This window comes from Nocardiopsis sp. iso_237 (genome assembly GCF_056173345.1).
This window is the reverse complement of the sequence record NZ_CM149669.1, coordinates 5,257,585-5,372,353: the sequence shown is the minus strand read 5'-3', so window position 1 is coordinate 5,372,353 and position 114,769 is coordinate 5,257,585. Positions and strand designations below refer to the sequence as shown.

Sequence of the window (114,769 nt, the reverse complement as noted above, 5' to 3'; positions counted from 1 at the left end):
CGCGATCTTGTCGTAGACCGGCGCGCCCAGGGCCAGGGTGACGGTCGTGAACGCCACCACCATGACCAGGACCGCTCCGGCGAGCAGACCCACGGACAGGGCGCCGCGCACCAGCCCCTGCCAGGCGGTGTCCCACTCCCGGGCGAACGGCGTCGCCCACGCCACCAGGCCCTCCAGGTTCACCGCGAGCGCGATCAGCGCCGCCAGGAACAGCAGGGACGTGACGAGTGCGGGCAGCGCGCCCAACAGGAACAGGCGTGGTCGGCGCAGCACGATCGCCAGACCGCGCAGCAGAACACCGAAACCACCGAAGACCTCACGTACGGGATTCACGGGCGAACACTAGCGCCCGGGACGGACCGGTTCCACCCGTGGCCCGCCGCCGCCAGCCTCAACGGACGCCTACGGCGCGGTACCGCCCGCCCGTCGCCCCCCACCGCCCTCAATGGACGCCTACGGCGCGGTACCGCCCGCCCGTCGCCCCCCACCGCCCTCAATGGACGCCTACGGCGCGGTACCGCCCGCCCGTCGCCCGCCGCCACCCTCAATGGACGCCTACGGCGCGGTACCAGCCCGGCTGCTCCATCAGCTCCGCGTGTGTCCCGGACTGGATCACCCGGCCGTCGCGGACCACGATGACGCGGTCCACCCGGTCCAGCCCGGTGAGGTCGTGGGTGATGAGCAGGGTCGAGAACCCCTCGGCGGCGTCGAGCAGGTCGGCCACCACCGCGTCCCGGGTGTCCGGGTCCAGGTGCGCGGTCGGCTCGTCCAACACCAGCACGCGCGGCGCGGCCAGTACCGCGCGGGCCAGCGCCAGCCGCTGCCGCATCCCGCCGCTCAGCCCCATGCCGTGCGAACCCACCTGGGTGTCCAGACCCTTGGGCATCGCCTCGACCTCACCGGCCAGACGCACCGCGCCCAGCGCCGCCCACAGCTCGTCGTCCCCGGCCCCCGGGCGCGCCAGCCGCAGGTTCTCCCGCAGCGTGGACGCGAACACGTGCGGGTCCTGCGGCACCCCGGACACCACCCGGCGGACCTCGTCGGCCGGGTAGTCGGTGATGTCCACCCCGCCGATCTCCACGCGGCCGCCGTCCGGGTCCCGGAAGCGCAGCAGGACCGAGGCGAGCGTGCTCTTGCCCGCGCCGCTCGGACCGACCACCGCCACCGTCTGCCCGGCGGGGATCTCCAGGTCCACCCCGTCCAGCGCCCACGGTTCCTCGGGGCCGTACCGCACGCGCAGGTCGCGGATCCGCACGGTGGCGTCGGCGTCCGGGTCGATCTCCAGGCCCTCCCTCGCGGGCGGCGCGACCCCGGGCGGCGTGTCCAGGACACCGAACAGCCGCTCACCACTGGCGCGGATCGAGCCCAGCCGCGCCGCGACGGCGGGCAGCGGGGCGACGATCTCGAAGGCGGCCAGCGTGGTCAGCACCAGCACCGCCAGCGCGGTCGGGCCGATCGCCCCGTCCTCCACGGCGAGCACGCCCAGGAACAGCGCGCCCCACACGGTCAGCCCGGTGATGAGGGCGGTGGCCCCGGCGCTCAGCCCGAGGGTGGCCGCGTCCCGCCGGGCCACCCGCGTGAGCTCCGCGTCCGCCTCGTTCACCCGGGCCACCTGACGCTCCATGGCCCCGTAGGCGACCAGGTCCGGAGCGCCCTGGAGGGTGTCCACAAGGGCTGTGGAGAGTCGGCCCCGAGCCCGGGCCTCCCGCCGCCCGGGGCCGCGCCCCAACGCGGCGGCGGCCAGCGGCACCGCGAGCCCGGCCAACAGCAGACCCGCGGCGAGCAGCAGGCCCCCGGGGACGTACACCACGGTCAGGAACAGCACCGTCGCGCCACCGGTGACCACCGACACCAGCGGCGGGGTCAGGCCGCGCACCAGCAGGTCGAGAGTGGCCTCGGTGTCGTTGACCAGGCGCGACACCAGGTCGCCGGAGCGGAAGCGGCCGAACGGTTCGGTCCGGGCCAGCCGCTCGTACACCCGGACCCGCACCTCGGCCAGGGTCCGGAACGCGGCGTCGTGGGTGACCAGCCGCTCCAGGTAGCGGGTCACGCCCTTGCTCACCCCCAGCGCCCGGGTGGCGACCACGGCCACGCTCAGCGCGGTGATGGACGGATGGTCGGCGGCGGTCGCCAGCATCCACGCGGCCACGCCCAGCAGGGCCACACCCGACCCGGTGGCGGCGGCGCCGAGCAGCACGCCCAGCGCGAACCGCGCGCTCCTGGGCCGGGCCAGGCCGATCATCCGGCGCAGCGGGTCCCGGCGCCGTTCCCGCTCGTCGACCAGCGGGGCCGTCTCGGAGCTCATCGGCGGGCCTCCTGGGTGAGCAGTGGGAGTGCGGCGGTCCGGAGGCGCGCGCCGAGCTCGGACTCGGCCCATCCGGTGTCGTGGGCGACGATCACGGCGGTGCGCCCCTCCAGCAGGCGGGCCACGGCGGTGCGTACCGCCCGGGCGTTCTCGGGGTCCAGGTGTGCGGTGGGCTCGTCCAGCAGGACCAGCGGCGCGTCCCGGCACAGCGCCCGGGCCAGGGCGATCCGCTGCCGCTGCCCGGCGGACAGGCGCGCGCCCCGCTCACCCAGCAGGGTCCCGTACCCCTCGGGGAGCGCGGACACGAACGCGTCGGCCTCGGCCAGCCGGGCCGCCTCCCGCACCCGCTCCATGTCGGCGTCGGGCGCGCCCAGACGGATGTTGTCGGCGACGGAGACGTCGAACAGGTAGGGGTGCTGGGGGACCCAGGCGACGCCGAGCCGCCAGTCGTCGGCGGGCACGTCGTCCATCGGGGTCCACTCGCCCCCCGGCGCCCGCACGCTGATCCGCCCCTCGGTGGGTTCCCCGAGCCGGAGCAGGAGGGACAGCAGGGTGGTCTTGCCCGAACCGCTGGGGCCGGTGAGCAGCAGGTGTTCGCCGGAGCGGACGGTCAGGTCCAGCCCGGCCAGGGCGGGCACGTCGCGGCCCGGGTAGAGCAGGCCCACCCCCTCGAAGCGGATGTCGCCCGCGGCGGCGGGGGCGGCGACGCCGGTCGGAGCCGGGGCGGGCCGCTCCTCGCCGTCCCCGGCCGGAGCCCGCGTCCCGCGCCTGCGGTCCAGTTCGGTGAAGACCTGGTCGGCGGCGGCCACGCCCTCCATGCTCGCGTGGAAGCGGGCGCCCACCTCGCGCAGCGGCAGGTAGGCCTCGGGCGCGAGGATCAGGACCAGGAGGGCGGTCTGGTAGTCCATGTGCCCGCCCAGTAGGCGCAGCCCCACCTCGACGGCGACCAGCGCCACCGCCAGGGTCGCCAGGAGCTCCAGTGCGAAGGCCGACAGGAACGCGATCCGCAGCGTCCCCATGGTCGCGGCCCGGTGGTCCTCCCCGACCTTCCGGATGATCGCCGCCTGCGCCTTGGCGCGGCGGAACACCGCCAGGGTCGGCAGCCCCTCCACCACGTCGAGGAAGTGCCCGCCCAACCGGCTCAGCAGCCGCCACTGGCGTTCGGTGCGCTGCTGGGTGTGCATGCCGATCAAGGCCATGAAGATCGGGATGAGCGGCAGCGTCACCAGGATGACGATCCCGGAGATCCAGTCCGCCCAGAACACGACGGCCAGCACCGCGAACGGCACGATGCAGGCCAGGACGAGCTGGGGCAGGTAGCGGGAGAAGTACTCGTCGAGGGCGTCCAGGCCCCGGGTGGCCAGGGTGACGAGTTCCCCGGCCCGGGGCGACCCGTCCTCCCGGTCGCCGCCCTCGGCCAGCCACACCTTGCCCGAACCGGTGACGTGGGCGACCAGCTGGCGCCGCAGCTGCGACTTGGTGCGGGCGGCGCTGTGCAGCGCGGAGGCCTCCGCGAGGTAGGACAGCAGGGCGCGGACGACGGCGATGGCGGCCACCGAGGCGATCATCCAGCCCAGGGCGTCCAGTCCCTCCCCGGCCCAGGCCCCGGTGACGACCCGGGCGAGCAGCCAGGCCTGGGCGAGGATCAGGCCGGTGATCAGCACTCCGCTGACGACGGTGACGGCCAGGTGGGTCCGGACCGCGCCCGCGGTGCGCACCAGTCGTGGATCGAGCGGTTTCATCTGCGTGGAACCTCGTGGCGTCGGAGCCCGGCCGGGGCGGTGGGGCCGGTGGGGCGGATGTGTCGGGGACACGGGGCACGGTGCGGTCCGGTCCCAGTATCCAGGGAGGCCTCCGGCGGTGCCGTACCCTCCGCGTCCCGGGGCGACGCGGGAGGCGGAGGGTACGGGGACACGGACCGCGGCCGGTTCAGGCGGCCTGGTCCGGGCCGCCCCCGCCGGTGGTGGCGGGGGCGGACATGCTGACCTGTTCGCCGGTGACCCGCTTGCGGAACACCCAGTAGCTCCAGGACTGGTAGCCGATGACCAGCGGCAGGAACACCAGGGCCACCCACGACATCACGGTGAGCGTGTAGTCGGCGGAGGAGGCGTTCTCGACGGTGAGGCTGAACGCCGCGTCGGTGGTGGACGGGAGCACGTCGGGGAACAGCGACCCGAACAGCGCGGTCACGGCGGCGAGGATGGTCACCGCCGTGGCCACGAACGACCAACCCTCGCGCCGGTACCAGGCCGCGACCACACCGGCCACCAGGGCCAGGGCGGCGACCAGCACGAGCGGCAGCGTCCACGGCTTGCCGTGGGCGAACTGGGTCCACAGCAGGAACCCGGCTCCCGCGGGGACCGCCACGCAGGCGGCGATCAGCGTGGCCCGGCGGGCGCGGACCCGGACCGGACCGTCGGTCTTGAGGGTCAGGAAGACGGCGCCGTGCAGGGTGAACAGCGACAGGGTGGTCACCCCGCCGAGCAGGGCGTACGGGTTGAGCAGGTCGAGCAGGGACGCGGTCACGATGTGGTCGGAGTCCATCGCCACGCCCCGGACGATGTTGGCGAAGGCCACGCCCCACAGGAACGCGGGGACGGAGCTGCCGAAGAAGATCGCCCGGTCCCACCAGTCCTGCCAGCGGGGGTCGTCGCGCTTGCCCCGGTACTCGAAGGCCACGCCGCGCAGGATGAGCGCGATGAGGATGAGGAACAGCGGCACGTAGAACCCGCTGAACAGGGACGCGTACCAGGCGGGGAAGGCGGCGAACATGGCTCCGCCCGCCGTGAGCAGCCACACCTCGTTGGCGTCCCAGACCGGGCCGATGGAGTTGATGGTGACCCGGCGGTCCACGGAGTTGCGCTTGCCCATGAAGGGCAGCAGGGTGCCGACCCCGAAGTCGAATCCCTCCAGGACGAAGTACCCGATCCACAGGACGGCGATGGCGACGAACCAGATGACGGCCAGTTCCATGGTCGTTGGCTCCTAGTAGCTGAAGTGGGGGATCTGGGACTCGTCCTCGTCGTTCTCCAGATCCGGGACGAGGTGTGAGGGGCCCTTCTTGACGTACTTCCACAGCAGGCCCGCCTCGATGACGAACAGCAGCCCGTACACGGCGGTGAAGATGCCCAGGCTCATGGCGACCGTCCCGAGGCTGACCCCGGGGGAGACGCTGTTCGCGGTGAGCAGTTCGCCGTGGACGGTCCAGGGCTGGCGGCCCATCTCGGTGAGCACCCACCCGAAGATGTTGGCGAGCAGCGCGGCGGGCAGCGCGGCGATCGCGGCGTAGTAGAACCACCTCGTCCTCGGCAGCCGCTCCCGTCCCCGTGTGAGCCACAGCCCGAGCGCGGCCACGGCCACCCCGAACATCCCGAAGCCCATCATGAGGCGGAAGGCCCAGTACACGACGAACACGTTGGGGATGTAGTCGCCCGGGCCGTAGAACTCCTCGTAGGCCTCCTGGAGATTGTTCATCCCGTGCACCTCGCCGTCGAAGTGCCCGGTGGCCAGGAAGCTCAGGATGTTGGGGACGCCGACGTCGATCGGGTTGTACCGCGCCTCGGTGTCCCCGACCGCGAACGTGGAGAAGGGCGCGCCCTCCTCGGTCTCCCACAGGGCCTCGGCGGCGGCGAGCTTCATGGGTTCGTACTCGGCGGCGAGCTTGGCCTGGTGGTCGCCGGAGACGAACGTGAGCGCCCCGGCCAGGAGGGTGAAGACCAGGCCGACCTTCAGGGTGGAGCGGAAGAGCGCGAAGTCCCGCTTGGGCGGGGTGACGCCGACCTCGCCGGTGTCGCCGTGCCGGGTGTTGCGCCACAGCTTGAAGGCGCTGACCGCGACGACGAAGAGTCCGGCGGTGACGAAGGCGGCCGAGACGGTGTGCAGGTACGTGGACCAGGCCTGGTCGTTGCTGAGCACGGCCCAGATGTCGTTGAGCTCGGCGCGGCCGTTCTCCGGGTTGATCTCGTAGCCGACCGGGCGGCGCATCCAGGCGTTGGCGGCCAGGATGAAGTACGCCGACAGGTTCGTGCCGATCGCGACCATCCAGATACAGGCCAGGTGGAGTCCGCGCGGGAGCCGGTGCCAGCCGAAGATCCACAGTCCGATGAAGGTGGACTCCAGGAAGAAGGCGAGGAGGGCCTCCATCGCCAGGGGCGCCCCGAAGACGTCCCCGACGAAGCGCGAGTACTCGCTCCAGTTCATGCCGAACTGGAACTCCTGCACGATCCCGGTGACCACGCCCATGGCGAAGTTGATCAGGAACAGCTTGCCGAAGAACTGGGTGGCCTGGAGGTACTCGTGCCTTCCGGTGCGGTACCAGAAGGTCTGGAGCACGGCCACGATGAACGACAGCCCGATCGTCAGGGGGACGAAGAGGAAGTGGTAGATCGTGGTGACGCCGAACTGCCACCTCGCCAGGTCTAGTGCTTCCATGCCCGCCTCCCAGTTACCGACCGCCGGTAGTACTACGAACTGTAGTGCTACTGCTTGTCGTATGTGGGGGCACCCCCCTGAGAGACCGGACACGTCGGGATCGGCAGGCGGGCGGGCGCCCCCGGAACGCCCCTGGGTAACACGACGGCGCGCCCCCGTTTCGGGGGCGCGCCGTCGTACTGCCGTGTCTTTGCCCGCCCGGGCGTCCGGCCGGGTCGGGGGCTCGCTGAGCGGAGGCGGGGCTACCGGCGCAGCTCCAGCAGCCGCTCCATGTTGTCCACCTCGGACTGCTGGGCGTTGACCATGCCCTGGGCGAAGGTGGTGACCAGGTCCTCGTCACCGAGCTCCACCTCGGCCTCGGCCATGTCGATCCCGCCGAGGTGGTGGGCGATCATCAGCTCCAGGAAGAGGACCTCGGCCTCCTCGCCCTCGGCGTCGGTGAGCCGCACCATCTCCTCCTCGGTGGCCCAGCCCGGCATGGTCTCGGGCACCACGCCCTCACCGCCGCCGTGGTCGTGGGCGGCCATCCAGGTCATCGGGGGCTCGGAGGCGCGTGCGTTCAGCCCCCACGAGCTCAGCCACCCCTGCATCATCCCGATCTGCGCCTGCTGGGTCCGCGCCATGTCCGTGGCGATCGTGTGCAGCTCGACGTCGTCGGTCTTCTCCATGACGATCAGCGCCATGTCCACGGCCTGGGCGTGGTGCGTGCTCATGTCACGCAGGAAACCGGCGTCGGCGCTGGTGTCCAGCGGGTACGACGGACGGCCCAGAAGCAGCCCTCCGACCAGCGCGAGGGCGACCAACGTCACGGTCATCCAGAGCGGAACCGAGCGTCCCGGTGAGGGGGGAGCGGCGGTGTCCCCCTCGTCCTCCGAGTACGCGTCGGGCTCGGCCGTCCCGTCCTCGCGCGACTCCTCGTCGGCACGGTCGGCCTCGTCGGACGCCGCCCCGGTCACATGCCCCATCTGAACCACCCTGGTCAAATCGCACCACTCTGATGCCAAAGTAGAGGATAGGAAAGTCCCTTTCGACCACATCCAGCCCAGGAGAACCAGTGGCCAAGAAGACGAAGGCGGAGGAGCGTCGAGCTCGCGCCGCCGCCCTGCGGGAAGAGCAGCGCAAGAAGGAACGCCGCGCCAAGATCCTCAAGATCGCAGGGATCAGCGTAGCCTCCGCGGCGGTCCTGGGTCTCCTGGGAACCGCGGTCTTCATGGAGTTCCGCTCCCGCAACATCGCCGGTGTGCAGGAGTACGCCATCGACGAGTACAACCACGTGCCGGACGGGCAGCGCGTGGACTACGAACAGTCCCCGCCGGTCGGCGGCCAGCACTGGAACAGATGGCAGAACTGCGGCGTGTACACCGAGCCGCTGATGCCGGAGTTCGCCGTCCACGCCCTGGAGCACGGTGCGGTCTGGATCACCTACGAACCGGACATCGCGGAGGACCAGATCGAGGCGCTCCAGGGTTTCTACAACCCCGGCGACTACCTGGTCATCAGCCCCTACGAGGGTGACATGGACGCGCCGATCGTCGCCTCCAGCTGGGGCCGCCAGATCACCGCCGACAGCGCGGACGACGAGGACCTGGCCCGCTACATCCAGTACTACGAGCGCGGCCAGGACGTCCCCGAGCCCGGCGCCGCCTGCTCCGGCTCCATCTCGTTCACCGCCGCCGAGATCGAGGCGGAGATCGCCCAGGACGGCCCCGACGCCGAGTCCCTGGAGGGCGCGGACAGCGACGAGTCCGGTTCCGACGCCGACAACGAGGACACCGACGCCGAGGGCACCGACGAGCCCAGCGCGGCCCCCGAAGAGGGCACGGAGTAGGACCGAACCCGAACACACCCCCCCCAGGACACGAACGTGGGGCCGAAGGCGATCCTCCGCCTCCGGCCCCACACGTGTGTCAGGGGGTGAGCGCCGCTCCGGCGCGGTCACCGACCGCTGTCGGCGCGCTCCTCAAGATGCTCGGAGATCAGGTCGCTCAGCTCGCTGAGGGCCGGAGCCGGGGCGCCGTAGGAGGGCGGCACGCTCAGCTCGACGTAGGCCTCGCGCTCGACCGCCGTGTACACGGTGGGGGCGTCCTCGGGCTGGGGAAGCCACGCCACGCCGTTGACCTCCTCCAGGATCGAGTCCATCTCCAGGGAGGAGGGCCGGGGCACGCCGCACCGCAGGCCGATGGGCGGGTCGCCCCAGGCCGCCATGACCTCCGACTCGGGTTGGACCGTCGCGCGGTCGGCGTCGAGCAGGGTGTCCGGGAGGTCCGCGACCAGCGCGGCACAGGCCTCGGCGGTCTGCCCGTCCGTCTCGGGGGGCTGCATCTGCACGGTTTGGCCGCCGCAACCGGCCGTCACCAGGACGACGGCGAGAGCCGCTCCGAAGTAGCGCTTGTGCACGGGCAACCTCGCTCCGTCGACTCGGTCGACCTCAGATGTTGACGATGGGACAGGTCAGGGTACGGGCGATGCCGTCCAGACGCTGGATGCGGGCGACCACGAGGGAACCCAGGGCGTCCATGTCCTCGGCCCGCGCCTGCACGATCACATCGTAGGGACCCGTGACGTCGTTCGCCTGGTCGACCCCCGCGATCCCGCGCACGCGCTCCGCGACCTCGGCGGACTGGCCCACCTCGGTCTGGATCAGGATGTATGCCTGCACCATGTTGACTTCTCCTTCGTGCCGGGCCGGAGGGGGTGGCGAGCGGACGCGGCCCCGGCCGGAGGGCACAGCCGATGACGAACGGATGAAACGTGGGGCCTGACCACGGGGTCTAGACCTCTGCGCCGGAGCGTCACCGTACCCTGATCTGTGTGTTGAGCACCATTGGGGGTCTTGGCGAGTTCGCTCTGATCGAGCGCGTGACGAGCCAATTCCCCAGGACGGACGACGTAATCCTCGGACCCGGCGACGACGCCGCGATCGTGGCCGCGCCCGACGGGCGTACGGTCGCGACCACGGACCTCCTCGTCGAGGGCCGCCACTTCCGACGGGACTGGTCCACCGCCCGCGACGTCGGGCACCGGGCCGTGGCGCAGAACTACGCCGACGTCGCGGCCATGGGCGCACGCCCCACCGGGCTGCTCATCGGCTTCGCCGCGCCCCCGGAACTCCCCCTGGCCTGGGCCGAGGAGTTCACCCTCGGGGTGCGGGACGAGTGCGCCAGGGCCGGGGGAGCGGTGGTGGGCGGGGACACGGTGGGATCGGACACCCTGACCATCGCCGTCACCGCCCTGGGCGACCTGGAGGGGCGCTCCCCGGTCCGCCGTGACGGCGCCAGACCCGGTGACGTGGTCGCCTACACCGGCCGTCTCGGCCTGTCCGCCGCCGGGCTGGCCCTCCTGGAACGGGGCGTCGACGGACCGGCCGAGTGCCTGTCCGAACACCGCAGGCCGAGCCCGCCCTACCTCGCGGGCCCTGAGGCGTCCCGGCTCGGGGCGACCGCCATGCTCGACGTCAGCGACGGGCTCGTCCAGGACCTGGGGCACGTCTGCCGGGCCAGTGGGGTGAGCGTCCGCCTGGAGTCGGAGGGGTTCCGGCCCGAACCCGCACTCCTCGAGGCCGTCCGTGTACTCGGGGCTCCGGCGGGGAAGGCTGAGGAAGCCGCCCGTCGCCTGATGGTGGCCGGCGGCGAGGACCACGCGCTCGCGGCGGTCTTCCCACCGGAGGTCGTGCTCCCGGAGCACTGGCACCGCGTGGGGACCGTGGGCGAGGCGCCGGAGGAGGACGGACGGGCCTCCGTCACGGTGGACGGGAACGTGGTCGAGCGCGGTGGGTGGGATCATTTCCGACGGGACTGAGCCCGTTTGGATTTGTCCCGTTTGGCGATGGCGCTAGGCTTTGCCATCGCGGTCAGCGTTGGTCTACGGACAGTGGTCCGGCCTCGCGGGGCCCGAACCCGCGGCGATCCACCGAGGTGAGAACCCTGGTCGGCGCGGCCGTCGGCCCAGGGTGAGCAGGGCGAGCGGAACAACGTCGGAGGGCGGCACATGGGGCGGCATGGCTAGGCGGCACGGCCATCGTCGTGGAGCCCACCGCAGCGAACCGGAGAACGCCGGGGCGCTGCGGCGGATCGGTGGACTCCTGGAGAGCACGGTGCCCAAGCGGGTCGAACCGCCGAGGCTGCTCAACGTGCTGGTCGTCTCCGGGGTGATCCTGGGGCTGCTCCTGTTCGGCTACAGCACCACACAGATCTACCTCCAGTTCGGCGGCCCTCCCGGCGCGACGGAGGCCCCCGGCCCGCAGGACGGGGCCGACCCCACCCAGGACGCCTCCCCGCGCCCCGACCGGGGCGGCGCCTCGTCGGGATCGGGAGAGGGGAACACCGGGCCGCAGACCCAGGCCGGGTCGGAACCCACGGCCGTCTCGTACCAGGTGCTGGAGGCGACGTCGGTCGGCTTCACCAGCAGGGTGACCGTCACCAACATCTCGCGGACCCGGCTCGACGCGTGGGAGCTGGCCCTGGCCTTCGAGAGCGCCGACGTCACCGAGGTCCACGACGCCGACTGGGAACCGCTGGAGGACGGCATCCTGGCCCGCCAGTCCGGGACCGAGGGGCACCTGGATCCCGGTGAGTCGGCCACCCTGACCTTCGACGCGATCGGCGTCTCCCAGAGCCCCGTGCGGTGTTCCCTCAACGGTCACGTGTGTGACCTGTAGCTCCGCTGCGCTGGCTCTGATCGCCACTCGCGTCGCACGCTTCACCCCGGCACCGGTTCCGGACAGCACGAAGGCCCCCCGACCGGAGTCGGAGGGCCCTTCGAGAACTACGGGTGGGAGGGGACCCTAGCGGGTCACCTTGCCAGCCTTGATGCACGAGGTGCACGCGTTCACACGCTTGGGCGTGCCGCCCACGCGGGTGCGAACGGTCTGGATGTTGGGGTTCCAGCGGCGGCGGGTGCGACGGTGCGAGTGGGAAACACTGTTACCGAACCCTGGTCCCTTGCCGCAGACGTCGCAGACGGAAGCCACGGTAACTCCATTCAAGTGCTCGGGATCGCGCACGTCGCCGCACGCGAGAGGTCATCCGGCCAGAGGAGGCCGGGTGGGCAGGCTGGCGAGGACGCCAACCGGGGAAGAGTACACGAAGGACATGCCCGAAGGTGAAATCAGACCACTGGCGGGCGTCCGTACGCGCAACGGCGGGGAACGGCGCGACCGAGGCCTCACACACCCACCGGAGCATCGAGATCAGCCACGCGGGCATGGCGAAAACGCGATGAACTCTGACGAGTATACCCCGGTTGGGACGGCCAAGCGTCAAGCTTGGCTTGACCCCGGTCGTCACACCGGAGGTCTACGGTGACAGGGACGGGCGACCCCACGAGGCCAGGACGGGAACCACAGTGAGCACCTGGGACGAGCCGCTGCGCAAAGGACCGCTCGGCGGCAGGACGGCGAAGGCACTCGCCGACAAACTCGACCTCCACACCCTCGGTGACCTGCTGCGCTACTACCCGCGCAGGTACGACCGCCGGGGCGAACTCACGGACCTCGCGCTCCTGCGCGAGGGTGAGGACGTCACCGTGCAGGCCAAGGTCCTGGACGCCCGGCGGCGCACCATCCCCGCCCGCCAGGGCCGCCGCCGCATGGACATGATGGAGGCCACCGTCACCGACGGCACCGGCCGCCTGCACCTGACCTTCTTCAACCGGGGGTCCCACCACCAGAACACCCTGGTCCCCGGGCGGCTGGCCATGTTCTCCGGCCGGGTCTCCACGTTCAAGGGCCGTCGCCAGCTCGACCACCCCGAGTACGTGCTCCTGGACGACGAGGGCCTCGAAGGCGAGGCCGCCCGCGCCTACGCCAACGAGCTCATCCCCGTCTACCCGGCGGTCAAGGGGCTGGACTCCGCCACCATCGCCCGGTCGGTCGGGGTCGCCCTGGACTACGCCGTGGACCTCCCCGACCCCCTCCCGCCCGAACTGCGCGACCGCAAGGGGCTCCTCGACGTCCACCGGGCGCTCGTCCAGATCCACCGGCCCGCCGAGTGGGCCGAGGTCGGGGCCGCCAGGCGCCGCCTGAAGTGGGACGAGGCCTTCGTGCTCCAGCTGGCCCTGGCCCAGCGCCGCCAGCAGGCCGAGGAACTGCCCGCCAGGCCGCGGCCCGGCGCGGACGGCGGGATCCTCGACGCCTTCGACGCCCAGCTCCCGTTCACCCTCACCGAGGGCCAGAAGGAGGTCGGTGAGCGGCTGGCCGAACGGCTGGACGCCACCCACCCCATGCACTGTCTCCTCCAGGGCGACGTCGGCGCGGGCAAGACCCTGGTGGCCCTGCGCGCGATGCTGCGGGTGGTGGACTCCGGCGGCCAGGCGGTCATGCTCGCCCCCACGGAGGTCCTGGCCCAGCAGCACCACCGCTCCATCAGCGCGATGCTCGGGGCGCTCGGCCGGGCCGGGCAGATCGACGGAGCCGACACCGCCACCCGCGTCGCCCTGCTCACCGGATCCATGAACACCGCCGCCCGGCGCGAGGCACTGCTGGAGGCCGCCTCGGGTCAGGCGGGGATCGTCGTCGGCACCCACGCCCTGCTCCAGGAGCACGTCTCCTTCGCCGACCTCGGCCTGGTGGTCGTGGACGAGCAGCACCGTTTCGGAGTGGAGCAGCGCGACGCCCTGCGGGAGAAGGCCCGGGACGGCCGCCCACACGTGCTGGTGATGACGGCCACACCCATTCCGAGGACCGTCGCGATGACGGTCTACGGCGACCTGGACGTGGTGGCCCTCACCCAGCTGCCCCAGGGGCGGGCTCCGATCTCCACCCATGTCGTCCCCGCCCATGAGAAGCCGCACTTCCTCACCCGCGCCTGGGAACGGGTCCGGGAGGAGGTGGGCCAGGGCCGCCAGGCCTTCGTGGTCTGCCCCCGGATCGGGGACGGCTCCGGCGGAGCGGAGGCCGGCGACGAGGTCGACACCCCGCCTGAGGACGCTCCCCCCGGTGCGCGGCCGCCGCTCGCGGTGCTGGACGTGCTGGCCCGCCTTCAGGAGGGGCCGCTGGCGGACGTGCGGGTGGAGGCCCTGCACGGGCGGATGGCCCCGGACGACAAGGAGGCGGTGATGCGCCGCCTGACCTCGGGCCAGACCGACGTGGTCGTGTCCACCACCGTCATCGAGGTGGGCGTGGACGTGCCCAATGCCACGGTGATGGCGATCATGGACGCCGACCGGTTCGGGATCTCGCAGCTGCACCAGCTGCGCGGCCGGGTCGGCCGTGGCCAGCTGCCCGGCCTGTGCTTGCTGGTCACCGAGGCGGAGGAGGGCAGCCCCGCGCGTGAACGGCTGGCCGCCGTCGCCTCGACCACGGACGGGTTCGAGCTGTCCCGCACCGACCTGGAGATGCGCAGGGAGGGCGACGTGCTCGGTGACGCCCAGTCCGGGGCGCGGTCGAGCCTGCGCATGCTCACGCTGGTCAAGGACGAGGAGCTGATCGGGGAGGCCCGTGAGGAGGCCACCCGCCTCGTGAGCGAGGACCCGGGGCTGACCGGTCACCCGCCGCTGGCCGACGCCCTGGCCGCATTGCTCCCCGAGGAACGCGCGGAGTACCTGGACAAGACCTGACGGCGGCTGCCCGCGCCCGTCGTCCACGGGAGGTCCCGGTGACGGACCAGGGTCTCTGACAGGGCGGTCCCCGGCTCGGTGCTCGTGGTGGCGGAGGCATCTCCCGGTCCGGCCCCTGCGGTGCTGTCCGTGCCGCGGCCCCTGTGAAGGGCCGGTGGCCCGTGGGGAGCGGGTGGCTGCGCGCACGAGGTGGCCGCTGGCGGGTCCGTTCTGGGCTCCGTGCTCATGTGACGGGGTCTCCCAGCCCGGCCCTGGGCGCGGGTGCGGTCCGGTGGAGAGCGAGCCGGTGTCCTTGGTCCACTGGAGTCGGACTCCCGGTTGTCCAGAAGGCTGTCGGATACCCGGCTGTGCACAGGGTGGGGCTCGGTCTCCACCGGCGGGCGGCGGTCCCGGCTCGGCGCTCGCGCGGCGGACTCCCGTTTGTCACAGGGGGTCGAATCCCCGGTTGTCCACAGGCGGGAAGGCCCCCACTGGCGTGCCGAGCCGCCCCGGTGTTGACTCGATATCGGGGGAGCCTCCTCCGCCAGCCTCGGCGTGCCCCGGGGCGCACTACCGTGGGGGCCATGACCCGCATCATCGCCGGGGCGGCGGGCGGACGGCGCATCTCCGCCCCCGACGGCCGCACCACCCGACCCACCAGCGACAGGGCCCGCGAGGCGCTGTTCTCCTCCGTCCAGTCCGACCTCGGCTCCCTCGACGGGCTCCGGGTGATGGACCTCTACGCGGGGTCCGGGGCGATCGGCCTGGAAGCCCTGTCTCGCGGGGCCGCGCACGCCCTGATGGTGGAGGCCGACCACAAGGCGGCCCGGGTGGTGAGGGAGAACATCGCCACACTGCGGCTCCCCGGGGCGGAGCTCGCCGCCGACCGGGTCGAGCGGGTACTGGCGCGCGGCAACCTCGCCGGCCCCTACGACCTCGTGGTGGCCGACCCCCCGTACGCGGTCACCGACGAGGAGGTGGCCTCGGTGCTGTCGGCCCTGGTCGAGCACGAGTGGCTGGCCCCGTCCGCGATGCTCGTGGTGGAGCGGTCCAAGCGCGGTGCCGAACCGGCGTGGCCTCAGGGGATCGAGCTGGACCGCAGCCGCAAGTACGGCGAGGCGATCCTCTGGTACGCCCGCACCACCGAGTAGATATCGGGCATACGCCACGTTTTCCGGCGCCGCGCGGGGGAAGGTTCAGACGACCCGGTGGGCTCGGCCTCCGCCGTGCCCGCGCCGGGTGTGAAAGCGGACACGGGGGACCGCTAAGTGGGAGTTGCCCGAAATGGGACGGGAGTGAGCCCCTACGATCGCTGTACCCGTGAGTAGTACCTGAGAGGGGCGATCCACCGTGCGCCGAGTCGTCTGTCCGGGCTCCTTCGACCCGGTCACCTACGGACACATCGACATCATCGGACGAGCCGCCAAGCAGTACGACGAGGTCATCGCCGCCGTACTCAACAACGTCAACAAGCGGGGGCTCTTCACCGTCCCCGAGAAGCTCGACATGCTCACCGAGGGCACCGCCGAGTTCGACAACGTCCGGGTCAGCGAGTTCGACGGACTCCTCGTCGACTTCTGCCGCGAGAACGGCATCGAGACCATCGTGCGCAGCCTGCGTTCGGTCAGTGACTTCGACTACGAACTCCAGATCGCGCAGATGAACTACCGGCTCTCCGGCGTGGAGACCGTCTTCATGACGGCCAACCCGCAGTACTCGTTCCTGTCGTCCAGCCTGGTCCGCGAGATCGCCCAGCACCGGGGCGACGTCTCCAGTCTGGTCACGCCCCACGTCCAGGCGCGCCTCAAGGAGAAGTACGCCGAACGCGCCCAGGGATGACCCCCGCCCGCGAGCGGCTTCGGGGGGCTGATTTGGGTGGTCGGGGACATGGTAGGTAGAATCTGGGTTCGACCATGGGCGTCGCCGGTCCTCGGCGTGCGCTCAGGCCGGTCAGCACCACCGCGACAGCCCGATCTGCACCATGTCGGCGGCCCGTGCCCGGCACCCGGAACACTCTCCTGAAAGCGCGATCACCCTGTCTCGTCTAGATGCCCGCGACCCGTACGTGGTCGACACCCGCCAGCTGGGCCGCCAGCCGGGGTCGATGCGTACCGTCAACCGAATCGTGACCGTCCCCGACGCGCTCGAGACGGCGATGGCCAGCGTGCCCAAGGGCCAGGAGATCGAGCTGGACCTGCGCCTGGAGGCGGTGATGGAGGGCGTCCTCGTCACCGGGACCGTCAATGGTCACCTCACGGCGGAGTGCTCCCGCTGCCTCGACCCCATCTCCGAGGAGCTGGAGGCGGGCTTCCAGGAGATGTACCGCTACGCCGCCGACGACGACGATGTGAGCGTCCGAAGCGACGAGGACGCGGACGGCGATGATGAGGACTACTATCTAGAGGGCGATCTGCTCGACCTCGAACCAGTGATCCGAGACGCCGTCGTGCTCGCGCTCCCACTCTCACCGCTGTGCGGCCCGGACTGCCCCGGCCTGTGCGCCGAGTGCGGTGTCAAGCTCGCCGACGCCGGGCCCGACCACGGTCACGGCGACGGTGTCGACCCGCGTTGGGAAGCGCTCCGCGACATCGCGGAGAAGCCCGACCAGCAGTGAGTCAGTGAACCGATCGCGTGTGGTACCCACAGGGAACCGCCGACGACCGGAGCACACCCTCCCCGCCACAGCGCGCGGGGTGACCAGATAAGCGACCTCCCGCGACCGCGGGGGTGACCCAGGAGGATTGAAGTGGCCGTCCCGAAGCGGAAGATGTCGCGGAGCAACACCCGGACCCGCCGTTCCCAGTGGAAGGCGTCGCGCCCGGTGCTGGTCAACTGCCCGCGCTGCCGTGACCCGAAGCAGCCCCACATCGCGTGCCCGACCTGCGGCACCTACAACAACCGCCAGGTCACCAACCCGGCCTAACCCGGACGTGCCAGGCTTCGGGCAGCTGCCCGATCCCGTACTCCCGGACATCATCGGGGCGGAACCCTCTGAGGGCTCCGCCCCGAAGTGCTGTCCGGGAACGGCCGTCCTGGGGGCCACTGTCCCCAGGGCTTTGTAGAGTGAACCCGACGGACCGTGGGAACACCCATGTTCCGTGGTGTCCGACACCGGTGATCCCGGTCCCACAGGGGCTCCCGAGATCGTGGTGGCCGCCGGGGGAGTGACCGCTCCCGCGACGATCACCTCGTTTTCGAGCGTCCTGGACGGGTCGGGGGACACCTCCACCTCCGCGCGCCGCCGCCGGCGCGCCCAACAGGGAAGCGAACTCGCGTGGCAAGTCAACTCTCCGTCTCCGAGGCCAGGTCCTTCCACCGTGCGATCGGGGTGGAGGTGGACCCGAAGATCCTGCTCCGGGCCCTGACCCACCGCTCCTTCGCCTACGAGAAGGGCGGTCTGCCCACCAACGAGCGCCTGGAGTTCCTGGGGGACTCCGTGCTCGGCCTCGTGGTCACCGACACCCTCTTCCGCAAGCACCCGGACCTGCCGGAGGGCCAGCTCGCCAAGCTGCGCGCCGCCGTCGTCAACATGCGGGCCCTGGCCGACGTCGCGCGCGGTCTGGGCATCGGTGAGTACATCCGGCTGGGCCGTGGCGAGGAGGGCACCGGAGGGCGCGACAAGTCGTCGATCCTCGCGGACACCCTGGAGGCGATCATCGGCGCGGTCTACCTGGACCGCGGCCTGGACACCGCCTCGGAGTTCGTGCACCGCCTCTTCGACCCGCTGATCGCCACGGCCTCCGGGCTGGGCGCCGGGCTGGACTGGAAGACCTCGCTCCAGGAGCTCACCGCCGCCGAGATGCTGGGCGTGCCCGAGTACCACGTGGACGAGAGCGGCCCCGACCACCAGAAGACCTTCCGCGCCACCGTGCGGGTCGCGGGCGAGAGCTACGGCCTGGGCGAGGGGCGCAGCAAGAAGGAGGCCGAGCAGCAGGCCGCCGAGTCCGCGTGGAAGGCCATCCGGGCCCGCGCGGACCGCGCCGCCGAGGAGGCCAAGGGCGGCTCCAGCGGTAACGGGCGGGGCTGAGCGGTGCCCGAACTCCCCGAGGTCGAGGTGGTCCGGCGCGGCCTGTCCGAGCACGCCGTGGGGCGCCGGATCGGCTCCGTCGAGGTGCTGCACACGCGCTCGGTCCGCCGCCACGTGCCCGGCCCCGCCGACTTCGCGGCACGGCTCGGTGGGCAGACCCCCACGGCGGTGCGCCGTCGCGGCAAGTACATGTGGCTGGTGCTGGACAGCGGCGACATGCTCCTGGCCCACCTGGGCATGAGCGGGCAGATGCTGGTGCAGCCCCAGGGCAAGCCCGACGAGCGGCACCTGCGGGTGCGGATGCCGCTGGACGACGGCAACGAGCTGCGCTTCGTCGACCAGCGCACCTTCGGGCACCTGCTGCTGGACCGCGAGGGTGAGCGCGCCGAGGTGCCGTCGTCGGTGGACCACATCGCGCTGGACCCGCTGGACGCCGCGTTCGTCCCCGAGGCGTTCGTCAGGGCGCTGCGGGCCAAGCGGACCGAGGTGAAGCGGGCGCTGCTGGACCAGTCGTTGATCAGCGGTGTGGGCAACATCTACGCCGACGAGGCGCTGTGGCGGGCCCGGCTGCACTGGTCCCGTTCCACGCGGGGGCTGTCCAACGCCCAGGCGCTGGAGCTGCTCGGCCACGTCACCGACGTGATGACCGAGGCCCTGGAGGTCGGCGGCACCACGTTCGACGGGTTGTACGTGAACGTCAACGGCGAGAGCGGCTACTTCGAGCGGGGGCTCAACGCCTACGGGCGGCGGGACCGGCCGTGCGGCCGCTGCGGCACGCTGATCGTGCGGGAGGCGTTCATGAACCGCTCCTCGTTCAGCTGCCCGAGCTGTCAGCGCACACGTTGACAGAAGCCTCACCGGTGCCCACACATGCAACGGTCACTCGCGTTCGTACGACTCGCCTCGACTCACTGCCGGGTGCGGACAGTGCCTGAACTCCCTGAAGGCGAGGTTGTGCGCCGGGACTCGCCCCGAAGCGCGGACGGCGGCAGCGACCCCTGGCCCTGATCCTGTCGGTGATCGACGCCGCGTCTGCCGAGCGGCCCTCTGGCGGACAGCGCGAACGCTCGAGGGGTCGGGCGACCGCACGCCTCCGCCCACGCCGAGCCCGGATCGGCAGGCCACGGCGGGGTGAAGGGCTCGGACGTTCCGTTCGTCATCGTCGGCCTCTCCTCTCCACCGTGTGCGTGAGTGCCGCCTCCTTGCGTCTGACGCAGAGGGTGACCAGAAGCAGTCCCACCGGTATGGCCGAGATGCTCACCGTGAGCGCGACACCAGGGTGGAACCAAGCGGGGAGGTCGGTGAACATGTCGCCGCCGAAGACGATCCCGCCCGACAGGATCGGTGTCAGCGCGAGCCCGGCCCACATGACGACGAAGCCGCAGCTCGCGAGGACGCTCCAGATTCGGGCGCGGAGCGCGCCGGGGCCCTCGTGCCGGACCGGTGCCAGCGCTCGACGCGCCACCGGTGGCCACCGGGTGACGAGAATGTCGTCGCTGTGGTCCGGGTCGTAGGTGGTGTGCCGGAACTGGACCTCGTGTCCGATGAGGCCGCGACCGCTGCCGGGCGTCGGCAAGGGGCATGAGATCCGCCGGTGGAGGGTTCCATGGCCCGGGACATCGGCACTGATGATCAGTTCGTCGGCCCCTTGCACGTCCTGGCCGGGTGCGTCCTCGATCCGGTCGTCGATCGTCCCGAGGGCGAGATGTCCCACGGCGAGCTCACTCTCGCTCGGCGCTGGGCGCGGCTCCGGTGGTGGAGTGAACTCACTGACGATCGCTTTCCAGACGCGTCGGAGCAGGGCCGGGCGCCCGTTCACTGCTGATCCCGGTCTCGCCGCGGCGCGTCCTCGTCGACGAACGCGACGAACAAGATGTCATGGAGGTCGTCGGGGTCACCGGTGTTGTGCCGGAAGCGCACTGTTCTTCCTTCCCGTTTCGCGGGTGCCCGCGGCTCGTCTCTCCGGTCGATCTCGCGCAGGAGGGTCGTGCCCTCCGGCAGTTCGGCGCTGACGAGGAGGCGGTGGGTCGTGAGGCCGTCGGCGTCCTGTGGGAGGGCGACGGTCTCGACGACCCGGCCCAGGAAGAGGCGTCCGTCCGCGAACTCGCCCTCCTCTCGGCGCTGCTGCGCGATCAGGGCTCGAACCTCCGTTTCGAGTCTTCACGGAGGAACGGCGATCCCGGCCCTGGTGTGACCGGACCGCTTTCGCCTCCGAGTCGGACGCCGTCGAGCTTGTAGCCGTCGCGCCAGACATCGTCGTGCGCCTCGGTGAGGAAGACGACGGAGTTCGCGAGTCTCGGGTCGCGGAAGGCGTAGACCTGCCAGGTCGTGCCCGGCGTGAACTCGCCCAGCCAGGAGTCGTCGATGAGGTCGGCCAGCTCCGCGTCGTGCTTCTCGCCGTCGGCGCCCCGGTAGCGCACAGTGATGCCCTGCCTGCCCTCGGAGTCCTCAGTGTTGAGCGTCACCCGCGCCGACCGTGGCGTCCGGTCCAGTGCCGGGAGCGGCTGTCTCGTCTGTAGCCGCATTCCGAGGGCCGCGATCGCCGTGAAGACCACTGCTCCGACGCCAGGGACGGCGAAGGACCACTCGGGAAGGGTGCCCGGGCCGAGCCAGAAGACGTAGGGGATGCCCGCTGCCAGTGAGATGGTCATGGCGCTCCACCCGAACGCGGTGAGCGCTTCCCCCACCCACACCGCTGCGGGCTCACCCGCGCGGAGGCTGCGCCACGGGTCGATGGCGAGCCAGACGGTCATGACCAGGCCGAGCCCGAGTCCGAGCCACACCATCGTCAACCGACCCCAGTCGCTCAGTGACAGCACCACCATGCCGCCGACGATGACGATGGAGCCGATCACGATGAGTGCGATGAGATGTTCGAGCCAGAACGGCACCTTGTCGTCTTCGCCGTAGACGACGGTGTGCTCGGAGGAGGTGATCCTGGCTCGCTTGCTCAACGCCTGTCCTTTCCGCGCTGCGAGCGCCGCTTCTTCCTGTCGGGCCAACCGGCGAAGCGCACGTCGTCGACCTCCTCGGGGTCGAGCGTGTTGTGGAGAAACCGCATGCGGTCCCCGACGTGACGCTCGAACCCTTCCCCCTCGACGTGCAATCGACGGCGCAGCGTTGCCCCGTTCGGGAGCTCGGCACTGATCCGGAGGTCGTACCAGGTCTTGTCCTCGCCGCTGCCGGGATGTTCGATCGCCCGATCCAGTGTCCCCACGGTCACCCAGCCGTCGGCGAAGCAGGCTTCCTCGCGCCGCCGAGTGGCGATCAGGTCCGCGACGGTCCCGCACGCGGTCACGCCGATCGCGACGCCCCAGATCCACCAGTACGGGTCCGGGCGGTTGTTGTCAGTGGCACTGGACCAGACGGCCACCGCGATCGACGCGAACGATGCCAGGACGATGAGCGCGATGCCCACCAGGATCGTCGTCATGCCGAGGGTCTCGACCTTCGACCAGCGCCGGATTCGTGCGCGAGTCTCGGGTGTGCGCGCCGCGGCCATCCATCCCCGGGTCTGCTCGTCGGTCGTGAACAGGGACTGTAGCGAGACGGTGATCTCACGTGTGATCATGGCGTGCTCCCTCCCGCTTTCCGGCGGAGTCTGCGACGAGTCCTTTCGAGCTTCTTCGGCACGGGGACCGGTGTGACGATCACGTCGCCGTCACCATCCTGCGGCTCGGTGATGAGCATCCACGCGTGATCGGCGGTCGCGCCGGCGGTCGCGGAGACGGGGAGGTGGAGGAGGAAGTAGCCGCCCGCGGCCTCAGCACCGAACAACGTGCTTGAGGAGATCGGACCCGAGCCTGCGGGAGGCAAGCCCGCCCGCGCGAGCCACTGCTCGAACGCGGCGTGGATCCGCGCGGCCCGCTGGTCGTCGATGCGGTGGTCGAGGGCGATGTAGGTGGCCCAGCTCGCTTCACCGTCATAGTCGAGGGACGCCCGGTGGATCGAGTGCGCGATCCCGCTCTCGAAGATCCGCTCGTTCTCGACACGCAGGTCCCGCTGAATGCTCAACCGCAGGACAAGCACGCAGACAGCGACGAGCAGCCACATGCCGACGCCGATCCACGCGAGCCACGGCACCCACCCGGGCCAGGAGTCGTGGCTCTCACCGTTGATCGTGATGTTCCAGCCCGCGCCCGTCGGATCCGCGACCGTCTGCTGGATCAGGAACCCGAGCCCGGCGAGGGCGAGCAGTACCCAGAACACCGGCGCGTAGACGAGTTCGACGCGGCGCGAATCCTCGCTGCCCGCCCATGCGGTCACTTCTTCGACCGACTCCGGCTGCGGGACGTCGTCAGGGCGGGGGATCCGCGGACACGGCGACGCCGGAACGCTCGCGCAGATCGCGGATGGATGACCGGAAGACGTGTCAACCCTCCTGCTCTGGTCCATGCCGCCTTCTTTCTCTTCCGGTCAGGGTCGCCACGAATGCAGTTGTCTGTCGTACCGATGCGCATGTGCGGTGAGCCGGGATGCGACGTCCCTTCTCTCGTTTCCGCATTGTCCCATGTCTGGTGATACCCATCACATCTGGCTTTTCGGGGAGACGTCCAGGCAGTAGGGGAGCGGGTCATACTTCTGGGGTGGGATCGACGTCGACGGGGGAGCGGAGGCTTTCCTCGTGCAGCCGGATGTGGAAGCCGTCGGAGTCGGGCAGCAGGATGACCAGGCCTTCGCTGCTCTCGTCGGCGATGAGGACCGGCTCGCTCTCGCCAGTCGACTGCTCGTTCGGCTGGCGATGCATGGACGTGTCCATCGTGTCGAGTCAGGCTGCTTCGAGCGGGGGCTCATCGCCTACGGGTGGCGGGACCGGCCGTGCGGCCGCTGTGGCACGCTGATCGTGCGCGAGGCGTTCGTGAACCGCTCCTCGTTCAGCTGCCCGAGCTGTCAGCGGGCCCCGCGGGTCCTGCGGGCCTGAGCCGGGCGGTCGTCGTGCGCCAGGGGACACGGAACGTAATATTTCGTCCCTTTTTTGGTGCCTTTGTGGTCTCGCGTGGCGTGTCGGTGAGCAAAGTGTCTCCGTGAGGTAAGGGAGAGTTCGGGGCCGTGGGGCAAGAGGGAGAGCCGGTCCGGCTGACCGCGTGGGTACGGGGCCGGGTGCAGGGCGTGGGTTTCCGCTGGTGGACGCGGGCCCGTGGGTTGGAACTCGGTCTCACCGGTGCCGCCACGAACCTCGACGACGGCCGGGTGGAGGTCGTCGCGGAGGGGTCACGGGAGTGCTGCGAGAGGCTGCTGGGACACCTGAGAAGTGGAGAAACCCCCGGAAGAGTGGACTCCGTGGTCGAACGCTGGGCTTCGCCCGGGGGTTCCTTCGACGGTTTCGTCGAGCGGTGAGTATGCTGGAACGGTAACGCGGTTCGAGCAACGACCGTGGGGCGGCGCGACCGGGCAGCAGACGGGCGCCGGGATCCACGGGGACCACCGCGCAAGCCGTTCGAGGCCGTGCGTACCGGCGACACCGCCGGGGGTGGATCACGTTCTGACCGTGCGGTGCCACGTGCCCGGGTGGTTTCGGCCTGGGGTGTGGTCGTTACGGACTGTTGTAATCCAATCTTGACCAGCGGCGCGCGGAGTGAGACTCTGGAAGGCACACCGCGCAACTTCCGCCCGTGGCGGCGGCCCTGAGTAACCGGGTCGACAGGTGCACACGGGGACACGTATGCGCGCATCCAACTGGTCACTCAGTGTGGAGGACCCACATCATGGCGAAGGCTCTGTTTGGCCACGTCGGCGGCTCCGACCCTCGTATGGTCTCGGAGATGCGACGGCTTCAGAAGCGGGTACGCGACCTCGAGGACGAGATCAGCCGTCTTCAGGCGAAGAACGACCAGCTCAGCATGGCCGTCACCGACGTCGCCTCCAGCGCGACCGACCGCGAGCCCGCGCTCGCCTGACACCGTGACGTCGTGAGGGCCGTCCGCGACGGCCCGGAGACGACACACGGAGGATGATCCACTGACGGGGACGCCGAAGCCACTTCCTGGCGTCCCTGGCCGGATCTCCACCGGACAGTCGAGGACTCGACGCCCGATCGGCCGGTACCGGATGCGTTCCGGCGCCGAACGGGAACCCGAAACCACGCTCACTTTCCCTTCCCTTGCGGTTTCCTTTACCGTTGTACCCGGCGGAATCTCCCGCAACCCTCCGTGTTCGCGGGACATCCCCGCCTTCCGGCACCTCTCGGGCGTCGGCACCGTCGGAAACGTCACGGTGTCGCAGCTCATCGCCCCCGGGTGCCCCCAACGCCGCACTTCGCGCGCCGCTTCATGGCACCCTTGAGGTCGGCCCCGTGGCGACCGCCCGTGGCGACAACGGTGACCGTCGTGGGAGGCGCGGGTGTACCTCAAGAATCTGACGCTGCGCGGCTTCAAGTCGTTCGCGTCGGCCACCACCCTGCGCTTCGAGCCCGGCATCACCTGTGTGGTGGGACCCAACGGGTCCGGCAAGTCCAACGTCGTCGACGCCCTCTCCTGGGTGATGGGCGAGCAGGGCGCCAAGTCCCTGCGCGGCGGCAAGATGGAGGACGTGATCTTCGCGGGCACCTCCACCCGCCAGGCGCTGGGCCGCGCCGAGGTCAGCCTCACCATCGACAACAACGACGGCGCCCTGCCGATCGACTACACCGAGGTCACCATCAAGCGGACGATGTTCCGCAACGGCGGCTCGGAGTACGCGATCAACGGCGACACCTGCCGTCTGCTCGACATCCAGGACCTGCTCAGCGACTCCGGCATCGGCCGCGAGATGCACGTCATCGTCGGCCAGGGCCAGCTGGACACCGTCCTGCACGCCGGCCCCGAGGAACGCCGCGCCCTCATCGAGGAGGCCGCGGGCATCCTCAAGCACCGCAAGCGCAAAGAGAAGGCGATCCGCAAGCTCAACGCGATGCAGGGCAACCTGGACCGCGTCACCGACCTCACCGCCGAGCTCCGCCGCCAGCTCAAGCCCCTGGGCCGCCAGGCCGAACTCGCCCGCAGAGCCGCCGTCATCCAGGCCGACCTCCGCGACGCCCGGCTGCGCCTGCTCGCGGACGACATCGTCACCCTCACCGAGCAGCTGTCCAAGGAGGAGGCGGACGAGAAGGAGGTCCGCACCCGCCGCGGGGCCGCCGAGACCGCCCTCAACCAGGCCCAGGAGCGCGAAGCCGAGCTGGAGGAGCGCTCCACCGCCGCCGCCCCCGCCCTGGCACGGACCACCGAGACCTACCACGCACTGTCCCGCCTCACCGAACGCCTCGACGCCGTCCGGGGGCTGGCGACCGAGCGCCACCAGAACCTGGTCGCCGTCCAGGGCGAGGTCGTCCAGCGCCGCGATCCCGAGGAACTGGAGATGGAGGCCGAGGAGGCCGCCGCCCAGGAGGAGGAGCTCCAGACCCGTCTGGAGGAGGCCCGCGAGGTCCTGGAGACCAGCGTCACCGAGCGCGCCGCCGCCGAGGACGCCCTGCACCGTGAGGAGCGCCGTCTGGAGGCCGCCTCCCGCGCCTCCGCGGAGCGCCGCGAGGGCATCGTCCGGCTGGCCGCCCGCGTGGAGGGGCTGCGCGGGCGCCTGACCTCCAACGAGGCCGAGATCACCCGGCTGGAGGAGGCCGCCCAGCAGGCCGCCGAGCGGGCCGCGACCGCTCAGTCCGAGTACGAGATGGCCGCCGAGGAGGCCGCCGGACTGGACGAGGGGGACGCCGAACTCGACGAGACCCAGGAGCGGTTCGCCCGCCAGCTGTCCGCCGTGGACGCCGAGCTCAACCAGCTCCGTGACACCGAGCGCTCCGCCGAGGGCGAGCGCGCCGCGCTGGCCGCCCGCAAGGAGGCCCTCGAACTGGGCCTGGCGCACAAGGACGGCGCCGGAACTCTCCTGGAGGCCGGGCTGCCCGGCATGCTCGGCAGTCTTGCCGCCCTCGTCCAGGTCGATCCGGGCCACGAGACCGCCGTCGCCGCCGCCTTCGGGGTGGCCGCGGGTGCGGTCGCCGTCAGCGACGAGGCCAGTGCGGCCGCCGCCCTGGAACTCCTCAAGTCCGAGGACGCGGGCCGGGCCGGGATCGTCGTCGCCCGAGCCGTTCCCTCCGCCGACCGCGCCAGCTGGCCGTCCCTGCCCGGGGGCGTCCGCTACGCCGCCGACGCCGTCACCGCCCCCGAGCACCTGTCCGACGCGGTGACCGCGCTCCTGGACCGGGTGGCCCTGGCCGCCGACGCCCCGGGCGCCCGCGAGCTGGTGTCCGCCCTACCGCAGGTGCGCGCGGTCACCCCGGACGGCGACGTGTTCGCCGCCGCCATGGTCCACGGCGGGACCGCCGCCGCGCCCAGCCTCCTGGAGGTCCAGGCCGCGGTGGACGAGGCCGCCGAACGCCTGGAGGCCGCCACCGAGGCCGCCAAGCGCGTCGCCGTGGAGCTGGACGAGAAGAAGCGCGAGCGCGCCGAGATCGCGGAGGCCGCCGAGGAGGTCACCGCCCGGCGCCGCCAGGGTGACCGCAGGCGCAACGAGTCCGCCCAGCGGCTGGGCAAGCTGGGCGGCCAGGCCCGTTCCGCCGAGGCCGAGTCCGAGCGCTACGCGGCGGCCGCCGCCAAGGCCGCGGCTTCGCGGGGTGAGGACGCGCAGAAGCTGGAGCGTCTGGAGGAGGAGCTCGCGGAGGCCGAGGAGATCGCCGCCGCCGTCGAGGAGGAGTCGCCCGACGCCGACCACCGCGACGAACTCTCCGCGCTGGCCTCCCGCGCCCGCGCCACCGAGATGGAGCGGCGGCTGGCCGTGCGCACCGCCGAGGAGCGGGCCCGTTCGATCGCGGGCCGCGCCGACGCCCTGCTGGCCCAGGCCACCGAGGAACGCCGGGCGGTGGAGCGCGAGGCCGAACGCCGCCGCAGCCGGGCCGCCCAGGCCACCGTCGCCCAGGCCGTGGTGGAGAGTGCTCGGCTGGCCCTGGAGCGTATCGCCGTGTCCCTGGCCACCGCCGAGACCGAACGCGTGGCCGCCGAGGCCGAGCGCGAGGCCCGCGACGGCGAGCTCAAAACTGTACGTGCCCGGGTCCGCGAGCTCTCCGTGGAGCTGGAGAAGCTGACCAGCTCCGCGCACAGCGGCGAGGTGGCCCGCGCCGAGCGCCGGATGCGTCTGGAGCAGCTGGAGACCAAGGCGCTGGAGGAGCTGGGGGTGGACGTGCCCACTCTCATCGCGGAGTACGGCCCCCGCGTGCCGGTGCCCCCGGCGGCCGACGCGGACGAGCACGCCGTGCCGCTGCCCTATGTCCGCGAGGTGCAGGCCAAGCGGCTGAAGGTGGCCGAGCGCCAGCTCAACCAGCTCGGGAAGATCAACCCGCTGGCGCTGGAGGAGTTCGCCGCCCTGGAGGAGCGGCACGCCTTCCTCAACGCGCAGCTGGAGGATCTCAAGAAGACCCGCCGGGACCTGATGGACATCGTCGCGGAGGTGGACGCCCGGGTGCAGGAGGTGTTCTCCTCGGCCTACCTGGACGTGGAGCGGGAGTTCGCGGCGATCTTCGGCCGTCTGTTCCCCGGCGGTGAGGGCCGTCTGGTGCTGACGACTCCCGAGGACATGCTCACCACGGGTATCGAGGTCGAGGCCCGGCCGCCCGGCAAGAAGGTCAAGCGGCTGTCCCTGTTGTCCGGTGGTGAGCGTTCCTTGACCGCCGTGGCCTTCCTCGCGGCGATCTTCAAGGCCCGTCCGTCGCCGTTCTACGTGATGGACGAGGTCGAGGCGGCCCTGGACGACACCAACCTCCAGCGCCTGCTGGTGATCTTCGAGGAGCTGCGGGAGTCGTCGCAGCTGATCGTGATCACCCACCAGAAGCGCACCATGGAGGCGGCGGACGCCCTGTACGGCGTCACCATGCAGGGTGATGGAATCTCCCAGGTCATCAGCCAGAAGCTCGACCGCCCCGCCTGACGGGGGTCGGGTGACGGAGGTCACTGCCTCCACGGTGTCCCGACGCGGGCCTCGGACGGGCCGGAGCCCTAGCCTGGCGGTTGCAGTGCCAGCACCAACCCCAACCTTCAGGTCGAAACGGACGCCGTGTTCTTCATCCCCCTCGTGCTGTGGGCCCGACAGCGGATGCGCCACTTCCCAGGCGCGGTCCGCGCCAGTGTGGCGGTCGGGGGTACCGGCGTCTTCACCATGATGCTGCTTCTGGGTACGTCGTACCGGGTGCAGCCGCCGCCGGGCGAGGAGGGCCGGGTGCGTTGTTCCCCAGTTGTGTGGGTGGGGCCCGCCCTGTGGGACGACCGCCGCGACTGGGGCGAGGACATCGAGCAGATGATTCGCCAGGAATGGGTGGACTCGTCCTGTTCGGAGCGGCAGAAGCGCCGCGCCGCCCTGTCGTTGGCGCTGGCCCTGCCCTCCAGCCTGTGCTTCGCCTACGCCCTCGTGAAGCTCCCCAGAGCGAAGGACGGGGATTCCTGATCGGGCCTACGATTGGGGAACGGGTGGCTGTACGCGTTGTACGGGCAGTGGAAAGAGCTGAGATGACCGTGGCGAGTATGGGTGAATTGTCTGTTTCTCAACAACTTGCAGATTTGGCGTCTTTCCGCTGACAAACGTGCAGGTCAGTGAGACTGCTCCCCGCGCACGCGGGGATGGACCCGCCAGGGCGTCGATCAAACCGGACTTGCCCGACTGCTCCCCGCGCACGCGGGGATGGACCCATGGTGCTCGCCCTGCTGACCATCCTGCGTTCCTGCTCCCCGCGCACGCGGGGATGGACCCGCTGAGCCGTCCAAGGAGGCCGATGATGCCTTCTGCTCCCCGCGCACGCGGGGATGGACCCCTGCCCCATCACCGGCGCGGGTGCACCGCCGCCTGCTCCCCGCGCACGCGGGGATGGACCTAGTGACAGAAGTTGCCTCACGTTGCATACGGGCTGCTCCCCGCGCACGCGGGGATGGACCCACGAGCAGCAGGTCCCATTCGTTCGAGACAGCCTGCTCCCCGCGCACGCGGGGATGGACCCAGGTACGGCCACACACCGGTCAATCCCATGTCCTGCTCCCCGCGCACGCGGGGATGGCCCCCGTTCGGAGAGTGGCAGCTCAGCCGCATGGACTGCTCCCCGCGCACACGGGGATGGACCCATGCGGTACGCCAGGGGCCACCCCCCGCCCCGACTGCTCCCCGCGCACGCGGGGGGCACCTAGCCCAAGTACTTGCTCGGTCAAGGTCTCTGATGCGAGTGCTCGAAGGCCAACGATGACGCCGATGTCCTTGGCGTTCTATCCTTCCTTCAGCTTGATTGCGGAGGCCACGCGGATGCACGACTCACGCGGCAACTGTGATTGCCTGATGGTTGCAGGCCGCGACCTCCAGGGAGACAACGCATGCGTTGGACCGTGCACTCGGAGAAACCCCTCTACACCGATCAGTGGCTCGACATTCGCCTTGCGGACGTGGAGATCACAGGAGGCAGACGTCTGTCTCACCGGGTCATCCGCTCGGCTCCTGGTGCCGGAGCGGCTGTACTCGATGGGCAGGGGAACGTCTTGCTCATGTGGCGCCATCGCTTCATCACCGACACCTGGGGCTACGAGATCCCCATCGGAGGCATCAAGGAAGGTGAGCTCCCCAAGGATGCTGCCGCGCGCGAGGTCGAGGAGGAGACCGGATGGCGTCCGGGCCCTTTGCGTCCGCTGCTGTACACCCAGCCCTCGAGCGGACTCTCCGACAGCGAGCACCACATCTTCGTGGCTGACAGAGCTGAGTACATCGGTGAACCCGAAGAGGACTGGGAAGCCGAACGCCTGGACTGGGCACCGGTCGAGCGAATCCCGGATCTGGTGAGTAAACGCGAACTCGTCAGCGGCACCTCCATGAACGCGCTCCTTTACCTTTACGCAACCGAAGTTATCGAGCGGTGACCGCGACGCGGAACCGGCGTTTCACGTAGAGGATGGCCCATTCCTGGCCGCGGACCCCCGCGTATCTGGAGATCGAAGCGGACAGTCTTGCCATCCTGTCGTTGGCGCTGGGCCTGCCCTCCAGCCTGTGCTTCGGCTACGCCCTCGTGAAGCTCCCCGGGGCGAAGGACGGGGATTCCTAGCGGACCTATGATTGGGGAACGGGGTGGCTGTACGCGTCGGACGGCGGCGGATAGAACAGAGGAGTTCGTGGCGAGTATGGGTGAATTGTCTGTTTCTCAACAACTTGCAGATTTGGCCTCTTTCCGCTGACAAACGTGCAGGTCAGTGAGCCTGCTCCCCGCGCACGCGGGGATGGACCCAAGCTGAGCTGCGGACAACGGACATGAGGCTGCTGCTCCCCGCGCACGCGGGGATGGACCCAGCGCCGAGGGCGCGGTCAACGCCGCGCTGGCCTGCTCCCCGCGCACGCGGGGATGGACCCCCAAGATCATCGCCGTCTACTGCGGGAAAGGCCTGCTCCCCGCGCACGCGGGGATGGACCCATCCCCGCGAACACGGCGACGATCACGACAGCCTGCTCCCCGCGCACGCGGGGATGGACCCTGATGACCCAGCAGCCTCCCCACATCCGGGCCCTGCTCCCCGCGCACGCGGGGATGGACCCAGGTCCGAGAGGCCGGTCACCGGGTCGCCGCCCTGCTCCCCGCGCACGCGGGGATGGACCCGTGCCGCTGCGGCGGAACGCGCGAATGGTGGGCTGCTCCCCGCGCACGCGGGGATGGACCCGCCTGGGCGCGGTCCTGCTAACCGCGGAGTGGCTGCTCCTCGCGCACGCGGGGAGCGGACCGCCGTGCCCGCGCTCGTGGCGGAGGGCACCGGCTGCTCCTCGCGCACGCGGGGAGCGGAACAGCCGAGGCGCGTGTGTTCGCGCGCGGCAACCAGGCTGAGACTGATTCCAGGACACCGGGAGTTCGCAGCGGCCCCTTGGAACGGCCTCCGGGAGCACGGGCGCGCATTTCGACACCAAACGCCCTGAAGCCGCGTATACGTTCGACTACGGAAAGATAGCCCGAACGTCGAACAACCCGCCGAGGAGCTTCCCCGGATGAGTGAGAACACCCGGTTCGAGCGCGGACGCCCCGTCGTCCTGCGCGGCGGAACGGTGCTGCCGATGGACGATGCCCGCACCGTTCTGCCCGACACCGACGTGCTCGTGGTCGACGACCGCGTCGCGCGGGTCGGCCGCGACCTGGCCGTGCCCGACGGTGCCGCGGTCGTCGACGCCACCGACGGCATCGTCATGCCGGGAATGGTCGACACCCACCGCCACATGTGGCAGACCGCGATGCGCGGTTACGGGGCCGACTGGACCCTGACCCAGTACTTCGTCTGGTACTACCTGGAGGGTGGCAAGCTCTTCCGCCCTGAGGACGTGCACGCGGGCAACGCACTGGCCGGGGCCGAGGCCCTCGATGCCGGGGTGACCACGGTCGTGGACTGGTCGCACGGACTGAGCACGGTCGACCACGCCGACGCGGCCGTGGACGCCCTGAAATCGGTTCCGGGCCGGTTCGTCCTGGCCTACGGCAACATCCAGGCCCAGCCCGGCGAGTGGGCCACCGACCCGGCCTTCCGTGACTTCGTGCGCCGCCGCTTCGACGGGGACCGCGACATGCTCGACGTCCAGATCGCCTTCGACGTCACCGGCGACCCGGACTTCCCCGAGAAGCGCGCGTTCGAGGTGGCCCGTGAACTGGGGTTGCCGGTGACCACGCACGCGGGCGTGTGGGGCGCCACCGGCGACGACTCCATCAGGCTCATGCACGAGCACGGGTTCATGACACCGGAGACGGTGTACGTGCACGCCGCCTCGCTGTCCACCGACTCCTACCACCGCATCGCTGCGACCGGCGGCAGCGTCTCGGTCTCCACCGAGAGCGAGCAGAGCGCCGGGCAGGGCTATCCACCCACCTGGAGGCTGCGCGAACACGGCATTCCGGTGTCGCTGTCGATGGATTCCAGCGCCTGGTGGAGCGGCGATCTGTTCTCGGCCATGCGCACCACCCTGGGCGCCGACCGTTCCCGCGAGCACCTGGAGGCGCACGCACGCGGGGAGACGGTCACGCACGCGTCCCTGCGCGCGGACCAGGTCGTGGAGTGGGCGACTCGCGGTGGCGCCGACGCGCTGGGCCGCGCCGACCTGGGTCGGGTGCGCCCCGGGGCCAAGGCCGACCTGGTGCTGATCAAGAACGAGCACTCCCCGGTCTCGTTCCCGCTGCTCAACCCCTACGGCCACGTGGTCTTTCAGGCTCAGCGCGGTGACGTGCACACGGTCCTGGTCGACGGCAGGGTCGTCAAGCACGAGCACCGCCTGGTCGGTGTCGACCTGGGCACGATCCGCCGGAACGTGGAGTCGACCCTGGACCACCTGCGGGGCGCACTCGGCGACGAGGAGTGGGTCAAGGGCATGAACCCCGACGTGCCCGAGCCCACCCTGCTCGACAACCCCTACTCCTACACCGACTACAAGAGCGCCTCCACCCACGGTGGCTGAATCCGCGAGCCCGGGACGGGCAGCCCCCGCTGGAGGTCCCGGTGGAGACTGCCCGTCCCGGCTCGTGACCGTTTTTCGCCGGAACCCCCGGGCGATCAGGGCCGGAGGGTCGGTGGCGTCCTGCCTGAGGACGAGCGGAGGCCCCCAACCCACGAGCGCTTGAACCCACGCGGTGCGCAGAACACCATCCACCCACACTGCCCTGAGTGGAACGAAACACCCCAAGGGCCACGCGGTGAGCGGGCCCGTCCACGGCTGGGGTTATGAGCGGGTCTGCCGTAGAGGATTCCCGCCACAGCAACTCAAGTCATAGAACGGTCATCGGCGCTCAGCTCTAGCCGGTTCTGCGGTGCAGGTGACGTTGTCCCAGCCGACGCTTATGTGGACGCTGATTGCGGAACGGAGTAGCCGTGAGCGCCGGGTGGGCGGTAGAAAGAGCAAAGGAGATCGCCACGAGGATGGGTGAAATGTCTGTTTCTCAACAACTTGCAGATTTGGCGTCTTTCCGCTGACAAACGTGCAGGTCAATGAGACTGCTCCCCGCGCACGCGGGGATGGACCCTCCTCGGGCCGCACCTGCTCGACCAGGGCCAGCTGCTCCCCGCGCACGCGGGGATGGACCCGCGACCACCGTCGCGCCCTCGGTCGACCAGTGCTGCTCCCCGCGCACGCGGGGATGGGTGGGGCCCGACGTCTGCCGGGCCCCGCGTTCGCTTGGTGGTTCAGGTCGGGAGGCCGATGTTGTGGGTGAGGGGCTGCCCCAGGATCTCCAGGGTGGTCAGGCCCAAGAGGAGCGCGGAGCTTAACGCGGTGGCGGGCCATCCCCACCAGGGGCGGGGTGCGCGGTGGCGGCCTCGGGGGACGGCTGCTTTCGGCTCAGCCCGGGGCATGGCGGCCTCCCGTGCCTTCCGTTCGCGCTGTTGGCGGGCGACGTGCACCCAGTGCGGGAGGGGTCCGTGTTCGAGCATGTAGGCCACCCGGGGATTGCCCTGCATCTGGCGCAGGAGGCGTTCCTGACGGGCCTGGTGTGACTCGGACCAGGGCAGCCCCGTGTGAGCCCATTCGATCTGGGGCGACTTCGCGCGGGGAGACGTTGCCGGAACGACTCGGGACGGCGCGGTCCGCTGTGGGCGTGCTGGGCGGGGGAAGCGGTGGCCTCGGGGTGAGGCCAGGACGGACCGGACTCCGGCGCTGACCTGATGACCGGTCATCGGGCGCACCTGCCAGCGACCAGGGCGGGCAGGGTGAACTCGGCCCAGATGACGGTGCCGAGCCCGGCGCAGAACGGGAAGTCCAGCACGGGGCGGAACCCCCACCGGGTGGCGAGGTGGCCGAGTATGAGCAGGCCCCGGCCGCGTTCGGCCTCAGTCCAGTCCCGCTTCGTGCGACGGCGCGGAACCCTCGGAGCGCTGTCAGTGGTGGTGTCGGTTCGGGTGCCGTCGTCGATGATCGAGATCCGGGCCGTTCCCACCCTGGGCCTGTCCAGGGTCCGGACCACCCTGCCGTCGGGGTCCTGTCCGGAGCGGGAGTGTTCGCAGGCGTTGGCAAACATCTCGCTCACGCACAACACCATCTCCTCCTTCACCTCGGCGGTGGGGGAGAGCAGATCGTGGAGGTCGGCGTCCAGGTCCGCTCGGACCCGGCTGGTCTGGGAGAGCTGTCCGGGGTAGACGCGGCACTCCCACCGGTACTCGGAGGGTGGGCTGTTCGTGTGGTTGAGGGCAGGGGTGTGCGGCACAATGGCCATGTCGGCAATCTCTTCTCTGCAAGGGGTTGGGGTGTCGGCCTGCTCTGGGGGTGTTGGCTCACCCGCCAGAGCTTTTTCTTGGACTGGCTTCGGGGCCTCTCAGGCAGCGGGCGGAGGTTCCGGGTCACTCCTGTGAACACCGAGGTGGCGGTGGGCGAGTAGCCGCAGGAGTTCGGTGCGGTCGGGTGCGGTGATGCGTTCGTAAGGGTCCCCGTCACCGGTCCACCCGAGGGGGCGGCGGGCCACGAAGGTCTCGTTGGGGACTTGGCCCTCGACGGTCATGTTCCAGTGCTTGTGGAGCAGGGCGCAGAGCACGTGTTCAGGGATCGGCAGCGACTCCGGTTGGGGGTTGTTCAGCTTCGGAATCTTGCCCGCTACGGGCCTGTTGCCGGGTACCCGGGTGGGTGCGGGGTGGTCGTGGATGGCCTGGTCGATCAACCGGACCGCCAGTTCCCCATCGCTCTCCTCCCGCGCGATCCGTAGGGCTTCCAGGACCAGGGGGATGCGGTTGCGCAGGGTGTGGTTGTGCCACACGTCCACCTGCGCCGGGGTCAGATGGGCGGGGGCGGTCAGGGCGTCCTCGGCCACGGCCAGCAGGTCCCGGGTGTCGATGTCCAACATCAGCACTCCACCTCGTTCGCTTCGGTGTTGATGTGGTTCCAGGGGTTGTGGGTGAGGTCGTAGGAGAGGTGGAACCAGACCTGTCGGAATTTCGGGTTGCCGTTGTCTCCCCACCGGTCCGCGAGGGCGTTGACCAGCCCCAACCCGATCCCCTGGCCGCTGCCCGGACCCGCGTCGGGGGCCAGGGTGGCGAGGTCGGTAGCGGTGAGTGGCCCGGGGGCCATGGGGTGCCGGGTGCCCTGGTCCTGGCAGGTCAGCGTCATGCCGGTCGCGCCTCGGTCGACGGTGAGTGAGTAGGTCTGGCCGTGTTCGCTGGAGAGCGAGTGCGCGATCGCGTTGTTGGCCAGCTCCGAGCCCAGGAGGGTGAACAGGTATCGGTAGTCGGTCGAGCGTTCGGCGGCGCTGGTGTCCAGGAACGCGCGGACCAGGGGCATGAGACTGGGGAGTCCGGCGAAGGCGTACTTGCGTTTGCGGAATGGGGTGCCCACGGTGCGGGAGAAGTAGTGGGCGTGGAAGGGCTTGATGAAGCTGGCGAGGGGGACCATGGCCTCGCGGTGGGTCAGTTCTGGGGAGAACACGCTCACGTGGCCACCGCCAACCGTCGCAGCCCAGACAGGAGGGCACACAGGACCTGCATGGGGGCGGACTCGATCGGCCTTCGGGGCGCGGGGATCAGCGGACCACGGGAACGAGCAGTGGTGCAGCGGGGGTTGGTGGGTACTCGGGTGAACCACCCAGGTCGAGGCGGCAGGCGGTCAGTGCTCATTTTCGTCCAGTTCTCTGTTGAGGGTGTGTTGTGGGTTGGCGACGCGAGGTGTGAGGGGCGGGAGTTCCCGCCGGGAAATCCGGTTCGGCTCCCCTGTGTGGCGGGAGGTGAGGGTGGTGGGTCAGCTGAGGTCGAGGACAACCTCGACGGTGGTCTGCTGGATGCGGTTGCCGTCCCAGGTCCAGGAGGGCGTCCAGGACAGGGCGAGGCGGTTGAGGACCGCTAGGCCGGAGGCGCTTTCTCGGGGGTTGAGCTGCGGGTACTGCGGCCGGTCGGTGTCTCGCGGTCCTTGATCCGTGACGTAGAGGTGGGGGAGTAGCGGTCGGGACTGGTCCATGACCACGCGGACGGTTCCGCCAGGCAGGCCCGACCGGGAGTGCTGGTGGGAGTTGGTGACGAGGATGCGCGTGATGCGGGCCAACCGGGTCCCCTGAACGGGGAGCATGTTCCGACACCAGGAGGAAAGGGCTCGGTACTCGCGGGTGGGTCCGAGCAGGATGCCGTGGCGTGCGGGTTCGGAGAACCGGAGAGCGCGGGGATAGCGCCCGAAAGAGGTGTTTGGTGTCCTGGAGTGGTTCTGGGTAGCCCGCATCTGTCTCACCTCGGGTGCTTCGGGGTGGGTCTTGGCTTCGGGTGGTCACTCTCGACATCCGCCATCAGGGTTTTCGTGTCCTGGGGGCATCGACCTATGAGTCGTGACGATCGTGGGGGCGAACGATCAGCTAAGAATCCCCACATTTGACTAGAAAAGGGCTATTTAGCTGGAGCCGCTGAGTTCCGCTCTGTTGCGGCCTCACCACAGACCTTGCCAATGGCGTCTCCTATGGGTCCAGGCATATCGCTAGGATCGGTAGAGAATCTTTGTTCAGCCATAGCGACAGATATCTCATGGAGAGGGCGATGTGATGGGCAGTACTGAGGCGGGCTCCCTTGCCCGTTTTGGCCGATTGCTCAAGCAGCTGCGCGGAAACACGGGCATGACGCAGCAGGAGCTATCAGCCATGTCCACCGTCGGTCAGAGCACGATCAGCGATATGGAACTGGGGAAGAAGGGGACGCGACGGGAGAATGTCTCCCAGTTGGACGCGGCTCTTGCCGCCCGTGGGGTGCTCCTCGGAGCCTGGGATGCTGCGTTCGGTGACGGTGGGACCAGCGCCTACTTCCGAGAAGTTGCTGAGTCAGAACACACCGCGATAGAGATCCGTCAGTACTCGCTGGGTTTGGTGCCTGGACTCCTCCAAGTCGAGGAGTACGTGAGGGTGGTCAGCGTCATCGCCCGGCCCAAAGCCGAACCGAAGAGCATCGAGCAGACCGTCCAGGCTCGGAAACTTCGGCAGGAGATCCTGTCCAAGGAACATCCGCCTGCCTTCACCGCGCTCCTCGACGAGTCGGTCCTGCTCCGAGAGTTCCAGAATCGTGGCGTGATGGCGGCTCAGATCGACCACCTCATCGAGTTGTCCTATCGACCTCGGCTCCGCCTCCAGGTCGTGCCGCTGAAGGCGGAGAACCATGCGGGTCTCGGCGGGTCGTTTACGCTGATGGAGGTTCCTGAGTCGGGCACCTTCGCCTACGTCGAGTCTCAGGAGACGGGGTTCGTACTGAAGCAGCCAGACCTTGTGGGAAGCTACGACCGAACTTTTGCGGAACTTCGCAGCGTGGCCCTGCCAGCGCCGGAGTCCCGCATCAAAATGAAAGAGATTCGAGGCAGCATCACATGATGACCGAGGATTGGAAGAAGTCCAGCTACAGCAACGGCACGGGCGGCGACTGCGTGGAGGCTCGTTCCACCGAACAGGGCGCTGCGGTGCGCGATACTCAGCATCGCCACTTGGGTCACATCGATGCGTCCGCCGCTGAGTGGAAGGCGTTCGTGGAGGCCGTGCGCCTCTAAAGCCAAATGAACCGGACCCCGCCAGGCCTATTGGCGGGGTCCGATTTATGTTGTGCCTGTTCAGGCTACCTGTAGAGGAAGGGCAACTCCAGGACCAAAGACCTGAGGAAGCTTTTGCCACAATGGCCCCATCCTCCGCTCTGGTTCATGACGCTCGACTACCTGCGGAGAAGCTCTTTTCTGGAGAGACCCCGAGGGGATGAGATCGTGGATGTGGCGTTGGAGATGTCGACGCTGTTGGGTGAGATGCGGTCCGGAGGTCGCTTCCTGAGCGCACAGCTGGACCTAAGGAAGAAAGCGGAGGATCCCGATGACAGAGTGGCGCAAGTCTTCGTACAGCACTGCTGGTGAGAACTGCGTAGAGGTGTCGGAAGGCGCCAAAACCTGTGTGCGGGACACCCAGCATCGACACCTGGGCAGCCTGCACGTGTCTGCTCGTGAGTGGGAGGCGTTCGTGGCGGCCGTGCGCCTCTAAGACGAGGCAGACTCGCGTCGTACCGGCCGGGGGCAACAACCTCCGCGATCAGTCCACTAGCCCTGGTCGAGGCTTCCGATGAACCGGGACGCCTCGTCCTCGGTCATCCCGGTCTCCTGTGCGACCATCCGAACCGCGTCCGCCACACGGTCCTGCGCTACGAGTTCACGCACCCGGTCGGCCAGGCTCCGGTCCGGAGCGGGCGCCCACCGCCCCGCTTCAATGGCCTCGGAGAGGTTCTTGGCCTCCAGCAGCCCCATGCCCGTGAGCTCCCGGATCCGCTTGATGGCCAGGATCTTGTTGTCGGTCCTCAGGAGATCCAGCACCTCCTCGTACCCCTCCCGGGTGAGCTCCGCGCGTACGGGCTCCGGCTCGGGATTGCGGAAGCGGTCGAAGAATCCGGCCATGGGTCGGTGGGTCCTTTCAGAGCGGGAGAAACGGGGCGATCCGTCCAGGTCCCGCAGTGTACGCCCGGCCGGTGACCCGCCCTTACCCCGCACCAGCACACGGACGGGGCCGCCCCCCAAGGGAGACGGCCCCGCGACGTTCACCAGGCTGGATCAGCCCCGGTCGATGGTGATGACCGGGGAGGTCCAGGTCTCCCAGTGGTCCGGGTTCTCCGGGTCACCGAGCGCCTTCAGCGCCTTGGCCCGCAGACGGTAGTCCCCGTCACGGACGTCGGTCACCCGGTTCCGCGAGTCCACCACGGTGCCGTCCCAGACGTAGCTGAAGAAGGCGGTGCTGGTGGCGCTGCGGTTGACGTGGTCGACGCCGACCGCCAGGTTGCGGTCCGGGTGGACCGGGCGGCCGGTGCGCTCGTCGACGACGGTCATCTCCAGCCGGGTGACGTGGTGGTCGAAGTGCGCGATCACGTACGGCACGTCCGGCAGACCGTCCACCCAGTCCATCGAGAAGGTGGCGCCGTCCGGCTGGTTCCGGAAGGTACCGCCCCCACTGTCCGCGCACTCCAGGCCGGTGAAGACCTCGCACTGGGAGATGCGGGTCAGCCACGGCAGCTCGTGCACGTTCCCGTTGGCGTCGGTGATCGGGGTCATCGCCTCGATCTCCTGGTAGTCGCCGTTGTAGGCGGCGTACGGAACACGGACGGTGCCGGTCTCCGCCGCGCCACCCACCTCGGTGACCTCGACGTAGCCGCCGTAGAGCATCTGCGCGTACTCACGCGCGGGCGGCGTGACGGTCACCTCGACCTCGGCGGACTCGCCGGGAGCCAGGGTCACCTTGTCCTCGCTGAGATCGGCCCTGGCGTAGGAGTCGTTGAAGGACGGGGCGAAGGTGTCGCCGTGCGTGCCCAGCGCCGGGGTGTGCGCGATCTCGTACGTCGCCTCCTCGTCGCCGTGGTTGGTGACGGTCACGGTCTCGGTGACCGGCCCCTCGGTGGCGCCCAGGGGCAGCTTCGCGGGGGACAGGCCGGTGGTGGTCAGGACCGAACCCGGGACGTCGAGCATGCCCGCGCCCTGGCGGTGGACATTGTCCAGGATCCCCAGGTCCGGGTTGCCCCACCAGGCGGTGGGGTCGGCGGTGTTCTGGAGGACGTCGCGCACGTCGTGCGCGGCCAGGTCCGGACGGGCCTCCAGCAGCAGGGCGACGCCGCCCGCGACGTGCGGGGAGGACATCGAGGTGCCGCTGATGGTGGCGTAGCCGCCCTTGGCCATCGGGTACGTGGAGTTGATCAGGCCGCCGGGCGCGCCCAGGTCCGGCTTGATGTCCAGGTCGGCCGACATGCCGTAGGAGCTGAAGCTGCTGATCAGACCCCCGGTCGGGTTGGGGATCGTGGTCTCCTCGCCGGTCCAGGTGAGGGTGACGGGCTCGCCGCCCTCCAGGAGTTCGCGCAGGTGCGCCCCGGCCTCGTCGGAGACGCCCACCGCGAACGCGCCCTGGTCGACGATGCCGCCGCCCGCGAACATGCCGGGCAGGTTGTTGTGGACCACGACGCCGGTGGCACCCGCTGCCAGCGCGGCGTCGTACTTCTCACTGAAGGCGCACTCGCCCCGGACCATGAGCGCCGTCCGACCCTCGGGGTCGCCCTCCAGCTCGTCGCCCGCAGCGAGACAGCCACGGCCGACGTACACGAGCTCGTCGGTCTCACCGGAGGCGGGCGGCGGAGTCGCGTCGTCCATCTCCATGTAGGCGACGGTCTCGCCGCTCTGGGTGACCTCGGCGGCGTCCGCGCGGATGTGGGTGTTGTCGTAGGCGGCGACACCGATCACGTCGGCGCCCAGACCGGGGGCCCCGGCGGAGTAGAGGCCGGAGGCGCCCTCGTTGCCGATGGAGGCCACGACCACCATGCCCTCGTCGACCAGGTTGTCCGAGGCGACGGCGGTGGGGTACTGCGGCCAGGAGTGGGCCGACCCCACGCTCATGTTGAGCACGTCCATGTCGTCCGCGAGCGCCTGCTCCATGGCGGCGATCATGATGTCGGAGGTGGTGGAGCCCGTGCAGCCGAACACCTTGTAGGCGCCGAAGACGACGTCGGGCGCGACGCCGGTGACCTCGCCCTGGGCGCCGATGATGCCCGCGACGTGGGTGCCGTGGCCGTTGCAGTCCTGCGGGTCGTCGTCGGGGACGGGGTTGTTCTTCGCCGGGACGCTCGCGTTGAAGTCGTCGCCGACGAAGTCGTGTCCGGCGACCACGCGCTCGGACGGGAAGCCGCCCGGCCCACCGAGGTCGGGGTGGGTGTAGTCGACACCGGTGTCCATGACGGCCACGCGCAGGCCCTCACCGGTCAGTCCGAGCTCGCTCTGCGCGATGTCCGCCCCGGTCATGCCGAGCGCGGTGTCCATGTCGGGTGAGCTCTCGTCGTGGTCGGGGAGCTCGTGGCGGACGACCGGGTGGACGGCGGCGACGCCGGGGATCTCCCGGGCCGTGCTCACCTGGGCGTCGTCCATCTCCACGGACAGGCCGTTCCACAGTTCGTTGAAGGACAGCCGCTCGGTGTACTGGAGACCGAACTCGTCGGCCTCGGCGCGGAACTCGGCGTGCTCGTCCTCGACGCGCGCGGAGGCCGTTCCCTCGGCGGTGGGAGGGCTCTCCAGTTCGATGAACCACAGGTCCTGGACCTGGTGGGTCAGTTCGCCGTTCTCCGCGGTGGGCGCCGGGTGCAGTGGTGCGAGTTCCGAACCCTCGTCGGCGCCTGCCGGTGTGACCGCGGCGAGTCCCGCGATCAGTGTCAGCCCGGCGATCGAAGCCAGACGTGACAGGTTGCGTGCCACCTTGTCAACACATCCCTTCTCGTGCGCGCCTCAGGACACAGGGGGAACGGCACCCCGCCGGGTGCGGAGGAACGCGCACGGGGGGATACGCCGCATGTGGTCCGTGATCGGATATTCGACGCGCATGGCAACGAGATCATTGCCTCGTGCGATAGAGGTGTCAATGTGCTGTGAGGATCAATATGGCCACACAATGGATTCATGTGGTTCAAGTTCCTCTGGAGCCTCATCTCCTAATAAAGGGGACATAAAGCGCTTGTGGGGCGAAAGGGCGCCATACATTCCGGCGGTAACACTTGGTGCCGAGTGCCGCTGCCCGTACGCTCCCACGAAAAGCACAGGTGAGAGCGGTACGCGCGCCCAAGCGGAGGTCGCTGAGGTGCCACCGGGGCCCGGGAGTACCGCCGAGTAGAGTGGAGGGGTTGTGCCGCCCTCCGGCGGTGCGACGGGTGTCGAACGAGCGAAGTCCGGTCCCGCGGCCACCACGGCCCGCGCAATCCGGCGCTGCCCCGCAACTGTGATGCCCCGCGCGTGCGCGGGGACGAGCCAGGTCGCCTCCTCGGCACCGACGAACCCCGTCCTCGTGGGAAGGACCGGCCGTCCCCGACCGGGTCGTGCTCTTTCCCCTGCTCACCGAAGGAGCACCGCACCGTGCGGATCGCCCACCAACTCCCCGTCGCACTCCTGGGCGCCACCCTCGCCCTCACCGCCTGCGGCACCACCGAACCCGAGTCCGAGCCCGCGCAGGAGACCGAGACCGCCTCCGCCGAGTGCGGGGCCCCCGAGCCCGCGGCCGACCGCGCGACCGTCGGTGACGGGACCTTCCCCGTCACCGTGACCGACATGGTCGGAGAGGTCACCGTCGACGCCGCCCCCGAGCGCATCGTCTCCCTCTCGCCCAGCAACACCGAGATGCTCTTCGCCATCGGTGCCGGTGACCAGGTCGAGGCGGTCGACGACTACTCCAACTACCCCGACGAGGCCCCCACCACGGACCTCAGCGGCTTCACGCCCAACGTCGAGGCGATCAGCGAGTACGACCCCGACCTGGTGATCCTCGCTGACAGCGCCGTCGAGACCGCCGACCAGCTCGGCGCCGTCGACATCCCCACCCTGGTCCTGCCCGGCGCCGCCGACCTGGAGGACGTCTACGCCCAGATCCGCCTGCTCGGGGACGCCACCGGGAAGACGGAGGAGGCCGACACCGAGGCCGACCGGATCGAGGACGAGTTCAACGGGATCGTCGAGTCCGTCTGCGCCGAGATCGGTGACAGCGAGCTCACCTTCTACCAGGAGCTCGACGACACCCTCTTCTCCGCCACCTCCAGCACCTTCGCCGGACAGATCTACGACTCCTTCGGACTGGTGAACATCGCGGACCAGGCGGACGACGGCGAGAGCGGCGGCTACCCGCAGCTGTCCCCGGAGTTCGTGGTCGAGGAGAACCCCGACCTCATCTTCCTCTCCTACGGTGACGAGTCCGCCGTCGAAGCGGTGGAGGAACGCCCGGCCTACGACACCGTCTCCGCCGTCGAGACCGGCTCGGTCCACCTCCTCGACACCGACATCGCCTCCCGCTGGGGCCCGCGCGTGGTCGACTTCGCCCAGTCCGTGGGCGACGCGGTCATCGAGACCGCCCAGCAGTAGGTCCGGTACCGCCCGGGCCGCGCGCCCGGGCGGACGGGGACGAGAGCAAGGAGAGCTGGACGTGAAGGGCTTCGGGGTTCCCCTGGGCTGGGTGCTGGGCGGCGCGGTCGCCCTGTTCGCCGCCGGGGTCTTCGGCGTCGCGGCGGGCGCCGCCTCGATCTCCGCCGGTGACATCCTCCGCCACCTGCTCAGCCTCCTGCCGTTCGGGGCGGTCGAGACGCCGCTCACCGAACGGCAGGAGGCGCTCCTCATGGAACTGCGCCTGCCGCGCGTGGTGATGGGCGCCGTCGTCGGCGCCCTGCTGGCCACGGCGGGCGGCGCCTACCAGGGCGTCTTCCGCAACCCGCTGGCCGACCCCTTCCTGCTCGGCGCCGCGGCCGGGGCCGGACTGGGCGCCACCATGGTCATGGTCTTCGGCCACGAGGTACTGGCCGACCCGCGCGCCCTCGTCCCGGTGGCCGCCTTCGTCGGAGCGCTGGCCGGTGTGGCCGCCGCCTACCTCCTCGGCGCCACCGCCGGGGGAGGGGGCACCGCCGCGCTGGTCCTGGCCGGGGTGGCGGTCTCCTCGTTCCTGTCCGCCGCCCAGACCCTCGTCCAGCAGATGGGCGTGGACCAGCTCCAACGCATCTACGCGTGGCTGCTGGGCGGGCTCGGCCGGGGCGGCTGGGACGACGTCCGCCTCATCGCCCCGTACGCGATCGTCGCGCTCGTCGTCCTGCTGCTCTGCGGCTACCTGCTGGACATGCTCGCCCTGGGTGACGACAAGGCGGTCAGCCTCGGCCTCAACCCCGCCGCCGTGCGGATGGTCGTGATCGCCGCCGCCTCCCTGGCCACCGCCGCCGCCGTCTCCGTGAGCGGGCTGATCGGGTTCGTCGGCATCGTCGTCCCGCACATCGTGCGCCGCCTCGTGGGCTCCAACTACCGGGCGATCCTGCCCGTCACCGTGCTCATGGGCGGTGCCTTCCTCGTCCTGGTGGACGTCGTCGCGCGCACCATCGTCGCCCCGGCGGAACTCCCCATCGGGGTGGTCACCGCCTTCCTGGGCGCACCCTTCTTCGTCCTCATCCTGCGCACCACGCGACACCGCGGCACCTGAGGGCGCGGAGGCCACCGCCGGCATCGTTCCCGGCACGCCACCGGGGCGTGACGCGAACGCGTCGGACACTCTGGGAGACTGGTGAACGCTATGGACATCACCTTGCTCGTAAGCATCATCGTCGTCGTCGCCCTCCTGGTAATCGGCGGGTTCTTCCTGGTCAGGGCCGGACGCTCGGTCAAGCCGGGTGAGGAGGAGACCAAGCCCGAGGTCACCGGGGCGCCCGAGGCCACCGCCCCCGAAGAGGACCGTGAGCAGGACGGGGGAGTCGCACAGACGCCCCCCGCCCACGCGCCTCCGGCCGAGGAAGCCGCCGCCACGGCCCCGGCCGAACCCACCGCACCCGAGATCGAGACCCCGCCCCCGTCCGCCGGGCGCATGGTCCGCCTGCGCGCCCGCCTGGCCCGCTCACAGAGCTCCTTCGGCCAGGGGCTGCTCAGCCTGCTCTCCTCCAAGAACCTGGACGAGGACACCTGGGAGGAGATCGAGGACACCCTCATCACCGCCGACATCGGCGTCGCCTCGGCCACCCAGATCGTGGAGAACCTGCGCACCCGCGTCAAGGTGCTCGGCACCCGCGAGACCGACGAGGTCCGCGCCCTGCTCCGCGAGGAACTCCTCAAGCAGATCAACACCGACGCCGACCGCGCCGTCCGCACCGAACCCCACGGTGACCGCCCGGCGGTCATCATGATCGTGGGCGTCAACGGCACCGGCAAGACCACCACCACCGGCAAACTCGCCCGCGTCCTGGTCGGTGACGGCCGCAGCGTCGTGCTCGGCGCCGCCGACACCTTCCGCGCCGCCGCCACCGAACAGCTCCAGACCTGGGGCAGCCGGGTCGGCGCGCCGGTCGTGCGCAAGGAGGAGGGCGCCGACCCCGCCAGCGTGGCCTTCGACGCCGTCGCCCGGGGCATCGACGACGGCGCGGACACCGTGATCATCGACACCGCCGGGCGCCTGCACACCAAGACCGGCCTGATGGACGAGCTGGGCAAGGTCAAGCGCGTGGTGGAGAAGAAGTCCCAGGTCGACGAGGTCCTGCTCGTCCTGGACGCCACCACCGGCCAGAACGGACTGCGCCAGGCGCGCGTGTTCGCGGAGGTCGTCAACGTCACCGGCATCGCCCTGACCAAGCTCGACGGCACCGCCAAGGGCGGCATCATCGTCCAGGTCCAGCGTGAGCTGGGCGTGCCCGTCAAGCTCGTCGGGCTCGGTGAGGGCCCCGACGACCTCGCCCCCTTCGACCCCGAGGTCTTCGTGGACGCCATCCTCGGCTGACCCGGGGGCACCACGAGCACCCGGAAGCACCACGACCACCAGACGGCCGGACACCCGTGACACGGGGTCCGGCCGTTGGTCGTTCGCCCCTTGAGCACGGTTCGTTCATGACGGCTTAACACCGCGCGGCGCCCTTTTACCCCCGCGCAACACGTCGGGTCCGACCGGGAAACACCCGGGTCGGACAGTGGTCGCCGTGGCCAGCGCATCGGGCCCGAAGACGCGCTCGCTGACCGCCGCATCTCACGACCATCCCCCGTCCGTGCAACGGAGGCGACGACATGATCGACACCGGCAACACCGCGTGGCTGCTGATGAGCGCCGCGCTGGTGATGCTCATGACCCCGGGCCTGGCCTTCTTCTACGGAGGCATGTCGCGGGCCAAGAGCGTCCTCAACATGATGCTGATGAGCTTCGGCAGCATCGCCATCATCAGCGTCCTGTGGGTCCTGGTAGGCCACTCGCTGACCTACGCACCCGGCCACGGAGTCCTGGACCTCTTCATCGGAGGGTTCGACTACGTCGGCCTGAGCAGCATCATGACCGAGGTCGAACCCGTGGACGGCACCGACGGCGGCTACCCGCTGCTGGTCGACGCCGGCTTCCAGCTCATGTTCGCGGTCATCACCGTGGCCCTGATCAGCGGCGCCATCGCCGACCGCGCCAAGTTCGGCGCCTGGCTGCTGTTCGCCCCGATCTGGGCGCTCCTGGTCTACTTCCCCGTGGCCCACTGGGTGTGGGGCGGCGGCTGGATCGCCCGCATGCACGAGTTCACCGGCCTCCCCGAGGTGATCGACTTCGCGGGCGGCACCGCCGTCCACATCAACGCCGGCGCCGCCGCCCTGGCCCTGGTCATCGTCCTCGGCCGCCGCAAGGGCTTCGGCTCCGAGTCGATGCGCCCGCACAACCTGCCGTTCGTCCTGCTGGGCGCCGCCCTGCTGTGGTTCGGCTGGTTCGGCTTCAACGGGGGCTCCGCCTACGCGGCCAACGAGCAGGCCGCCCTGGCCCTGGTCAACACCCAGGTCGCCACCGCCGCCGCGACCGCCGCCTGGATGCTGGTCGAGCGCCTGCGCTACGGGAAGGTCAGCGCCCTGGGCTTCGCCTCCGGTGCCATCGCCGGACTGGTCGCCATCACCCCCTCGGCCGCCAACGTCACCCCGGTCGGCGCCATCGTGGTCGGCGCCCTGTCCGGTGCCGTCTGCGCCTACGCCATCAGCTGGAAGTTCCGCTTCAAGTACGACGACGCCCTGGACGTCGTGGGCATCCACATGGTCGGCGGCATCGTCGGCTGCCTCGCCCTCGGGTTCATCGCCTCCTCCGCCGTGCCCGGCGGCGGCGACGCGGGTCTGCTCTTCGGCGGCGGCCTCGGCCTCCTCGCCGCGCAGGCCGTCTCGGTGATCGGCGTCATGGTCTACACCTTCATCGTCACCTGGGTCATCGCCAAGGTCATCGACCTGCTCATCGGTTTCCGCATCACCGAGGAGGTCGAGACCAACGGCCTGGACCACGAGCTCCACGCGGAGTCGGCCTACGCCTTCGACGAGCTCGACGAAATGGAGGGAGAGACGGCCTCCTCACCGACGCCTCCGGGTGAGGAGGCCGCCCCACCGCGGGTCGGGTCCTAGCACTCAACGTCGAGGCGACCGGTCCCGAACCACCGACACGGTGGGGCGGACACAGGGGCCGACGGGGGATTTCTCCCCGTCGGCCCCGTTCGCGTTCTGGCTGTTCGCCCCGCCCGCGCCCCACGGATTCCGCTGATTTGTGCGTGTTCATGGAGTGGTGTTGGCAGTGGTGCGTGCTCGTGTTCGATACCCTTTCTGGGCGGTGCGGCGGCCAGCCCGGTTCCGGGGGAACGGCGAAGAGCGCCGGATGGGCCGACCCACGGGGGGCCACCGGACGCAACCGGCAGGTTCGCGCCCGCATCCCATGTCGCGGCGAGGCGGGGCGGTGACGACGCCCGGGAAACACCTCCCGACGACTTCCTTCACGCGCATTCGAATCAGCACCCCACAGGTCGGGGTCAGGAGGCAAGATGGCGCCGGTTACTCACAACAGGGGTCGCGGACGCGGACGGTTCGCCCTCGCCGCGGTGGGCACGATCACCGCACTGGGACTGGCCGGATGCGGCTTCGGCGGCGGTGACGACGAGCCCGCCCCCACCGAGGACGCGGCCGAACCGGTCGACGCGGCGCCCCTGCTGGAGAACGCCCTGGCGGACCTGGCCGACTACCCGGCGCTCACGGCGAACGGGCAGGTCGCCCCCAGCGTGGGCGGGGACATCCAGGAGGCCACCGTGACCGTCGCCGACGGCGGCGCGACCAGCGGCACCGTCCGCGCCAACGGGGTCGAGGCGGAGATGATCGCCGCCGACAACAAGATCTTCCTGCGCGCCGGTGAGGAGTTCTGGCTCGACAAGAACGTCTTCGGGCCCGACAGCGACCAGTTCGACGGCGCCTGGGTGCGCTCCTCCACCGCGCAGGCGGGCATCAACCCGCAGAACACCCTGGCCCCGCCCGCGCTGGCGGCGATCCTGGAGGAGATCGGCCTGGAGGGCGACGAGGCCGTCGAGGAGACCCTCGACGACACCCGCGCCTACAAGGTCGACCTCAACGGCGAGCGCAACCAGCTGTGGATCGACGCGGAGACCAACCAGATCCTGCGCGTCGAGGTCGAGGAACTGGTGCCCGAGGGCGGGGAGAAGGGCCCCCAGGTGCGCCTGGACATCGCCCAGGCCGACCAGGCCGCCGCCGAGGAGCTGTACGACAACCTGACGACCGTCACCGAGGAGGAGCTGAACGGCTCCCGCGACGCCCGCATCGAGGTGAGCTGGGACGGACAGCCCGCCATGGAGTGCGTCGACGGCCCGCACTGCACCTGGTCCGGCACCGTCCGCGACTCCGGGGCCTCGGGCAGCGGCACGGTCCTGGTCCGCATGGACGTCACCTTCAGCCAGGAGCAGATCGGTGACGAGGAGTGCACCGACAGCGGCGCCCTGGAGGCGGGCGGTTCGCTCGATCTGTCCTGTGACGCCAACTACAACATCGTCACCTCCGAGCCCAAGACCTACGAGGACATCCAGGGCGAGGCCCGCCTGTCCACCCGTGGCCTGAGCGGCGAACAGCAGGAGGAGATGCTCGCGGCCCTGGCCGAGCAGCGCGAGGCCACCCTCGCGGGCGACACCGAGGAGTCCGAGGGCGCCGAGGAGAGCGACGGCGCCGAGGCGCAGGAGACCGAGGGCGAGTAGCCCCGGACCCCGCACACCCGAACCGGCACCCGTGTGCGGGCTCGGGTACCCGAGGAACGGGAACCGGGCGGGGGCGCGTCCCCCGCCCCTTCCGTGCCGGGAGGCCCCGGCCGGACCTGGGCTTCGTGCCCGGTGACGGCGGGGCGGTAGGCTAGGAAGTCAAACCCGACGACGAAGGACTGGCCAAACTCGTGTTCGAGACGCTTTCCGACCGGCTGACATCGGTCTTCTCCTCGCTGCGCGGCAAGGGGCGGCTGTCCGAGGAGGACATCAACGCGACCGCGCGCGAGATCCGTCTCGCGCTGCTCGAGGCGGACGTGGCGCTGCCCGTGGTCCGTGAGTTCATCTCGCGGATCAAGGAGCGCGCCCGCGGTGAGGAGGTCTCCAAGGCCCTCAACCCCGCCCAGCAGGTCATCAAGATCGTCAACGAGGAACTGGTCGAGATCCTCGGTGGCGAGACCCGGCAGATCCGCTTCGGCAAGACGCCGCCCACCGTGATCATGCTCGCGGGTCTCCAGGGCGCCGGTAAGACCACCCTCGCGGGCAAGCTCGCCAAGTGGCTCGCCGCCGACCGCAACACCCCGCTGCTGGTCGCCGCCGACCTCCAGCGCCCCAACGCCGTCACCCAGCTCCAGGTGGTCGGTGAGCGCGCGGGCACCCCCGTGTTCGCTCCCGAACCCGGCAACGGCGTGGGCGACCCCGTCGACGTGGCCCGCGACTCCATCGAGCACGCGAAGCGCAACAACCACAACGTCGTCATCATCGACACCGCCGGGCGCCTCGGTGTGGACACCGAGATGATGCGGCAGGCCGCGGACATCCGCGACGCGGTCAACCCCGACGAGATCCTCTTCGTCGTCGACGCCATGATCGGTCAGGACGCGGTCAACACCGCCCAGGCCTTCCTGGACGGCGTCGGCTACGACGCGGTCGCGCTCACCAAGCTCGACGGTGACGCCCGCGGCGGTGCGGCCCTGTCCATCCGGCACATCACCGGCCGCCCGATCATGTTCGCCTCCACCGGCGAGAAGCTCGAGGACTTCGACCTCTTCCACCCGGACCGGATGGCCTCGCGCATCCTGGACATGGGTGACGTCCTCACCCTCATCGAACAGGCCCAGCGCACGTTCGACGAGGCCGAGGTCGAGAAGATGGCCTCGACCATGGCCTCGGACGACGACTTCACGCTGGACGACTTCCTCCAGCAGATGGCGATGGTCCGCAAGCTCGGCCCGATCGGCAACCTGCTCGGCATGATGCCCGGCATGGGGCAGATGCGCGAGCAGATCGACGGCATCGACGACAAGGACCTGGACCGCATCCAGGCGATCATCCAGTCGATGACCCCCGGTGAGCGCGCGAACCCGAAGATGATCAACGGCTCCCGCCGACTGCGCATCGCCAACGGTTCCGGTACGCAGGTCAGTGACGTCAACGGCCTGGTCACCCGCTTCTTCGAGGCGCAGAAGATGATGCGCAAGATGAAGAGCGGCGGCGGTATGCCGGGGATGCCCGGGATGCCGGGCGTGGGCGGCAACAAGAAGAAGGCCAAGGCCCAGGCCAAGAAGGCGAAGAAGGGCAAGCAGCGCAGCGGCAACCCGATGAAGGCCCGCCAGCAGGAGGCCGAGCGTGAGGCCGAGCGCAAGCGGCGCCAGGAGGAGGGCGGCCAGGAGATGCCCCAGCTGCCCCCGGGCCTCGGCGGCGGTGGCGGCGGCCAGCCCACCCTCCCGCCCGGTTTCGGCGGACCGAACATGCCGGACCTGTCCAACTTCAAGCTGCCGAAGAAGTAGTCGCGACGGCACGCGACAGTGACACCCACCACGGCCCGCCCGGGGACTTCCCCGGCGGGCCGCGGTCGTTCCCGAACCGGGCCGCGCGCACCGTGGTGTCCTGTCCAAGGAACACGTCCGCGTCTGGCACAATGAGTAGTCGACTAACGGTGGCCGGGTCAGCCCTCTAACTAACCCGCCGCCCACGTCCTGCCTCGACGGGTTCCACAACCCCACGTGGGTCGCCCATCAGGCGCTAACACCGTTATACGGGAGAAGACCACTCCAGTGGCTGTCAAACTGAAGCTCAAGCGTATGGGCAAGATCCGTACGCCCCAGTACCGTGTCATCGTCGCCGACGCCCGCAACAAGCGTGACGGCAAGGCGATCGAGGAGATCGGCAAGTACCACCCCAAGGAGCACCCGAGCCTCATCGAGGTCGACTCCGAGCGGGCCCAGTACTGGCTGTCCGTCGGCGCCCAGCCGACCGACGCGGTGAAGGTCCTCCTGCGCAAGACCGGTGACTGGCAGAAGTTCAAGGGCCTTGCCGCCCCGGCGCCGCTCCAGGTCGCTGAGGCCAAGGACCCCGAGGCCAAGGAAGCCGCCTTCCAGGCCGCGCTGAAGGAGCTCGTCCTTCCCGGCCAGGAGAAGAAGACCAAGAAGGCCGAGAAGAAGACGGACAAGGCGGCCGACAAGCCCGCCGAGACCGCCGAGGCTGAGAAGAAGTCCGAGGGCGAGGCCTAATCGTGCTGGAAGAGGCGCTTGAGCACCTCGTGAAGGGGATCGTCTCGAACTCCGACGACGTCCAGGTGAGAGCCAAGCGGCTCCGCAAGGGCAAGGTCCTGGAGGTCCGGGTCCACCCGGACGACCTCGGCAAGGTCATCGGCCGCAACGGCCGGACCGCCAAGGCACTCCGGACCGTCGTCGGCTCCCTCGCAGGCGGCCGGTACGTCCGCGTGGACCTGTTGGACCTGAACGAAGTGCGCTGAAGCGCCTCTGGGGGCGCCGACCGCTGACGGTCGGCGCCCCGCACTCGTGCCCGGGGACCGTGTGAACGGCCCCGGGCACGGCTTTCCCCGGGGCCGTTCCCGGTTCGGGGACACCGAGGGGACCCCGGACGCCGGGAGACCCCGTGTGACGTCCGGGAACCGAAGAACGACCCGAAGGAAACACTGCTCATGCGACTCGTGGTGGGCCGGATCGGCCGCGCGCACGGTATCCGCGGCGACGTCGCCGTCGACGTGCGCACCGACGACCCCGACGCCCGGTTCGCCGTCGGCGCCGTCCTCCAGACCGACCCGGCCGCGACCGGCCCGCTGAAGGTGGCCTCGACGCGCCGCCACAGCGGCCGGATGCTCGTCCGCTTCGAGGGCACGGCCGACCGCGACGCCGCCGAGACGCTGCGCGGCACCCTCCTCATGGTGGACTCCGAGGACATCGCCCCCCTGGACGACCCCGACGAGTTCCACGACCACGAACTGATCGGCCTGACCGCCGTCACCACCGAGGGCGCGACCGTGGGTGAGGTCGAGGACGTCCTCCACCACGCGCAGGACGTGCTGGTCATCACCGCCGAGACCGGCGGACACGAGATCCTGGTGCCGTTCGTCGCCGCCCTGGTCCCCGAGGTCGACGTCGCGGGCGGCCGGATCGTGATCGACCCGCCGCCCGGCCTGCTCGACCTCCAGAACACCGACTGAACGAGTACGCAGTGCGCATCGACATCATCAGCATCTTCCCCGACTACTTCGCTCCGCTGGATCTCTCGCTGATCGGTAAGGCGCGCGAGGCGGGCCTGCTCGACGTGCGCGTCCACGACCTGCGCTACTGGACCCACGACCGGCACAACACCGTCGACGACACCCCCTACGGCGGCGGCCCCGGCATGGTGATGAAGCCCGAGCCGTGGGGCGAGGCCCTGGACGCGGTCGTGGCGGAGCGGCCCGCGCGGCTGGTCCTGCCGACCCCGAGCGGACGCCCCTTCACCCAGGCCGACGCCGAGCGGCTCGCGGGTGAGGAGCACCTGGTGTTCGGGTGCGGGCGGTACGAGGGCATCGACTCCCGGGTGGCCGTGGACGCCGCCCTGCGGATGCCGGTCGAGGAGATCAGCATCGGTGACTACGTCCTCAACGGGGGCGAGTCGGCCACGCTGGTGATGGTGGAGGCCATCACCCGGCTGCTGCCCGGTGTGCTCGGCAACCGGGAGTCGCACGTCCAGGACTCCTTCGCCTCGGGTGGGATGGAACACCTGGTGGAGGGGCCGGTGTACACCAAGCCCGGCACGTGGCGCGGCCAGGAGGTGCCCCCGGTGCTGCTCTCCGGCAACCACGGGGCGGTGGACCGCTGGCGCCGTGACCAGGCGCTGCGCAAGACCGCCCGCAACCGGCCCGACCTGGTCGCGGCCACCCCCGCCGACAGCCTCGACAAGCGGGACCGCGAGGTCCTGGCCGAGGCGGCCGACCCCGCCGACGGAGCCGAGTGTGGTGAACGGCCGGTTCGGGACGGCCGGGATCATGTGGCAAACTAGGTGAGTTCCCCCCTGGTGACCCCCAGGCATCCGCATGCCGGCGGTACGACGTCGGCCTCTGTGTCGGTCACCGGGTGGTTCGACTGGTCAGACCCAACAGGGCCTCGCCCGCGCACCCCCTCCCCGGAACAGCCGGGGGGCAGGACGCGGCGCGCTATTGATGAGGATTCGCGAGATGCACACCGCCATTCAGGAGCTTGAGAAGGCTCAGCTTCGCACCGACGTTCCGGAGTTCCGCCCCGGCGACACCCTCAACGTCCACGTCCGCGTGACCGAGGGCACCCGCACCCGTGTCCAGGTCTTCAAGGGCGTCGTCATCCGCCGTCAGGGCTCGGGCAACCGCGAGACCTTCACCATCCGCAAGGTGAGCTACGGCGTGGGCGTGGAGCGTACGTTCCCGATCCACACCCCGGCCGTCGAGAAGTACGAGGTCGCCGCCCGCGGTCGCGTGCGTCGCGCCAAGCTGTACTACCTGCGCGACCTGCGCGGCAAGGCCGCCCGCATCCGCGAGCGCCGCGAGCCCATCAACAAGTAGGTCTGGGCTGATCCGGCCGGAACCACGCCGCCCCACCGGGCGGCAGGATAGGCTTTCGGCCGATGAGCAAAGACGAGAGGGACCTCGGCTCGGACGCGGTCCCGGACGAGGATTCCGCCCGGCCCGGCCCGGAGGAGCACAGCTCCGCCACTGGCTCCCAGACGCATGAGCGCCTGGGAGCCAGTGGTGTATCCGATGCCGCTGGCCAGGGAGCGGAGGAGAGAGCTGACGCCGACATGAGCCAGTCCCAGAGCAGTGCGAAGAAGGGGTCGTTCTGGAAGGAACTCCCCATCCTGGTCGTGATCGCCCTCGTGCTGGCGTTCGTGATCAGGACCTGGGTGATGCAGGCGTTCTACATCCCCTCGTCGTCGATGGAGAACACCCTCCTCGTGGGTGACCGGGTCCTGGTGAACAAGGTGGTGTACGAGATCCGCGACATCGAGCGCGGAGAGGTCATCGTGTTCAACGGCGACGGGTCGTGGGACGACCCGACCGTCGTGCAGCCCCCGGAGTCGACCAACCCGGTCAGCCGCGGTTTCACCTGGGTGCAGCAGCAGCTGGGCGCCGCGCCCACGGGCAAGGAGTACATCAAGCGGGTCATCGGCCTGCCCGGTGACACCGTGGAGTGCTGTGACGAGCAGAACCGGGTCCTGGTCAACGGCGTTCCCCTGGAGGAGGACGCCTACCTGTACCCGGGCAGCGTGGAGAGCCACACCGAGTTCGGCCCCATCGAGGTGCCGGAGGGGTACCTGTGGCTGATGGGTGACCACCGGGCCATCTCCTACGACTCCCGCATGAACCAGAACAACCCCGGGGGAGGCGCCGTCCCGATCGACCACGTCGTGGGCCGGGCCTTCGTCATCATCTGGCCGTTCAGCCAGGCCGGAGGACTGGGCGTCCCGGCGACGTTCGACGAGCTGAACGGGTCCGACGGCTGAGTCGGTGACCGAACCGGGCCGATCGGGTTCCGGGTGTCGTCGCAGGTCACGGTGGTGTCCCCGGAGTGGGTGACCGATCCGTCGAAGGAATTCCGCTCGACGGGGCACAAAAGCCCGTTCCGTGACGCATGATGGAACTCGGATCGTATCGGCGTTCCCCGAACGCGTGGGGGCCGTCTCCGGCGGGAACGAGCCGGACGGCGGAGGTGCCCGCGTCAGGGGGACCGGCACATCATGACCGGAGAGTGCTGACGAAAGCGAGCGCGCACATGAGTTCTGAGGACCTGGAGAAGTACGAGGCCGAGATGGAGCTCCAGCTCTATCGCGAGTACCGCGACGTCGTCGGCCTGTTCGGCTACGTGGTGGAGACCGAGCGGCGTTTCTACCTCACCAACCACGTGGACCTCCAGCCCCGCTCGACGGAGAACGGGGAGATGTACTTCGAGGTCGTGATGGAGGACGCCTGGGTCTGGGACATGTACCGCCCGGCCCGGTTCGTGCGCAACGTGCGCGTGGTGACGTTCAAGGACGTGAACGTCGAGGAGATCACCAAGTCCGACCTGGAGCTGCCCCCGGCGGAGGGCGGCGGACCCGGAGAGTAGCCCCCGCGCGGCGTTCCCTCCCTCCTCCGTGGAGAGGGTTGTCCACAGGAGAAAACTGACCCCTGGCGCGCCCGGCCCCGATCACCGAACGTGGTTGTGGGAGGTGGTCGCCGATGGATCGGTGGGCCGAGTACCGAAGGAAGCTGGGACGCCGCGGCGAGGAACTCGCCGCGGCGTACCTCGAACGCGCCGGGATGCGGGTGGTGGCCCGCAACTGGCGGGCCCCGCGCGGTGCCGGGGAGATCGACATCGTGGCCCGGGACGGGCCCTTCCTGGTGGTCGCGGAGGTCAAGACCCGTGGTTCGCTGCGGTTCGGCCACCCGGTGGAGGCCATCACCGCCGGGAAGCGGCGCAGGCTGCGTGAACTGGGCCGGTCCTGGGCCCGTCTGCACGGCTGCCCGCCGTGGCCGCTGCGGGTCGACGGGCTCTGCCTGCTGGTCACGGGCGGGCGCGTGTTCGTCTCCCACGAACGGGGGATGGGCTGATGTCGCTCGCCCTCACCCACTGCGTCACGCTGCTGGGCGTGCAGGGACACATCGTCGAGGTGGAGGTGCACCTGGGCGGCGGGGAGCCCGGGGTCACCCTGGTGGGGCTGCCGGACGCCGCCCTGCGGGAGGCCCGGGACCGGATCCGCGCGGCGGTGGCCAACAGCTCCGAGGCCTGGCCCAGCGGGCAGATCACCATCAGCCTGTCCCCGGCCAGCCTGCCCAAGTCCGGCAGCCTCTTCGACCTGGCGATCGCGGGCGCCGTGCTGGCCGCCGCCGGTGAGGTGCCGTCGGACCGGCTGGCGGGGACCGTGCTCCTGGGGGAACTCGGCCTCGACGGCCGGGCCCGCCCGGTGCGCGGGGTGCTCCCCGCGATGGTCTCCGCCGCGGACCAGGGGTTCACCCGGTTCGTGGTGGCGGCGGGCAACCTGGCCGAGGCCCGGCTGGTGCCCGACGTGGCGGTCACGGCCGTGACCGACCTCGCGGAGCTGTGCGGCTGGCTGCGCGGTGAGGAGGAGCCCGAGCCGCCCGACGAGCCACCCGCGTCGGCCGTCGCCACGGACCAGGGGAGCCCCGACCTCGCGGACGTCCTGGGCCAGCCGGTGGCCCGCCGCGCGGTGGAGATCGCCGCCGCCGGTGGGCACAACCTGATGATGCTGGGCCCGCCGGGAACGGGCAAGAGCCTGCTCGCGGAGCGCCTGCCCACGGTGCTGCCCACGCTCTCCTCCACCGAGGCCCTGGAGGCCACCGCGATCCACTCGGTGGCGGGGCTGCTGCCGCCCGGCGCCCCGCTGGTCACCGTGCCGCCCTTCGCCGCCCCGCACCACACCTCCAGCCGCGCCTCGATCATCGGGGGCGGCCACGGCAACCCGCAGCCGGGCTGGGTCTCCAAGGCACACCACGGGATCCTGTTCGTGGACGAGGCCCCGCAGTTCGGGCGCGGGGTGCTGGACTCCTTGCGCGAACCCCTGGAACGCGGTGAGGTGGTGATCGCCCGCTCCACCTCCACGGTGGCCTTTCCCGCGCGCTTCCAACTGGTGATGGCGGCCAACCCGTGCCCCTGCGCGAAGCCGGGCAGCCTCTGCACCTGCCCGTCCGGGGAGCGGCGGCGGTACCTCTCCCGGCTGTCCGGTCCGCTGCTGGACCGGATCGACCTCAAGGTGGAGCTCCAGCCCGTGGCACGGGCCGAGCTCCTGGCCGACCGGGCCTTCGCGGAGTCCTCCGCGACCGTGGCCGCCCGGGTGGCGCGGGCCCGGGAGCGGGCCAGGGAACGGCTGGCGGACACCCCGTGGAGCACCAACGCGGTCATCCCCGGTGCCCGCCTGCGCCGGGACTTCCCGGTGGAACCGGCGGCCCTGCGGGTCCTCGGGCGGGCGATGGACGCCGGGCAGATCAGCGCCCGGGGGGTGGACCGCGCCCTGCGGGTGGCCTGGACGCTGGCCGACCTCGCGGACCGGGACCGCCCCACCGAGGAGGAGACCTCCTACGCCTTCGCCCTGTGGTCCGGAAGGGCGTGGTGAGGGTGGGCGAGGACGACGAGGCACACGCGCGCGTCGGTCTGACCGCGGTGGCGCCGCCCAGCCACCGCTGGCTGGGACCGCTGGTGAACGAGTGCGGGGCGGCGACCGTCTGGGCGGCCCTGCTGTCGGGGCGGCCGCCCCCGGGGAGCCCGCCCTCGGCCCAGGCGCTCCGGAGCTGGCGGGGCTGGTCGGAGCGGGCCCGGAAGGTGGACCCGGACCGGCTGCTGGACGCCTCGGCGGAGGCGGGGGTCCGGTTCGTCGCCCCGGGCGACCCGGAGTGGCCGGGGCGCCTCGACGAGCTGCCGGTCTGCTACGGGCTGTGGGTGCGCGGCATGGGCGACCTGCGCAACCTGTGCCTGCGGTCGGTGTCGGTGGTGGGCGCGCGCTCCGCCACCTCCTACGGGCTGCACGTGGCCGCCGAGCTCTCCTACGAGCTGGCCGACCGCTCCTTCGCCGTGGTGTCCGGGGGCGCCTACGGGGTGGACGGCGCCGCGCACCGGGCGGCCCTGACCACGGGGAGCACGGTGGTGGTCCTGGCCTGTGGTCTGGACACGGACTACCCGCGCGGTCACGCGGGGCTGTTCGCGGACGTGGCGCGCACCGGGGTGCTGGTCAGCGAGTGGCCGGTGGGTCGGACCCCGCGCACCCCGGACTTCCTGGTGCGCAACCGGCTGATCGCCGCGCTCACCCCCGGAACAGTGGTCGTGGAGGCGGGGGCCCGCAGCGGAGCCCTGAACACCGCCGCCCACGCCACCGATCTCCACCGGGTGCTCATGGCCGTCCCGGGGCCGGTGACCTCCGCGATGTCGGTGGGCTGCCACCGCCTGCTCCGCGAGGGCCGGGCGAGCTGCGTGACCCGCGCGGACGACGTGGTGGAGCTGGTCGTGCCGTTGGGCGAGGCCGTCCCCGAGCAGGCGGGCCCCCTGGTGCCCGAGGCCGAGCTGGACCGGGAGACCGCACGGGTGCTCGCGGCGGTCACCCGCCGTGGAGTGGGCACCGCCGTGGTGGCCACGAACAGCACGGGGAACCTGGAGCGGACGATCCGGGCGCTGGGCCTGCTGGCGGCGGCGGGGCTGGTGGAGCGCTGCGAGGCGGGCTGGCGCCTGCCCTGGCCCCGACGACCCAGACCGCGCTCGGCGGGCCCGTCGCGCCCGCGCGGGTAGTGGGCACCGTGCGGACCGGCGCCCGGCTTCCGGAGTGCCCCCGCGCCCGCGCGGGTAGTGGGCGAGTGCGCCGAGACCGCCGACCCCACGGGGGTGTCTCCGGGGCGGTTTTCCCACCCTCCGCAGCGCGTACCCGGGGCCGAGGGCCCGCTGTCCTTCACAGGCCAGGGGCCTCGGAGGCGTCCGCTGTGGTGCCCGGGAGCGCACGCGCGGTCATGCGCGCGTGAGGCCGTGCGGCCTCCCGACAGAGGCGGTAAAACGCGATGTAGTCGAGATGTAACTGCGATTGGCCACAGTGGTGGGTGTCGATTATTCGACGCGTTGTCAAACCTTGGACGAAGAAAGGAGTGAGATCGTATGTCTATCGAGTCCGGTCACCTCTCGGCAAGCCTTGGGGACCTTCCGGTCGAGGAATTCAGTTCGAGTGGCGAGGGGGTCGTCGGCTTCGGCTCCAACCAGCCCGGTGGTATCGAGTCGCTCGGTTCCACGCTGGCGATGATGGAGATCGGCGCCTCCGGCGGCGGCGAGTGCTGCAGCTGCTGCAGCTGCTGCCCGTGCTGCTGCTGCAGCTGAGTCGGTGACCTGGCCGGTCGTCCTGCCGGGTCTACTGGCCGGGCGGCCGGTCATGTCGTTGGGGACTGAGGTCGTGCGGGTCGGTCGGGCGACGGTTCGCGATCGGCCCGCCGACCGCTCCCGGATCCGGTCACCTTTCCTCGGAGCGACCACGGTCGTGAATGTATTCAGGTGCAAACCCGCTGTAGGTGCGCTGTAAGCAACAGCGGGGATGATGGTGCGACGCCGGGGCAGAAGCGCCACGGCGTTCCTACTAAGAAAGGGAGGAGGTTCCCATGTCGATGAAGGCTGACCAGATTTCCGCTGGTCTCGGAGACCTTCCGGTCGAGGAATTCAGCACCAGCAGTGAGGGTGTTCTCGGCTTCGGTTCGGACCAGCCCGGTGGTATCGAGTCGCTCGGTTCCACGCTGGCCATGATGGAGATCGGCGCGTCTGGCAGCGGCGGCGGCTGCTGCAGCTGCTGTAGCTGCTGCCCCTGCTGCTGCTGCAGCTGATCCGGCGGGGCGGGCCCGGTGCGGAATCCCGTGCCGGGGCCGTCCCCTCGTAACGGTGAGAGAGAAGAGAGGGGCGCGGATGCGACCGAAACTCCGGCCAGATGTCTACTACGTCCCGACCGCGGACGGGGCCTTCATCATCGACAGCGCGCGGTCAGTGACGCTGCGCGGTGGATCGATCTATCAGTGGGTGGAACTGCTCGCGCCGAGCCTGGACGGTTCCGTTCCGCTCGAGGACCTGACCTCGGGGTTGTCGCCCGCCCACCAGAAGATGGCCACCGACCTGGTGGGGCTGCTCGAACGCAACGGATTCGTCCGCGACGTCAGTGAGGACCTGTCGCACTCGCTGACCGACGCGGAACTCAAGCGCTACCAGGCGGAGATCGCCTACGTCGACTTCCGGTGCGACTCCGGCCCGGCCCGGTTCCAGACCTGGCGCGGCTCCCGCATGGTGATCGTGGGGGAGGCCCCGCTGGCGGACTCCGCCGCGCGCGCCGCCTGGCACCTGGGCTGTGCCCGCGTGGAGGTCGTCGACCCCACGGGCGACACCGACGCCCGCGCCGCGCGCGCCGCCGACCTCGCGGCGATGAAGGAGGAGGACCCGGCCCTCGAACTCGTCGAGACCCCGGCCGCCGACCTCGCCGCGAGCGTGTCCGCCGCCGACTTCGTGGTCGTGCTGACCGAGGACCCGGCGCTGATCGACACCGTCGCGGACGCCTGCACGGCCCCGCTCCTGCCGGTCCTGGTGACCCGGGACACCGCCTGGGTGGGTCCGATCCCTGGCGGCGCGGCCGGTTGGGCCGACGCCAAGGCGCGCCTGACCGACACCGGCGCACTGCCCGTCGGCCCCTCGACCTGGTTGCGCGGCCCCGCCGTGGGCGTGCCCGCCAACACCGCGCTGTTCGCGGCCTTCCGTGCCGTGACCGGCGCCTACCCCGCGCCGGTCTCCGGTGAGGTGGAGCGCATCGACCTGGAGACCCTGGAGTCCCAGACCGGGCGCGTACTGCCGGTCGGCGGCGGGACGGCCCCCGTCAGCGACCCTCGGGTGGCGATCGACAGCGAGGCGTTCTCCCTCGCCGCCGCCGAACTGTTCGACCCGCTCACCGGTCCCCTCCTGGAGATCGAGGAGCACCCGGAGCAGCTGCCGCTGCGCGTCGCCGTGGCCCGTCTGGCCAAGGGCGGGGAGACCAGCGACGTCCTCGGCGTGGCCGACGCCTTCGTCGAGGCGCGCCACGGCGCCACGCTGGCGGCTCTCGGCCGCCTGGCCGCCGCGCACCCGGCGAGCGGCCCCGCCCGTGACCTCGTCAGCGGTGAGCCCGGCCCGGTGGTCGAACCGGTGGGGATCACCGACGCCCACGTTCCCGGTGTCGGAGCGGCGCTGGACCGTGAGTCCGCGCTCTCCCAGGCGGTGCTGGACTACGCCGCCGAGCGGGTCGTGCCCGTCCCGGAGAGGGCTCCGTTGATCGGTCGCGACGACCTCCCCGACCTCGTCGGGGAGCAGCTGCACCGTCTGGAACTGCTCGTGCGGTCGAGTGTCCGCCTCTTCCAGTTGGACGCCGAGCTGCCCACGGTCCTCGTCGCCTCCGACTCCGGACCGCTGGCCCGCGCCTCCGGCCAGGACCTGGCGTCCGCCGCCTCGTCGGCGGTCATCCGCGCCACGACCTCCGTGCAGTGCGGGGAGGACCCCGTCACCCTGCCCCCGCGACCGGACCGCGTACCCGAACCCGAGGGTTCGGCCGCCCCGCTGACGGGTCACACGCTGACGTCCGAGGACGCGGTCAAGCTGGTGGCCGCGCGCGGGCACCGCCTCGGGATCGTGGAACTGGACGGCGAGCCCGTCCTGCGCACGGCCACGCCGCACCTGGTCAGGGTGGTGGAGCTGTGACCGAGTCGTTGACGACCGCGCCCACCGTGGTGGGCACCGGCGCCCTGGCCGAGGCCCTCAGGGCCGCGGTCCCCCCGGAGTACACGGTGCTGGTCGGCGAGGACGGTGTCCTCCCGGAGATCCCCGCCGGGAGCGGGCCGGTGCTTCCGGTGCTCGCACGTCGGGACCGGCTCTACGTCGGGCCGGTGGTGCGCGAGGACCTTCCCGGCTGCCCCGAGTGCCTGGAGTCGCGGCTGCTGCTGGCCCGCGAGTTCCCGGAGCCGATGGCCGAGATCGACCGCCGCGACCCGGAGCGGCTGCGCCGGTGGGCGCCGCCCGCGCTCACCCACCTGCACGCCGAGTTCGCCGCCGAGGTCGCCGGCCGTCTGGTCGAGCTGGACCGGGACCAGGACACGTCCGAGCGGCGATCGGTCATGGTGGTCCGGCTGATCGGCCTCGGTGTGCGGCGCGCGGTGCTGCTGCCCGATCCGTTGTGCGCCGTGTGCGGTGCGCTGCCCGAGGACAACCCCGAGGACACCGAAACGCTCGTGCCGAGCACCTCGCTGTCCCACAAGCCGGGTTCGATGCGGACCAAGTCCCTGGTGGACGACGCGTCCTTCCTCCCGACCTACGTGGACCGGGACGTCGGCCTCGTACGCACCCTCTTCAAGTACGGCGGGGGCGTGTTCCCGAACATGACCGCGCCGCTGGGTCTGCGGAACTCGACCGACATCGAGCAGGGCATCGGCCGCACCCCCTCCTACCGGGAGTCGGGTACCGCCGCCGTCGCGGAGGCGGTCGAGCGCTGGGGCGGGATGAGCCCGTCCGGCCACCGGAGCGTGGTCACGGGCGCCTACAAGGACCTTCCCGAGGCGCTCGACCTGCGTCGGCTCGGCCTGCACGACGAGCACCGCTACGACGAGGAGGGCTTCCCGTGCCAGCGGTGGACGGAGGAGTCGGAGCTGGACTGGGTCTGGGGCCGGTCCCTCACCCATGACCGGCCGGTCCTCGTTCCGGAGACCTACGCCTACTACCGCACCCGGCTGGTCCGCCCGGACCGTCCCCGGTTCCTGTACGAGGTGTCCAACGGCTGCGCGGTCGGCGGATCCATGCCGGAGACGATCCTGCACGGGTTGATGGAGGTCATCGAGCGCGACGCGTTCCTGATGACCTGGTACTCGCGCCGCACTCCGGCCGAGATCGACCTCAGCACAGCCAAGGGGACCACGGTGCCGCTCCTGCTGGAGCGCATCGAGCGCCTGACCGGGTACACGGCGCACGCCTGGGACACCACCACCGAGCACGGGATCCCCAGCGTGTGGGTGGGCGTCGTCGATGAGCGGGAGCGGGACGGCTACGCCCGCTTCCTGTGCGCGGCCGCCTCCCACTTCGACATGGAGGACGCGGTGGCGGCCGGGCTCCTGGAGCTGGCGCCGATCATCGCCCAGCACCAGGACGAGCCCGCCGACGTGCAGGACCTCGCCAGGCGCATGGTCGACGACCCCGACCTGTGCACGTCGATGCTGCACCACAGCCAGCTCAACGGCAGGCCCGAGGCCCAGGACCGGCTGGCGTTCCTGTTCGACGGTCCCAAGCGGGAGATGGCCGAGCCCGACCCGCGCCTGCACGCCGACGGTCCGACCGACCTGGAGGCGCTGCTCAACGACACCGTCGAGCGGCTGCGGCAGCACGGTCTGGAGGTGCTGGTGGTCGACCAGACCACCCCCGAGCACAGGGCCGGCGGTCTGTTCTGCGTGAAGGTGATCGTGCCGGGGATGCTGCCGATGACCTTCGGCAACAGGTTCCGTCGTGTGCGCGGACTCGACCGGGTGTTCGCGGCGGCGGCGGAGCAGGGCTTCGACGACGTGAACCCCGACCCGCACCCGTTCCCATGACGGACACGCACACCGACACGACGGCGGTACCCGTGACCGACGACGATGACGCGACCCTGGTACGGGAGTACCTGTACGACGTGCACTACCGGTGGCAGGCGATCCACGCGGAGGGGCAGGGCGGACTCGACGACCCCGCCCGCCCCCCGCTGTTCACCCGCCCCGCCGTGCCACGGCGCAGGTTCGGACTTCCCTCCGGGCCGCGTCACCGCATCGGTCCGCTCGGGGCCGCGCTCCGGGACGAGCACACGCGTCCCGGAGCCGGCCCCGGCGGGTCCGGCCCCGATCACGGGTCGGACCTGGAGCGGCTGGGCGAGCTGCTGTTCTACGGTTACGGCTTCTCCCGCATGGACATCGGCCCGCAGGTGGAGTGGCCGTGGCACCGGACGGTGGCCTCGGCCCGCTGCTTCTACCCGGTCGAGTTGGCGGTGTGGTCGGACGCGGCGCCGGGAGGCGTCCACCGCTACGACCCGGCCCACCACGAGCTCTCCGAGCTGCGCGACGACGTCGGCCTGTCCGAACTGGCCGCCGCGTCGGCGGCGGAGCTCGACGGCGCGCGCACCGTCCTGATCGTCACCGCGCGGCTGGGCAAGACCGCCTTCCGGTACCGGAACTACGCCTACCGGCTGGTCACCCAGGAGGCCGGGCTGGTCCTCGGCAACCTCCAGGTGGTGGCCTCCGCCCTGGGCCTGGGCGGCCACGCGCGGCTCCGGTTCCTCGACGAGGCCGTCGCCCGCCTGCTCGCGCTGCCGGACGACGACTCCGAGTCGGTGCTGGCGCTCCTGCCCCTCTGGGACGACGCGGACGTGCCGACGGAGCCCGGTCACCGCACGGCCGCACCGGTACCGCCGAGGCGGACCGTGGTCCCGGTGGCGGGCGGCAACGGCATCGAGCCCGCGCTCAGCTACCGGACCCTGGCCGTGGAGCGGGCCTCCCGGCTGAACGACCCGGTCGAATTGGAGCCGGTGAGGGCCCCGGCCAGCACCCCGCTGGTCGGCGCCGAACCGGCGGCCCCGGGCTCGCGGTCCGACCTGCCGCTGGCGCCGCTGCGCCGGGAGAGCGGTACGGACACGGGGGCGGCGGTGGTCCGCCGCGACTCCGGGCCGGACGTGTTCCTGCCCACCGCGAAGCCGGTGCCGTTGGGGGTCGTGGCCGACCTCCTGCTCGACGCGGCCCGGCCGACCGCCGACGACCTCTGGCACGAGGCCGCGCCGCCCGAGGTGGGGGTGCACGTGATCGCGGGCGCGGTCACGGACCTGCCGCAGGGGCACTACCGCCTCGTGGACGGCGCGCTGCGGACCGTGAGCCACGGCGACCTGCGCCCCCCGTTCCAGGCCATGGACGTGTGGCGGACGGAGATCAACGCGCGGACCGCACCGCTGATGGTGGCCCTCACCGCGGACACGGAGCGGCTGCTCGAACACCACCCGAGGCGTGCCTTCCGCGCGACCCAGCTGCTCACCGGAGTGGTGGCGCAGCGGGTCTCCCTGGCAGCGGCCGCGCACGGGCTCTCCGCCCGGGTGACCAACAGCTACGACGCCGACGAGTGCGCCCGCCTGCTGGGGATCGACGGCGAACGGGAGATTCCGGTGTTTCTTCTGGTACTGGGCGAGCCCAACGCGCCCTGGCACCTGGGGACGAGGGTGCGGCCTTGATCGTTGCACGTGTAGCGGGCCTGCCCAGCGGCGGCGCGCGGGTCGGAGAGCTGACCGACACCGCCCGCCGCCTCGGTGACCTCGACGCGTTCCGGGACGACCTCGACCGCCGGGGCGGCGAACTGGCGGACCTGATCCACACGGCGGTGGGCGGGTGCGAGGACCGCGCCGTCCGCCGCGCGCTGCTGGCCTGCCGTCGGGCCGTCCACAACGGGCGGGCTCCCAAGGCGCTGTCGGAGGCGGCGCTGGCCCGCCTGTCGGCGCCCGCCCGGGAACTCCACGCCCGGCTGGTCGCCGACCACGAGACGCTGGACCGGGGCTGGGAGGAGGCCCACGAGGCGTTCCGCACCGAGACGTCGGCCGCCGAACAACGCCTGGCCGACCTCGTCCGGGACGAGGACTTCCGGCGCGCGCTCGCCATGGCCAGCGACGCCCTGTTCCCCGACGTCGAGGCCTGGCTCTCCGGGCCGCCGGGCGCCCCCGAGCACCTCAACACCCGCAGACGCGTGGTCAACTACGTCCTGCGGACCGCGCTGAAGACCAGCCCCTTCTCCACCCTGACCACCGCCGGACCGCTCCCCGCCGGGAACGGAGCCGCGCCGGAGGTCGGATCGGCGGAGGTCGGATCGGCGGAGGCCGTCCAGGTCCCGGCGCCGGAGGGGCTCTCCCGCCACCTCGAACTCAACGCCGAGGTCGAGTTCCAGCTGGAGCGCCTGCTGGCGACCGCGCACGGGCCGCTGTTCCTGCGGACCAACCCCACCCTGACCGTCATGGGGGAGCGGGTCGTGGTCGTGCACGCGGACGGCCGCTGCGTGGGCGTACCCGCCCGCCCCTGGCTGCTCGCGCTCGCCCGGCGGGCCGAGGACGGCGCCTCCCCGGCCGACCTGGCCGGGTTCCTCACCTCCGAGTCCGGCGCGTCCGCCGCCGAGGCCGAGTCGATGCTCGGGCAGCTGGTGGCGGCCGGACTCCTCCAGAGCGACCTCGGTGTGCCCGACCAGGCACGTGACCGTCTGACCGAGGCGGCAGACCGGCTCGGACTCCCCGAGGAGTCCCACGTCAGGAGGGTCGGCGCGGCGGCGCGCGAGGTCGAGACCGCCGACGCGCCCGGTGACCGGTGGCTGTCCCTGGGACGCCTGCGGTCGGCGGTCGGCGCGGCCCTGACCGAGGCCGGGGGAGACCCGTCCCTGATCCCGGGCAAGTACCTCTGCTACGAGGACGTCCTCCCCGGATGGTCCACCCCGCCCCGGACCCCCGACTGGTCGGCGCTCGACCGCGACCTGCACCGGGTCCGGCGCCTCGTGTCGGTGTTCGACGGCGCCCTGCCCGGCCGCCTGGCCATCGCGGAACTGCTCGGCCGCCGCTTCGGAACCGGTACCCGCGTGGGGCTGCTGGAGGCCTGGCTGGCCTGGAACGAGGCCGCCGTGCCCGGGAACGCCGCTGAGGGCGCCCCCGACACCGTCGGCCTCCACGGGCTGCGCGACAACCCCTTCCACCTGGCGGACACCGGGGTACCCCGGATCGAGGAGCTGCGCCGGTTCCAGACCGGGCTGCTCGGACTCCTCACCCCGCCGGACGGCGGCGGCCCCGCCTTCGACGCGGACACCGACGCCCTGGACCGGCTGCTGGACGCCGGGCCCGCCTGGCTGCCCGACGACCACCCCACCACCCTGTTCCTCCAGCCACTGGCGGACGGGTCCGTGGCCTTCAACGCGGCCGCCCCCGGGCACGAGACGGCGGGCTCACGGGTCCGCCGCTGGTCGGAGCCGCCGGTCCCGCACGACGACGGAGACGGACCCCTCCTCGTCGAGGTGGCGGGCCTGTTCCGCAGCTCCCTCAACCGGGTCGCGCCGTACGCCGGACACGAGCTGGTCTGGCCGGGGTGCGTCCCCTCACGGCCTCCCGGGCGACGGGTCCGCCCGGCCGACCTCGAAATCCGCATGGACCCGGCCGGACTCCCGACCCTGTGGTGGCGTCCGGCCGACCGCCCGGTGCTGCTCGTCCACCGGGGCACCATGGGCCGCTACTGGTTCCCTCCCGTGCTGCGCTTCCTCCTCGACCTGACCACCCCCATGGCCGAGGCGTGGGCGCTGGTGGGGCGGGCCCGGTCGCTGTACGTCAACCCGAAGCCGTCCGAGGTGTCGGTCCTGCCGCGCCTGCGGGTCGGCGGGGTCCTCATGGAGCGCCGGAGCTGGATCGTGCCCCGCGCCGAACTGGACCTGTGCGAGGGGGACGACTTCGACCGGTTCACCCGCGTACGCCGCAGGGTCCGGGACCTGGGGCTGCCCGACGTCGTCTTCGCACGGGCCGCCGACGTCGTCGACTCCACCCAACGGGTCATGGAGAAGGCCAAGGACCGCAAACCGCGCCCGCTGGACCTGTGCTCCTGGTGGGGGATCGAGGAGCTGGCCCGGATGTCCAGGGGACGGGACCTGCTGCTGTTCCAGGAGGCCGAGCCGGACGTGTTCGGCACCGACCGGGTCGTGGAGTACGCCGTCGAACTACCGGGGGACCGCGCATGAGCTGGATCACGGCCCACTGCTACTACAACCAGGACCTCGCGGAGGTGGTCACCTCCGTCGTCGCGCCGACCGTGCGGACGCTGGGCGACCGCGCGCCGCGCTGGTTCTACGTCCGCTACTGGACCGGAGGCCCGCACGTCAGGTTCCGCCTGTGGGTGCCCGACCCCGCCGACCGCGAGACCGCGCACGAGGAGGTCCGGAGCCGGTTCGAGGACCTGGTGGCACGACGGCCCTCACGTTCCGCGGCCGACCCGGCCGACTACCAGCGGCTCGCTGGCCTCATCGGGAACCCGGGCGACGAGACCGGCGGCGACCTGCTGCCGGACAACACCCTCACCTGGGAGCCGTACCGGCCCGAGACCGGGATGTACGGCGGCCCCGAGGCGATGGGGCACGTCGAGGAGTTCTTCACCGCGTCCAGCCGCGACGCCCTCGCGTACGTGGGCACCCCCACCGACCCGGTGGCCCGCGCCGTGTGGTGCATGGCCAGCGGCCTGGCGACGGTCGGTGACGCGGGCTGGGTGCACCGGTTCGTGGACCACATGGTCGGCCGCTGGATCGGTGAGCGGATCGGCGCCCAGTGGCAGCGGGTCGTCGACCAGTCCTGGCAGCGGTCCGGGGAACGCGTCCGCCACCTCGTCCGGCACGCCCTGACCACGTCACCGAGCGGCGGCGAGGGCGAGTGGCTGCGCGCCTGCCAGCGGCTTCAGGAGGGGCTCACCGACGTGGAGGCGCGCGGCCTGCTGGAGCCGCCCGAGGGCACGGCGCCGGAGGACGTCGCCCACCTCGACCGGGGGATGGTGACCCTCTCCGCGCTGCACATGCACAACAACCGACTCGGGGTCCACATGGAACGGGAGGCACTGGTGATGGAACTGCTCAGGTTGGCCCTGGCCGAGACCGCGTCGGTGCGGCCGTGACGGCCGCCCGGCGACTCCGGGTCGCCTACCACGACCCCGACCCCGCGCCCCTGCTGCGGACCGGGGTGCGCCCCCTGCTCGCGGAGCTGGCCGCCGAGGGCCTGTCCGCCCACTGGGCGCGGCACTGGCGGCGCGGCCCGCACCTGCGGATCGTCGTGGACGCCGACGACGCCACGTGGGAGCGGATCGTGCGCCCCGCCGCCGAACGCCACCTGGGCGCCGCCCTGGCCGCCCACCCGTCCACCACGGTGATCGACCCCGAACCGCTCCGTGAGACCTACCGGCTCCTGGCAGAGCGCGAACGGGAGTACGGGCCGCTCGAACCTCAGCAGCCCGACAACACCGTCGAGGAGGAGCCGCACGACCCCCGGCTGCACGTGCTCGGCACGCCCGACGCGGTGGCGCTCTTCGAGGGCTTCCACGAACGCACCGCCGACGCCGCGCTCACCATGGCCGTGGGCGAGGGCCCCTCGCTGAGCACCCACGTCGTCGACCTCATGCTGCTCATGGCGCGGGAGGTGGGCGGCTACCTCGAACGCGGGTTCGTCTCCTACCGCTCCCACGCCGAGGCGCACATCATGGGCAGCCCCGACCCCGGGGCCGTCCGCGCGCTCTTCGACGAACGCTCCGCGCGGCTGCGGGAACCCCTCGTGCGGCGGGTGCGGGCCCACGCCGAAGGGGCCGCCGAGCACCTGGACGACCTCACCGCCTCCGTGGGCCGCGAACTCGTGCGGGCCGCCGACGCGGCACGGCCGCTGCTCGCGGACGGCCGACTCGACCTCGACGGTCCCCTCGCCGGTGGCGGGGGCGGCGAGGGCGGTGGCGCGACCGAGGAACAGACCCGCCACAGCGCCTTCCACCGGACCCTGCGCGGCTCCGGGGACTTCGAGCGGACCCTGCGCGGGGCCCCCTGGTTCCTCCGCTACCGGGTGGCGCTGAACCTCCTGTACCTGCACCTGGCGCGGATCGGCGTCCGCCCGGTGGACCGATTCCTGTACTGCCACGTCGTCGCTGACGCGGTGGAGCAGGCCTGTGGGGTCGACGCCGTGGCGATGGTGGCCTCGGGCGCGACCGAACTCGTAGAAGGGCACTCATGAGCACGGCCGAGCGCACGACAGCGACCGACGCCGACCGGGACACCGTCCTGGCGTACCTGGCCGACCGCGAACTGCCGCAGGTGTCGGGGGCGTACCAGCTGTACCCGACGCGGGCGGGGCGGCCGGGCGTGGCCGAGCACGCCCTGCCCCGCCCCGGGAGCGGCCCCGACGGGCCGGTCGACCGCATCTCCCGCATGCTGGCCACCGGCAACGGGCTCGCACGGCACCGGTTCCTGACCGTCTCGGGAGCACGGGCCTTCCTGCCCACCGGCGCCCCCGGATGGGGGTTCGACGAGCAGCACGTGATGACCACGCTGCTCCGGCTCGTCGCCAGCGGCGGCGCGGCCTACCCGGTGGACCTGTGGCTGCTCTCGGGAGGGGAGTCCGGGCTGCCGGTCGGCGCCCACCGCTACAACCCGGTCCACCACGGACTGACCCAGGTCACCACCGAGGACCCCCGACCCCGCCTGGCCCGGGCCCTGGGCGGCGCGGTCTCCGACCTGACCATCGTGCTGACGACCCGACTGGAGCGCACCACCGGGCGGTACGGCAAGTTCGCCCACCGGCTGCACCTGCTGGACACCGGCCACACGCTGGCGCAGCTGTTGATCGCGGGACGGAGCCTCGACTGGGAGTGCACGCCCCGGCTGGCCTTCGTCGACGACGAGATCGAGCACATCCTGGACCTGGGCGACGAGACCGAGATCGCCTTCGCGGTCGTCACGGTCGGACCGACCCGCACGGTGACCCCCGCCAGCGACCCCGCCCCCGTCCGGGTCCCGCCGGTCCCGGACCGCTACCCGCAGGACGTCCTGTGCGCGGCCCGCCGGTCCGAGCCCGGTCCGGAGCTGGAGTTCGGGGAGATCACCATGCCGCGCGACCCGGAGCGGGCGATGCTGCGCCGCCGCAGCCCCGTCGGCGGCTTCGTGGCGCCCCCGCCCTCCGCCGAGGACCTGGCTCCCGTGGCGGAGGCGGTCGATTCCGTGCTGGCGCCCCTGGGCGGACACGGCAGGCTGGTCCCGCCCAAGGACCCGAGGGTGGCCACCAGGATCGGGGCTCCGGGGCACCGGCTCAACCTGTCGCTGGCCGGTGTGGTGGTCCCGGTGCTGGAGCTGTCGGAGCTGGTGCGCCGGCACGGTCCGGGCGCCTTCCGGGTGGGTGCCGTGGCGATCGGCGTCTCCCTCCAGGCGGCGGCCCTGGTCGCCGCCGACCGCGGTTTCGGCACCTTCCCGCTCTGCGCCTACGACGGCCCGGGGATCGAGGGCAACCTGGGACTGCCCGACGCCTCCACGATGTGCGTGGCGCCCATCGGCGTGGCCGCCCACGTCGGCGCCTCGCTGGAGGTGCCGCTGTAGGCGGCGTCGTGATACGGCCCGGTCCCGGTGGTGGGGGATGCCGTCGGGACCGGGCGCGCAGGGGGCCGGGCCGGTCGGGAAACCTCCCGACCGGCCCGGCCCTCACGTGTCCGTCTCAGGTGTGAGCGTCCCGTGGGCGCTCCTCGGGGACGGGGCCGCCACTCGTCGAGGGAGAGACGACCGCATGTGTGGGCTGCGCCGTCACGCGGACCGCCGCCCGCGCGGCGGGGCTGCGCGGGCGGCGGTCCGACGTACTCCGGTGCTGCGAGGGCGGGGCCGGTCGGAGACGGTCCCGGAGTCCGAGGGGGTCGGCCTAGACACCCTCGAAGAGGGAACGCACCTGCTCCCTGGTCCTCGGCCGCAGCGGCTCGGACCAGGCGCGCCAGGTCTGCTCGGTCAGCTCATCGGCGGTGGTGTCCAGGCCCAGCTCCTCGAACTCGGTGGGGAAGCCCCACCGGCGAAGGAGGTCGGCCAGCGCGTCCGCGACCTCGACCGGGGTCACCGACCCACCTGTCAGGCCCAGCGCCCGACCGCCCAGCTCCGCGAGCCGGTCCGCGTGACCGGCCAGCTTGTCGCCGTCCACCACCATCCGCGCCCACCGGGTCAGCAGGACACCGAGGGCCGGTCCCTTGCGAAGCCCCTGGGCGGTGAGCGTGTTGGTCGGGTACCAGACCCAGAACGAGTGCAGGTGGCGGCCGATCTGGTGCAGCGTGAAGGTGCTGACGCTGGCGGCCAGCGCGACGGTGCCGCGCGCCTCCAGGTCGTCGCCGTCCGCGAGCGCCCGTTCGGCGGCCGGGATCACCGCCCTGATCTGGCCGATCGCGACCTCGTCGGGCAGGGCCGTGGTGGGCGGGTCCGACACCATGGGGACCAGGAGCCGCGCGACCGTCTCCAGGGCGCCCTCGGCGGTCAGGGCGGGCGGCAGCGACGTGTGCAGCATCGGGTCGATCACCGCGACCCTGGGGAACAGGGACCAGTGGACCAGGAAACGGCGGTCGGCACCGTCGGCCAGGCTCGCCTTGGCGTTCACCTCGCTGCCCGTCGCGGCCGTGGTCGGCACCGCCACCACGGGCAGGCCGCCCCGGGTGACGGGCTCGGGCATGACGAACCCGCCGCCTGGCTTCCAGCCGGTGAGCAGTCCGGGCAGCGCCACGGCCGCGGCCGCCGCCTTGGCCAGGTCCATCACCGTTCCGCCGCCGATCGCGCAGACGGAGCGGACACCCTCCGCGCGCAGACGGTCGGCCAGCTCCGCGGCCTCCTGCCGGGTGGGAGTGGAGGGGGCGCGGCGGACGGTCACCTCGGGGGCGAGCCGTTCCAGCAGGGAGGCGACACCGGGCACGGAGGTCGCGGCGAACTCGTCGACCACGACCGCCACGGGGCGGCCGGTCCGCTCGATCTCCAGCGGCACGTCACGCAGACGGCCCGCGCCGAAGTCGACCCTGGTGGGCACCCACCAGTGGGGGTTGATGGTGGAACCCGTGTCGGTCATCGTGACCTCACCGCCTTCAACGCGCCGGTCAGCCGGGCCGCGATCTCGTCCACTTCGGCGTCCGTGACGACCAGTGGGGGGAACAGGAGCAGGCAACGGCGGCTCAGGTGCACCAGGAGCCCGTTGCGCTGACACAGGTGGCTGATCATCGCCATGTCCATGGGGGAGAGCGGCGCGCGGCTCTCCCCGTCCCGGACCAGTTCGACGGCCAGGGCCAGGCCCTCACCGCGCACCTCACCGACGATGTCGAGTTCGAGGAGCGTGTCCAGGTGCTGCCGCAGCCGGGCCCCGGCCTTGGCGGAGCGCTCCACCAGGTTCTCGTCCTCCATGACGTCCAGGGTGGCGAGGGCGGCGGCGCAGGCGGCGGGGTTCCCGGACTGGGTCTCCCCGTGCGTGAGGTAGGTCCCCGAGGCCTCGTAGGCCTCGAACACCTCGGCGGGGAAGAGCGTGGCGGCCAGCGGGAGGTACCCGCTGTTGATGCCCTTGGACATGGTCACCACGTCGGGCCGGACACCGGTGTGCTCGGTCGCGAACATCCTGCCGGTGCGTCCGAACCCGGTGGCCACCTCGTCGACGATCAGGTGGGCGCCCATGCGCTCGGTGGCGGCGGCGACCTCCTCCAGGAAGCCCTCCGGCGGCATGAGCACGCCGCCCGAGCAGAGGACGGGTTCGACGATGACCGCGGCCACCTGGTCGCCCTCGGTGCGCTCCAGCTCGGCCAGGGCCGCACGGCAGGTCCGCTCGTCGGGGCCCAGCCCGCGCTCGGCGGCGAAGGGGTCTGGGTAGGGGAGCAGCCGGTTCCACCGGCGGTCCACCCCGTACTCGTCCTGGTCGAGGTCCTCCCCGGTCAGGGCCATGGCGCCGATCCCGGTCCCGTGCCAGGAGTGGGCGTCGAAGGAGATCACCAGACGGCGCTCGGGTTGCCCGATCAGGCTCCGGTACCGGCGCAGCACCTTCACGGCCGCCTCGTTTGCGGAGGAACCGGAGGAGGAGAAGTAGACGCGGTCGAAGCGTCCGGGCGCGATCTCCAGCAGCCGGGCGGCGAGGTCGCGGGCGACGTCGTGTCCGTAGCGGAACAGCGTCCCGTAGGAGAACCGGCGCAGCTGATCGGTGACGGCGTCGACGATCCTGGGATGGTTCCAGCCGCAGGTCACGTTCCACAGGCCGGACGTGGCGGACAGGTAGCTGTTCCCGGCCTCGTCCCGGACCCGGACGCCGTCGCCCTCCACGAGGGTCGTCCCGCCCCGCTCGAACATGGACATCGAGGTCATCGGCAGCCACAGGGGCGAGGCTCCCGAAGTTCCCGGTGGAGCGGGGGGTCGCCCGTCAGAGTTCATCTCGCTCTTTCTTGGCAGGCTTCAGTCGACGCTGTCCCCAGCATGCGGGAAGTCGCTTACACCTCGATTACTGTCCGGTTGCGCCGAACAGGTCTTTCGACCTACTTTCAACACGTGCTGAAGGTAACCGCCGGCAATGATTTGCCACCTAAAGTAGTGATAAAGCTGGCCCGTTCCGGACGCACGGAGATGGGTAGAGCACTTCCCGAACAGGAGGCGACGTGATTGAGTTCGGGATTCTGGGACCGCTGGTCATTTATCGGGACGGCGTTCCGGTTGTGCTCAGGGCCCCCATGTTGCGCCGTCTGTTGGCCGTACTGCTGAGCCAGGGAGGGCACCGGCTCTCGCTGGACGAACTGGCGGAGGCCCTCTGGGAGGGAACGCCACCGGACGGGGCCCGCAGCACCTTGCAGGTCTACGTCCACCGGCTGCGGAAGGTGCTGGACGACAGCGGCCGTCTGGTGCGGGACGGCCCGGGATATCGCATGGAGTTGTGTAGCGCGGAGGTCGACGCGAAGAGGTTCGAGTCGACGGTCGTCCTCGCACGGAGGGCGCGCGGCCGGAGCGAGCTCCAGCAGGCCTCCGAAATGTACTGCCACGCCATGGGGCTGTGGCGGGGAAGACCGTATTCGGATATTCCCAACAGCGGAGTGGTGGCGAACGAGATTCGGCGGCTGGAGGAACTCAGGCTGTTGACCAACCAGGAAAGGATCGAGATCGACCTCGACCGGGGGCACCACGCCCGTCTGGTGCCCGAACTCACCGAGCTCGCCGCTCTGCACCCGTACCGGGAGAGACTGCTCGCCCTGTTGATGCTCGCGCTCTACAGGTCGGGCCGCCAGGCCGAGGCGCTGGGAATCTATCGGGGAACCCGGCTCCGCCTCGCCCACGAGCTCGGTGTGGAGCCCACCATGCCGCTGCGGCGACTCCACGAGGCGATCCTGCGGGCCGACGGCCAGCTCCTGCGGATCACCGCCGACGACCTGGACACGCAGTGGGAACCGAGCGCCGCGTAGGAGGGTTCCTTCGGAGGGTCGTCCCGGATCACCTCCGTCAGCAGACCTGACCAGCCACACGGCCGCCACGGGGGCACGGGTCCGACTCCGCGACGGACCCCGTGTCCCCGGGCGCGGTCTGCCGCCCGAGTCGGGTACTTCCCCTTGGCGCTGTTCACGATGCCCTGAGGGGTGCCGGAGCTCCTGCCTGGGTAGGGTTCGACCATGGCCAGAACGTACAGTGACGCCCTGTTGGCCGACGGTCCGCTCCTCTTCGTCTCCGGTCAGGTCCCGGTGGCCCCCGACGGTGACGTCGCGGGCGACGCGGGCGGACAGACCCGGCAGATCTTCCGCAACATGGAGGCCGTCCTGGCCCGGCACGGGGCCGACCTGACCCACGTGGTGAAGCTGACCTACTACCTCCGGCACATCACCGACCTCGACGAGTTCCGCTCCGCCCTCCTGGACTCCCTGCCCGGAGACCACCGGCCCGCGGCCACCCTGGTCGAGGTGAGCGGCCTGGTGGACCCGCGCTTCCACGTGGAGATCGACGCCGTCGCCTGTCTGCCGAGGGAGCGCGCTTGAGCACCCCCGGCCTCCTGGAGCGCTTCGCCGCGCACCTGTCCGGCGAACTGGGCCGATCCCCGCACACCGTGCGCGGCTACCTGGCCGACCTCACCTCCCTTCTGGAGCACCTCGACGAGAGCGGCCACACCCCGGCCGACCTCGACGTCCCCCTCGTCCGGGGCTGGCTCTCCCGAGCCCGAGCCGCCGGGGCCAGCCGGGCCACCATCGCCCGCCGGGTGGCGGCGGTCCGCGCCCTCACCCGCTACCTGCACCGCGAGGGAATCCTGGCCACCGACCCCGGCCCCCGCCTGGCCACTCCTCGTCAACAGCGCTCCCTCCCCACCGTCCTGGACGAGGAACAAGCCGCCTCCGCCCTGGAGGGCCCCACACCCACCACCCCGGTGGAGCTGCGCCGCCACGCGGTGGTGGAGCTGCTCTACGCCACCGGCATTCGGGTGGCCGAACTCTGCGCCCTGGACCTGACCGACCTCGACCGCTCCCGGAACACCGTCCGGGTCCTGGGCAAGGGCGACAAGGAACGCACGGTCCCGGTGGGCGCCCCGGCCCTGGACGCCGTGGACGCCTGGACCACCCGGGGCCGCCCCGAGTTCGCGTCCCCGACCCCCACCGGAGCCCTCTTCCTGGGTGCACGGGGCGGCCGCCTGGGTGTCCGGCAGGCACGCGAGGACGTCCACGCCCACCTGCGTGCCGCCGGGGTGGACTCCGCCCCGCACGGCCTGCGCCACACCGCCGCCACCCACCTCCTCAACGGCGGGGCCGACCTGCGCAGCGTCCAGGAGTTCCTCGGCCACTCCAGCCCGCGCAGCACGCAGATCTACACCCACGTCTCCGTGGAGCGCCTGCGGACCGCCTACCAACAGGCCCACCCCCGCGCCTGAGTGCGCGCTGCACCGGCGGGCCATGGTGGCGCGTCTCCGTCTGTGCCTGCCCGAGGACGCGCCTCCGCCTGTGCCCCCGTCCTTGGGACGCCTGCCCGAGGACGCGCCTCCGCCTGTGCCCCGCCCTTCGGCCGCCTGCCCGGGGACCCGTCTGCGCCTGTGCCCCCGTCCTTGGGACGCCTGCCCGAGGACGCGCCTCCGCCTGTGCCCCGCCCTTCGGCCGCCCGCCCGAGGACCCGTCTGTGCCTGTGCCCCCCGCCCTTCGGTCGCCCGCCCGAGGACGCGCCTCCGCCTGTGCTCCCTGCCCTTGGGATGCCTGACCGGGGACCCGTCTGTGCCTGTACCCCTGCCCTTCGGTCGCCTGCCCGGGGCCGTCTGTGCCTGTGCCCCGTCCTTGGGACGCCTGCCCGGGGACCCGTCTCCGCCCGCCGGGGCCTCCCGGACCCCGGGCCGTGTCAGGTGACGGACCGGTACGCGTCCCCGACGGTCGGTCCGCGACGGCTGGGGCCGACGGGTCCCCGGCCGCCTGACCGGGAGCGAGGTCCGGCCACCCGCTCCGCCCCACTCGACCCCTGCCGTCCGGTGCAGGGGCAGGAGGCGGACCTCGCCCCGCCCCAGGAGGCTGAGGGGGTCAAGGTAGTCGGAGGCGCGGAGGAGTCCCCAGTGGAGGCAGGGGCGGTCCGGGCAGTGCACGGGCTCGGCGGACAGGGTGCCCAACGGCTCGTCCTCCACCGGGTCGCCCCGGGCGACGGAGGCGTCCACCGGGAGGTAGGTGGTGCGCAGGTCCCCGTGGGAGACGCTCACCACTCCCACCCCCGCGATCCGACCGGCGTAGTGCACCAGGCCCGGTCCCGCCGGATGGATCGGCTGCCCCGGCTCGGCGGCCAGGTCCACGCCCCGGTGGCCGGACAGCCAGGGCTGCGCGGGCGGGTCGAAGCCACGCAGGACCTCGGCGGGGGGATCCACCGGCCAGCGCCAGGAGGGCGTGGTCCGGTGGGAGAGCACGGGCAGGAGCAGGAGGGAGAGCGAGAGCAGGAGGTGCCAGAGGCAGCGAGGGCTCATACTTCCAGCGTGCGCTCGGCGGCCCGGTTCCGCCACCGCCGATCCGGATCTGTGGACAACTCCCCGGAGGTCCGGGAACCCCTTGTGGAAGGGCCCCGGTGCCCGAGTGATCTGCCTGGGCACGGAGCTGTTCCGGGGTGTGTCCCGCGGAGGATAGAATCATCTGTGGTCCGCTGGACCAACCAACAATACGCACGCCCACACGCCTCCTCCGGGAGGGGCCGCACCCACGGTCCACACCGCTTCGGCGGGGTGGCGGTACGGCCGGGGCGTCAGGATCAACCGACGGCGGAGCACCCCTCCGCCACCGCAAGGAGGACCAGGTCATGGCCACAGTCGTGACGATTCGCCAGCTCCTGGAGAGCGGCGTCCACTTCGGGCACCAGACCCGTCGCTGGAACCCCAAGATGAAGCGCTTCATCTTCACCGAGCGCAACGGCATCTACATCATCGACCTCCAGAAGTCGCTGGCGTACATCGACCGCGCCTACGAGTTCGTCAAGCAGACGGTCGCCCACGGTGGCACCATCCTGTTCGTCGGCACGAAGAAGCAGGCGCAGGAGGCCATCGACGAGCAGGCCCGCCGCGTCGGCATGCCCTTCGTCAACCAGCGCTGGCTGGGCGGCATGCTCACCAACTTCTCCACCGTGCACAAGCGGCTCCAGCGTCTCAAGGAGCTGGAGGAGATCGACTTCGACGACGTCGCCGGCTCCGCGCTCACCAAGAAGGAGCTGCTGAACCTTCGCCGTGAGAAGGACAAGCTCGAGCGCACCCTCGGTGGTATCCGCGACATGTCCCGCGTGCCCAGCGCCGTGTGGATCGTGGACACCAAGAAGGAGCACATCGCGATCAGCGAGGCTCGCAAGCTGAACATCCCGGTCGTCGCGATCCTCGACACCAACTGCGACCCGGACGAGGTCGACTACCCGATCCCGGGTAACGACGACGCCATCCGCAGCGTCAGCCTCCTCACCCGCGTCGTCGCCGACGCCGTCGCCGACGGTCTGCTGGTCCGCTCCGGTGCCTCCGGCGCGACCGAGGAGAAGGCCGCCGAGGAGCCCCTGGCCGAGTGGGAGCGCGAGCTCCTCGAGGGCAAGAGCGAGACGGCCGCCGCCGAGGCCGCCGCCGAGCAGGCCCCGGCCGAGACCCCGACCGTCGCCCCGGCCGACGAGGTCGCCGCCGAGGCTCCGGCCGAGGTCACCTCCGAGGACTCCCCGGTGGACGCCCCCGAGCAGGCCCCCGCTGAGGACAAGACCGCCGAGTAGTCAGCGGTCCCTTCCGGGGACACCGTCTCCCGTGCGCCGCCTCGCCCCTCGTGGGCGGGGCGGCCCGTGCGGTGCTCACCCGGTCACTTCCAGATCCGACTTCACTCCAAGGGAATCCGAGAACAGGCATGGCGAACTTCACCGCCGCGGACGTCAAGAAGCTGCGCGACGCGACCGGCGCCGGCATGATGGACTGCAAGAAGGCCCTGACCGAGGCTGACGGCGACTACGACAAGGCCGTCGAAGCCCTGCGTATCAAGGGCGCCAAGTCCGTCGACAAGCGCGCCGACCGCACCGCCGCCCAGGGCATGGTCGTCCTCAAGCAGGAGAGCGAGGGTAAGGCCACCCTCATCGAGCTCAACTGCGAGACCGACTTCGTCGCCAAGAACGCCGGTTTCATCGAGCTGGCCAACCAGGTCGCCGACTTCGTCGCCGCCCAGGACGGCGACGACATCGCCGCCATCGCCGCCGCCGAGATCGAGCCGGGCAAGAGCCTCCAGGCGTACATCGAGGGCAAGAGCGCGATCATCGGGGAGAAGCTCGAGTTCCGCCGCATCGCGAAGTTCGACGGCGCCTACGTCGCGAGCTACCTGCACAAGTCCGACCCGGACCTGCCCCCGAGCATGGGCGTCCTGGTCGAGCTGGACAAGAAGGACGAAGAGGTCGGCAAGGACCTCGCCCAGCAGATCGCCGCGCTGGCCCCGCAGTACGTCAGCAAGGACGAGGTTCCCGCCGACGTCGTCGCCAACGAGCGCCGCATCGCCGAGGAGACCACCCGCGAGGAGGGCAAGCCCGAGCAGGCGATCCCCAAGATCGTGGAGGGCCGCCTCAACGGTTACTTCAAGGACGTGACGCTGCTCGGCCAGCCGTTCGTCAAGGAGAACAAGAAGACGGTCCAGAAGGTCGTCGACGAGGCCGGAGTCACCGTCAAGCGCTTCGTTCGCTTCAAGGTCGGCCAGGCCTAGGGATTTGTTCGGTGGATCGTTCCGAGAAGGCGTCCACCGCACACACCCTGGGGTTTTGACATGATGGAGGTGCCGGGGAGACTTCTCTCCCCGGCACCTTCTGGTGGATATGGGCGGATTTGGGGCGGCGTTCGCCCCGGCCGCCCGCAGCAGGAGCACTCGGGGGACCCTGTGCCACTCGGGGAGAACAAGGGAGGCCACAGGCCGTGTCGGAGAACGAAGCGATGACCACCGAACCCGCCATGCACGATTCCGGCTGGAAACGTGTGATGCTCAAGCTCTCGGGGGAGGCCTTCGCGGGAGGCGGCGGTCTCGGCATCGAGCCCGAGGTCGTCCAGTACGTGGCGGAGTCCATCGCGGAGGCGGTCTCCGAGGGCATCCAGGTCGCCGTCGTCGTCGGCGGCGGCAACATGTTCCGCGGCGCGCAGCTCACCGAGGGCGGGATCGAGCGCGGCCGCGCCGACTACATGGGGATGCTCGGCACCGTCATCAACTGCCTCGCCCTCCAGGACTTCCTGGAGCGCCTGGGAGTGGACACCCGCGTACAGACCGCGATCCACATGAGCCAGGTCGCCGAGGCCTACATTCCGCGCCGCGCCATCCGCCACCTGGAGAAGGGCCGCGTGGTCATCTTCGGTGCCGGCCTCGGCGCGCCGTTCTTCTCCACCGACACCACCGCCGCCCAGCGCGCGCTGGAGATCGGCGCCCAGGCGGTCCTCAAGGGCACCCAGGTCGACGGGGTCTACGACTCCGACCCGCAGCGCAACCCGGACGCGGTCAAGTTCGACAAGCTCAACTACAACGAGGTCCTCACCCGCGGCCTCAAGGTCATGGACGCCACGGCCGTCAGCCTGTGCATGGACAACGGGCTGCCCATCGTCGTCTTCGACCTCATGAGCCAGGGCAACATCCTGCGCGCCGTCCGCGGTGAGAAGATCGGCACCATCGTCGGCCCCGTCTCCGCCTAGCGGACGGTCCGGCCGCGACCACAAGCCACGAACACCCAGCCGAGAACCCGGGAGCGTCCACAATGACCGAAGAAACCCTCCTTGAGGCCGAGGAGAAGATGGAGAAGGCCGTGGTCGTCGCGAAGGAGGACTTCGCCACGATCCGGACCGGCCGTCCCACCCCGGCCACCTTCAACAAGATCACCGTCGACTACTACGGTGCCCGCACGCCGATCAACCAGCTGGCGTCGTTCTCGGTGCCGGAGCCGCGGATGGTCGTCATCTCCCCGTTCGACGTGAACGCGCGGACCGAGATCATCAACGCGATCCGCAACAGCGACCTCGGCGTCAACCCCTCGGACGACGGCCAGGTCATCCGCGTGGTGTTCCCGGACCTGTCCGAGGAGCGCCGCAAGGAGTACGTGAAGGTCGCGCGCACCAAGGCCGAGGACAGCAAGGTCTCGATCCGCAACGTGCGCCGTCGCGCCAAGGACAGCTTCGAGAAGGCCGTCAAGGCCGGTGACCTCGGTGAGGACGAGGCGCACCGCGCCCAGGCCGAGCTGGACGAGCTCTCCCAGAAGTACGTCGCCGCCATCGACGAGCTGTTGAAGCACAAGGAATCTGATCTTCTCGAGGTTTAGCCGGTGAGCACACCTTCCAAGGGTTCCGGAGGCGATGACCACTCACCGGAGCACAGACCCGACGACATTCCCCCGTCCGGGGCGGGCGACCCCACCTCGGACACGGCCGCCGGGCAGCGCTTCGTGCTGCACAAGCCGGGGGGTGAACCGGTCAAGACCGGTCGCAACCTCCCGGTGGCCATCGCCAGCGGGTGCGCCCTGGGCGCGCTCGTGTTCTTCTCGGTCTTCCCGTGGCCGCAGCTGTTCACGATCATCACCTCGCTCGGGGTGCTGATCGGTCTGCGCGAGCTCAACCGCGCCTTCGGTGGCAAGGGCATGACCCTGGCCGTGGTCCCGTTGGCCGTGGGCGGGGTGGCCATGCAGGCCGGAGCCTACTTCGGCGGCGCGGACTGGCTGGCGGGCATCGCCGCCCTCACGGCGATCTCCTGCCTGGTCTGGCGGCTGAGGGGCGGGGCCGAGGGGTTCGTCGCCGACGCGTCGGCGAACCTGTTCGTCCTGGTGTACCTGCCGTTCATGCTGGCCACGTGGATGCTGCTCATCGCGCATCCCGAGGACGGCCAGTACCGGCTCGTGGTGTTCATCCTCGTGACGATCTCCAGCGACATCGGCGGGTACTTCGCCGGGATCCTGCTGGGGCGGCACAAGATGGCGCCCGTCATCAGCCCGAACAAGACCTGGGAGGGTTTCGGCGGCTCCGTGGTGGGCTGCGCGGTGGCGGGCGCGCTGTGCGTGACCCTGCTGCTGGGCGGCCCCTGGTGGGTCGGCGTGGTCCTGGGCCTGGCCGTGGTGCTGGCGGCCACGGTCGGTGACCTCATCGAGTCGCTCTTCAAGCGCGACCTCGGTGTCAAGGACATGGGCCGGTTCATGCCGGGCCACGGCGGTCTCATGGACCGCATCGACTCGCTGCTCATCGCGGGTCCGGTGGTCTGGATCGTGCTGAGCCTGCTTCTGCCGTAGCGACGGGTCGGGCCCCCGACCTCGTGGCACCCAGCGATGGACTGGGCGCGACGAGACCGGGGGCCTTCGTCGTGCCCGGGGACGACGAAGCGGTGTCGGGTGGATACGCTCGACGGGTGGATGAACCTCTGATCGAACGCATGCGCCAGTACGGTGAGACGATCTTCGCCGAGATGACGCGCCTGGCCGTGGAGACCGAGTCCGTGAACCTCGGGCAGGGTTTCCCCGACACCGACGGTCCGCGCTCCCTCCTGGAGAGCGCCTCCCGCAACATCCTGGCGGGGGTGAACCAGTACCCGCCGGGGCCGGGCCGGGCCGAGCTGCGCGAGGCGGTGAGCCGTTACCGCTCCCGCCACTACGGCCTGGAGTTCGACCCGGAGTCCGAGGTGTACGTGACGGTCGGCGCCACGGCCGGGATCGCCGCCTCGATGCTGGCCCTGGTGGAGGCCGGGGACGAGGTGATCGTCTTCGAGCCGATGTACGACTCCTACGCCGCGACGATCTCCCTGGCCGGAGGGGTGCGCCGCCCGGTGACGCTGCGCTGCGACCCGGAGAGCGGACGCTTCACCTTCGACCCGGCCGAGCTCCGCGCGGCGGTGACCCCGCGCACCCGGCTGATCCTGGTCAACACCCCGCACAACCCCACCGGCACGGTGTTCACGCCCGCCGAACTGGAGGTGATCGCCGGGGTGTGCCGCGAGCACGACCTGCTCGCGGTCACCGACGAGGTGTACGAGTTCCTCACCTTCGACGACCGCCAGCACGTGCCGCTGGCCACGCTGCCGGGTATGCGGGAGCGGACCCTGTCGATCTCCTCCGTGGGCAAGACGTTCGCCGTCACCGCGTGGAAGACCGGCTGGGTCACGGGCCCGGAACCCCTGGTCCGGGCCGTGCGCACGGTCAACCAGTTCCTCACCTTCTCCGCCAACGGCGCGCTTCAGCTGGCCATCGCGGACGCGTTGGACAACGAGGGGGAGTGGATCGAGCGGCAGCGGCTCGCGCTCCAGGGCAAGCGGGACCGGCTCGCGGCGGGCCTGACCCGGGCCGGGTTCGACGTGAGCGTCTGCGAGGGCACCTACTTCCTGATGACGGACATCCGCCCGCTCGGGTACGCGGACGGCGTGGACGTCGCCCGCTCCCTGCCCCGCCAGGCGGGCGTGGCGGCGGTCCCCGCGAAGGTGTTCTACGACCGCGAGGACGAGGGACGCCATCTGTTGCGCTTCGCCTTCTGCAAGAAGGACGAGGTGCTCGACGAGGCGGTCCGCCGCCTGACCTCCTGGCACGGCTGGGTGAACTGAGCGTCGTTGCTCGCCGCCCCCTCCGGTCCGCGTCGAGACGGACCGGAGGGGGCGGTACCGGCTGGGGCTCAGGGGGTGGGGGATCTTCGGGCCTCGTCGCGGGCGTCGATGATCTCGATGAGGCGCGCCTCGGCGTCCGGGCCCGGACTGACCCGGGGGAGGCGCCACATCAGGGCGGCACCGCCGATCCACCAGACCAGGACCATGACCCACTCGTGGGGCCAGCCCAGTGCGGCGGGCATGCCCGGCAGGTAGAGCAGGAAGAGGCCGAAGGCCAGCACGAAGGCGGCGACGCCGGTGGGGGTGCCCGCGCGGACCCGGAACGGGCGCTCCATCTCCGGTTCACGGCGGCGCAGCACCAGGAAGCACACCACCACCGTCAGGTAGGCCACGACGATGTTGAGCCCGCCCGCGTTGACCAGCCAGACGAGCATCGGGCGGCCGAAGAGCGGGGCCAGGACCGAGAGGGCGCCGATGAACAGCACCGCGTTGGCGGGGGTGCGGAAGCGCGGGTGCAGCTCACCGAACCAGGAGGGGAGCATCCGGGACCGGGCCATCGCGTAGATGAGGCGGCTGCCTCCGATGAGGAAGGCGTTCCAGCTGGTGAGCAGACCGGCCACGCCGCCCAGGACGAGGAGGTTGCCCATGGCGGCGCTGTTCCACATGGCGGCCATGGCGTCGGCCGAGGCGAGCTCGGAGCCCAGGAGGTCGGCGGAGGGCATCCCGGCTCCGGCGGTCAGCATCACCATCACGTACCAGGCGGTCGCGCAGAAGACCGAGACCACCAGGAGCGACCCGACCAGGCGGTGGGGCAGTTTGATCTCCGAGGCGGACTGCGGGATGACGTCGAAGCCCACGAACAGGAACGGGACGGCGACCAGCACCACGAACATCCCGGAGACCCCGCCGGTGAAGAGGGGTTCCATGTGCGCGGCGGAACCGCCCACGAAGGCGCCGGTGAGCATCGCCACGCCCGCCGCCAGCAGGAACAGGACGGTGACGCCCTGGAACACGCTGGCCGGTCTGATCCCCACGTAGTTGAGGGCCGTCATGGCCACCGCGCTCAGCACGCCGATGGCCACGAGGCTGGCGTGGACGTCGTACCCGGCGATCGTCCACAGGTGGCCGACCTCGATGTTCGGGAAGAGGTAGACGAGGGTCTGGGGGACGGCGACCGCCTCGAAGGCGACCACCGAGACGTACCCCAGCACCATGGCCCAGGAGGCGACGAAGGCGCCCTTCGGGCCGATGGCGCGCATGGCGTAGTGGTGCTCACCGCCCGCGTGTGGCATGGCGGAGACCAGCTCGGCGTAGGTGAGGCCGACGAGGGCCATCACCACGCCGCCGATCACGAAGGCCAGCGCGGCGCCGCCGCTGCCCGCAGCGTCGATGAAGTCGCCGGTCAGGACGATCCAGCCGAAGCCGATCATCGCGCCGAAGGCCAGGGCGAGGACGTCGGCCCTGCCCAGGACCCTGACGAAACCCGGACTCGTGTTGGACATGGAGGGGGCTCCCAACGGTCGTGCCTGTGTCGGGGGACACACGTGTGGGGGACAAGAGAACACGTGGCGGGCCCGAGGTGAAGTGCCGTGCTGGCCAGGGGCTCCGCCGGGGTTGTACAGAGTGGCCGGTGGTGGGTTGATGGGTTCTCTCAGGAGAACAGGAATCCGGGGCACGCGAAAGCCCCGGGGCGTCGCCTGTGGACGACTCCCCGGGGCCGGTGCGAACGGGTCAGCGCTGGGGTTCGAACCAGACCGCGCCCAGCGGCGGCAGGGTGATCTCGGCCGAGAACGGCTGCCCGTGCCACTCCTGGTGTTCGGCCTCGACGGACGCGGGCGCCTCGTGGCCGGAACCGCCGAAGCGCGGCTCGTCGGAGTTGAGCACCGACGTCCAGCGGCCCTCGGAGGGCAGGCCCACACGCCAGTTCGGGCGGGGCACCGGTGAGAAGTTCACCGCGCACGCCAGCACGGAGCCGTCCTCGCCGTGGCGCAGGTAGCTCAGGGTGTTGCCCTCGTGGTCACCGCCGTCCAGCCAGCGGAAGCCCGCCGGGTCGGTGTCCAGCGACCACAGTGCCGGACGCGGCCGGTAGGCGTCGTTGAGCGCCCTGACCAGCCGCTGCGCCCCCGCGTGGTGCTCGAACTGGAGCAGCCACCACGGCACGCCCTCCTCGTGCGACCACTCGTCCCCCTGGGCGATCTCGCCGCCCATGAACAGCAGCTGCTTGCCCGGGTGCGACCACATGAACGACAGCAGCGCCCGCAGCGTCGCGGCGCGCTGCCACTCGTCACCGGGCGGCTTGTTGAACAGCGCCTGCTTGCCGTGCACCACCTCGTCGTGCGACAGCGGCAGCACGTAGTTCTCGCTGTAGGCGTAGACCATGGAGAAGGTGATGTCGTTGTGGTGGTACTTGCGGTGGACCGGCTCCTTCTTCACGTACTCCAGGGAGTCGTGCATCCAGCCCATGTTCCACTTCAGCCCGAACCCGAGCCCGCCCTGGTCCACGGGCTGGGTCACGCCGGTGTAGGCCGTGGACTCCTCCGCGATCATCGCCACGTTCGGGTTGCGCCGGTAGACCGTGGTGTTGAGCTCCTTGAGGAAGTCGATCGCCTCCAGGTTCTCCCGGCCGCCGAACGCGTTCGGTTCCCACTGCCCGGAGTCCCGCGAGTAGTCGAGGTAGATCATCGACGCCACCGCGTCGACCCGGAGGCCGTCGACGTGGAACTCCTCCAGCCAGTACAGGGCGTTGGCGACGAGGAAGTTGCGCACCTCGGTCCGCCCGTAGTTGAAGATCAGCGTTCCCCAGTCGGGGTGCTCGCCGCGCCGGGGGTCCGGGTGCTCGTACAGCGCCGTGCCGTCGAACCGGGCCAGCGCCCACTCGTCCTTGGGGAAGTGCGCGGGCACCCAGTCCAGGAACACCCCGATCCCGGCCCGGTGCAGGGAGTCCACCAGGTGCCGGAACTCGTCGGGGCTCCCGAAGCGCGGCGTCGGCGCGTAGTACGACGTGACCTGGTAGCCCCACGAACCGTCGAACGGGTGCCCCGCCACCGGCAGGAACTCCACGTGGGTGAAGCCGAGGTCGACGACGTACTCCACCAGCTGCCCGGCCAGCTCCCGGTAGTCCAGCCCCGGCCGCCAGGAGCCCAGGTGCACCTCGTACACGCTCATCGGCGCGCGGTGCGGCTCCACGCCCTTGCGCTCGGCCATCCACTGCTCGTCGGTCCACACGTGCTCGGAGGTGGTGACCACCGACGCCGTCGCCGGAGGCACCTGGGTGCGGCGCGCCATGGGGTCGGCCTTGTCCCGCCAGTGCCCGTCGGCGCCCAGGACCTGGAACTTGTACAGGTCGCCGTCGCCCATGCCGGGCACGAACAGCTCCCACACGCCGTTGGCGCCCAGGCTGCGCATGGGGTGCGCGATCCCGCTCCAGTAGTTGACGTCCCCGATCACCCGCACGCCCCGGGCGTCGGGCGCCCAGACGGCGAAGCGCGTGCCGGGGATCTCGCCCATGGGGCTCTCGACCGTGGTCGTGTGCGCGCCGAGCGCCCGCCACAGCTCCTCGTGGCGGCCCTCACCGATCAGGTGCAGGTCGAGCTCGCCCAGGGTGGGGCCCGCCCGGTAGGCGTCGGCCTCCACCCGTTCGGGGCCGCCCTCCTCGTAGCGGACGGCGATCCGGTAGTCGGCGGTGCGGGCGGGGAGCCGGGCGGAGAAGACGCCCCGGTGGCGGTGGGTCAGCCCGACCCTGGTGCCGTCGGGCAGGACGGCGTCCACCTCGACCGCTCCGGGGCGTAGGACCCGCAGGTCACGGCCGTGCAGACCGAGAACCGAGTGCGGGTCGTGGTGCCAGCCGTCCACGACCCGGTCGAGTTCGGCGGCCAGCTCGGCGGAGACCGCGGCGGGTGTGCGGGTCCGCTTGGCCGCGGGCTTCTTCGCGGTCTTCCCCGCCGAGCCCTTCCCCACCGAGCTCTTCCCTGCCGCACCCTTCGCGGCGGGCTTCTTCCCGGTGCTCCCGGCGGCCGACGCCTTCCGGGCCGCCGGAACCTTCTTCTCGGTGTTCCCGGCGGTGGACTTCCCGGGCGTCGCCTTCGTGCTCCGGGCCGCCGTCTCCTTCTTCGCGGCCGAGGGCTTCGCCTTCGTGTTCCGGGTGGCGGCCTTCTTCGGCGCCTCCGCCGGTTGCTCGTCGGCTGTCGCGGACTTCCTGGTCGTGCGCGGTGACAATTCGACTCCGTGATGACTCGTGGTGGTCGGATGGCGGGAGGCGGTGAAGCGATGGCTCGGGCCGGAACGGCGGACGGGGCGGCCGCCGTTCGCGAACGGCGGCCGCCCCGCTGGTCAGCCGGGCACCCGTGGCGACCCGGCGGCGGTGGCGATGGACTCCAGTGGCACCCGGAGCCAGTTGGGCCGGTTCCGGGCCTCGTACAGCACCTCGTAGACGGCCTTGTCGAACTCGAAGGCCCGCAGCACGGTGAGGTGCTTCTCCGGATCGGCGCCGCCCCCGTCGGCGTAGCCCCGGCAGAAGGCCTCCCTGTTGCGCCGCGCCCAGTCCCGCGCGGCCCACGCGAGGTCGGGGTCGTCGTCCTGTTCGACCAGCAGGAACCCGGCCGCGTAGTCGAAGGAGCGCAGCATCCCGGCCACGTCCCGCAGCGGGCTGGACAGCCGCTGGCGCTCGCGCACCGACACGGTCGGCTCGCCCTCGAAGTCGAGCAGCACCCACCCGGACGCGGGCCGGATGACCTGCCCCAGGTGGTAGTCGCCGTGCACGCGCTGGATCGGCAGCGGTTCGTCCAACCCGGCGAAGTCCGCGTAGGCCTCCATCACCCGGGGAGCGTGCTCCGCCAGCTCGGGGACCTCCGCGCTGGCCATGGCCAGGCGCTCCACCATGGCGTCGGCCAGTTCGCCCGCCGCGTTCGGTGACAGCACGTCGGTGGGCAGTGCTTTGGCGAGGGAGCTGTGCACCGCGGCGGTGGTGCGCCCCAGCCGGGCGGACTCCGCGCTGAAGTCCGCGTTCGCGCCGTCCAGCAGCGTGCGGACGTTGGCCGTGGCCATCACCCACCCGTCCGTGGCGTCCGGGACGAAGGTCTGGAGCAGGGCGAGCGTGGTCGGCGTCGAGTGGCCGGACAGGTCCGCCTCGATCCACCCGCACGGGCGCGCCACGTACGGCGAGCCGGACAGCGCCATGTTGAGTTCCAGGTCCGGGTTGCGGCCCGGCCAGAGTCTGCGGAAGGTCTTGAGGACGTAGTCCCGCCCGTACACCAGGGAGGTGTTGGACTGTTCCCCGGTGAGCAGCCGCCCCGGGCCGATCGCCTCCACGCTGGCGCCCGGCAGGGTACGGAACCGCACCCGGCCGCGCCGCTCCGCGTCCCCGCCGCGGGTGAACCGCTCCAACAGCAGCGCCGTGAGCTGCGGGTCGTGCGCGGCGTCGTACACCACCCGTGGGCGGCCGCCCGAGACCTGGCACACGCCGATGGCGGCGCGGGCCAGGTCGGGCGGCAGGGACCGGGGCGGGCGCGAGCCGAGCAGCACCTGGTAGCGGGAGTTGAGGCCGCGCTGCCCCGCCTGCACGACGAGGACGTTCAGATCAGGTCCGCCGGGACCGGCCGAGACCAGGGTGTACCTGCTCTCGATCCGGACCCGCTGGATCGGTATCCCCTTGCCGGAGAACCATCGTTGCCGGGGAAGCCAGACCGCCAGGAGTTCTTCTAGCTGCGACATCTCAGTAAGGCCCGTGTCCCTTCCCGCCACCGTCCCCGGGTCGCGCGCCGGACGCGGTGGTGGACGCGGTGTGGTGGCCGGTGTCGAAGGCGTTCCGGGCGCTGACCCCCGCCGAGGGCAGGCCGTAGGTGGGGGCCTCCTCACGGTCCCCGGCACCCGGCGCGGCGGCGCGCTCGGCAGGGAGCTGGAACCAGTAGAAGCCGTGGCCGGGGAGGGTGAGCAGGTACGGCAGCTCACCGATCTCCGGGAAGCTCACCCCGCCCACGCACTCGACGGGGCTGACCCCGGCGTACCGGGACAGGTCGAGCTCCACGGGCTGCGGGTGCCGGGACAGGTTGTTCACGCACAGCATCCGGTCGTCGCCGTGTTCCCGGATGAACGCCAGCACGCTGGGGTTCGTGGCGTTCAGCTCGGTGAACTCCCCGGTGCCGAACACGGGGTGGCGCTTGCGGATCTGGATCATCCGGCGCGTCCAGTTCAGCAGCGACCCCGGGTTCTCGCGCTGCGACTCCACGTTGACCGCCTGGTAGCCGTAGACCGGGTCCATGATCATCGGGAGGTACAGGCGGGCGGGATCGCTCCGGGAGAACCCGGCGTTGCGGTCGGAGTTCCACTGCATGGGCGTGCGGACGGCGTCCCGGTCGCCCAGCCAGATGTTGTCGCCCATGCCGATCTCGTCGCCGTAGTACAGGACCGGCGACCCGGGCAGGGAGAGCAGCAGCGCGGTGAAGAGCTGGATCTGGTTGCGGTCGTTGTCCAACAGGGGCGCGAGCCGCCGCCGGATCCCCACGTTCGCGCGCATGCGGGGTTCCTTGGCGTACTCGGAGTACATGTAGTCGCGCTCCTCGTCGGTGACCATCTCCAGGGTCAGCTCGTCGTGGTTGCGCAGGAAGATCGCCCACTGGCAGTTGCGGGGGATCTCCGGGGTCTGGGCCAGGATCTCCGAGATCGGGAACCGCTGCTCCTGCCGCACCGCCATGAACATGCGCGGCATCAACGGGAAGTGGAAGTTCATGTGGCACTCGTCGCCGCCGGACTCGAAGTCACCGAAGTAGTCGACGACCTCCGACGGCCACTGGTTGGCCTCGCTCAGCAGCACCCGGTCCGGGTACAGGCGGTCCACCTCGGCGCGCACCCGCTTGAGGAACTCGTGGGTCTCCTTGAGGTTCTCGCAGTTGGTGCCCTCGCGCTCGTACAGGTACGGCACGGCGTCCAGGCGGAACCCGTCGATGCCCAGGTCCAGCCAGTAGCGCAGGACCTCCAGAATCGCCTCCTGCACCGCCGGGTTCTCGAAGTTGAGGTCCGGCTGGTGGGAGAAGAAGCGGTGCCAGTAGTACTGGCCACGGACCTCGTCGTAGGTCCAGTTGGACGTCTCGGTGTCGACGAAGATGATCCGGGCCTCGTCGTAGAGCTCGTCGCTGTCCGACCACACGTAGAAGTCGCCGTAGGGGCCGTCCGGGTCCTCCCGCGAGGCCCGGAACCACGGGTGCTGGTCGCTGGTGTGGTTCATGACCAGGTCGGTGATGACCCGGATGCCTCGGCGGTGGGCCTCGTCCAGGAGCTCCACGAAGTCGGCGGTGTTGCCGAACTCGGGGAGGATCTTGAAGTAGTCCGAGATGTCGTACCCGCCGTCTCGCAGCGGCGACTCGTACATCGGCAGCAGCCACATGCAGTCGATGCCCAGCCACTGGAGGTAGTCCAGCTTCCGCACGAGCCCGGTGAGGTCACCGGTGCCGTCTCCGTTGGAGTCGAAGAACCCGCGCGCGAGTACCTCGTAGAAGACGGCGTGCTTGAACCAGTGGGGATCACTGGTGCCGCCGGTGGACATGAGCGGGCCGGTGGCGGCCCCGGTGGCCGGGGCGAGCGGACCGTGTTCGGCGTGCTCGTGGGCGACGGGTCCGGGCTCGTCGTTGCTCATCTACTGCTCCCCACCAAGAATGTTCGACGTCGGATCAACAGGCTTTTCGCACGATGGAGGGGGCGGCACCCGGTCCGGGTGTCCGCCCGCCTCGCCAGGGCCCGTCATCTGCCGTGGACGGTGAACACGTGCGCCGGTCCGGTCGCCGGGTCGAGCCGGACGTAGTTGTCCGCTCGCCAGGTGTACGTTCGGCCGGTCAGTTCGTCGGTCACCCTGAGGTCCTCCTCCCACGTGCGGCCGATCGACGGCAGGTCCAGGTGCACCGTGGCCTCGCGGGCGTGGTGCGGGTCGAGGTTGACGACGGCGATCACGACGTCGTCGGGCTCACCGGGGGCGCCGGTCCGGTGCTTGGAGAAACACACGAGTTCGGGCCGGTCCACCTGGTGGAAGCGCAGGTTGCGGAGCTCGCGCAGGGCGGGGTGGGCCCGGCGCAGCGCGTTCAGCCGGGTGACCAGCGGGGCGATGGTGTCCCCGGACGCGTCGGCGGCGGCCCAGTCGCGCGGCCGGTACTGGAACTTCTCCGAGTCCAGGTACTCCTCGCTGCCGGGCGCGGCGGGGGTGTTCTCGCACAGCTCGAAGCCCGAGTAGATCCCCCAGGTGGGCGAGAGCAGCGCCGCGAGCACCGCGCGCGCCTCGAAGGCGGGGCGGCCGCCCTCCTGGAGGTACGCGTTGAGGATGTCCGGGGTGTTGGTGAAGAGGTTGGGGCGCAGGTAGTGCGCGGTCTCCTGACTGAGCTCGGTGAGGTAGTCGGTGAGCTCGTCCTTGCCGTTGCGCCAGGTGAAGTAGGTGTACGACTGGTGGAAGCCGACCTTGGCCAGGGTGCGCATCATCGCGGGGCGGGTGAAGGCCTCCGCGAGGAAGAGCACGTCCGGGTCGTGCCTGGCCACGTCGGCCAGCAGCCGCTCCCAGAAGGCGACCGGCTTGGTGTGCGGGTTGTCGACGCGGAAGATCCGCACACCGTGGTCGATCCAGTGCCGGACCACCCGCAGGCACTCCCTGTAGAGGCCCTCGAAGTCGTGGTCGAAGCAGAGCGGGTAGATGTCCTGGTACTTCTTCGGCGGGTTCTCGGCGTAGGCGATGGACCCGTCCGCCCGCCTGCTGAACCACTCCGGGTGCTCGGCCACCCAGGGGTGGTCGGGGGAGCACTGGAGGGCCAGGTCGAGGGCGATCTCCAGACCGTGGTCACGGGCCTCGGCCACGAAGGCGTCGAAGTCGGCCAGGGTGCCCAGGCCCGGGTGGACGGCGTCGTGGCCGCCGTCGGCGGAGCCGATCGCCCACACCGAGCCGGGGTCGCCCGGTCCGGGCTGGAGCGTGTTGTTGCGGCCCTTGCGGTGGGAGTCCCCGACGGGGTGGATCGGCGGCAGGTAGACGACGTCGAAGCCCATGTCCGCGATGGCGGGCAGGCGCTTGGCGGCGGTGGCGAAGGTGCCGGAGACCTCCTGGCCGGGGGCGGTGTCGACCTGCGCCCCCTCCGAGCGGGGGAAGAACTCGTACCAGGAGCCGAAGAGGGCGCGTTCGCGGTGGACGACGACCTTGGTGCGCTTGGAGCGGGTGACGAGTTCGCGGAGGGGGTTGCGCTCCATCTCCGCGAGGACCTCGTCGGTGACGGCGGCCCCGAAACGCTCCAGAGGGGCACGGGAGGTGTCGCGCAGCGTCCTGGCGGCGTTGTTCAGGGCGGGGGTGCGGGGGGTGCGCCGACCGGCCCGGGCGAGGAGGCGGGCACCCTCCTCCAGGACCAGCGCGGTGTCGGTGTCCAGGGGGAGCTTCACGCGTGCGACGTGGAGCCAGGTGGCGAAGGGGTCGCTCCACGACTCGACCGAGAAGGACCAGTTCCCCTCACCGGGAAGGCTGATCTCGGCCTCGTACCGGTCGGTGCCGGGGGCCCGCTCGCGCATGGGGACCAGCGCCTCGCGGCGGCCCCGGGGGGAGTGGACGACGACGCCCGCGGCGAGGGAGTCGTGGCCCTCGCGGATGACGGTGGCGGACACGGTGAAGCGCTCGCCGGGAACGGCTTTCACGGGCCCCAGGCCGTTGTCTGGAGAGATGTCGAGGATGGGCAGTCGTCCGATCACTGGCTACACCGTCATTGTCGTGGTTCGGGCGTTATGGGATGGCGCGCACAAGGATCCGCGCATAAATAACCGGGAGTTAATCAAAGGAAAGACGGAGTTAACGAAGGCTCGGTTCGGAATCTGTCCGGATTGCGGCTTCGGTGCCCTCCGCTGTCTATCGTCGGCCCTCTAGTGGGGTTTGGCAGAGTGTCGAGGCCGCAGAATTAATGTGATCCTCGCCACTCTAGGCGAGGGCGCAAAGACCTGGTATTTGCCGCGATTCACCTCGGTGAACCTCGCATTGCGGGCATACGACATCAAGCGATTCAGGCGCCTCTGTGGTTGTTTTCGTATTCCCCGTCATGAAAATTCCGAAAATTCAGGTCACATGTTGGCGGAGGGGCGGTGTTGGGTAGGGCTGTTCAAATGTGAGGAAGGGCAGCCGGGCTGCATTCCGGACATTCACGTGTGTCCGACGGGTCCCCTGGGAATCATTCGTCCCATATCCGGACCGCCTGCCTCCTGTCTCTCCGGCCTCCTGCGTCGAATCATCTTGACGTCGAGTAAAGGGATGGTTGGTTTCGGATGATCCATCCGGGCATGCGTGCCATGCACGATCTGCCAGCTTTGCCGTGGATTGAGGAAGGTTTTCGCTAACACGCCTGATTTGACGGACTTCCCTTTGCGTAGCGGCTGCGAGTCTGGGCGTCGCAGTGTTCGTGTCGCGCGGCGAGCGGACAGCACACGGCCGTAGGGGGGCGACGTGACGGAGTCGAACCAGGGAGGTCCGTTCCTGGAGGCGATCCGGGGGTTCCTGAAGCACGACCAGCCGCAGGACCGGCGAGAGGCCCTGCTCAGACTCTCCGGGCTCGGGGCCGTCGCCGGGCTCCTGTCAGCGGCCCTGGTCATGCCCTGGGTGGGCGGTGTCGGACTGGTCGCGCGGGACGCGGCCGCGGGGTTCATGTCCCTGCCCGGCGATCTGGACGTGCCCAGCCTGTCCTCCCGGGTCCTGCTCACCGCCGACGACGGCACCCCCTTCGCGGAGGTCGCCGAACGCGAACGCCGCGTGGTGGGCCTCGACGAGATCAGCCCGTGGGTGGGCACGGCCCTCATGGCGATCGAGGACGACCGTTTCTACGAGCACAAGGGCCTGGACCTGCGCGGTGTGATCCGCGCCGCCGCCCGCACCGCCCAGGGCGACACACAGGGCGGCTCCACCATCACCCAGCAGTACGTGAAGAACCTCCTCATCGAGACCGCCGAGACGGAGGAGGAGGTCGAGGGCGCCAGCGCGCAGAACCTGGGCCGCAAGCTGACCGAACTGCGCTACGCCATCGACGTCGAGGAGCGCCTCACCAAGGACGAGATCCTGGAGGGGTACCTGAACCTGTCCTACTTCGGCGCGGGGGCGCACGGCGTGGAGGTCGCCGCGCAGCGGTACTTCTCCGTCCCCGCCGCCGACCTCGACGCCGGGCAGGCCGCCATGCTGGCCGGTCTGGTGCGCGCCCCCTCCTTCTACGACCCGCTCAACAACCCCGACGAGGCGCTCGAACGCCGCAACCTCGTGTTGGACCGCATGGTGGCCACCGACGCCCTCAGCGCCGACGAGGCCGAGGCACACAAGGAGAAGGGCCTGGGGATCGACTCCAGCCCGCGCGGCGGCAGCTGCGCGGAGAGCGACTACCCGTTCTTCTGCGACTACACGATGCGCTGGCTGCGGAGTTCGGACCTGATCGGGGACACCGTCGAGAAGCGCGAGCAGCGCATCGCCCAGGGCGGGCTGATCGTGCGGACCACGCTCGACACCGCCGCGCAGGACGCGGCCCAGGACGCCGTCGACAAGCGGGTCCCGCACGAGGACTCCACGAAGTTCGCCGCCCAGGCCATGGTCGAGCCCGGTTCCGGGCGCGTGCGCGCGCTCGTGCAGAACCTGCGGTACGGGTTCGACGACGAACGGGTCGGGACGACCTCCCTCAACCTCGCCGTGGACCAGGAGGACGGCGGGTCCCTGGGGTACCAGGCCGGATCCACCTTCAAGACGTACACGCTGGCGGCGGCGCTGGAGAAGGGCCTGGGGTACGGGACCAGCTTCGCCTCGCCCAAGAACCTGTCCGTCAGCGGCATGGCCGACTGCGAGGGCACGAGGATGTCCTCGTGGAGCGTCCGCAACGCGGGGGAGAGCGACGACGGCAGCCACAACATGATCAGCGCGACCAAGGGGTCGGTGAACACCTACTTCGCGCAGCTCCAGAAGCGTGTGGGCCTGTGCGAGACCTCGGAGATGGCGGAGAAGGCCGGGGTGCACCGCGCTGACGGCGGCGACCTCGGGGTCTGGAGCTCCTTCACCCTCGGGGACCAGGAGGTGTCCCCGCTGACCGTGGCCGCCTCCTACGCGACCTTCGCCGCGAGGGGCGAGTACTGCGAGCCGCGCCCGGTGCGCATGGTGACCGAGGAGGGCACCGGCACGGAGTTCAAGACCACCTCGGAGTGTGAGCGCACGGTCCAGCAGAACGCCGCCGACGGGGTCAACCACCTGCTCCAGCAGACCTTCGACGGGGGCACCGCCAAGGGTCTGGACCTGGGGCGTCCGGCCGCGGGCAAGACCGGGACCACGGACGGGGCCGCCTACGCCTGGTTCGCCGGGTACACGCCGAACCTCGCCTCGGCGGTGGTCGTGGGCGACGTGCGCGGCGGTGAGGAGAACCCGCTCCAGGGCGTGACGATCGGCGGGCAGCACTTCGAGATCGTCTACGGCGGGACCCTCCCGGGCCCGATCTGGCAGGAGAGCATGCGCGGCGCCACCAAGAACCTGCCGTCGGACACCTTCGCGGGGTCGCCGGGCGCCTTCGGTGACCCGAAGACCGAGCCGCCCGAGCAGCGGGGCGGCGACGGGGACGACGAGGACGAGGAGGGCGGCGGGGGCTCCGAGGACGCGGAGGACCTCGCGGACGGTGCGGGCGACGACGAGGGAACCTAGGGGCGTGTCCCGGGGATCGTTCCCCGGCGCCGCCGCCAGCGGCGAGGCATCCGAACAACACGTCCTGGACGCGCCCCCGGACGCGTCCCCGGGCGGCGCCTCGGCCCGGTGGCCACGGGATACCGGTGACCGCCGGGCCGGGTCGCGGGCCGCCGTCCCGATCCGTACCGTCATCCGGTTCTCACGATCCGTGGTCTGGACCTTGACAGGTCTAGACCACTCTTGCTTAGGTGACGTCACCCCCCCGCGGCGCGCGGTCGGACGCAGCGCCGCACCCTAGGAGTGTGATCACGTGATCCGACGTCTCCTGAGTCAGCTCGCCGCGCTCGGCGCGATCGCGGCTGTGCTCGTTACCCTCCCGGTGGCCGCCGCGCAGGCGGCCACCGCCTGCGCCACCGCCTGGAGCTCCTCCTCCGTCTACACCGGCGGCGGCCAGGTCTCCTTCGAAGGCCGCAACTACACCGCCAAGTGGTGGACGCAGAACGAGCGTCCCGGAACCTCGGACGTCTGGGCCGACCAGGGCCCCTGCGGCGACGGCGGAGGCGGTGAGCAGCCGGGCCCGAACGACTTCGTCGTCAGCGAGGCCCAGTTCAACCAGATGTTCCCGAACCGGAACCCCTTCTACACCTACTCGGGCCTCACCACCGCCCTGAGCTCCTACCCGGGCTTCACCAACACCGGCAGCGTCGAGGTGCAGCGACGCGAGGCCGCGGCCTTCCTGGCCAACGTCAGCCACGAGACCGGCGGGCTGGTGTACATCAAGGAGATCAACGAGGACAACTACCCGCACTACTGCGACCTGAGCCAGCCCTTCGGCTGTCCGGCCGGCCAGTCCGCCTACTACGGCAAGGGCCCGATCCAGCTGAGCTGGAACTACAACTACAAGGCTGCCGGTGACGCCCTCGGCATCGACCTGCTGAACAACCCCTACCTGGTCGAGCAGGACGCCTCGATCGCCTGGCGGACCGGACTCTGGTTCTGGAACACCCAGTCCGGTGCCGGGACGATGTCGGGGCACACCGCCATCGTCGACGGTCACGGCTTCGGCGAGTCGATCCGCTCCATCAACGGCTCGATCGAGTGCAACGGCGGCAACCCCGGACAGGTGCAGAGCCGCATCAACACGTTCACCCAGTTCACCCAGATCCTCGGCACCACCACGGGGTCGAACCTGAGCTGCTGAACCCCGGGTGCCGTGAGGCACCCCTGACGGCACCCGAGCGGGGGTGCGACCGGCGACCACCGCCGGGCGCGCCCCCGCTTCTTCGTGTCCCGGAGGAGGGAAGGTCTTCACCGCGCGTCCTGTTTGCCCCATAATGGAGCCAATCCGACAGGGGAGCGCGTGAGCGCTGAGAGTGCGGCACCCGGCCGCAGACCCTTACACACCTGATCTGGGTCATGCCAGCGAAGGAAGTCGTAGGAAACCGCCGTCGTGCGTGCGTCAGCGCGCGCCCGACCGGCGCTCTTGGCCACATGGGCCCTCGTCACCCCGACGAAGGGACACCAACCATCATGAGTACCGAAAACCGCGGGACCGGCACCGGAGCCACCGCCGAACCCGGGGGCCCCGTCCGGGAGGTCCTCGCGAAGGCCCGGAGCTGGCGCACCGTCGACATCGTCGTCGCCGCCGTCATCGGCGTCGCGGTCGGCGTCGTCTTCTGGCTGTGGAACATCGTCTGGTCGGTCACCACACCGCTGTTCGTCGCGTTCCCGCCCGGGCAGGCCGTCGTCTACGGCATGTGGCTGATCTCCGGCGTGCTCGGCGGCCTCATCATCCGCAAGCCCGGCGCGGCCCTGCTCACCTCGATCGCCGCCGCCTCGGTCTCGGCCGTGCTGGGCACCCAGTGGGGGGTCATGGTCGTCGTCGACGGCACCCTCCAGGGACTGCTGCCCGAACTGGTGTTCCTCGCCTTCGCCTACCGGCGCTGGAACATGGGCGTGGCCGTGCTCGCCGCCGCCGTCGCCGGACTCTCCCCGGCCATCCGCGACAACATCGCCTACAACGTCACCTGGCCGATCGAGTACCAGCTCACCTACGGCGTGATCGTGGTGCTCAGCGCGGCCGTCATCGCGGGCGTCGGCGCGCGCCTGCTCACCACCGCGCTGGCCAGGTCCGGCGCGCTGGCCCCCTTCCCCTCGGCCAGGGGCTGACCGTGACACGACCCAACGCGCGAGGGGCGCGCGTCGAACTCTCCGGCTGGGGATGGAAGCACTCCGGCCGTGAAACGCACGCCCTGCGCGGGGTGGACCTCACCGTCGAACCGGGGGAGCGGGTCCTGCTGCTCGGAGCCTCGGGCGCGGGCAAGTCCACCCTGCTGCACTCCCTGGCCGGGCTCACCGGTGAGGACGGCGCGATCAGCGGGGAGCACGAGGGCTCGCTGCTGGTGGACGGAGCACCCGCCGACCGCGGCCGGGGCGGCGTCGGGCTGGTCAGCCAGGACCCCGAGACCCAGCTCGTGATGGCCCGGGCCGGGGACGACGTCGCCTTCGGACTGGAGAACCTGGGGGTGGACCCCGAGCACATCTGGCCCCGGGTCGAGCGCTCCCTGACGGAGGTCGGCTTCCCCTACGGCCTCCGGCACTCCACGGGCGCCCTCTCCGGCGGGGAGAAACAGCGCCTGGTCATCGCCGGCGCGCTGGCCATGCGGCCGCGCCTGCTGCTCCTGGACGAACCCACCGCCAACCTCGACCCCGCCGGGGCGGTGCTCGTCCGCGACCTGCTCTCCCGCCTGCTCCACGAGACCGAGGCCACCCTCGTGCTGGTCGAACACCGGGTGGCCGACGTCGTGGACCTGGTGGACCGGGTCGTCGTGGTCGAACCCGGCGGGGGAGTGATCGCGGACGGCACCCCGGAGCGGGTGTTCGCGGAACACGGCCGTTCGCTGGCCGACCAGGGCGTGTGGATCCCCGGGAACGAACCCGCCCCCGAGCTCACACCCGGGCCCGGCGGCGCACCGCTGGTGGAGACCGTCGGCGTCACCGCCCGCACCCCCTTCCAGGTGGGCGTGCGCGCCGCACCTCGGAGGACGGTGCTCGACGACGTCGACGTCACCCTGTCCGCCGGGACCGCCACCGCCCTGACCGGACCCAACGGCGCGGGCAAGTCCACACTCCTGACCATGCTGGCCGGGCTCTCGCGCCCGCACCGGGGCCAGGTCCTGCCGCGCGGTCCCCTGGCCGAGGCCGACCGGCGCCCGCTCGTGCGCTGGCCCGCCCGCCGTCTGGCCCGGCACGTGGGAACGGTCTTCCAGCACGCGGAGGACCAGTTCGTCACCGCCACGGTCCGCGACGAACTCCGCTTCGCGCCGCTGCGCGCGGGGATGGGCGAGGCCGAGACCGACTCCTGGGTGGGCGAGCTGATGGAGCGGCTGCGGCTGACCCGGCTGGCCGAGGTGCACCCGTACACGCTCTCCGGCGGGGAGAAACGGCGCCTGTCGGTGGCGACCGCGCTCAGCTCCGGTCCCTCGCACGCCCCGGACCTGCTGGTGCTGGACGAACCCACCTTCGGCCAGGACACCCGAACCTGGACGGAACTGGTGGAGCTGCTCGGCGCCCTGCGCGCCGAGGGGCGGGCCGTGGTCATGGCCACCCACGACGAACTCCTCCTGCGCCGTCTGACGGACGTGGAGGTACGGGTGGCCGAGGGGCGCGCGGTGCCCGTCGAGGCGGCCCGGTCCGCGACGGCCCGAGAGGGGGACGCGTGAGTTCCCGGAACACGGACCGCACGGTGCCGCCCCGCGCCCTGGGCGGGGACACCCTCACCCTGGACGTGCCCGAGGGCGGCGGTGCCCGCTACTGGCTGACCGGCCTGAACCCGGCCGCCAAGCTGCTGGCCGCGCTGATGATCGGTATCGGACTGATCCCGGCGGTCGACGCCGTCACCGGCGGCGTCGTGCTGCTCGCGGTGCTGGTCACCGTGCCGTTCAGCGGAGTGGACCGGCGCACCCTGCTGGTCCTGGGCGGGCCCTTCCTGCTCATGGGGCTCAGCAGCGGCGCGGTCAACTACCTGTACGGCGAGCAGGGGCTGGAGGGCGCCGTGGGCGCGGCGGTGCGCCTGCTGGCCATCGCCCTGCCCGGACTGCTCGCGGCGATCAGCAGCGACCCCACGGAGATGTCCGACGGCCTCGTGCAGCGGCTCCGGGTGCCCGAACGCCCCGCCATGGGCGTGCTCGCCGCGCTGCGGCTCATCCCGCTGCTCGCCGACCAGTGGCGGACCATCACCCTGGCCCGTCGGGCGCGGGGCCTGGAAGCCGGACGCAACCCCCTGCGGATCGTCTCGCTGTTCTTCGGGCGGCTGTTCGCGCTGCTGGTGCGGTCCATTCGGACCGGGACCCTGCTGGCCACCGCGATGGACGCGCGGGCCTTCGGCACCGGACCCCGCACCCACGCGCGGTACAGCCGCTGGCGGGCGGCCGACACCCTCCTGCTGGCGGGCACCGTCCTGCTGTTGGTGGCCGCCTACGCCCTGTCGGCCCGCCTGGGGACCCTGGTGCTGCTCTTCCGCTGACGCGGGTGGTTAGGTAAGCAGCGGACACTGACGTCGAAGCGAAGAAGGTGGAGAACGTGAGCGAGTTCGTGCGCGTCGAGGCCGACCCGGAGAACCCCGGTGTGGCCGTCATCCGGATCGACCGGCCCAAGGCGCTGAACGCGCTGAACGGCACGGTCACCCGGGAGATCGCGGAGGCGGCCGCCGCCGTGTCCGCGGACCCCTCCGTGCGCGCGGTGGTGCTCTACGGCGGTGAGCGGGCGTTCGTGGCCGGGGCCGACATCAAGGAGATGGCCGACCTCACCCACGCCGGCATGCTGGAGTACTCGCGGGCGCTCCAGAACGCTCTCACGGCGGTGGCCCGCATCCCCAAGCCCGTGGTCGCGGCGATCAGCGGCTACGCGCTGGGCGGCGGCTGCGAGCTGGCTCTGTGCGCCGACTTCCGGGTGGCGGGCACCAAGGCCCGGCTCGGCCAGCCCGAGATCCAGCTGGGCGTCATCCCGGGTGCGGGCGGCACCCAGCGGCTCCCGCGCCTGATCGGTCCCGCCCGCGCGAAGGACCTGGTGTTCAGCGGACGCCACGTGCGGTCCGACGAGGCCCGGGAGATCGGCCTCGTGGACGAGGTCGTGCCCGACGAGGAGGTCTACTCGGCCGCCGTCGCCCTGGTCGCGAAGTACGTGGACGGTCCCGCCGTGGCGCTGGCCGCCGCGAAGGAGGCGATCGACCGGGGGCTGGAGACCGACCTGGACACCGGCCTGGAGATCGAGCGCCTGCACTTCTCCGGCCTGTTCTCCACCGAGGACCAGAAGGCCGGGATGAAGAGCTTCGTCGAGCAGGGGCCCGGCAAGGCCACCTTCGTCGGACGCTGAGCCCGGCTGTGACCGGCCCCCCAGTCCGCCTCGGCGCCTGGGGGGTGTCCGCGCAGTTCGGGGCGGGTAGTGTCAGTGCGTCCATCCCGGCGTCCCGCCTCGGGCACCTGCCCCGGCTCGCATCACCTCGTCGCCACTTCGACTCCTCGTCGCGTCGACCGGCGGCGCGGGACCCTGGGAAGACGTCCGGAACCGGCCAACCGGGACGGGGGACGGGGAACCGCCCGCGTGGTTTTTCCGTCATACTCGTCAATGGTCGTCCGAGGACGGACGGTTCGCCCGGAGTCCCCGGTGGCGCGTGTGGCGCCCACACCCCTCCGGCGGGACCGAACAGACCGCAGGCCCCTCGGAGGGGCCACACAAGCCAATGTTGACCCATCCCCCCGGCCGATAAGCTGGACGTGGTGGTATGTGGTCTTTTGAGGGGATGAGTTCTCGATGGCAATGTCGGCAGGTTTCCCCACGGGTGAAGAACTGCCGGAGCGCATCGGCCACTACGTCATCCGCCGCCGCATCGGCGCCGGCGGCATGGGTGTGGTGTACCAGGCCGAGGATCCCCGGACCGACCAGTTCGTCGCGGTGAAGGTCCTCAAGCCCGAGGTCGCCGGTGACCACATCGCACGCGCCCGGCTCGCCCGCGAGGTCGAGACGATGCGCCGTGTGCAGAGCCCCAACGTGGCCGAGGTCATCGACGCGGACACCCAGGCCGAGCTGCCCTGGGTGGTCACCGAGTACATCCCCGGGCCCACCCTGGACGCCACCGTCACCGACCACGGCCCCCTGCGCGGCCGCGCTCTGACCCGCTTCGTCACCGGCATGGCCCGGGCGATCAAGGACATCCACGCGGTGGACGTGATCCACCGCGACCTCAAGCCCGGCAACGTGATCATCTCCAACGGTGAGCCGATCGTCATCGACTTCGGCATCGCGCACGCCGTGGACGGCGCCAAGCTGACCCAGACCGGCACGTTCGTCGGCACGCCCAGCTACCTGTCCCCGGAGGTCATCGAGGGCACGGACCTGGGCCCCGCCACCGACGTGCACGCCTGGGGCGGCACCGTCGCCTTCGCCTCGACCGGACGCCCGCCCTACGGCGCCGGTTCGTTCGAGGTCATCTTCTTCCGCATCCTCAACGGTGAGATCGACATGGACGGGATGCACGAGGCGCTGCGCCCGCTCGTCAACCGCGCGGTCTCCCGCGACATGTCGGCCCGTCCCACCGCCGCCGAACTGGTGGCCGAGACCGGGCGCCTCAACCTCGACCTGCCCTGGACCGAGCCGACCGGCGGCATGCCGTCGGCCGGGCAGACCGGCGGCCACACCGTGCACGCCCCCGCTCCCACCCAGAACCCGGCCGCCTCGGGCGGCCACGGAGGCACGGGGATCGGCGGAGCGGCGGCGGCCGGTGCGGCTGGCGCGGCGCTCGGCGGTGCCGCCGGGTACCTCGCGGGCCGGGCCACCGACGGCTGGGGCCCCGCGCACACCAGCGGCGGCAACCCGACCAACACGGCCAGCGCGTGGGCGAGCCCCTCGGCACCGCAGACCAGCCACGCGCGCTCCGGCGGTTGGACCGCCGACGACGCCACGGACGACCTCGGCGGCGGTCGGCCCGCCACGGGTTCGGGCTGGAACACCGACGACGAGGCCACCAACGACCTCAACGGCGCCCGTTCCACCGGCTGGGGCACGGACGCGGAGGCCACGGACGACCTCAGCGGCGGGCGCGCCGCCGCGACGGGCTGGGGGGAGCCGGACGAGGCCACCGACGACCTGTCGTCCCACCTGCCCGGCACCGAGCGGATCACCCCGGGGTCCTCCGACGACCTCCACGACCCGCAGGGGACGGAGCGCATCCGGCCCGGCCGGAACGACATGCAGGGCACCCAGCGCTTCGAGCCGGGGGAGCTGGGCCGCCAGGACGACGTGCACGGCACCCAGCGCTTCGAGCCGGGCGAGCTGGCGCGCAGGGACGACCCCGCCGGGACCATGATGATGGGCCAGGCGGAGGCCTCCCCCCAGCGGGCCGAGTCGGACGGGGCCCCGCAGACCCAGTTCTTCAACTCCCCGCTGGACCCGAACGCCTTCCAGGACATCCTGACGCCGGTCGGCCAGCAGGGCCGGGCCAACAGCACGCAGGAGTTCGACGAGGAGGAGTTCCAGGAGCGCGGCGGCCTGCTCGGGCGCTTCCGGCGCGGTCGCGGCGACCGGGTCGGGGACTACTTCCGGGGCGACGGCCAGGGCGACGAGTACGACGAGGACGACGAGTACTACGACGAGTCCTGGCGGATGCACCCGCTGGTGCTCATCCCGATCATGGTGGCGCTGGCCGGGGTGGCCCTGTGGTTCCCGTGGATCGGCATCATCCTGGGCATCGTGGTCATCGCGGGCCTGGGTGCGCTGGACGTGGTCAAGTCCGAGCACGCGCGGCGCCTCCAGACGCGCGGGCCGCGCAACTCCGACGGCATGGTGGTGGCGCTCAGCTTCCCATGGGCGTTCGGACGCATGGCGCTGCGCACGGTCGGGTTCGGCCTGATCTACCTGTTGGGCGGCATCCTCGTCGGGATGGTCTACGCGAGGATCATGGACGTGCCGGGGGAGGGCGCCAACTACACGGGTGCCTTCGCGGTCTTCATCATGATCCTGCTGAGCTACATCATGCCCAGCGGGCGTGAGGCTCGTCACCAGGCGGTCTGGCTGGTGGAGCGGGCCCGGTTCGGCAACCTGTACGTCTACGTGGGCGTGGTGGTGGCCATCGTGCTCGTCACCATGTTCATCCTCTCCATCGGGCTGTCCTCGGCGCCGATCTGGACCACGGGGCCGCTCACCGGCCCCTCCGACTGGTTCAGCTAGACGAGGAACAGACCGAGGACGCTCCTTCTCCCCGCCGGGAGGGGGAGCGTCCGTCGTTCGGCGGCGGTGTGCCCGCCAACGGCGTGGAACCGGTCACTAAGGTGGGTGTGGGGGTTCCGCGCCCCGCCGGGGTCGGCACTGGTGACCGCCGTCCGGTGGGCCCGGCGACGGTTGTCGTCCGGGTTCTGGTTAGGGTTTCCTAAGTCGAACGTGGGGGCGCGGGTTGGCCTTCAAGCTACTAGCGAGTAACATCTCTGCTATGAGCACACGGGCGGGTCGGATGTAGACGTGTACACCGGACCCGCCGTCGGATGACCGAACGGCATTCGGCATTGTTGGCAGTATCGGGGCGCGCCAGCGTCCACCCGCCTGACGGCGGATATGGGAGTGCAGGGAGGTCGGCCACCGGCCATGAATATTGTCGTTTTGGTCAAGCAGGTCCCGGACACGGCGACCGAACGGAAGCTCAACGCCGATGACAAGACGCTGGACCGCGCAGCGTCCGACGGCGTCATCAACGAGCTCGACGAGTACGCCATCGAAGAGGCGCTCCTCCTCAAGGAGAAGCACGGTGGCGAGGTCACCATCCTGACGATGGGCCCGGACCAGGCCACGGACTCGATCCGCAAGGCCCTGTCCATGGGCGCCGACAAGGCCGTCTTCGTCAACGACGAGGCGCTGCACGGCTCCGACGCGATCCAGACCGCCTACGCGCTCGCGCAGGCCCTGGGCACCCTTGAGTTCGACCTCGTCGTCCTCGGCTCGGAGTCCACCGACGCCCGCACCGGTGTCATCGGTGCCGCGCTCGCCGAGTACCTCGGCCTGCCCCAGCTCACGCTGGCGGGCAAGGTCGACGTCGACGGCGGCGCCATCAAGATCCAGCGTCAGACCGACTACGGCTACGACGTCGTCGAGGCTCAGCTCCCGGCGGTCGTCTCCGTCGTGGAGAAGATCAACGAGCCCCGCTACCCGTCCTTCAAGCTGATCATGCAGGCGAAGAAGAAGCCGGTCGACAAGAAGTCCGCGGCCGACGCGGGCATCGACACCGGCAAGGTCGGTCTGGCCAACGCCACCACCGAGACCGTCGACTTCGCCGCCGCGCCGCCGCGCGCCGCGGGCACGATCGTCAAGGACGAGGGCGACGGCGGTACCAAGGCCGCCGACTTCCTCGCCGAGAAGAAGTTCGTGTAGGTCAGGCGAGAGACTCAGGAAGGTTCAAGGATTATGGCTGAGGTCCTCGTCCTCGTCGACCACGTCGACGGACAGGTCAAGAAGGTCACCACCGAGCTGCTGACCGCTGCGCGCCGCATCGGTGAGCCCGCCGCGGTGTGGGTCGGAGACGGTGTGGAGTCGGGCCGGGCCGCGCTGGCCGAGTTCGGCGCCGAGAAGGTCTACGTGGCTCCGGCCGAGGTGAACGACTACGTCGTCGCGCCCAGGGCCGAGCTGCTCGCCAAGCTCGCGCAGGAGAAGGGCGCCGCCGCCATCCTCGTCTCGGCCACCGCCGAGAACAAGGAGATCGCCGGTCGCACCGCCGTGAAGCTGGGCTCGGGTGTGCTCACCGACGTCGTCGACGTCAACGCCGAGGTCGTCACCGAGCACAGCGTCTTCGGTGGCGCCACCGTCACGCACGCCCGCGTCACCACCGGTGTCCCGGTCGTCGCGGTCCGCCCGAACTCCGTCGTGCCGGAGGCCGCCGCCGGCGCCGCCGCCGAGGAGGCCGTGGCGGTCGAGATCTCCGACGCAGCCAAGACCGCCAAGGTCGTCGAGCGCGTCGTCCAGGAGAAGGGCGCGCGCCCCGAGCTCACCGAGGCCGCCATCGTGGTCTCCGGTGGTCGCGGTGTGGGTTCGGACGACTTCAGCGTCGTCGAGAACCTGGCCGACTCCCTCGGTGCCGCCGTCGGTGCCTCGCGCGCCGTCGTCGACTCCGGCTGGTACCCGAACCAGTTCCAGGTCGGCCAGACCGGTAAGACGGTCAGCCCGAACCTGTACGTCGCCCTGGGCATCTCCGGCGCGATCCAGCACCGGGCGGGTATGCAGACCTCGAAGAACATCGTCGCGGTCAACAAGGACCCCGAGGCGCCGATCTTCGAGCTCGCGGACTTCGGTGTCGTGGGTGACCTGCACACGGTCGCCCCGCAGCTGACCGAGGAGATCAACAAGCGCAAGTAACCGCGCTTCGCGTGTCCAAGCCGACGCCCGGCCGGAGAAGACTCCGACCGGGCGTCGGCTTTCGTCGTGGAGGGGTGCTTCGGGTCAGTCTCCCCATGCCCAGCGGTCTCCCTCGGGCCAGATGCAGGGGGAGGAGACCGACAACGACAGATACCCCTCAACGCTGGTCTTGACGTTCAGGTCGAACCCGTCCTCACTGTGCGAGGCGCCGACGCGAAGTTTCTGGGGGCGTTCGTCGCGGGTGATCTCGTAGCCGTTGTCCTGCCAGTGTCGGACCAGCGCGTCGACGTTGGCTTCGTTGTCCTCCTCCGGGAGGCCGTCCAGCCAGAACAACTGGGACACCCAGATCTGGTCCTCGGAGGAGTCACAGGGCGGCGCGTTGATCCTTTCGGTGGTGTCGAGTTCGAGCTCGTCGGGGAGGGCGTTCGCGGCGGCGGTCGCGTGTTCTTCGAGTCGTTCCGCGGCCTCGTCGCGGGTGATGCTCGTGCTGGGGGTGCAACCGATGGTGATCATCGTCAGGACGATGAAGAGCACTGTCCGCAACGGACCTTGGACACTTCGAATCATGGGTATTACCTAGTTCGTGTTCGCTTGGCCGGCGATGATCTGGCCAATCCGTTCGAGTGAATCGGAATCGTTCTCGAAATACTCCGAGTGGGCATCCCCGAAAGGGATCTTTCCCCACTTGGATCCCGGACTCGAAGCGAACGTATTGGCTCCGAATTGCTCGTCTGTGGGGTCGGGGCCAAGCGGGAAGCCGGTGACCCAAGTGATCTGGTCGTTCTCGGCGGTGGAAGTGTGCACGTTCTCCGCAGGTAGGCCCAGGTGGTCTGCATGGGTTGTGCCACTTCCTGGGCTTCCCACGAGGACGATCTCGTCCGCATCCAGTCCCCGCTCGCTCCAGGCCGTGTGGCCGACCACGGTGGATCCGTAGCTGTGTCCGATGACGGTGTTGTGCGAAGGGGAGGTGTTCTGGTGGGTGGCGCGTAGACCGTCCTGGAAGGCGCCGAGTTCCTCCACCGCGTTCTCGGCGTGCTCCCTTTCCGCTGCCTCCGGACCTTGTGGAGCGTCGTAGCCGATCCAGGCGATGACGGAGTGGTTCGACTCCTGGCTCTCGCTATGCGCTTGCGTCGCTATCTGGCCCGCGTACTCGAACTGGCCGTTGACGTTTCGCCAGTCGGCGTTGGTACCCGGCACAAGGGTGCCCACGTTGTCTGCAGTGTCCGGGTTGCCATGGGCGACGATCGCCCGGCCCGCGTTCTCGGTGTCAAGGGACAGCAGGAACCGGTGCTCGTGATGTGCCTCCGGCTCGCCTTTCAGCTCCTTGCCCTCCACGTTGTTGCGCAGGCCCCGAAGTGTGGAAATGTCCTGTGTGAGTTCACTGATGGTCTCGCTGGTCTCCAACCGGGTGAAGGAATTACCGGGGCCCGGGTTGCTCCTGTGCTCCTCCCGTGCTTCCTCAAGGTCCTCTTCGAGACGTTCGATCTCATTGTCGAGGTGTTCGCGGTTGAGCTCGTCGCGCACGCTGGCGGGGATACCGTCGAGGTCGCGAAGGAGTTCGGGGTGGTCCTCCATGGCCTCCCGTTGTTCCTCCTCCGTCATGTAGGTCCACCACAGGTTGACGACTGCGGGGGGTTCGTCTCCGGTCAGCTCGTCGGGGACCATGCTCGGGACGGCGTCTCCGAGGTAGGTCAGTTGTGCTCCGGTGAGTAGGCCCGCTTCGACGAGTCGTTCCAGGGTGGCTTCATCGGGGCCGTCGCGCAGGTCCTTCTTGGTCTGGTCGGCTTGCTCCATCAGGGTCTCCCAGCGCCCCGAGTGCTCGGAGAGCAGTTCGATGCGCAGAGTCTCCAGTTCCTCGATCTTGTCTGCTTTGACGGGCGCGGAGGACAGGGAGCCGTGCATGTTGGGTTTGGAACTGATATTGGACACGGCCGACTCCGCGTCGGCTTTGGCCTCATCCCATCGTCGCTGGATGCTGGCTCGTTCGGCGCGGTAGGTCCCGATGTCGCTCGCCCACAGGCGCAGAGTCCCCGCCCCGTAGGTCAGGGCCTTGGTGGCCTCTTCCCAAGCCATCAGTTCGGTGGAGGATGCCGTGACGATGTTCCAGGCGATGAGGTCAGTGAACTCCCCCGACGCGGTGCGGAACTGGGTGTCGGTGGTCTCGGCGTCGCCGAGCATGGTCTGGCGGAGTTGAACGAGATCATCGGCGCCCGATTCGATGTCGCCGATCTCGGCTTCGATGTCGCTGGGTAGTCCGAGGTGCAGGTCGGCGAAATCGGTCATGGCTGTGTCTGTCTCCGGGGCTCAGGTAGGGGCCTGGCGCTAGTCAAGGGGCTCGCGAGCTAGAAGTTGATCTGGATGTCGAGGGCTTCCAAACCCTCTTGGAACTCCTCGGCGTTCTCGTGGTCGGTGTCCGCGATCGCGAGGTCGGCGCCTTGTACGTTCTGGGCCAGATTGATGCCGTTCTGGGCGACCTGGCCCAAGTGGAGGACGGTCTCTTCCTCGTAGTCGCCGATGGCGGAGGACACGTGTTCGGACACGGCGGATCGTAGGTCCGAGGTGATGAGTTCCAGGTCCCTTCCGAGGAACACCATTGCCTCGGCGAGCGCCTCCGCCTGTTCGGCCTCGCTCATCGCCTCGATCGGGTTGACTCCGGCCTCTTCGGACACGATTCACTCCAATCGGGAAAGGGAAGGATGTCGCGATGCTACAGAAAGTGCTTGTTCGCGTGCACGTTCAGAAGCAAGGCCCTCGCGATCTGGCCGGAATCGGCCCCAACAGGCGAGCCTGCTGTGTCAGTTGATCCATCTCCAGCGGTCTTTCCCGGGCCAGATGCAGGGGGAGGAGACGGTCATCGACAGATACCCCTCGACACTGACCTGGACGTAGAGTCCGAAGTCGTCTTCGGTGTCGGTGACGGAGACGAAGAGTTCATCGGGGCGTTCGTCTGCGGTGATCTCGTAGCCGTTGTCCTGCCAGTGTTGGACGAGGGTGTCGACGTTGGTGTCGTTGTCCTCCTCCGGGAGGGCATCCAGCCAGTAGGACCTCGAGAGGCGGATACGGTCCTCGGAGGACCCGCAGGTTGGTGCGCTGAGCTTGTTGGAGGGGTCGAGTTCGAGCTCGTCGGGGAGGGCGTCCGCGGCGGCGGTCGCGTGTTCTTCGAGTCGTTCCTCGGCCTCGTCGCGGGTGATGCTCGTGCTGGGGGTGCAACCGGCGGCGATCACGGCCAGGGCGGCGGCGAGCGCCACCCGCCACGGTCCTTTGATGGATACGCGCATAAGGGATTCCTGGTTCGTGCCGGGGATGTCCCTGTAGATGCCGACGGGGCCGGGACCGTTCGCCAGCGGCTCGTGTCTTCGGGCCCGGAACGCGGGAACGCGCAGGTGGTTTGCGCTATGTGAAACGTTTGGTGTGGTTTTCAGGGGAAGTGTTCGGGTAGATCCCGCGAACGACGACCCTGAGGAGCGTTCATGCGAACGACGGTGCGCGCGGGACGACGCAAGGTGGAGGTCCGCCACTCCGACAAGTCGCTCTTCGGGCCCGGCGGGGCGACCAAGGCCGACCTGGCCGACTACTACGCGCGGATCGCACCGTTCATGCTGCCCTTGGTCAAGGGCCGCCCCGTGGCGTTGGAACGGTACGTCGAGGGGATCGAGTCCCCGGGCTTCCTCGTACAGCACCCCGCCCACCCCAAGTGGGTCCGGACCCTCTGGACCGCCTCCGGGCGGATGATGGAGTGCCACGAGGCGGCCACCCTCGTGTGGTGCGCGGACCAGGACGCCATCACCCTGCACTCGTGGTCCTCACGCACCCCTCGGCTGGGGGTGCCCGACCGGATGGTCATCGACCTCGACCCCCTGGACGGTTCGGAGGACTCCTTCGACTCCTGCCGTGACGCCGCGTGGAACGTGCGCGAGGTACTGTCCGACCTCGGCCTGGCCGCCTACGTGATGACCACGGGCTCCCGGGGGCTGCACGTCCACTCGCCGCTGCGGCCCGAGGTGGACGACATGGAGGTCCGGAGGCTGGCCAAGGCGGTCGCGGACCGGGTGGCTGCGCGTGCTCCGGACGAGTGGACCACCCGGGTGCGCAAGGCGGCCCGGCACGGCCGGATGTTCGTGGACTACCTGCGCAACGGGACCGGGCAGCTCGCGGTGGTGCCCTACGCGGTCCGGCCCAAGCCGGGAGCCCCGGTGGCGGCCCCGGTGACCTGGGAGGAACTGGACCGGCTCAGCACGTCGAGGGACTTCACCATCGAGATGGAGCGCGAGGAGTGCCCCTTCGCCGGGATGCGCAGGCACGCGCGGTCCCCGCGCCGGGCGCTCGCGCAGCTGGACCGGAGTGAGGGACGGGTGGTGCCCGGCCCCCGCGCCGGTCAGCGGGGATGACGCCGGTCAGCCTGAGGTCGATGGGCCCTGGGTGCTCTCGCTGAGCGAGAGCACGAAGCTGACTTCCGGTGTCTGGTCACCCTGGGTGAGTGTCATCGGCGTGGGGGTTCTGGGTGCTTTATGGTGTCTGACCTGCTTTCGTGGGTAATGGCCGCAGCTGGCCAGGCATTCAGGACGTTCGCCTCTGATTTCGGAGCGTGATCACGGGCAGGAGTGCGCGTGAGTCCCGAGTACCTTCCCCCATCGAAAGGCACTGCCATGCGCCTTGCCGTTGACGATCCCGTCTTCCGCAAGTCCACTCACAGCACCACCGCGAAGGAGTGCGTCGAGGTCGCGGTCCTGCGCACCCGTGCTCTCGTCCGCGACACCCAGAACCCGTGGCTCGGGGGCCTGGCCTTCCCGCGCACGGAGTGGGCGGCCCTGCTGGGTACCGCGAGAAGACCGGTCACCGCCTGCGCAGGACGATCAGCAGGTTCCAGGTGACGACCTCGCGCAGCAACGGCACGTGCACGATCGGCCTCATCCACGTGGGCAGGTAGCGCGGCCGCAGGTCCACGACGTCCACGTCGGTGCGGCCCCGGACCCAGCGGATCATCTCCCTGGCGTGCGCCGCGTACATGGTGCGCCCGAAGTCGTTCTTCGGCCGCCGTCCGTTCCTCCGCGTGAACCGCTCGGCCGCGTACGCGCCGCCCAGGTAGTGCCAGGGTGAGGTCTCGTGCCCTCCCCAGGGCGACAGCCAGAGCGTGTACGAGAGGAACACCAGGCCGCCGGGCCGGGTCACCCGCACCATCTCGTCGGCCATCCGCGTCCGGTCGGGCACGTGCTCCAGCACGTTGGAGGAGAAGCACACGTCCACGGTGCCCGTGCGCAGGGGCAGGTCGAGCGCGCTGCCCTGCACGGCGTTGGCGTCGGCCTCGCGCCCGTGCAGGGTCATCTCGTGCGCGTCCGAGTCCACGCACAGGCAGCGGGCGCCCTCGGCGCGCAGCGCGTCGGCGAAGTAGCCCGGTCCGCCGCCCACGTCGACGACCAGCCTGTCGTCGAGGGGCGTGTAGGAGCGGAGCTGGTCGACGGTGTCCCGGGCCAGCATCCCGTAGAAGAACGCCGGATCGCTCTGCTCCTTGCGGAACGCGGAGAACAGGCGGACGGAGCGGGCCAGGGTGGCGCGGAACGGCGCGGAGGTCATGCCCCGACCTCGATGTAGTGGCGCAGGTGGCGCCAGTGGTCCCCGCCCCAGTACTCGTCGGAGGCGGCGATCCGGTGGGGGAGGAGCTCGGAGATCCGCTCGGTGCGCAGGGTGTGCATCCTCATGGGAGCCGGGTAGCGCAGGATCACCCGCTGGGCCAGGGCCACCAGGGGCCAGGGCGCGTACCGGAACACCAGACCCTTGAAGGTCCGCCGCTCGGACTCGGGGACGCCGACCACCAGGGCCCCGCCGGGGCGCACCACGCGGGCGAACTCACGGAGATAGCCCTCCGCCAGGTCGGTGGGCAGGTGCTGGAGGACGAGGTCCGTGTACACCAGGTCGAAGGAGTCGTCCCCGAACTGGGAGAGGTCGGGCCGCTCGTTCAGCACGAACTCGATCCGGCCCCCGGAGCGGTCCAGGCGGCGTGCCTCGTCGAGCATGGGCGCGGAGATGTCCACGCCGACGACCTGGCGGAAGTGCGCGGCCAGTGCGTTGGAGAGCCGCCCGGCGCCACAGCCGAAGTCGAGGACGCGGTCGCGTTCGGGCGCGAGCCCGAGCTCGTCGAGACGACGGACCGCCGGGTCGATCTCCGCGCGGCCCGAGGCGAGGAACTCGTCGTCGTCCCACCCGCCGTCGCGCTTGTCCGGGTCGACGCAGACCGCCCACAGCGGCTCGGTGGAACCCAGTCGGGTCCAGTCACGGCGGACCTGTTCGAGCCCCACCGGCATCACCTCCACGGCACTGGTGACCACCCAGGAACTGGAGCTTGTTCCTGTTCTGGGTTCGCGGTCCATCAGGACCTGCGACAACGGTCAGAGAAGAAAGTGGAACGTGTTGTATTCTGGCACCCATTTTCCGGGATGGCCAACCTAGGGCGGGGAGAGTACCCATGTCGCCTGATTCCCCCACGGAGCGCGGCGCGGCCCCCAGCGTACGCAGGGCGGAGGAACCGCCCGACGAGGACCCCACGTACGGTGACGTGCTGGGCGAGAGTCTGGCCGGGTTGCGGGGGCTGCGGCGCGACCGGATCCTCCAGGTCGGGCTGCTGGTCGTCCTGGCGTCACTGGTCCTGAAGGCGTACGTCCTCAGCGAGTCGTACTTCGTGGAGGACGACTTCCTGTTCTTCGCCGCCGCGCACGCGCAGGACCTGTCTCCGGAGTACCTGCTGGAGCTGCACAAGGGCCACTTCATGCCGGGGGCCCTGTTCCTGGTGTACGTCCAGACCGCCTTCGGTCCGTTCCACTGGGCGTCGGCGGCGGGCACGATGCTGGTGCTCCAGGCGGTGGCCGTCCTGGCCTTCCTCCGCCTGCTGTGGGAGCTCTTCGGCCGCCGGTGGGCGCTGCTGGTCCCGCTGACGGTGTACGCGCTGGCGCCGTTGACCGTGCCCGTGCTGGGCTGGTGGTCGGCGGCGCTCAACGCGGTGCCCTTCCAGCTGGCGATCGTGTTGGCGCTCCTGTGGACCGTGCGCTACCTGCGCACCGGAAACGTCCTGTTCTCCTGGTGGGCCGCGGGCGCCGTGGTGTTCGGGATGCTGTTCTCGGTCAAGGCGCTCTTCCTGCCCTCGCTGGTGTTCGTGGTCGCGGTGGCCTTCCTGTACCCGGGGAACCTCCTGGAGTCCGTGCGCCACGCCTTCCGGCGCCACCCCGGGCACTGGTCGGCGATGGCGGGGATCAGCGCGGCCTACCTCGTCCTGTACCTGGCGCGGCAGCGGGCCTCCACGAGCGGCGAGGGCGCCTCGGTACCCGAGTCCGAGGTGGTGGCGCAGCTGGTGCGGCGGATGCTGGGCGAGGTCTTCCCGACCGGGGCCCTGGGCGGCCCCTTCGAGTGGGGACCGGTCACCCCGGCGGGCGGGCTGGTGGATCCGCTCGGCCCGGTCCTGGTCGGCGCGTGGGCCGTGTTCGCGGTGATCGTGCTGGTGAGCCTGTGGGTGCGGCGCACGTCCTGGCGGGCCTGGGCGATCCTGGCCGGGTACCTGGTGTTCGTGGACGCCGTGCCCACGGCCATCGCCCGGGGCGGTGTCTACGGTGAGGTGGGGTCGGACCCGCGCTACGTGGCCGACGCGGCCCTGGTGTTCGCCCTGGTGCTGGCCCTGGCCTTCCTCGCGACGAAGGAGGAGCGCGCCCGCGAGTGGGTGGAACGGAGGCGGCGGCGCCCGATCCAGCTGACCGGGCCCTCGCGGACCGTGTGGGTGGCGGCGGTCGCGGTCACCCTCGTCTACGCGGGCTCCGCCTCATACTCCACGTACACCTACGCCGGGACGCTGAGCGGCGACCGGCAGCGCGAGTACCTGGCCAACGTCCGGGCCTCCCTGGAGGACGTGCCCCGGGGAGCGGGCCTGTACAGCCGGGCCGTCCCCGACGACATCGTCCTGGAGTGGAACGGCCCGCGCAGGCTCAGCTCCTACGTGCTCTCCCCGCTGGCCGACCGCGAGGTGGCCGCCCGGATGTACGCGCCCGAGGAGTCCGACAGCGCCCACGTCTTCGACGACGAGGGGAACCTGGTGGAGGCCGCGCCGACCGCGCGCGCCAACGCCTTCAGCCCTTCGGAGGACGAGGAGTGCATGGCGAGCTGGGACGGCCTGATGTCCTGGAGCGTGTGGGAGGTCGGCGGGATCGAGCAGGTGGCGACCATCGGCTACACCTCCCAGGAGGACGCCGACCTGGTGGTGGTCGTCGGTGAGGAGGAGGTGGAGACCGAGCTCCCCGCCGCTCCCGACGGCGGGTTCTGGTACGTGCCGGTGAGCGAACGGGACACCACGTTCACGCTGTTCACCGACGCCGGAAGGACCTGTGTCACCTGGGCCTCGCTCGGTCAGCTGTTCCCGGCCAGCCAGGTGGCGGAGGAGGACGCGGAGGCCGAGGAGGGCGCCGAGGACGGGGGCTGAGCGCTCTCCCTCAGCGCCTCGCGGTGAAGAACCGACGTGACCAGCGTCGGCTGGGTTCCTCGACCAGGTGGTAGGTGAGCTTGCCCAACAGCACGCTGCCGATCAGCACCGGGACGATGTCCAGCCAGAACGACCCGGTGAAGATCTCCTGCCCGGTGAAGTCGCGCCACAGGTACAGGACGACGAACTGCCACAGGAACACCCCGTAGCTGATCGGCGCGAAGAAAACCATGACGGGGTGGCGCATCAATC

General features: G+C 70.7%; 103 protein-coding genes, 2 pseudogenes, 2 CRISPR repeat arrays and 1 riboswitch (2 of these 108 running past the window's edge). Of the genes and pseudogenes, 69 read left to right on the top strand and 36 right to left on the bottom strand.

What is annotated here, in order from left to right:
- The 6 genes from AC0VYM_RS24220 to AC0VYM_RS24195 all read right to left on the bottom strand — a co-directional run.
- Positions 1–333: the beginning of an EI24 domain-containing protein gene (locus tag AC0VYM_RS24220; protein ID WP_475455879.1), read on the bottom strand. 486 nt of this gene lie to the left of the window's left edge; only the first 333 of its 819 coding nucleotides appear in the window; the start codon lies at positions 331–333; its stop codon lies beyond the left edge, outside the window.
- 211 nt (positions 334–544) lie between these two features.
- Positions 545–2,305 (bottom strand): thiol reductant ABC exporter subunit CydC, encoded by a 1,761-nt coding sequence (gene cydC, locus AC0VYM_RS24215; RefSeq protein WP_475455877.1) that lies wholly within the window; start codon positions 2,303–2,305, stop codon positions 545–547.
- Positions 2,302–4,047 (bottom strand): thiol reductant ABC exporter subunit CydD, encoded by a 1,746-nt coding sequence (gene cydD / locus AC0VYM_RS24210; protein ID WP_475455875.1) that lies wholly within the window; start codon positions 4,045–4,047, stop codon positions 2,302–2,304. The genes cydC and cydD overlap by 4 nt, the downstream gene beginning before the upstream one ends.
- 187 nt (positions 4,048–4,234) lie before the next feature.
- Entirely contained in the window at positions 4,235–5,278 is a 1,044-nt protein-coding gene (gene cydB / locus AC0VYM_RS24205) for a cytochrome d ubiquinol oxidase subunit II (protein WP_475455873.1), read from the bottom strand.
- A gap of 12 nt (positions 5,279–5,290) precedes the next feature.
- Positions 5,291–6,736 carry a cytochrome ubiquinol oxidase subunit I gene (locus AC0VYM_RS24200; RefSeq protein WP_475455872.1) on the bottom strand — a complete coding sequence of 482 codons (1,446 nt, stop codon included), beginning with the start codon at positions 6,734–6,736 and terminating at the stop codon, positions 5,291–5,293.
- 242 nt (positions 6,737–6,978) lie between these two features.
- Positions 6,979–7,701, bottom strand: a complete 723-nt coding sequence (locus tag AC0VYM_RS24195) for a DUF305 domain-containing protein (RefSeq protein ID WP_475455870.1) — start codon at positions 7,699–7,701, stop codon at positions 6,979–6,981.
- An 89-nt stretch (positions 7,702–7,790) separates the two neighbouring features.
- On the opposite strand from AC0VYM_RS24195, the gene AC0VYM_RS24190 reads away from it, so the two are divergent.
- The gene (locus AC0VYM_RS24190) at positions 7,791–8,564 is read left to right on the top strand and encodes a DUF3105 domain-containing protein (RefSeq protein ID WP_475455868.1); all 774 of its coding nucleotides are present in this window, start codon (positions 7,791–7,793) and stop codon (positions 8,562–8,564) included.
- A gap of 107 nt (positions 8,565–8,671) precedes the next feature.
- On the opposite strand, the gene AC0VYM_RS24185 is transcribed toward AC0VYM_RS24190, so the two are convergent.
- Both AC0VYM_RS24185 and AC0VYM_RS24180 read right to left on the bottom strand, forming a co-directional pair.
- Positions 8,672–9,133: a DUF3515 domain-containing protein gene (locus tag AC0VYM_RS24185; RefSeq protein WP_475463198.1), complete on the bottom strand. Its 462-nt coding sequence runs from the start codon at positions 9,131–9,133 to the stop codon at positions 8,672–8,674.
- A gap of 31 nt (positions 9,134–9,164) precedes the next feature.
- Positions 9,165–9,398, bottom strand: coding sequence for an Lrp/AsnC family transcriptional regulator (locus AC0VYM_RS24180; protein ID WP_378740929.1), 234 nt, complete (start codon positions 9,396–9,398; stop codon positions 9,165–9,167).
- A gap of 149 nt (positions 9,399–9,547) precedes the next feature.
- On the opposite strand from AC0VYM_RS24180, the gene AC0VYM_RS24175 reads away from it, so the two are divergent.
- A complete protein-coding gene (locus AC0VYM_RS24175; protein ID WP_475455866.1) occupies positions 9,548–10,534 on the top strand; it encodes a thiamine-phosphate kinase in 987 nt (328 codons plus the stop codon).
- 199 nt (positions 10,535–10,733) lie between these two features.
- Positions 10,734–11,393 (top strand): cellulose binding domain-containing protein, encoded by a 660-nt coding sequence (locus tag AC0VYM_RS24170; RefSeq protein ID WP_475455864.1) that lies wholly within the window; start codon positions 10,734–10,736, stop codon positions 11,391–11,393.
- A gap of 126 nt (positions 11,394–11,519) precedes the next feature.
- Here AC0VYM_RS24170 and rpmB read toward each other — a convergent pair whose 3' ends face one another.
- A complete protein-coding gene (gene rpmB, locus AC0VYM_RS24165; protein WP_013151263.1) occupies positions 11,520–11,705 on the bottom strand; it encodes a 50S ribosomal protein L28 in 186 nt (61 codons plus the stop codon).
- A 374-nt stretch (positions 11,706–12,079) separates the two neighbouring features.
- Between rpmB and recG the strand changes: the two genes are divergently transcribed.
- From recG to mutM, 7 genes are all read left to right on the top strand, one after another.
- Positions 12,080–14,290, top strand: coding sequence for an ATP-dependent DNA helicase RecG (gene recG, locus AC0VYM_RS24160; RefSeq protein ID WP_475455862.1), 2,211 nt, complete (start codon positions 12,080–12,082; stop codon positions 14,288–14,290).
- Between the two features lie 563 nt (positions 14,291–14,853).
- Entirely contained in the window at positions 14,854–15,420 is a 567-nt protein-coding gene (gene rsmD, locus AC0VYM_RS24155) for a 16S rRNA (guanine(966)-N(2))-methyltransferase RsmD (protein WP_475455860.1), read from the top strand.
- 199 nt (positions 15,421–15,619) lie between these two features.
- Positions 15,620–16,108, top strand: coding sequence for a pantetheine-phosphate adenylyltransferase (coaD, locus tag AC0VYM_RS24150; RefSeq protein WP_475455858.1), 489 nt, complete (start codon positions 15,620–15,622; stop codon positions 16,106–16,108).
- Between the two features lie 226 nt (positions 16,109–16,334).
- The gene (locus tag AC0VYM_RS24145; protein WP_475463196.1) at positions 16,335–16,883 is read left to right on the top strand and encodes a YceD family protein; all 549 of its coding nucleotides are present in this window, start codon (positions 16,335–16,337) and stop codon (positions 16,881–16,883) included.
- A 132-nt stretch (positions 16,884–17,015) separates the two neighbouring features.
- On the top strand, positions 17,016–17,192 hold the full coding sequence (gene rpmF, locus AC0VYM_RS24140) for a 50S ribosomal protein L32 (RefSeq protein WP_013151268.1): 177 nt from the start codon (positions 17,016–17,018) through the stop codon (positions 17,190–17,192).
- 351 nt (positions 17,193–17,543) lie between these two features.
- Entirely contained in the window at positions 17,544–18,296 is a 753-nt protein-coding gene (gene rnc, locus AC0VYM_RS24135; protein WP_475455856.1) for a ribonuclease III, read from the top strand.
- 3 nt (positions 18,297–18,299) lie between these two features.
- On the top strand, positions 18,300–19,142 hold the full coding sequence (gene mutM / locus AC0VYM_RS24130; RefSeq protein WP_475455854.1) for a bifunctional DNA-formamidopyrimidine glycosylase/DNA-(apurinic or apyrimidinic site) lyase: 843 nt from the start codon (positions 18,300–18,302) through the stop codon (positions 19,140–19,142).
- 310 nt (positions 19,143–19,452) lie between these two features.
- Here mutM and AC0VYM_RS24125 read toward each other — a convergent pair whose 3' ends face one another.
- The 5 genes from AC0VYM_RS24125 to AC0VYM_RS24105 all read right to left on the bottom strand — a co-directional run bounded on the left by AC0VYM_RS24125 (position 19,453) and on the right by AC0VYM_RS24105 (position 23,043).
- On the bottom strand, positions 19,453–20,010 hold the full coding sequence (locus tag AC0VYM_RS24125; protein WP_475455852.1) for a hypothetical protein: 558 nt from the start codon (positions 20,008–20,010) through the stop codon (positions 19,453–19,455).
- Positions 20,011–20,428: 418 nt separating this feature from the next.
- Positions 20,429–21,250: a hypothetical protein gene (locus AC0VYM_RS24120; RefSeq protein WP_475455850.1), complete on the bottom strand. Its 822-nt coding sequence runs from the start codon at positions 21,248–21,250 to the stop codon at positions 20,429–20,431.
- Positions 21,247–21,867, bottom strand: a complete 621-nt coding sequence (locus AC0VYM_RS24115; RefSeq protein ID WP_475455848.1) for a hypothetical protein — start codon at positions 21,865–21,867, stop codon at positions 21,247–21,249. Before AC0VYM_RS24115 ends, AC0VYM_RS24120 begins: the two co-directional genes overlap by 4 nt.
- Positions 21,864–22,691: a hypothetical protein gene (locus tag AC0VYM_RS24110; protein WP_475455846.1), complete on the bottom strand. Its 828-nt coding sequence runs from the start codon at positions 22,689–22,691 to the stop codon at positions 21,864–21,866. The genes AC0VYM_RS24115 and AC0VYM_RS24110 overlap by 4 nt, the downstream gene beginning before the upstream one ends.
- 178 nt (positions 22,692–22,869) lie before the next feature.
- Positions 22,870–23,043, bottom strand: coding sequence for a hypothetical protein (locus AC0VYM_RS24105; protein ID WP_475455844.1), 174 nt, complete (start codon positions 23,041–23,043; stop codon positions 22,870–22,872).
- Positions 23,044–23,061: 18 nt separating this feature from the next.
- Between AC0VYM_RS24105 and AC0VYM_RS24100 the strand changes: the two are divergent.
- The 8 genes and pseudogenes from AC0VYM_RS24100 to AC0VYM_RS24065 all read left to right on the top strand — a co-directional run.
- Positions 23,062–23,217 (top strand): annotated as a pseudogene (locus AC0VYM_RS24100) (zinc finger domain-containing protein); the annotation flags it as partial.
- 128 nt (positions 23,218–23,345) lie between these two features.
- Positions 23,346–23,633, top strand: coding sequence for an acylphosphatase (locus AC0VYM_RS24095; RefSeq protein ID WP_475455842.1), 288 nt, complete (start codon positions 23,346–23,348; stop codon positions 23,631–23,633).
- Positions 23,634–24,001: 368 nt separating this feature from the next.
- On the top strand, positions 24,002–24,193 hold the full coding sequence (locus tag AC0VYM_RS24090; protein WP_049568596.1) for a hypothetical protein: 192 nt from the start codon (positions 24,002–24,004) through the stop codon (positions 24,191–24,193).
- Positions 24,194–24,635: 442 nt separating this feature from the next.
- Complete coding sequence (smc, locus tag AC0VYM_RS24085) at positions 24,636–28,181, top strand: chromosome segregation protein SMC (RefSeq protein ID WP_475455840.1); 3,546 nt, start codon at positions 24,636–24,638, stop codon at positions 28,179–28,181.
- 126 nt (positions 28,182–28,307) lie between these two features.
- On the top strand, positions 28,308–28,694 hold the full coding sequence (locus AC0VYM_RS24080) for a hypothetical protein (RefSeq protein ID WP_110049217.1): 387 nt from the start codon (positions 28,308–28,310) through the stop codon (positions 28,692–28,694).
- Positions 28,695–28,846: 152 nt separating this feature from the next.
- Positions 28,847–29,362: a CRISPR direct-repeat array (repeat unit 29 nt; unit sequence CTGCTCCCCGCGCACGCGGGGATGGACCC).
- A 243-nt stretch (positions 29,363–29,605) separates the two neighbouring features.
- The gene (locus AC0VYM_RS24075) at positions 29,606–30,142 is read left to right on the top strand and encodes an NUDIX hydrolase (protein WP_475455838.1); all 537 of its coding nucleotides are present in this window, start codon (positions 29,606–29,608) and stop codon (positions 30,140–30,142) included.
- A gap of 32 nt (positions 30,143–30,174) precedes the next feature.
- A complete protein-coding gene (locus AC0VYM_RS24070) occupies positions 30,175–30,324 on the top strand; it encodes a hypothetical protein (protein ID WP_475455836.1) in 150 nt (49 codons plus the stop codon).
- Between the two features lie 150 nt (positions 30,325–30,474).
- Positions 30,475–30,992: a CRISPR direct-repeat array (repeat unit 29 nt; unit sequence CTGCTCCCCGCGCACGCGGGGATGGACCC).
- 258 nt (positions 30,993–31,250) lie between these two features.
- Positions 31,251–32,699 (top strand): amidohydrolase family protein, encoded by a 1,449-nt coding sequence (locus AC0VYM_RS24065; protein WP_475455834.1) that lies wholly within the window; start codon positions 31,251–31,253, stop codon positions 32,697–32,699.
- Positions 32,700–33,421: 722 nt separating this feature from the next.
- Here the strand turns inward: AC0VYM_RS24065 and AC0VYM_RS24060 are convergent.
- From AC0VYM_RS24060 to AC0VYM_RS24040, 5 genes are all read right to left on the bottom strand, one after another.
- Positions 33,422–33,694, bottom strand: a complete 273-nt coding sequence (locus AC0VYM_RS24060) for a hypothetical protein (protein WP_475455832.1) — start codon at positions 33,692–33,694, stop codon at positions 33,422–33,424.
- 212 nt (positions 33,695–33,906) lie between these two features.
- Positions 33,907–34,446, bottom strand: coding sequence for an ATP-binding protein (locus tag AC0VYM_RS24055; protein ID WP_475455830.1), 540 nt, complete (start codon positions 34,444–34,446; stop codon positions 33,907–33,909).
- Positions 34,447–34,545: 99 nt separating this feature from the next.
- Entirely contained in the window at positions 34,546–35,067 is a 522-nt protein-coding gene (locus AC0VYM_RS24050) for a hypothetical protein (RefSeq protein WP_475455828.1), read from the bottom strand.
- The gene (locus AC0VYM_RS24045) at positions 35,067–35,651 is read right to left on the bottom strand and encodes an ATP-binding protein (protein ID WP_475455826.1); all 585 of its coding nucleotides are present in this window, start codon (positions 35,649–35,651) and stop codon (positions 35,067–35,069) included. Before AC0VYM_RS24045 ends, AC0VYM_RS24050 begins: the two co-directional genes overlap by 1 nt.
- Before the next feature lie 303 nt (positions 35,652–35,954).
- Positions 35,955–36,278 (bottom strand): ATP-binding protein, encoded by a 324-nt coding sequence (locus tag AC0VYM_RS24040; protein WP_475455824.1) that lies wholly within the window; start codon positions 36,276–36,278, stop codon positions 35,955–35,957.
- Positions 36,279–36,738: 460 nt separating this feature from the next.
- Here AC0VYM_RS24040 and AC0VYM_RS24035 point away from each other — a divergent pair, with 460 nt between their 5' ends.
- From AC0VYM_RS24035 to AC0VYM_RS24020, 4 genes are all read left to right on the top strand, one after another.
- Positions 36,739–37,551 carry a helix-turn-helix domain-containing protein gene (locus AC0VYM_RS24035; RefSeq protein ID WP_475455822.1) on the top strand — a complete coding sequence of 271 codons (813 nt, stop codon included), beginning with the start codon at positions 36,739–36,741 and terminating at the stop codon, positions 37,549–37,551.
- Positions 37,548–37,724 (top strand): DUF397 domain-containing protein, encoded by a 177-nt coding sequence (locus AC0VYM_RS24030; protein ID WP_475455820.1) that lies wholly within the window; start codon positions 37,548–37,550, stop codon positions 37,722–37,724. The genes AC0VYM_RS24035 and AC0VYM_RS24030 overlap by 4 nt, the downstream gene beginning before the upstream one ends.
- Before the next feature lie 147 nt (positions 37,725–37,871).
- On the top strand, positions 37,872–38,075 hold the full coding sequence (locus AC0VYM_RS24025; RefSeq protein ID WP_475463309.1) for a hypothetical protein: 204 nt from the start codon (positions 37,872–37,874) through the stop codon (positions 38,073–38,075).
- Positions 38,035–38,199, top strand: a complete 165-nt coding sequence (locus tag AC0VYM_RS24020; RefSeq protein WP_475455818.1) for a DUF397 domain-containing protein — start codon at positions 38,035–38,037, stop codon at positions 38,197–38,199. The genes AC0VYM_RS24025 and AC0VYM_RS24020 overlap by 41 nt, the downstream gene beginning before the upstream one ends.
- Before the next feature lie 56 nt (positions 38,200–38,255).
- Here the strand turns inward: AC0VYM_RS24020 and AC0VYM_RS24015 are convergent, their stop codons facing one another.
- Both AC0VYM_RS24015 and AC0VYM_RS24010 read right to left on the bottom strand, forming a co-directional pair.
- The gene (locus AC0VYM_RS24015; protein WP_475455816.1) at positions 38,256–38,606 is read right to left on the bottom strand and encodes a ribosomal protein L7/L12; all 351 of its coding nucleotides are present in this window, start codon (positions 38,604–38,606) and stop codon (positions 38,256–38,258) included.
- 153 nt (positions 38,607–38,759) lie between these two features.
- Positions 38,760–41,429: a S8 family serine peptidase gene (locus AC0VYM_RS24010; protein WP_475455814.1), complete on the bottom strand. Its 2,670-nt coding sequence runs from the start codon at positions 41,427–41,429 to the stop codon at positions 38,760–38,762.
- Positions 41,430–42,080: 651 nt separating this feature from the next.
- On the opposite strand from AC0VYM_RS24010, the gene AC0VYM_RS24005 reads away from it, so the two are divergent.
- The 25 genes from AC0VYM_RS24005 to AC0VYM_RS23885 all read left to right on the top strand — a co-directional run bounded on the left by AC0VYM_RS24005 (position 42,081) and on the right by AC0VYM_RS23885 (position 70,611).
- Entirely contained in the window at positions 42,081–43,076 is a 996-nt protein-coding gene (locus AC0VYM_RS24005; protein WP_475455812.1) for an ABC transporter substrate-binding protein, read from the top strand.
- A 61-nt stretch (positions 43,077–43,137) separates the two neighbouring features.
- On the top strand, positions 43,138–44,172 hold the full coding sequence (locus AC0VYM_RS24000; protein WP_475455810.1) for a FecCD family ABC transporter permease: 1,035 nt from the start codon (positions 43,138–43,140) through the stop codon (positions 44,170–44,172).
- Between the two features lie 90 nt (positions 44,173–44,262).
- On the top strand, positions 44,263–45,453 hold the full coding sequence (gene ftsY / locus AC0VYM_RS23995; RefSeq protein WP_475455808.1) for a signal recognition particle-docking protein FtsY: 1,191 nt from the start codon (positions 44,263–44,265) through the stop codon (positions 45,451–45,453).
- Between the two features lie 281 nt (positions 45,454–45,734).
- On the top strand, positions 45,735–47,078 hold the full coding sequence (locus AC0VYM_RS23990; RefSeq protein WP_475455806.1) for an ammonium transporter: 1,344 nt from the start codon (positions 45,735–45,737) through the stop codon (positions 47,076–47,078).
- A gap of 410 nt (positions 47,079–47,488) precedes the next feature.
- The gene (locus AC0VYM_RS23985) at positions 47,489–48,700 is read left to right on the top strand and encodes a hypothetical protein (protein WP_475455804.1); all 1,212 of its coding nucleotides are present in this window, start codon (positions 47,489–47,491) and stop codon (positions 48,698–48,700) included.
- A 191-nt stretch (positions 48,701–48,891) separates the two neighbouring features.
- Positions 48,892–50,490, top strand: a complete 1,599-nt coding sequence (ffh, locus tag AC0VYM_RS23980) for a signal recognition particle protein (protein WP_475455802.1) — start codon at positions 48,892–48,894, stop codon at positions 50,488–50,490.
- A 267-nt stretch (positions 50,491–50,757) separates the two neighbouring features.
- A complete protein-coding gene (gene rpsP, locus AC0VYM_RS23975; protein ID WP_357767332.1) occupies positions 50,758–51,213 on the top strand; it encodes a 30S ribosomal protein S16 in 456 nt (151 codons plus the stop codon).
- A 2-nt stretch (positions 51,214–51,215) separates the two neighbouring features.
- Positions 51,216–51,458: an RNA-binding protein gene (locus AC0VYM_RS23970; protein ID WP_378740859.1), complete on the top strand. Its 243-nt coding sequence runs from the start codon at positions 51,216–51,218 to the stop codon at positions 51,456–51,458.
- A gap of 189 nt (positions 51,459–51,647) precedes the next feature.
- Entirely contained in the window at positions 51,648–52,169 is a 522-nt protein-coding gene (rimM, locus tag AC0VYM_RS23965; protein WP_475455800.1) for a ribosome maturation factor RimM, read from the top strand.
- An 11-nt stretch (positions 52,170–52,180) separates the two neighbouring features.
- Complete coding sequence (trmD, locus tag AC0VYM_RS23960; protein WP_475455798.1) at positions 52,181–52,996, top strand: tRNA (guanosine(37)-N1)-methyltransferase TrmD; 816 nt, start codon at positions 52,181–52,183, stop codon at positions 52,994–52,996.
- A 175-nt stretch (positions 52,997–53,171) separates the two neighbouring features.
- Positions 53,172–53,531, top strand: coding sequence for a 50S ribosomal protein L19 (gene rplS / locus AC0VYM_RS23955; RefSeq protein WP_475455796.1), 360 nt, complete (start codon positions 53,172–53,174; stop codon positions 53,529–53,531).
- Positions 53,532–53,593: 62 nt separating this feature from the next.
- Positions 53,594–54,469 carry a signal peptidase I gene (lepB, locus tag AC0VYM_RS23950; RefSeq protein ID WP_475455794.1) on the top strand — a complete coding sequence of 292 codons (876 nt, stop codon included), beginning with the start codon at positions 53,594–53,596 and terminating at the stop codon, positions 54,467–54,469.
- A gap of 269 nt (positions 54,470–54,738) precedes the next feature.
- Positions 54,739–55,071 (top strand): DUF2469 domain-containing protein, encoded by a 333-nt coding sequence (locus AC0VYM_RS23945; protein ID WP_475455792.1) that lies wholly within the window; start codon positions 54,739–54,741, stop codon positions 55,069–55,071.
- Between the two features lie 113 nt (positions 55,072–55,184).
- Positions 55,185–55,556 carry a YraN family protein gene (locus AC0VYM_RS23940; RefSeq protein ID WP_475455790.1) on the top strand — a complete coding sequence of 124 codons (372 nt, stop codon included), beginning with the start codon at positions 55,185–55,187 and terminating at the stop codon, positions 55,554–55,556.
- Positions 55,556–57,076, top strand: coding sequence for a YifB family Mg chelatase-like AAA ATPase (locus AC0VYM_RS23935; RefSeq protein ID WP_475455789.1), 1,521 nt, complete (start codon positions 55,556–55,558; stop codon positions 57,074–57,076). Before AC0VYM_RS23940 ends, AC0VYM_RS23935 begins: the two co-directional genes overlap by 1 nt.
- On the top strand, positions 57,073–58,239 hold the full coding sequence (gene dprA / locus AC0VYM_RS23930; protein WP_475455787.1) for a DNA-processing protein DprA: 1,167 nt from the start codon (positions 57,073–57,075) through the stop codon (positions 58,237–58,239). Before AC0VYM_RS23935 ends, dprA begins: the two co-directional genes overlap by 4 nt.
- A gap of 357 nt (positions 58,240–58,596) precedes the next feature.
- Positions 58,597–58,812 (top strand): hypothetical protein, encoded by a 216-nt coding sequence (locus AC0VYM_RS23925; protein WP_017545977.1) that lies wholly within the window; start codon positions 58,597–58,599, stop codon positions 58,810–58,812.
- Between the two features lie 275 nt (positions 58,813–59,087).
- On the top strand, positions 59,088–59,306 hold the full coding sequence (locus AC0VYM_RS23920) for a hypothetical protein (RefSeq protein ID WP_017545978.1): 219 nt from the start codon (positions 59,088–59,090) through the stop codon (positions 59,304–59,306).
- Positions 59,307–59,385: 79 nt separating this feature from the next.
- On the top strand, positions 59,386–61,191 hold the full coding sequence (locus tag AC0VYM_RS23915; protein WP_475455784.1) for an NAD(P)-dependent oxidoreductase: 1,806 nt from the start codon (positions 59,386–59,388) through the stop codon (positions 61,189–61,191).
- Positions 61,188–63,065 carry a TOMM precursor leader peptide-binding protein gene (locus AC0VYM_RS23910; RefSeq protein WP_475455782.1) on the top strand — a complete coding sequence of 626 codons (1,878 nt, stop codon included), beginning with the start codon at positions 61,188–61,190 and terminating at the stop codon, positions 63,063–63,065. The genes AC0VYM_RS23915 and AC0VYM_RS23910 overlap by 4 nt, the downstream gene beginning before the upstream one ends.
- Positions 63,062–64,720 carry a SagB family peptide dehydrogenase gene (locus tag AC0VYM_RS23905; protein ID WP_475455780.1) on the top strand — a complete coding sequence of 553 codons (1,659 nt, stop codon included), beginning with the start codon at positions 63,062–63,064 and terminating at the stop codon, positions 64,718–64,720. Before AC0VYM_RS23910 ends, AC0VYM_RS23905 begins: the two co-directional genes overlap by 4 nt.
- Positions 64,717–67,239, top strand: a complete 2,523-nt coding sequence (locus AC0VYM_RS23900; protein ID WP_475455778.1) for a lantibiotic dehydratase — start codon at positions 64,717–64,719, stop codon at positions 67,237–67,239. Before AC0VYM_RS23905 ends, AC0VYM_RS23900 begins: the two co-directional genes overlap by 4 nt.
- The gene (locus AC0VYM_RS23895) at positions 67,236–68,159 is read left to right on the top strand and encodes a thiopeptide-type bacteriocin biosynthesis protein (protein WP_475455776.1); all 924 of its coding nucleotides are present in this window, start codon (positions 67,236–67,238) and stop codon (positions 68,157–68,159) included. The genes AC0VYM_RS23900 and AC0VYM_RS23895 overlap by 4 nt, the downstream gene beginning before the upstream one ends.
- Entirely contained in the window at positions 68,156–69,256 is a 1,101-nt protein-coding gene (locus AC0VYM_RS23890; RefSeq protein WP_475455774.1) for a thiopeptide maturation pyridine synthase, read from the top strand. Before AC0VYM_RS23895 ends, AC0VYM_RS23890 begins: the two co-directional genes overlap by 4 nt.
- A complete protein-coding gene (locus AC0VYM_RS23885) occupies positions 69,253–70,611 on the top strand; it encodes a SagB/ThcOx family dehydrogenase (protein WP_475455772.1) in 1,359 nt (452 codons plus the stop codon). Before AC0VYM_RS23890 ends, AC0VYM_RS23885 begins: the two co-directional genes overlap by 4 nt.
- 313 nt (positions 70,612–70,924) lie before the next feature.
- Here AC0VYM_RS23885 and AC0VYM_RS23880 read toward each other — a convergent pair whose 3' ends face one another.
- Positions 70,925–72,100 carry an iron-containing alcohol dehydrogenase gene (locus tag AC0VYM_RS23880; protein ID WP_475455770.1) on the bottom strand — a complete coding sequence of 392 codons (1,176 nt, stop codon included), beginning with the start codon at positions 72,098–72,100 and terminating at the stop codon, positions 70,925–70,927.
- The gene (locus AC0VYM_RS23875; RefSeq protein ID WP_475455768.1) at positions 72,097–73,362 is read right to left on the bottom strand and encodes an aminotransferase family protein; all 1,266 of its coding nucleotides are present in this window, start codon (positions 73,360–73,362) and stop codon (positions 72,097–72,099) included. The genes AC0VYM_RS23880 and AC0VYM_RS23875 overlap by 4 nt, the downstream gene beginning before the upstream one ends.
- A 296-nt stretch (positions 73,363–73,658) precedes the next feature.
- On the opposite strand from AC0VYM_RS23875, the gene AC0VYM_RS23870 reads away from it, so the two are divergent.
- The 3 genes from AC0VYM_RS23870 to AC0VYM_RS23860 all read left to right on the top strand — a co-directional run bounded on the left by AC0VYM_RS23870 (position 73,659) and on the right by AC0VYM_RS23860 (position 75,898).
- A complete protein-coding gene (locus AC0VYM_RS23870) occupies positions 73,659–74,453 on the top strand; it encodes an AfsR/SARP family transcriptional regulator (protein ID WP_475455766.1) in 795 nt (264 codons plus the stop codon).
- 204 nt (positions 74,454–74,657) lie between these two features.
- Complete coding sequence (locus AC0VYM_RS23865; protein WP_378740808.1) at positions 74,658–75,017, top strand: RidA family protein; 360 nt, start codon at positions 74,658–74,660, stop codon at positions 75,015–75,017.
- A complete protein-coding gene (locus AC0VYM_RS23860) occupies positions 75,014–75,898 on the top strand; it encodes a tyrosine recombinase XerC (RefSeq protein WP_475455764.1) in 885 nt (294 codons plus the stop codon). The genes AC0VYM_RS23865 and AC0VYM_RS23860 overlap by 4 nt, the downstream gene beginning before the upstream one ends.
- Before the next feature lie 639 nt (positions 75,899–76,537).
- On the opposite strand, the pseudogene AC0VYM_RS23855 reads toward AC0VYM_RS23860, so the two are convergent.
- A pseudogene (locus tag AC0VYM_RS23855) lies at positions 76,538–76,960 on the bottom strand (peptidoglycan DD-metalloendopeptidase family protein); the annotation flags it as partial.
- A gap of 326 nt (positions 76,961–77,286) precedes the next feature.
- Here AC0VYM_RS23855 and rpsB point away from each other — a divergent pair.
- From rpsB to AC0VYM_RS23825, 6 genes are all read left to right on the top strand, one after another.
- Positions 77,287–78,225 (top strand): 30S ribosomal protein S2, encoded by a 939-nt coding sequence (gene rpsB, locus AC0VYM_RS23850; protein ID WP_378740803.1) that lies wholly within the window; start codon positions 77,287–77,289, stop codon positions 78,223–78,225.
- Between the two features lie 128 nt (positions 78,226–78,353).
- Positions 78,354–79,190: a translation elongation factor Ts gene (gene tsf, locus AC0VYM_RS23845; protein WP_475455761.1), complete on the top strand. Its 837-nt coding sequence runs from the start codon at positions 78,354–78,356 to the stop codon at positions 79,188–79,190.
- A gap of 224 nt (positions 79,191–79,414) precedes the next feature.
- On the top strand, positions 79,415–80,158 hold the full coding sequence (gene pyrH, locus AC0VYM_RS23840) for a UMP kinase (protein ID WP_040694415.1): 744 nt from the start codon (positions 79,415–79,417) through the stop codon (positions 80,156–80,158).
- 62 nt (positions 80,159–80,220) lie between these two features.
- Positions 80,221–80,778, top strand: a complete 558-nt coding sequence (gene frr / locus AC0VYM_RS23835; RefSeq protein WP_475455759.1) for a ribosome recycling factor — start codon at positions 80,221–80,223, stop codon at positions 80,776–80,778.
- A gap of 3 nt (positions 80,779–80,781) precedes the next feature.
- On the top strand, positions 80,782–81,735 hold the full coding sequence (locus AC0VYM_RS23830; RefSeq protein WP_475455757.1) for a phosphatidate cytidylyltransferase: 954 nt from the start codon (positions 80,782–80,784) through the stop codon (positions 81,733–81,735).
- A 116-nt stretch (positions 81,736–81,851) separates the two neighbouring features.
- Positions 81,852–83,033: a pyridoxal phosphate-dependent aminotransferase gene (locus AC0VYM_RS23825; RefSeq protein WP_475455755.1), complete on the top strand. Its 1,182-nt coding sequence runs from the start codon at positions 81,852–81,854 to the stop codon at positions 83,031–83,033.
- Positions 83,034–83,101: 68 nt separating this feature from the next.
- Here the strand turns inward: AC0VYM_RS23825 and AC0VYM_RS23820 are convergent, their stop codons facing one another.
- Together AC0VYM_RS23820 and glgB are read right to left on the bottom strand one after the other, a co-directional pair.
- Complete coding sequence (locus AC0VYM_RS23820) at positions 83,102–84,535, bottom strand: APC family permease (RefSeq protein WP_475455754.1); 1,434 nt, start codon at positions 84,533–84,535, stop codon at positions 83,102–83,104.
- 229 nt (positions 84,536–84,764) lie between these two features.
- Complete coding sequence (gene glgB / locus AC0VYM_RS23815) at positions 84,765–86,909, bottom strand: 1,4-alpha-glucan branching protein GlgB (protein WP_475463194.1); 2,145 nt, start codon at positions 86,907–86,909, stop codon at positions 84,765–84,767.
- A 34-nt stretch (positions 86,910–86,943) separates the two neighbouring features.
- Between glgB and AC0VYM_RS23810 the strand changes: the two genes are divergently transcribed.
- Positions 86,944–87,261, top strand: a complete 318-nt coding sequence (locus AC0VYM_RS23810; protein ID WP_475455752.1) for a hypothetical protein — start codon at positions 86,944–86,946, stop codon at positions 87,259–87,261.
- Positions 87,262–87,362: 101 nt separating this feature from the next.
- On the opposite strand, the gene AC0VYM_RS23805 is transcribed toward AC0VYM_RS23810, so the two are convergent.
- The 3 genes from AC0VYM_RS23805 to AC0VYM_RS23795 form a co-directional block, all read right to left on the bottom strand.
- Positions 87,363–88,742: a maltokinase N-terminal cap-like domain-containing protein gene (locus AC0VYM_RS23805; protein WP_475455750.1), complete on the bottom strand. Its 1,380-nt coding sequence runs from the start codon at positions 88,740–88,742 to the stop codon at positions 87,363–87,365.
- A 1-nt stretch (position 88,743) separates the two neighbouring features.
- The gene (treS, locus tag AC0VYM_RS23800) at positions 88,744–90,660 is read right to left on the bottom strand and encodes a maltose alpha-D-glucosyltransferase (protein ID WP_475455748.1); all 1,917 of its coding nucleotides are present in this window, start codon (positions 90,658–90,660) and stop codon (positions 88,744–88,746) included.
- Positions 90,661–90,764: 104 nt separating this feature from the next.
- Positions 90,765–92,732 carry an alpha-1,4-glucan--maltose-1-phosphate maltosyltransferase gene (locus AC0VYM_RS23795; RefSeq protein WP_475455746.1) on the bottom strand — a complete coding sequence of 656 codons (1,968 nt, stop codon included), beginning with the start codon at positions 92,730–92,732 and terminating at the stop codon, positions 90,765–90,767.
- A 742-nt stretch (positions 92,733–93,474) separates the two neighbouring features.
- Here AC0VYM_RS23795 and AC0VYM_RS23790 point away from each other — a divergent pair.
- From AC0VYM_RS23790 to AC0VYM_RS23750, 9 genes are all read left to right on the top strand, one after another.
- Positions 93,475–95,688, top strand: coding sequence for a transglycosylase domain-containing protein (locus AC0VYM_RS23790; RefSeq protein WP_475455744.1), 2,214 nt, complete (start codon positions 93,475–93,477; stop codon positions 95,686–95,688).
- Between the two features lie 292 nt (positions 95,689–95,980).
- Entirely contained in the window at positions 95,981–96,871 is an 891-nt protein-coding gene (locus AC0VYM_RS23785; RefSeq protein WP_475455742.1) for a glycoside hydrolase family 19 protein, read from the top strand.
- Positions 96,872–97,010: 139 nt separating this feature from the next.
- Positions 97,011–97,118: riboswitch (TPP riboswitch) on the top strand.
- 82 nt (positions 97,119–97,200) lie between these two features.
- Positions 97,201–97,839, top strand: a complete 639-nt coding sequence (locus AC0VYM_RS23780; RefSeq protein ID WP_475455740.1) for an ECF transporter S component — start codon at positions 97,201–97,203, stop codon at positions 97,837–97,839.
- Positions 97,840–97,841: 2 nt separating this feature from the next.
- Entirely contained in the window at positions 97,842–99,392 is a 1,551-nt protein-coding gene (locus AC0VYM_RS23775) for an ABC transporter ATP-binding protein (protein ID WP_475455738.1), read from the top strand.
- Entirely contained in the window at positions 99,389–100,195 is an 807-nt protein-coding gene (locus AC0VYM_RS23770) for an energy-coupling factor transporter transmembrane component T family protein (protein WP_475455736.1), read from the top strand. Before AC0VYM_RS23775 ends, AC0VYM_RS23770 begins: the two co-directional genes overlap by 4 nt.
- 47 nt (positions 100,196–100,242) lie before the next feature.
- Positions 100,243–101,043 (top strand): enoyl-CoA hydratase/isomerase family protein, encoded by an 801-nt coding sequence (locus AC0VYM_RS23765; RefSeq protein ID WP_475455734.1) that lies wholly within the window; start codon positions 100,243–100,245, stop codon positions 101,041–101,043.
- Between the two features lie 438 nt (positions 101,044–101,481).
- Positions 101,482–103,893: a serine/threonine-protein kinase gene (locus AC0VYM_RS23760; RefSeq protein WP_475455732.1), complete on the top strand. Its 2,412-nt coding sequence runs from the start codon at positions 101,482–101,484 to the stop codon at positions 103,891–103,893.
- 411 nt (positions 103,894–104,304) lie between these two features.
- Positions 104,305–105,084 (top strand): electron transfer flavoprotein subunit beta/FixA family protein, encoded by a 780-nt coding sequence (locus AC0VYM_RS23755; RefSeq protein WP_475455730.1) that lies wholly within the window; start codon positions 104,305–104,307, stop codon positions 105,082–105,084.
- Positions 105,085–105,117: 33 nt separating this feature from the next.
- Positions 105,118–106,062 carry an electron transfer flavoprotein subunit alpha/FixB family protein gene (locus AC0VYM_RS23750; protein WP_475455728.1) on the top strand — a complete coding sequence of 315 codons (945 nt, stop codon included), beginning with the start codon at positions 105,118–105,120 and terminating at the stop codon, positions 106,060–106,062.
- Between the two features lie 84 nt (positions 106,063–106,146).
- Here the strand turns inward: AC0VYM_RS23750 and AC0VYM_RS23745 are convergent, their stop codons facing one another.
- From AC0VYM_RS23745 to AC0VYM_RS23730, 4 genes are all read right to left on the bottom strand, one after another.
- On the bottom strand, positions 106,147–106,596 hold the full coding sequence (locus AC0VYM_RS23745) for a hypothetical protein (protein WP_475455726.1): 450 nt from the start codon (positions 106,594–106,596) through the stop codon (positions 106,147–106,149).
- A 42-nt stretch (positions 106,597–106,638) separates the two neighbouring features.
- The gene (locus AC0VYM_RS23740) at positions 106,639–108,345 is read right to left on the bottom strand and encodes an alpha/beta hydrolase (RefSeq protein WP_475455724.1); all 1,707 of its coding nucleotides are present in this window, start codon (positions 108,343–108,345) and stop codon (positions 106,639–106,641) included.
- 59 nt (positions 108,346–108,404) lie between these two features.
- Positions 108,405–108,731, bottom strand: a complete 327-nt coding sequence (locus tag AC0VYM_RS23735) for a hypothetical protein (protein ID WP_475455722.1) — start codon at positions 108,729–108,731, stop codon at positions 108,405–108,407.
- 126 nt (positions 108,732–108,857) lie between these two features.
- Positions 108,858–109,340 carry a hypothetical protein gene (locus tag AC0VYM_RS23730; RefSeq protein ID WP_475455720.1) on the bottom strand — a complete coding sequence of 161 codons (483 nt, stop codon included), beginning with the start codon at positions 109,338–109,340 and terminating at the stop codon, positions 108,858–108,860.
- Positions 109,341–109,532: 192 nt separating this feature from the next.
- On the opposite strand from AC0VYM_RS23730, the gene ligD reads away from it, so the two are divergent.
- Entirely contained in the window at positions 109,533–110,450 is a 918-nt protein-coding gene (gene ligD / locus AC0VYM_RS23725; RefSeq protein WP_475455718.1) for a non-homologous end-joining DNA ligase, read from the top strand.
- Positions 110,451–110,708: 258 nt separating this feature from the next.
- Positions 110,709–110,933, top strand: a complete 225-nt coding sequence (locus AC0VYM_RS23720) for a DUF397 domain-containing protein (RefSeq protein WP_475455716.1) — start codon at positions 110,709–110,711, stop codon at positions 110,931–110,933.
- On the opposite strand, the gene AC0VYM_RS23715 is transcribed toward AC0VYM_RS23720, so the two are convergent.
- Both AC0VYM_RS23715 and AC0VYM_RS23710 read right to left on the bottom strand, forming a co-directional pair.
- Complete coding sequence (locus AC0VYM_RS23715; protein ID WP_475455714.1) at positions 110,896–111,633, bottom strand: class I SAM-dependent methyltransferase; 738 nt, start codon at positions 111,631–111,633, stop codon at positions 110,896–110,898. The genes AC0VYM_RS23720 and AC0VYM_RS23715 overlap by 38 nt on opposite strands.
- Complete coding sequence (locus tag AC0VYM_RS23710) at positions 111,630–112,385, bottom strand: class I SAM-dependent methyltransferase (protein ID WP_475455712.1); 756 nt, start codon at positions 112,383–112,385, stop codon at positions 111,630–111,632. The genes AC0VYM_RS23715 and AC0VYM_RS23710 overlap by 4 nt, the downstream gene beginning before the upstream one ends.
- A 137-nt stretch (positions 112,386–112,522) precedes the next feature.
- Between AC0VYM_RS23710 and AC0VYM_RS23705 the strand changes: the two genes are divergently transcribed.
- Positions 112,523–114,517: a hypothetical protein gene (locus AC0VYM_RS23705; protein ID WP_475455710.1), complete on the top strand. Its 1,995-nt coding sequence runs from the start codon at positions 112,523–112,525 to the stop codon at positions 114,515–114,517.
- Positions 114,518–114,527: 10 nt separating this feature from the next.
- Here AC0VYM_RS23705 and AC0VYM_RS23700 read toward each other — a convergent pair whose 3' ends face one another.
- On the bottom strand, positions 114,528–114,769 hold the final stretch of the coding sequence (locus AC0VYM_RS23700) for an acyltransferase family protein (protein ID WP_475455708.1). It continues 1,066 nt past the right edge of the window; the window shows 242 of its 1,308 coding nt (coding positions 1,067–1,308); the start codon falls outside the window, past its right edge; it ends in the stop codon at positions 114,528–114,530.

Excerpts from the sequence above, each read along its gene's own strand:
- cydC (WP_475455877.1), bottom strand. The coding sequence starts at position 2,305 with ATGAGCTCCGAGACGGCCCCGCTGGTCGACGAGCGGGAACGGCGCCGG.
- cydD (WP_475455875.1), bottom strand. The coding sequence starts at position 4,047 with ATGAAACCGCTCGATCCACGACTGGTGCGCACCGCGGGCGCGGTCCGG.
- cydB (WP_475455873.1), bottom strand. The coding sequence starts at position 5,278 with ATGGAACTGGCCGTCATCTGGTTCGTCGCCATCGCCGTCCTGTGGATC.
- AC0VYM_RS24200 (WP_475455872.1), bottom strand. The coding sequence starts at position 6,736 with ATGGAAGCACTAGACCTGGCGAGGTGGCAGTTCGGCGTCACCACGATC.
- AC0VYM_RS24195 (WP_475455870.1), bottom strand. The coding sequence starts at position 7,701 with ATGGGGCATGTGACCGGGGCGGCGTCCGACGAGGCCGACCGTGCCGAC.
- AC0VYM_RS24180 (WP_378740929.1), bottom strand. The coding sequence starts at position 9,398 with ATGGTGCAGGCATACATCCTGATCCAGACCGAGGTGGGCCAGTCCGCC.
- AC0VYM_RS24170 (WP_475455864.1), top strand. The coding sequence starts at position 10,734 with ATGGCTAGGCGGCACGGCCATCGTCGTGGAGCCCACCGCAGCGAACCG.
- rsmD (WP_475455860.1), top strand. The coding sequence starts at position 14,854 with ATGACCCGCATCATCGCCGGGGCGGCGGGCGGACGGCGCATCTCCGCC.
- AC0VYM_RS24115 (WP_475455848.1), bottom strand. The coding sequence starts at position 21,867 with ATGATCACACGTGAGATCACCGTCTCGCTACAGTCCCTGTTCACGACC.
- AC0VYM_RS24110 (WP_475455846.1), bottom strand. The coding sequence starts at position 22,691 with ATGGACCAGAGCAGGAGGGTTGACACGTCTTCCGGTCATCCATCCGCG.
- AC0VYM_RS24105 (WP_475455844.1), bottom strand. The coding sequence starts at position 23,043 with ATGCATCGCCAGCCGAACGAGCAGTCGACTGGCGAGAGCGAGCCGGTC.
- AC0VYM_RS24090 (WP_049568596.1), top strand. The coding sequence starts at position 24,002 with ATGGCGAAGGCTCTGTTTGGCCACGTCGGCGGCTCCGACCCTCGTATG.
- AC0VYM_RS24075 (WP_475455838.1), top strand. The coding sequence starts at position 29,606 with ATGCGTTGGACCGTGCACTCGGAGAAACCCCTCTACACCGATCAGTGG.
- AC0VYM_RS24070 (WP_475455836.1), top strand. The coding sequence starts at position 30,175 with ATGGCCCATTCCTGGCCGCGGACCCCCGCGTATCTGGAGATCGAAGCG.
- AC0VYM_RS24065 (WP_475455834.1), top strand. The coding sequence starts at position 31,251 with ATGAGTGAGAACACCCGGTTCGAGCGCGGACGCCCCGTCGTCCTGCGC.
- AC0VYM_RS24060 (WP_475455832.1), bottom strand. The coding sequence starts at position 33,694 with ATGCAGGGCAATCCCCGGGTGGCCTACATGCTCGAACACGGACCCCTC.
- AC0VYM_RS24055 (WP_475455830.1), bottom strand. The coding sequence starts at position 34,446 with ATGGCCATTGTGCCGCACACCCCTGCCCTCAACCACACGAACAGCCCA.
- AC0VYM_RS24050 (WP_475455828.1), bottom strand. The coding sequence starts at position 35,067 with ATGTTGGACATCGACACCCGGGACCTGCTGGCCGTGGCCGAGGACGCC.
- AC0VYM_RS24040 (WP_475455824.1), bottom strand. The coding sequence starts at position 36,278 with ATGCTCCCCGTTCAGGGGACCCGGTTGGCCCGCATCACGCGCATCCTC.
- AC0VYM_RS24035 (WP_475455822.1), top strand. The coding sequence starts at position 36,739 with ATGGGCAGTACTGAGGCGGGCTCCCTTGCCCGTTTTGGCCGATTGCTC.
- AC0VYM_RS24030 (WP_475455820.1), top strand. The coding sequence starts at position 37,548 with ATGATGACCGAGGATTGGAAGAAGTCCAGCTACAGCAACGGCACGGGC.
- AC0VYM_RS24025 (WP_475463309.1), top strand. The coding sequence starts at position 37,872 with ATGACGCTCGACTACCTGCGGAGAAGCTCTTTTCTGGAGAGACCCCGA.
- AC0VYM_RS24020 (WP_475455818.1), top strand. The coding sequence starts at position 38,035 with ATGACAGAGTGGCGCAAGTCTTCGTACAGCACTGCTGGTGAGAACTGC.
- AC0VYM_RS24015 (WP_475455816.1), bottom strand. The coding sequence starts at position 38,606 with ATGGCCGGATTCTTCGACCGCTTCCGCAATCCCGAGCCGGAGCCCGTA.
- ftsY (WP_475455808.1), top strand. The coding sequence starts at position 44,263 with ATGGACATCACCTTGCTCGTAAGCATCATCGTCGTCGTCGCCCTCCTG.
- AC0VYM_RS23990 (WP_475455806.1), top strand. The coding sequence starts at position 45,735 with ATGATCGACACCGGCAACACCGCGTGGCTGCTGATGAGCGCCGCGCTG.
- AC0VYM_RS23985 (WP_475455804.1), top strand. The coding sequence starts at position 47,489 with ATGGCGCCGGTTACTCACAACAGGGGTCGCGGACGCGGACGGTTCGCC.
- rimM (WP_475455800.1), top strand. The coding sequence starts at position 51,648 with ATGCGACTCGTGGTGGGCCGGATCGGCCGCGCGCACGGTATCCGCGGC.
- rplS (WP_475455796.1), top strand. The coding sequence starts at position 53,172 with ATGCACACCGCCATTCAGGAGCTTGAGAAGGCTCAGCTTCGCACCGAC.
- lepB (WP_475455794.1), top strand. The coding sequence starts at position 53,594 with ATGAGCAAAGACGAGAGGGACCTCGGCTCGGACGCGGTCCCGGACGAG.
- AC0VYM_RS23945 (WP_475455792.1), top strand. The coding sequence starts at position 54,739 with ATGAGTTCTGAGGACCTGGAGAAGTACGAGGCCGAGATGGAGCTCCAG.
- AC0VYM_RS23940 (WP_475455790.1), top strand. The coding sequence starts at position 55,185 with ATGGATCGGTGGGCCGAGTACCGAAGGAAGCTGGGACGCCGCGGCGAG.
- AC0VYM_RS23935 (WP_475455789.1), top strand. The coding sequence starts at position 55,556 with ATGTCGCTCGCCCTCACCCACTGCGTCACGCTGCTGGGCGTGCAGGGA.
- AC0VYM_RS23925 (WP_017545977.1), top strand. The coding sequence starts at position 58,597 with ATGTCTATCGAGTCCGGTCACCTCTCGGCAAGCCTTGGGGACCTTCCG.
- AC0VYM_RS23920 (WP_017545978.1), top strand. The coding sequence starts at position 59,088 with ATGTCGATGAAGGCTGACCAGATTTCCGCTGGTCTCGGAGACCTTCCG.
- AC0VYM_RS23915 (WP_475455784.1), top strand. The coding sequence starts at position 59,386 with ATGCGACCGAAACTCCGGCCAGATGTCTACTACGTCCCGACCGCGGAC.
- AC0VYM_RS23905 (WP_475455780.1), top strand. The coding sequence starts at position 63,062 with ATGACGGACACGCACACCGACACGACGGCGGTACCCGTGACCGACGAC.
- AC0VYM_RS23895 (WP_475455776.1), top strand. The coding sequence starts at position 67,236 with ATGAGCTGGATCACGGCCCACTGCTACTACAACCAGGACCTCGCGGAG.
- AC0VYM_RS23885 (WP_475455772.1), top strand. The coding sequence starts at position 69,253 with ATGAGCACGGCCGAGCGCACGACAGCGACCGACGCCGACCGGGACACC.
- AC0VYM_RS23880 (WP_475455770.1), bottom strand. The coding sequence starts at position 72,100 with ATGACCGACACGGGTTCCACCATCAACCCCCACTGGTGGGTGCCCACC.
- AC0VYM_RS23875 (WP_475455768.1), bottom strand. The coding sequence starts at position 73,362 with ATGTCCATGTTCGAGCGGGGCGGGACGACCCTCGTGGAGGGCGACGGC.
- AC0VYM_RS23865 (WP_378740808.1), top strand. The coding sequence starts at position 74,658 with ATGGCCAGAACGTACAGTGACGCCCTGTTGGCCGACGGTCCGCTCCTC.
- rpsB (WP_378740803.1), top strand. The coding sequence starts at position 77,287 with ATGGCCACAGTCGTGACGATTCGCCAGCTCCTGGAGAGCGGCGTCCAC.
- tsf (WP_475455761.1), top strand. The coding sequence starts at position 78,354 with ATGGCGAACTTCACCGCCGCGGACGTCAAGAAGCTGCGCGACGCGACC.
- pyrH (WP_040694415.1), top strand. The coding sequence starts at position 79,415 with ATGACCACCGAACCCGCCATGCACGATTCCGGCTGGAAACGTGTGATG.
- frr (WP_475455759.1), top strand. The coding sequence starts at position 80,221 with ATGACCGAAGAAACCCTCCTTGAGGCCGAGGAGAAGATGGAGAAGGCC.
- AC0VYM_RS23820 (WP_475455754.1), bottom strand. The coding sequence starts at position 84,535 with ATGTCCAACACGAGTCCGGGTTTCGTCAGGGTCCTGGGCAGGGCCGAC.
- AC0VYM_RS23805 (WP_475455750.1), bottom strand. The coding sequence starts at position 88,742 with ATGTCGCAGCTAGAAGAACTCCTGGCGGTCTGGCTTCCCCGGCAACGA.
- treS (WP_475455748.1), bottom strand. The coding sequence starts at position 90,660 with ATGAGCAACGACGAGCCCGGACCCGTCGCCCACGAGCACGCCGAACAC.
- AC0VYM_RS23780 (WP_475455740.1), top strand. The coding sequence starts at position 97,201 with ATGAGTACCGAAAACCGCGGGACCGGCACCGGAGCCACCGCCGAACCC.
- AC0VYM_RS23760 (WP_475455732.1), top strand. The coding sequence starts at position 101,482 with ATGGCAATGTCGGCAGGTTTCCCCACGGGTGAAGAACTGCCGGAGCGC.
- AC0VYM_RS23755 (WP_475455730.1), top strand. The coding sequence starts at position 104,305 with ATGAATATTGTCGTTTTGGTCAAGCAGGTCCCGGACACGGCGACCGAA.
- AC0VYM_RS23750 (WP_475455728.1), top strand. The coding sequence starts at position 105,118 with ATGGCTGAGGTCCTCGTCCTCGTCGACCACGTCGACGGACAGGTCAAG.
- AC0VYM_RS23740 (WP_475455724.1), bottom strand. The coding sequence starts at position 108,345 with ATGACCGATTTCGCCGACCTGCACCTCGGACTACCCAGCGACATCGAA.
- AC0VYM_RS23730 (WP_475455720.1), bottom strand. The coding sequence starts at position 109,340 with ATGCGCGTATCCATCAAAGGACCGTGGCGGGTGGCGCTCGCCGCCGCC.
- ligD (WP_475455718.1), top strand. The coding sequence starts at position 109,533 with ATGCGAACGACGGTGCGCGCGGGACGACGCAAGGTGGAGGTCCGCCAC.
- AC0VYM_RS23720 (WP_475455716.1), top strand. The coding sequence starts at position 110,709 with ATGCGCCTTGCCGTTGACGATCCCGTCTTCCGCAAGTCCACTCACAGC.
- AC0VYM_RS23715 (WP_475455714.1), bottom strand. The coding sequence starts at position 111,633 with ATGACCTCCGCGCCGTTCCGCGCCACCCTGGCCCGCTCCGTCCGCCTG.
- AC0VYM_RS23705 (WP_475455710.1), top strand. The coding sequence starts at position 112,523 with ATGTCGCCTGATTCCCCCACGGAGCGCGGCGCGGCCCCCAGCGTACGC.